At 64.0% G+C, this 82,149-nt stretch carries 77 protein-coding genes; 27 read left to right on the top strand and 50 right to left on the bottom strand.

The window, feature by feature from the left end:
* On the bottom strand, positions 1–202 hold a 202-nt coding region (locus CLV47_RS21880; RefSeq protein WP_146135453.1), incomplete at its 3' end, for a hypothetical protein.
* Between the two features lie 271 nt (positions 203–473).
* On the opposite strand from CLV47_RS21880, the gene CLV47_RS19435 reads away from it, so the two are divergent.
* From CLV47_RS19435 to CLV47_RS19420, 4 genes are read left to right on the top strand one after another with little or no spacing between them, the layout of a single operon-like run.
* A complete protein-coding gene (locus CLV47_RS19435) occupies positions 474–1,421 on the top strand; it encodes an ABC transporter ATP-binding protein (protein ID WP_106350782.1) in 948 nt (315 codons plus the stop codon).
* Positions 1,418–2,197 (top strand): ABC transporter permease, encoded by a 780-nt coding sequence (locus CLV47_RS19430; RefSeq protein ID WP_106350781.1) that lies wholly within the window; start codon positions 1,418–1,420, stop codon positions 2,195–2,197. The genes CLV47_RS19435 and CLV47_RS19430 overlap by 4 nt, the downstream gene beginning before the upstream one ends.
* A gap of 32 nt (positions 2,198–2,229) precedes the next feature.
* Positions 2,230–3,351, top strand: a complete 1,122-nt coding sequence (locus CLV47_RS19425; protein WP_202862703.1) for a sensor histidine kinase — start codon at positions 2,230–2,232, stop codon at positions 3,349–3,351.
* Entirely contained in the window at positions 3,348–3,974 is a 627-nt protein-coding gene (locus tag CLV47_RS19420) for a response regulator transcription factor (RefSeq protein ID WP_177557573.1), read from the top strand. The genes CLV47_RS19425 and CLV47_RS19420 overlap by 4 nt, the downstream gene beginning before the upstream one ends.
* Here CLV47_RS19420 and upp read toward each other — a convergent pair.
* On the bottom strand, positions 3,971–4,594 hold the full coding sequence (gene upp, locus CLV47_RS19415; RefSeq protein WP_106350779.1) for a uracil phosphoribosyltransferase: 624 nt from the start codon (positions 4,592–4,594) through the stop codon (positions 3,971–3,973). The two genes, CLV47_RS19420 and upp, sit on opposite strands and share 4 nt — an antisense overlap.
* 60 nt (positions 4,595–4,654) lie before the next feature.
* On the opposite strand from upp, the gene deoC reads away from it, so the two are divergent.
* The 5 genes from deoC (at position 4,655) to CLV47_RS19390 (ending at position 10,066) form a co-directional block, all read left to right on the top strand.
* Positions 4,655–5,620, top strand: a complete 966-nt coding sequence (gene deoC, locus CLV47_RS19410) for a deoxyribose-phosphate aldolase (protein ID WP_106350778.1) — start codon at positions 4,655–4,657, stop codon at positions 5,618–5,620.
* A gap of 21 nt (positions 5,621–5,641) precedes the next feature.
* The gene (locus tag CLV47_RS19405; protein ID WP_106350777.1) at positions 5,642–7,078 is read left to right on the top strand and encodes an aldehyde dehydrogenase family protein; all 1,437 of its coding nucleotides are present in this window, start codon (positions 5,642–5,644) and stop codon (positions 7,076–7,078) included.
* Positions 7,068–7,946, top strand: coding sequence for an aldehyde dehydrogenase family protein (locus CLV47_RS19400; RefSeq protein WP_238145526.1), 879 nt, complete (start codon positions 7,068–7,070; stop codon positions 7,944–7,946). The genes CLV47_RS19405 and CLV47_RS19400 overlap by 11 nt, the downstream gene beginning before the upstream one ends.
* A gap of 109 nt (positions 7,947–8,055) precedes the next feature.
* Positions 8,056–9,438, top strand: coding sequence for a hypothetical protein (locus tag CLV47_RS19395; RefSeq protein WP_106350775.1), 1,383 nt, complete (start codon positions 8,056–8,058; stop codon positions 9,436–9,438).
* Complete coding sequence (locus CLV47_RS19390; protein WP_106350774.1) at positions 9,431–10,066, top strand: uridine kinase family protein; 636 nt, start codon at positions 9,431–9,433, stop codon at positions 10,064–10,066. Before CLV47_RS19395 ends, CLV47_RS19390 begins: the two co-directional genes overlap by 8 nt.
* On the opposite strand, the gene CLV47_RS19385 is transcribed toward CLV47_RS19390, so the two are convergent.
* The 9 genes from CLV47_RS19385 to CLV47_RS19345 all read right to left on the bottom strand — a co-directional run bounded on the left by CLV47_RS19385 (position 10,056) and on the right by CLV47_RS19345 (position 20,242).
* Complete coding sequence (locus CLV47_RS19385) at positions 10,056–11,147, bottom strand: adenosine deaminase (protein ID WP_106350773.1); 1,092 nt, start codon at positions 11,145–11,147, stop codon at positions 10,056–10,058. The genes CLV47_RS19390 and CLV47_RS19385 overlap by 11 nt on opposite strands.
* Before the next feature lie 16 nt (positions 11,148–11,163).
* Positions 11,164–12,033 (bottom strand): ABC transporter permease, encoded by an 870-nt coding sequence (locus tag CLV47_RS19380; protein WP_202862702.1) that lies wholly within the window; start codon positions 12,031–12,033, stop codon positions 11,164–11,166.
* Positions 12,026–12,889 carry an ABC transporter ATP-binding protein gene (locus CLV47_RS19375; protein ID WP_106350771.1) on the bottom strand — a complete coding sequence of 288 codons (864 nt, stop codon included), beginning with the start codon at positions 12,887–12,889 and terminating at the stop codon, positions 12,026–12,028. Before CLV47_RS19375 ends, CLV47_RS19380 begins: the two co-directional genes overlap by 8 nt.
* A gap of 29 nt (positions 12,890–12,918) precedes the next feature.
* Positions 12,919–14,214: a thymidine phosphorylase gene (locus CLV47_RS19370; protein WP_106350770.1), complete on the bottom strand. Its 1,296-nt coding sequence runs from the start codon at positions 14,212–14,214 to the stop codon at positions 12,919–12,921.
* Between the two features lie 23 nt (positions 14,215–14,237).
* On the bottom strand, positions 14,238–14,642 hold the full coding sequence (locus CLV47_RS19365) for a cytidine deaminase (RefSeq protein ID WP_106350769.1): 405 nt from the start codon (positions 14,640–14,642) through the stop codon (positions 14,238–14,240).
* A 3-nt stretch (positions 14,643–14,645) separates the two neighbouring features.
* A complete protein-coding gene (locus CLV47_RS19360) occupies positions 14,646–16,172 on the bottom strand; it encodes an ABC transporter permease (protein ID WP_106350768.1) in 1,527 nt (508 codons plus the stop codon).
* On the bottom strand, positions 16,169–17,533 hold the full coding sequence (locus tag CLV47_RS19355) for an ABC transporter permease (RefSeq protein ID WP_106350767.1): 1,365 nt from the start codon (positions 17,531–17,533) through the stop codon (positions 16,169–16,171). The genes CLV47_RS19360 and CLV47_RS19355 overlap by 4 nt, the downstream gene beginning before the upstream one ends.
* On the bottom strand, positions 17,530–19,080 hold the full coding sequence (locus CLV47_RS19350; protein WP_106350766.1) for an ABC transporter ATP-binding protein: 1,551 nt from the start codon (positions 19,078–19,080) through the stop codon (positions 17,530–17,532). The genes CLV47_RS19355 and CLV47_RS19350 overlap by 4 nt, the downstream gene beginning before the upstream one ends.
* 103 nt (positions 19,081–19,183) lie before the next feature.
* Positions 19,184–20,242 (bottom strand): BMP family lipoprotein, encoded by a 1,059-nt coding sequence (locus CLV47_RS19345; protein WP_106350765.1) that lies wholly within the window; start codon positions 20,240–20,242, stop codon positions 19,184–19,186.
* 203 nt (positions 20,243–20,445) lie between these two features.
* Between CLV47_RS19345 and CLV47_RS19340 the strand changes: the two genes are divergently transcribed.
* The 6 genes from CLV47_RS19340 to CLV47_RS19315 all read left to right on the top strand — a co-directional run bounded on the left by CLV47_RS19340 (position 20,446) and on the right by CLV47_RS19315 (position 27,240).
* Positions 20,446–22,380: a S9 family peptidase gene (locus tag CLV47_RS19340; RefSeq protein ID WP_106350764.1), complete on the top strand. Its 1,935-nt coding sequence runs from the start codon at positions 20,446–20,448 to the stop codon at positions 22,378–22,380.
* Between the two features lie 72 nt (positions 22,381–22,452).
* Positions 22,453–23,217: an amino acid ABC transporter ATP-binding protein gene (locus CLV47_RS19335; RefSeq protein WP_106350763.1), complete on the top strand. Its 765-nt coding sequence runs from the start codon at positions 22,453–22,455 to the stop codon at positions 23,215–23,217.
* 122 nt (positions 23,218–23,339) lie between these two features.
* Positions 23,340–24,215, top strand: a complete 876-nt coding sequence (locus CLV47_RS19330) for a glutamate ABC transporter substrate-binding protein (protein WP_106350762.1) — start codon at positions 23,340–23,342, stop codon at positions 24,213–24,215.
* A gap of 81 nt (positions 24,216–24,296) precedes the next feature.
* Positions 24,297–24,947: an amino acid ABC transporter permease gene (locus CLV47_RS19325; RefSeq protein ID WP_106350761.1), complete on the top strand. Its 651-nt coding sequence runs from the start codon at positions 24,297–24,299 to the stop codon at positions 24,945–24,947.
* Positions 24,944–25,861: an amino acid ABC transporter permease gene (locus CLV47_RS19320; protein WP_106350760.1), complete on the top strand. Its 918-nt coding sequence runs from the start codon at positions 24,944–24,946 to the stop codon at positions 25,859–25,861. Before CLV47_RS19325 ends, CLV47_RS19320 begins: the two co-directional genes overlap by 4 nt.
* A 107-nt stretch (positions 25,862–25,968) precedes the next feature.
* A complete protein-coding gene (locus tag CLV47_RS19315) occupies positions 25,969–27,240 on the top strand; it encodes a D-alanyl-D-alanine carboxypeptidase family protein (RefSeq protein ID WP_106350759.1) in 1,272 nt (423 codons plus the stop codon).
* Between the two features lie 163 nt (positions 27,241–27,403).
* Here the strand turns inward: CLV47_RS19315 and CLV47_RS19310 are convergent, their stop codons facing one another.
* The 6 genes from CLV47_RS19310 to CLV47_RS19285 form a co-directional block, all read right to left on the bottom strand.
* Entirely contained in the window at positions 27,404–28,348 is a 945-nt protein-coding gene (locus CLV47_RS19310; protein WP_202862701.1) for an aminoglycoside phosphotransferase family protein, read from the bottom strand.
* Positions 28,327–29,484 (bottom strand): YhjD/YihY/BrkB family envelope integrity protein, encoded by a 1,158-nt coding sequence (locus CLV47_RS19305; RefSeq protein ID WP_106350758.1) that lies wholly within the window; start codon positions 29,482–29,484, stop codon positions 28,327–28,329. The genes CLV47_RS19310 and CLV47_RS19305 overlap by 22 nt, the downstream gene beginning before the upstream one ends.
* Positions 29,465–30,061, bottom strand: a complete 597-nt coding sequence (locus CLV47_RS19300) for a 2'-5' RNA ligase family protein (RefSeq protein WP_106350757.1) — start codon at positions 30,059–30,061, stop codon at positions 29,465–29,467. The genes CLV47_RS19305 and CLV47_RS19300 overlap by 20 nt, the downstream gene beginning before the upstream one ends.
* A gap of 9 nt (positions 30,062–30,070) precedes the next feature.
* A complete protein-coding gene (gene trpS, locus CLV47_RS19295; RefSeq protein WP_106350756.1) occupies positions 30,071–31,150 on the bottom strand; it encodes a tryptophan--tRNA ligase in 1,080 nt (359 codons plus the stop codon).
* Between the two features lie 32 nt (positions 31,151–31,182).
* Positions 31,183–32,220, bottom strand: a complete 1,038-nt coding sequence (hisC, locus tag CLV47_RS19290; RefSeq protein ID WP_106350755.1) for a histidinol-phosphate transaminase — start codon at positions 32,218–32,220, stop codon at positions 31,183–31,185.
* A 121-nt stretch (positions 32,221–32,341) separates the two neighbouring features.
* Complete coding sequence (locus CLV47_RS19285) at positions 32,342–33,619, bottom strand: citrate synthase (protein ID WP_106350787.1); 1,278 nt, start codon at positions 33,617–33,619, stop codon at positions 32,342–32,344.
* Positions 33,620–33,820: 201 nt separating this feature from the next.
* Here CLV47_RS19285 and CLV47_RS19280 point away from each other — a divergent pair, with 201 nt between their 5' ends.
* Positions 33,821–34,648: an alpha/beta fold hydrolase gene (locus CLV47_RS19280; RefSeq protein WP_106350754.1), complete on the top strand. Its 828-nt coding sequence runs from the start codon at positions 33,821–33,823 to the stop codon at positions 34,646–34,648.
* A 168-nt stretch (positions 34,649–34,816) separates the two neighbouring features.
* Here the strand turns inward: CLV47_RS19280 and CLV47_RS21875 are convergent, their stop codons facing one another.
* A complete protein-coding gene (locus tag CLV47_RS21875) occupies positions 34,817–35,479 on the bottom strand; it encodes a DUF6636 domain-containing protein (RefSeq protein WP_146135452.1) in 663 nt (220 codons plus the stop codon).
* A 72-nt stretch (positions 35,480–35,551) separates the two neighbouring features.
* On the opposite strand from CLV47_RS21875, the gene galE reads away from it, so the two are divergent.
* The 3 genes from galE to CLV47_RS19255 are packed head-to-tail and all read left to right on the top strand — an operon-like array spanning position 35,552 to position 38,095.
* Positions 35,552–36,496, top strand: a complete 945-nt coding sequence (gene galE / locus CLV47_RS19265; protein WP_106350751.1) for a UDP-glucose 4-epimerase GalE — start codon at positions 35,552–35,554, stop codon at positions 36,494–36,496.
* A gap of 43 nt (positions 36,497–36,539) precedes the next feature.
* Positions 36,540–36,869 (top strand): cupin domain-containing protein, encoded by a 330-nt coding sequence (locus CLV47_RS19260; protein ID WP_106350750.1) that lies wholly within the window; start codon positions 36,540–36,542, stop codon positions 36,867–36,869.
* 44 nt (positions 36,870–36,913) lie between these two features.
* A complete protein-coding gene (locus CLV47_RS19255) occupies positions 36,914–38,095 on the top strand; it encodes a lactate 2-monooxygenase (RefSeq protein WP_106350749.1) in 1,182 nt (393 codons plus the stop codon).
* A gap of 7 nt (positions 38,096–38,102) precedes the next feature.
* On the opposite strand, the gene CLV47_RS19250 is transcribed toward CLV47_RS19255, so the two are convergent.
* Entirely contained in the window at positions 38,103–38,411 is a 309-nt protein-coding gene (locus CLV47_RS19250) for a Zn-ribbon domain-containing OB-fold protein (protein WP_106350748.1), read from the bottom strand.
* Positions 38,408–39,544 (bottom strand): thiolase family protein, encoded by a 1,137-nt coding sequence (locus tag CLV47_RS19245; protein WP_106350747.1) that lies wholly within the window; start codon positions 39,542–39,544, stop codon positions 38,408–38,410. The genes CLV47_RS19250 and CLV47_RS19245 overlap by 4 nt, the downstream gene beginning before the upstream one ends.
* An 80-nt stretch (positions 39,545–39,624) precedes the next feature.
* On the opposite strand from CLV47_RS19245, the gene CLV47_RS19240 reads away from it, so the two are divergent.
* Positions 39,625–41,736: an acetate--CoA ligase family protein gene (locus CLV47_RS19240; RefSeq protein WP_106350746.1), complete on the top strand. Its 2,112-nt coding sequence runs from the start codon at positions 39,625–39,627 to the stop codon at positions 41,734–41,736.
* A 1-nt stretch (position 41,737) separates the two neighbouring features.
* Here CLV47_RS19240 and CLV47_RS19235 read toward each other — a convergent pair whose 3' ends face one another.
* The 3 genes from CLV47_RS19235 to CLV47_RS19225 all read right to left on the bottom strand — a co-directional run bounded on the left by CLV47_RS19235 (position 41,738) and on the right by CLV47_RS19225 (position 43,141).
* Positions 41,738–42,031, bottom strand: coding sequence for a hypothetical protein (locus tag CLV47_RS19235; RefSeq protein ID WP_106350745.1), 294 nt, complete (start codon positions 42,029–42,031; stop codon positions 41,738–41,740).
* 9 nt (positions 42,032–42,040) lie between these two features.
* The gene (locus tag CLV47_RS19230; RefSeq protein ID WP_106350744.1) at positions 42,041–42,364 is read right to left on the bottom strand and encodes a hypothetical protein; all 324 of its coding nucleotides are present in this window, start codon (positions 42,362–42,364) and stop codon (positions 42,041–42,043) included.
* Between the two features lie 141 nt (positions 42,365–42,505).
* Entirely contained in the window at positions 42,506–43,141 is a 636-nt protein-coding gene (locus CLV47_RS19225) for a TetR/AcrR family transcriptional regulator (RefSeq protein WP_106350743.1), read from the bottom strand.
* 156 nt (positions 43,142–43,297) lie between these two features.
* Between CLV47_RS19225 and CLV47_RS19220 the strand changes: the two genes are divergently transcribed.
* Positions 43,298–44,101: an SDR family NAD(P)-dependent oxidoreductase gene (locus tag CLV47_RS19220; RefSeq protein ID WP_106350742.1), complete on the top strand. Its 804-nt coding sequence runs from the start codon at positions 43,298–43,300 to the stop codon at positions 44,099–44,101.
* A 2-nt stretch (positions 44,102–44,103) separates the two neighbouring features.
* On the top strand, positions 44,104–45,225 hold the full coding sequence (locus CLV47_RS19215) for a DUF5938 domain-containing protein (RefSeq protein ID WP_106350741.1): 1,122 nt from the start codon (positions 44,104–44,106) through the stop codon (positions 45,223–45,225).
* Here the strand turns inward: CLV47_RS19215 and CLV47_RS19210 are convergent.
* The 6 genes from CLV47_RS19210 to CLV47_RS19185 all read right to left on the bottom strand — a co-directional run bounded on the left by CLV47_RS19210 (position 45,216) and on the right by CLV47_RS19185 (position 51,207).
* Positions 45,216–46,358 (bottom strand): CaiB/BaiF CoA transferase family protein, encoded by a 1,143-nt coding sequence (locus CLV47_RS19210; RefSeq protein WP_106350740.1) that lies wholly within the window; start codon positions 46,356–46,358, stop codon positions 45,216–45,218. The two genes, CLV47_RS19215 and CLV47_RS19210, sit on opposite strands and share 10 nt — an antisense overlap.
* 134 nt (positions 46,359–46,492) lie before the next feature.
* The gene (locus CLV47_RS19205) at positions 46,493–47,692 is read right to left on the bottom strand and encodes an acetyl-CoA C-acyltransferase (protein WP_106350739.1); all 1,200 of its coding nucleotides are present in this window, start codon (positions 47,690–47,692) and stop codon (positions 46,493–46,495) included.
* A gap of 88 nt (positions 47,693–47,780) precedes the next feature.
* Positions 47,781–48,821, bottom strand: coding sequence for a lysylphosphatidylglycerol synthase domain-containing protein (locus CLV47_RS19200; RefSeq protein ID WP_170111167.1), 1,041 nt, complete (start codon positions 48,819–48,821; stop codon positions 47,781–47,783).
* A 136-nt stretch (positions 48,822–48,957) separates the two neighbouring features.
* Positions 48,958–49,914 (bottom strand): malate dehydrogenase, encoded by a 957-nt coding sequence (gene mdh / locus CLV47_RS19195; protein WP_106350737.1) that lies wholly within the window; start codon positions 49,912–49,914, stop codon positions 48,958–48,960.
* Positions 49,915–50,043: 129 nt separating this feature from the next.
* Positions 50,044–50,340 carry a DUF3017 domain-containing protein gene (locus CLV47_RS19190; RefSeq protein ID WP_106350736.1) on the bottom strand — a complete coding sequence of 99 codons (297 nt, stop codon included), beginning with the start codon at positions 50,338–50,340 and terminating at the stop codon, positions 50,044–50,046.
* A 9-nt stretch (positions 50,341–50,349) separates the two neighbouring features.
* On the bottom strand, positions 50,350–51,207 hold the full coding sequence (locus tag CLV47_RS19185; RefSeq protein ID WP_106350735.1) for a bifunctional methylenetetrahydrofolate dehydrogenase/methenyltetrahydrofolate cyclohydrolase: 858 nt from the start codon (positions 51,205–51,207) through the stop codon (positions 50,350–50,352).
* A gap of 126 nt (positions 51,208–51,333) precedes the next feature.
* Here CLV47_RS19185 and CLV47_RS19180 point away from each other — a divergent pair, with 126 nt between their 5' ends.
* The gene (locus CLV47_RS19180) at positions 51,334–52,314 is read left to right on the top strand and encodes a ribose-phosphate diphosphokinase (RefSeq protein ID WP_106350734.1); all 981 of its coding nucleotides are present in this window, start codon (positions 51,334–51,336) and stop codon (positions 52,312–52,314) included.
* 91 nt (positions 52,315–52,405) lie between these two features.
* Here CLV47_RS19180 and CLV47_RS19175 read toward each other — a convergent pair whose 3' ends face one another.
* The 11 genes from CLV47_RS19175 to CLV47_RS19120 form a co-directional block, all read right to left on the bottom strand.
* Positions 52,406–53,473: a homoserine O-acetyltransferase family protein gene (locus CLV47_RS19175; protein WP_106350733.1), complete on the bottom strand. Its 1,068-nt coding sequence runs from the start codon at positions 53,471–53,473 to the stop codon at positions 52,406–52,408.
* A gap of 82 nt (positions 53,474–53,555) precedes the next feature.
* Complete coding sequence (gene purH / locus CLV47_RS19170) at positions 53,556–55,103, bottom strand: bifunctional phosphoribosylaminoimidazolecarboxamide formyltransferase/IMP cyclohydrolase (RefSeq protein WP_106350732.1); 1,548 nt, start codon at positions 55,101–55,103, stop codon at positions 53,556–53,558.
* On the bottom strand, positions 55,100–55,696 hold the full coding sequence (purN, locus tag CLV47_RS19165) for a phosphoribosylglycinamide formyltransferase (protein WP_238145525.1): 597 nt from the start codon (positions 55,694–55,696) through the stop codon (positions 55,100–55,102). Before purN ends, purH begins: the two co-directional genes overlap by 4 nt.
* Positions 55,697–55,764: 68 nt before the next feature.
* Complete coding sequence (locus tag CLV47_RS19160; RefSeq protein WP_106350730.1) at positions 55,765–57,276, bottom strand: cell division protein PerM; 1,512 nt, start codon at positions 57,274–57,276, stop codon at positions 55,765–55,767.
* A gap of 85 nt (positions 57,277–57,361) precedes the next feature.
* A complete protein-coding gene (locus tag CLV47_RS19155; RefSeq protein ID WP_146135451.1) occupies positions 57,362–58,546 on the bottom strand; it encodes a hypothetical protein in 1,185 nt (394 codons plus the stop codon).
* A 160-nt stretch (positions 58,547–58,706) separates the two neighbouring features.
* On the bottom strand, positions 58,707–59,618 hold the full coding sequence (locus CLV47_RS22350; protein ID WP_146135450.1) for a hypothetical protein: 912 nt from the start codon (positions 59,616–59,618) through the stop codon (positions 58,707–58,709).
* 210 nt (positions 59,619–59,828) lie between these two features.
* Entirely contained in the window at positions 59,829–60,710 is an 882-nt protein-coding gene (gene sucD / locus CLV47_RS19140) for a succinate--CoA ligase subunit alpha (RefSeq protein WP_106350726.1), read from the bottom strand.
* Between the two features lie 15 nt (positions 60,711–60,725).
* On the bottom strand, positions 60,726–61,889 hold the full coding sequence (sucC, locus tag CLV47_RS19135) for an ADP-forming succinate--CoA ligase subunit beta (protein ID WP_106350725.1): 1,164 nt from the start codon (positions 61,887–61,889) through the stop codon (positions 60,726–60,728).
* A gap of 113 nt (positions 61,890–62,002) precedes the next feature.
* A complete protein-coding gene (locus tag CLV47_RS19130; protein ID WP_106350724.1) occupies positions 62,003–62,722 on the bottom strand; it encodes a hypothetical protein in 720 nt (239 codons plus the stop codon).
* A 25-nt stretch (positions 62,723–62,747) separates the two neighbouring features.
* Positions 62,748–63,146: a coenzyme B12-dependent isobutyryl CoA mutase small subunit gene (locus tag CLV47_RS19125; RefSeq protein WP_106350723.1), complete on the bottom strand. Its 399-nt coding sequence runs from the start codon at positions 63,144–63,146 to the stop codon at positions 62,748–62,750.
* Between the two features lie 128 nt (positions 63,147–63,274).
* The gene (locus CLV47_RS19120) at positions 63,275–64,390 is read right to left on the bottom strand and encodes a hypothetical protein (protein ID WP_146135449.1); all 1,116 of its coding nucleotides are present in this window, start codon (positions 64,388–64,390) and stop codon (positions 63,275–63,277) included.
* Positions 64,391–64,792: 402 nt separating this feature from the next.
* On the opposite strand from CLV47_RS19120, the gene CLV47_RS19115 reads away from it, so the two are divergent.
* Positions 64,793–65,581, top strand: coding sequence for a M23 family metallopeptidase (locus tag CLV47_RS19115; RefSeq protein ID WP_238145524.1), 789 nt, complete (start codon positions 64,793–64,795; stop codon positions 65,579–65,581).
* Between the two features lie 229 nt (positions 65,582–65,810).
* On the opposite strand, the gene pcrA is transcribed toward CLV47_RS19115, so the two are convergent.
* Positions 65,811–68,111 carry a DNA helicase PcrA gene (pcrA, locus tag CLV47_RS19110; RefSeq protein WP_238145523.1) on the bottom strand — a complete coding sequence of 767 codons (2,301 nt, stop codon included), beginning with the start codon at positions 68,109–68,111 and terminating at the stop codon, positions 65,811–65,813.
* A gap of 152 nt (positions 68,112–68,263) precedes the next feature.
* Here pcrA and CLV47_RS19105 point away from each other — a divergent pair, with 152 nt between their 5' ends.
* Positions 68,264–69,433, top strand: a complete 1,170-nt coding sequence (locus CLV47_RS19105; protein WP_106350720.1) for a hypothetical protein — start codon at positions 68,264–68,266, stop codon at positions 69,431–69,433.
* A gap of 10 nt (positions 69,434–69,443) precedes the next feature.
* Here the strand turns inward: CLV47_RS19105 and guaA are convergent, their stop codons facing one another.
* The 4 genes from guaA to guaB all read right to left on the bottom strand — a co-directional run bounded on the left by guaA (position 69,444) and on the right by guaB (position 74,658).
* Complete coding sequence (gene guaA / locus CLV47_RS19100) at positions 69,444–71,012, bottom strand: glutamine-hydrolyzing GMP synthase (RefSeq protein ID WP_106350719.1); 1,569 nt, start codon at positions 71,010–71,012, stop codon at positions 69,444–69,446.
* A gap of 3 nt (positions 71,013–71,015) precedes the next feature.
* Positions 71,016–71,834 (bottom strand): tyrosine-protein phosphatase, encoded by an 819-nt coding sequence (locus CLV47_RS19095; RefSeq protein WP_106350718.1) that lies wholly within the window; start codon positions 71,832–71,834, stop codon positions 71,016–71,018.
* A 93-nt stretch (positions 71,835–71,927) separates the two neighbouring features.
* Positions 71,928–73,064 carry a GuaB3 family IMP dehydrogenase-related protein gene (locus CLV47_RS19090; RefSeq protein WP_106350717.1) on the bottom strand — a complete coding sequence of 379 codons (1,137 nt, stop codon included), beginning with the start codon at positions 73,062–73,064 and terminating at the stop codon, positions 71,928–71,930.
* 58 nt (positions 73,065–73,122) lie between these two features.
* Positions 73,123–74,658 carry an IMP dehydrogenase gene (gene guaB, locus CLV47_RS19085; RefSeq protein WP_474863863.1) on the bottom strand — a complete coding sequence of 512 codons (1,536 nt, stop codon included), beginning with the start codon at positions 74,656–74,658 and terminating at the stop codon, positions 73,123–73,125.
* A gap of 247 nt (positions 74,659–74,905) precedes the next feature.
* Here guaB and CLV47_RS19080 point away from each other — a divergent pair, with 247 nt between their 5' ends.
* Positions 74,906–75,337, top strand: coding sequence for a DUF5319 family protein (locus tag CLV47_RS19080; RefSeq protein ID WP_202862699.1), 432 nt, complete (start codon positions 74,906–74,908; stop codon positions 75,335–75,337).
* Here the strand turns inward: CLV47_RS19080 and CLV47_RS19075 are convergent.
* The 4 genes from CLV47_RS19075 to groES form a co-directional block, all read right to left on the bottom strand.
* The gene (locus CLV47_RS19075; protein WP_106350716.1) at positions 75,318–76,196 is read right to left on the bottom strand and encodes an acyl-CoA thioesterase; all 879 of its coding nucleotides are present in this window, start codon (positions 76,194–76,196) and stop codon (positions 75,318–75,320) included. The two genes, CLV47_RS19080 and CLV47_RS19075, sit on opposite strands and share 20 nt — an antisense overlap.
* Positions 76,197–76,229: 33 nt before the next feature.
* Positions 76,230–78,053 carry a flavin-containing monooxygenase gene (locus CLV47_RS19070; RefSeq protein ID WP_106350715.1) on the bottom strand — a complete coding sequence of 608 codons (1,824 nt, stop codon included), beginning with the start codon at positions 78,051–78,053 and terminating at the stop codon, positions 76,230–76,232.
* Positions 78,054–78,155: 102 nt separating this feature from the next.
* On the bottom strand, positions 78,156–79,796 hold the full coding sequence (gene groL / locus CLV47_RS19065) for a chaperonin GroEL (protein WP_106350714.1): 1,641 nt from the start codon (positions 79,794–79,796) through the stop codon (positions 78,156–78,158).
* A gap of 88 nt (positions 79,797–79,884) precedes the next feature.
* Positions 79,885–80,190, bottom strand: coding sequence for a co-chaperone GroES (gene groES / locus CLV47_RS19060; protein ID WP_106350713.1), 306 nt, complete (start codon positions 80,188–80,190; stop codon positions 79,885–79,887).
* 186 nt (positions 80,191–80,376) lie between these two features.
* Here groES and CLV47_RS19055 point away from each other — a divergent pair, with 186 nt between their 5' ends.
* Positions 80,377–81,585 (top strand): THUMP-like domain-containing protein, encoded by a 1,209-nt coding sequence (locus CLV47_RS19055; RefSeq protein WP_146135448.1) that lies wholly within the window; start codon positions 80,377–80,379, stop codon positions 81,583–81,585.
* A 228-nt stretch (positions 81,586–81,813) separates the two neighbouring features.
* On the opposite strand, the gene CLV47_RS19050 is transcribed toward CLV47_RS19055, so the two are convergent.
* The coding region (locus tag CLV47_RS19050) for an HNH endonuclease signature motif containing protein (RefSeq protein ID WP_146135447.1) at positions 81,814–82,149 on the bottom strand (336 nt) is incomplete at its 5' end.

Below are 82,149 nucleotides of genomic sequence, written 5' to 3'. Positions count from 1 at the left end.
AGTCGTAGGTCGCTTCAGGGTCCTCGATAGGGGTCAGGAACGTCGGTAGCGCCCTCCGCTCATCCTGGTCACCCTCGTCCCCGTGGTCGTGGTCAGGGTCGGGTTCGGTGTGGCCGGTGGCCGCATCGACGGCATCACGCAGCCGGTCATTCGGGTCGAGTTGCTCGCCTGGTTGGGCATTCGCGTCGAGTCCAGTAGGCATGGGTGGCTCCTGTTCGGATTGCCGCGGCACCGGTTCTCGACACCGCGGTGGATGGGTCTTCTGGCCTCGACGCTAGACCGACGCACCGACACTTTCCGGTGATCATTTTTCACGCGGCTTCGCCTATCCGCCAGCCGTTTGTCGGCGACGACGAACCGGACACGAACTCACGGACCGTGCGGACGTCCGTGGCGCGGTCCTGACAGATGTCATGGGTAGAAGGTGACCTTCGGTGTAGGCGCATCGGCCGGTGGTGCAGCAGTGTCGAGGTATGCCAATTACCGATGAATCAAGCGTCGTACTCGACGCGGTGACCAAGACGTTCGGATCCGTGACCGCGGTGGACGGACTCTCGCTACGCATCAACCGCGGCGAGGTCGTCGCCTTGCTCGGCCCTAATGGCGCCGGCAAGACCAGCACGGTCGACATGATCCTTGGGCTCTCCACACCGACGACCGGCAACGTCAGCGTCTACGGAATGGCGCCACGCAAGGCGGTATCGCTCGGGGCCGTGTCTGCGGTCATGCAGACTGGCGGGTTGCTGAAGGACTACACGGTCGCCGAAACCGTGCAGTTAACCGCCTCGCTGTTCACCCCGTCACGCCCGGTCAGCGAGGTACTCGAACGCGCGGGAATCACCGACATCGCCGATCGTCGCGTGGGCAAGTGTTCCGGTGGTGAACAGCAGCGACTGCGTTTCGCCTTAGCGCTTCTACCCGATCCAGACTTGCTGATTCTGGATGAGCCGACCACTGGCATGGATGTGGAAGGGCGCCGCGAGTTTTGGACGGCCATCCGTGAGGACGCCAAACGCGGACGCACGGTCATTTTCGCTACCCACTACCTCGAGGAGGCCGATGCGTACGCCGATCGGATCGTGTTCGTACGCCGCGGCTCCATCGTCGCCGACGGTACAGCGGCCGAGATCAAGAGTCTCGCTTCCGGACGTACCCTCCGCGCAACGGTGAGCGACGCCGACCAGCCAACGATCGCCGCGCTGCCAGGGGTCGACTCGATCGACGCTCGGGGCGATTCGCTCATCATCCACGGCAAAGACGTCGACGACGCCGCCCGATATCTGCTCAACAACACCGACGCACACGACCTCGAGATCACTTCCCACAACCTTGAGGACGCGTTCGTCGCGCTGACCGCCGATCAGGCCACCCCGCAGGTTCAGAACCCCACCGAGCATTCCCGAGTAGGAGCAACAGCATGACCAGCACCACGATTGAGCGCCAGGTCCCGACACTCGGCGGATTCTCTACAACGTTCGTTCGCCTAGAGATGCGACGGATGTTCCGCAATCGCCGCACAATGATCTTCACCTTCATCTTGCCGCCGGCGATGTTCCTGCTGTTCGGCACCGACTCGACGTATAAAAACACGCAAGCGGGCAACGGCAACGTCACCGCGTACATCATGATCTCGATGGCCGTGTACGGCGCGATGATCGCCGCGACCAGCGGCGGCGCCATGGTCTCCGTCGAACGAGCCGTGGGATGGAGCCGTCAACTGCGGCTGACACCGCTCAACCCCGTGTCCTATATCGCGATCAAGGTCGTCGTCGCAATGTCGATGGGCCTCGCGGCGGTCGTTATCACTTGCGCAGTCGGCATGGGCTTTGGCGCCGACTTGCCGGTAGCCGACCTGATCGGGTGCGCAATCCTCGCCTGGCTGGGGTCCTTGGTGTTCGCCGCATTCGGTCTGTTCATGGGATACCTGCTCCCGAGCGAGAATGTCATGCAGGTCCTCGGACCGGTGCTCGCGGTCCTGTCGTTCGCCGGCGGTCTGTTCGTCCCGCTCGACCAGATGGGTTCAGTTTTCGCGAGCATCGCTCAGTACACCCCTGTGTACGGCGTCGGCATCATCGCCCGCTATCCACTGACCCACGATGGGTCGTTGGTCATCGCGATTGTCAACGTCTTGGTGTGGACCGCACTGTTCGTAGCCGGCGCCGCATGGCGGTTCCGGAAGGACACCGCTCGGGTGTAGCCGGTACGACGGCACCTACTAGCGTGATACACGTGACGTCTGCAGCCTCCATCACCCGGAGCGGCTCCCCACCGACAATCGTCAGGGTAGTCGCTGCCGGGGTTTGGCTGCTATTTCTGAGCGGCCCCTCTCTCGAGCTCGTTCATCACGCCGAAGGATGGCGCAAGTACCTTGGCCTGGGGGCGCTTGCGCTGTTCATCTGTCTGTATCTGTGGACCTTCGCGCGGTTCGCGGGCACGCGCAGTTCGTATCCGGAGAACCCGAAAACCGTTGTTCCCCAATGGTTATGCATTGCCGGGCTCCTGGCCTTGGTCGCAGCACTCGCACCGGGCGCAAGGGACGAGTCGCTCACGGCGCTCGTCTTCGTTGCCGCGATAGTAGTCGCGGTGCTCCCGATCCGACAGGGACTGACCGCGGTCGCCGCGCTCTTCATACTGACCGAACTCCTCGGTCGATTAGTGACAGGTTGGTCCGAGAATGGCGACGGCCTGGCGATCATCCTGGCTGCCGCCGCGACGTGGGCGTTCAGGATGGCACTCATGCGCCGCCAGCAGCTCGTCCTGGCCGAACGCGAGCTCGGTGAGCTGGCCCTCGAAGAGGAACGATCCCGAATCGCCCGCGATCTACATGACATCCTCGGTCACTCGCTGACGGTGATTGCGGTCAAGACCGAGCTGGCCGGCCGGTTGCTCGACGTCGACACCGAACGCACCCGCGCCGAACTCCAGGATCTTGAGCGGCTCACTCGCGACGCCCTCGCCGATGTACGAGCAACGGCGTTGGGGGTACGTGGCATCGCGCTGCCGGGCGAGATCGCGTCCGCTCGAAGTGCACTTGAGGCGGCCGGCATCGACCCGGCGCTGCCCACCGTTGCAGACGAGATACCCAGCCGCTGGCGTGAGCTGTTTGCTTGGACCATAAGGGAATCGGTGACCAACGTGATCCGCCACAGTCACGCAAAACACTGCACGATCACGATGTGTGACAGACGGCTGAGCATCACCGACGACGGAGATGGTCCGGCGTACGCCGCGACAGACGGGCGCGGGCTCAGCGGCCTACGCCAACGCGCGGCATTGGTCGGCGCGACGATCACTACTGGTTCTGGCCCCGGCGGTAAGGGCTTTAATGTCAGCGTGGAGGTTCCGTCGTGAATACGTCACAGATCCGGATCTTGCTGGCGGACGACCAGTCGCTGGTCCGCGGCGCGTTAGCCGCGCTCCTCGACCTAGAACCCGATCTCACCGTCGTTGCCGAAGTCTCGCGCGGGGACGAAGTCGTAGCGGCGGCGCGCGCCAGCCGGCCCGATGTCGCACTACTCGACGTCGAAATGCCAGGTATGGATGGAGTCTCGGCAGCACGAGCGCTCCTGCAAGCGATGCCGCGGTGCAAAGTAGTGATGGTCACGACGTTTGGGCGACCGGGCTACCTACGCAAGGCAATGGCCGCCGGCGCGCACGGTTTCGTCGTCAAGGACACTCCGGCGCGGCAACTCGCGGACGCCGTACGACGAGCCAACAGCGGCCTGCGAGTGGTCGACCCAAGCCTCGCGGCCGACTCGCTTGCCCAAGGCGACTCACCGCTGACGGACCGCGAGTCGGACGTACTTCGTGCGGCGAAGGACGGTGGGACGGTCGCGGACATCGCCCGAGAGTTGTCACTTTCCGAAGGCACCGTGCGCAACCATCTATCCAGCGCGATCGGCAAAACCGGCGCCCGCACGCGTGCCGAGGCCGTCCGGGTCGCGGTAGAGAACGGCTGGTTACTCGGCCACTAGACCGCGCCGAACTGACGGTCTCCGGCATCGCCCAGGCCCGGCACGATGTAACCGGACTCGTTGAGCCGCTCGTCGATCGAGGCGGTGATGATCGTCAGCGGAAGCCCTGATTCCTCGAGTTTCTTGAGCCCTTCGGGAGCGGCAAGCACGCACAGGACGGTAATCTGATCCGCTCCGCGGCTAGTCAGCATGCCGCAGGCGTGCTCCAGGGATCCGCCAGTGGCGAGCATCGGGTCAAGCACGAAGACCGGACGACCCTTCAAGTCCTCCGGGAGGGACTCCATGTAGGCGCGAGGCAGCAGTGTCTCCTCATCGCGCGCCAGACCCACAAACCCCATCTGCGATTCGGGAAGCAACGCCATCGACGCCTCCGCCATCCCCAACCCGGCGCGCAGGACCGGCACGAGTAGTGGCGGGTTAGCGAGCGCCGTACCGGTGGTTTTCGCTACCGGCGTCATGATTTGCACGTCGACGGTCTCGATGTGGCGGGTTGCTTCGTAGATCAGCAGAAGCGACAGCTCGCGCAAAGCCGCCCGGAAGGTCGCATTATCGGTGCGCACGTCTCGGATCGTGGTAAGCCGTGCAGCGGCAAGGGGATGATCTACGACGATGGTCTTCACGCAACAGACCTTACAGAAAGAGCCGCTTACGGGTCACCCGATCGCATAGACTTGCCCGCTATGAGCACTCCCACCGCGACCACGGACCCCGCCTCGGCGTACGCCGACGTCGTCCGCGACAACGCCAGCCTTCGCGCCTTTCTCTACGGGCTGCCCGGCGTCGACCAAGTGGGCGCCGATGCTCGGGCCGCCGCGCTCGGCGGTCGCTCGATCAAGACCGACGCCAAGAAGTGGGCGGTCGACACCGCGATCTCGATGATCGACTTGACCACGCTCGAAGGCGCCGATACACCTGGCAAGGTCCGGTCGCTGTGCGCCAAAGCCCTGCAACCGGATCCCTCCGACCTCACTGCCCCACACACGGCCGCCGTATGCGTGTATGGCGACATGGTCCGCTACGCCGTCGAAGCTCTCGGCGACTCCGGTGTCGGTGTCGCAGCGGTCGCCACGGCGTTTCCGTCCGGTCGCGCCTCCGAGGCGGTCAAGCTCGCCGACGTCAAAGACGCCGTCGATGCCGGTGCCTCCGAGATCGACATGGTGATCGACCGTGGCGCGTACCTGTCCGGTCGCTATCTCGACGTCTACGACTCGATCGTCAAGGTCAAGGCCGCCTGCGGTAGCGCACACCTCAAGGTGATCTTCGAGACCGGTGAGCTCGCGACGTACGACAATGTACGGCGAGTCTCGTGGCTGGCGATGATCGCCGGCGCCGACTTCATCAAGACCTCGACCGGCAAAATTCAGCCAGCGGCTACACCGCCCGTCACGATGATCATGCTTGAGGCGGTGCGCGACTGGTATGCCGCCACCGGGCGGCATGTCGGCGTCAAGCCAGCGGGCGGAATCCGCACCACGAAAGACGCGATGAAATACCTGGTGATCGTCAACGAAGTCGCCGGCGAAGACTGGCTCGACCCGGCGCTGTTCCGATTCGGCGCCTCGAGTCTGCTCAATGACCTGCTGCTGCAGCGGCAACGCATGTCCACCGGTCGATACAGCGGCCCCGACTACGTCACCGTCGACTAGAGCGGCCAAGGAGCGATACCGATGCCCAAATTTGACTACGCCCCGGCGCCCGAATCACGCGCGATCGTTGATATCAAAGATAAGTACGAGCTATTCATCGGCGGCGAGTTCGTCGAGTCGACGAGCGGCAAGCAGTTCGCGACTATCAACCCGGCCTCCGAGGAGCGACTCGCGACAGTCGCCGATGCGGACGAGACCGACATCGACAACGCGGTCAAGGCCGCCCGGCGCGCCTACGACCGGGTCTGGTCAAAGATGCCACCGGCAGAACGTAGCAAATACATCTTCCGCATCGCCCGGTTGTTGGCCGAGCGGGCACGCGAGTTCGCGGTCCTCGAGTCGCTCGACAACGGCAAGCCGATCAAGGAGTCCCGCGATGTCGATATACCGCTTGCGAGCGCCTACTTCTTCTATTACGCAGGCTGGGCCGACAAGCTCGCACACGCAGGATTCGGTCCTGACCCACAGCCATTGGGGGTCGCCGCGCAGGTGATCCCCTGGAACTTCCCGCTGCTGATGCTGTCGTGGAAGATCGCCCCTGCGCTGGCGTGCGGCAACACCGTCGTACTCAAGCCGGCCGAGACGACCCCGCTCACGGCGTTGCTATTCGCGGAAGTTTGTCAGCAGGCAGGGCTGCCGCCCGGTGTGGTCAATATCGTCACCGGCGCCGGCGCGACCGGCAAGGCTCTCGTGGAGCACCCCGGCGTCGACAAGGTGGCATTTACCGGTTCGACCGAGGTCGGACGCGCGATCGCGCGCAGTACCGCCGGAAGCAACAAAAAGCTGACCCTCGAACTGGGTGGCAAGGCCGCCAATATCGTCTTTGACGACGCGCCGATCGACCAGAGCGTCGAGGGAATCGTCAACGGCATCTTCTTCAACCAGGGTCATGTCTGCTGCGCCGGGTCCCGGCTGTTGGTGCAGGAGTCCGTGTACGACGAGGTGATCGAGTCGTTGCGGCTCCGACTAATGACGCTGCGCGTGGGTGACCCGCTGGACAAGAACACCGACGTCGGCGCCATCAACTCCGCGCAGCAGCTTGCCCGGATCCAGGAGCTCACTGCGGCGGGCGAACAGGAGGGAGCCGCCGCCTGGTCGGCGCCATTTACCGCACCCGACAAGGGATTCTGGTTCCCGCCGACCATCTTCACCGGCGTGTCACAGGCACATCGGATCGCCCGGGAGGAGATCTTTGGTCCCGTCTTGTCGGTGCTCACCTTCCGTACTCCGCAAGAAGCGATCGACAAGGCCAACAACACGCCGTACGGACTCTCGGCCGGCGTGTGGACCGACAAGGGTTCGCGAATTCTGTGGGCGGCGAACAATCTGCGCGCCGGGGTCGTCTGGGCAAACACGTTCAACAAGTTCGACCCGGCGAGCCCGTTCGGTGGCTACAAGGAATCCGGCTACGGCCGCGAAGGTGGCCGTCACGGCCTGGAGGCATACCTTGACTACTAAGCCACGGCTATCGGTCATGAAGACCTACAAGCTATACGTAGACGGGAAGTTCCCGCGTTCAGAGTCCGGCCGCACCTACGAGGTGTACGACGGGAAAGGGACGTTCGTGGCCAACGCCGCTAAGGCCTCTCGCAAGGACGCACGGGACGCGGTTGTCGCGGCCCGCAAGGCACAGTCCGGGTGGGCCGGCGCCACGGCGTACAACCGCGGCCAGATCCTCTACCGGGTGGCCGAGATGATCGAAGGCCGGCGGGCGCAGTTCGTCGACGATGTCCGGACCGCAGAAGGCGCTACGGCTCCCGCGGCCAACCGGATCGTCGACGCCGCGATCGATCGGTGGGTCTGGTACGCCGGCTGGACCGACAAGTTCAGTCAGGTCGTCGGTGGCGCCAACCCGGTCGCCGGACCGTACTTCAACCTCTCGACACCCGAACCGACCGGCGTTGTCGTAGCGTTCGCGCCGCAAGGGTCCTCGCTGCTGGGCCTGGTCAGCGTGATCGCACCGATCATCGCCACCGGCAACTCGGTCGTCGCTGTCTCTTCATATGCCCGGCCGTTGCCGGCGATCACTCTTGCCGAGGTGGTCGCGACCTCCGACGTACCGTCGGGTGTGGTCAATCTGCTCACCGGTGACGCCGCGGAGATCGGACCGTGGATGGCCGATCACGCTGACGTCAACGCACTCGACCTCACCGGGGTCGATGCAGACGTCGCCACCGACCTACAGATTCGGTCCGCTCAGACCCTGAAGCGCGTGTTTCCCGCAAGATCATCCGATCGGGACACAGATTTCGAGGGCGATCCAGGCACGGCCAGGCTCGCCGCATTCGTCGAGACCAAGACCGTTTGGCACCCGATTGGGACGTAATCGGGTAAACACCGAATAAAATCACCGACCCGTGCTCACCGACCTGCCCCTTCCGATCCGGCAGCCGATAGAGTAAGCGCGTCCATCAACGTCTTGAAAGGGGTGTGCCATGAGCGCGGCCGAAATCGTTCCGATTGCAGTTCATCTCGATGAGCGAACCGGTTACACGCTATGGGCCTCCCCATGGGAGGAAGACGGCGAAGAGTGGCAGGCGTTTCTCGGCGCCGACGACAAGATCCTGCTGTTCGACTCCCCCGCTCAGCTCGCCCAGTACCTACGCGGTGGCGAGGAAAACGACCTCAGCGACCATCCGGACTGGGAAGAGACTCTCGAGCTGGACCCGTTCGAACTGGTCCCGTCGGACGAGCACACTTACGACCTCGATGGCACCTACGAGCTGGTGGGCGGCGGAGCGGATCGCTGGTCGGTTCGCGAACTGGCAGATGTCTTCGACATGGTCGCCCGCATGGCCGAATGCTGCGACGATGAGATCGTCGAGCCGATCGAGGACGTACCGGAGATCGGGCTGCTGCAAGCCGGCTCGGGCGCATTCCTCGGCCGCACCGGTGACAAGGCGTGGGACAAGATCGGACTTACGCTTGCCGCGAAGTGGGAGACCGTCTGCGAACGGCTCGGCGCCTATCTTGATTGGCGCGACCCAACTGATCTCGACGCAGACCTCGCGAAGGCGCAAGCCGAGATCGATCGTGCGGTAGTGCCGATCGACGATCCGGAGGCGCTCATCGCGGCCGAAACCGAGGTCGCCGAGGAAGACGAAGAGGACCCGGTCGCGATCGCCACGCGACCCCGAGTCGCCACGGACGATGACGATGACGACGCGGACGACGACCTCGACGAGGATGATCTCGACGACGACGAGGATGACGAAGGACTCGACGAGGACGAGGCACTTGCCTACGCCTTCTGGGAAGAGGCCGGCATTCTCCCGGTAAAGATCACGTTTCCTGAGGAGCGATTCAACGGCGGTGAGGCTTTCACGTTGCGCTGCTATCTCGACGACAAACCGATCTTCATGGGCCACCGTAAGAAGCCGTGGATCTTCCGGTCCCCCGACATGCTGCTCGACGTCGTGGAAGACCCGAAGGCCCGCGGTGGCGGCGGGACCAACCATGACCTGATGCCGTTGGCGACTTGGCGCAAGATCGTCGGCGGCGTACGCGACGATGACCAGCCGTTGGCGATCACCGTCGAAGACGACATAGACCTCGCCGGTGCCGACGCGATGATCCGCGGCGACATCGACTTTGACCCGACCGAATTCGCCCGCGCGGCGGACTTCCTCGTCGATATAGCCGACTACGCACACCTCGAAGACGTCCGCGCGCTATTGGAAGACGACGGCGACCTCGCCACGGTCACCAACGCCGCCCGCGACGAGGAGGAAGCGGACATCGACGAGGACGATGCCCTGATCAAGGCATGGGAAACTGCCCTCACCAAGACGGCCGCGGTAGTCGACTGGGTTGAATAGCTCCGGTCTTGACGGCGCTTCGCCGGCGACGAACGCCCGCGTGATCGTGCTTGCCGGGCCATCCGGTAGCGGCAAGTCGCGGTTAGCGGACCGACTGGGCCAACCAATCTTGCGCCTGGATGACTTCTACCGCGACGGCGAGGACCCGATGTTGCCGCGGCATGGCGCGCACGCCGACTGGGAGTCACCGGCCGCGTGGCACGGTGACCGCGCGCTCGATGCGATCCTGCGGCTGTGCGCCGGGGAGCAGATCGACGTGCCGATCTACTCGATGGCGGCCAACCGTGCCGTGGGAAGCCGGCCGATGTCACTCGACGGCGCGCCTTTCCTCGTCGTCGAAGGGCTCTTCACCAGTGAGGTCGTCGCCCCGATACGCGTCGCGGGGCTGCTCGCCGCGGCCGTCGTGCTCCGTAACAACCCGCTACTGACATTCGTACGACGAATGCGCCGCGACTTTGCCGACGGCCGCAAGCCGCCACGAGACATCGTGCGGATCGGCGTGGGGAAGCTCGCGCGCGAGCGGTCGGTCGTCCGGGCTCTCGTCGCCGCCGGTGGTACGCCGATGAGCAATCCCCGGGCCATGCGATACCTGGGTCAACTCATCACCTCTGCGTCCGTCAAATGGTGAGCAGCTCGGCGTACCTGGGCTTGATGACCTGGTCGATGATCTCCAGGCGTTCGTCGAAGTTGATGAACGCCGACTTCATCGCGTTGACCGTGAGCCATTGCAGATCGGCCCATCCGTAACCAAACGCATCGTGCAGCAGCCGCATCTCGTTACTCATGGACGTGCCGCTCATCAGCCGGTTATCGGTGTTGACAGTGACCCGAAACTTCAGTTTCCGCAGCAGGCCGATCGGATGCACCGCAATCGAGTCGACGGCACCGGTCTGCACGTTGGACGACGGGCACAACTCCAGTGGAACGCGTCGATCCCTTACATATTCAGCTAGCCGGCCAAGTCGCGGCGTACCATCTGCGTCGATAGTGATGTCGTCGATGATTCGCACTCCGTGACCAAGCCGGTCCGCGCCGCACCACTGCAGCGCCTCCCAGATCGAAGGCAACCCGAAGGCCTCCCCCGCGTGAATGGTGAAGTGCGCGTTTTCGCGGCGCAGATATTCGAACGCGCTTAGGTGCCGGGTCGGCGGGAAGCCAGCCTCGGCGCCTGCGATGTCGAAGCCAACCACGCCCTGGTCCCGGTAGCGTACGGCGAGGGCCGCGATCTCCTGGGAGTTGGCGGCGTGCCGCATCGCCGTAAGCAGCCCACGGATCCGCAGGAACTTTCCCTGCGCCGCGGCGTTTTCTTCGGCGCGCCGAAATCCTGTGAGTGACGCTTCGACGATCTCTGGAAGCGTCATTTCACGCTGCAGGTGCTGTTCGGGGGCGAACCTGACCTCGGCGTACACGACCCCGTCGTTCATCAGGTCCTCGCCGCACTCGAACGCGACACGCTCGATCGCCTCGGGTGTCTGCATGACACCGACCGTGTGGTCGAACGTCTCGAGGTAGCGCACCAGCGAGCCGGAGTTGGCGGACTCGGCAAACCACTCGCCCAACTGGCCGGCATCGGTGGTGGGTAGCGCGTCGTAACCGGTCTGGTCTGCCAGCTCGATGATCGTGCTGGGTCGCAAACCTCCGTCGAGGTGATCGTGCAGCAGGGCTTTGGGTGCGCGCACTATCTGCGCGGCGTCGAGGGCGTCGCTCATGCCGATACGGTACGCGTTAGCCGTCGGTCTTGGTGCGCCACCGGAATGTCAGCACACACAGCACGAGACCCACGACGGCCCAAGCGCCCAGAAGGAGAAACACCCGATCCAGCTCGAAGGAATGCGCTGCCTCGGCGGCCTTTGCCGCGTCCGGTAGGAAGACGTAGCGCAGGCCCTGCGCCATCCACTTCAGCGGGAACAGTGCGCCGATCGTCTGCAGCCAGTCCGGAAGCTGAGTGAATGGCAGGAACACGCCGGAGATGAACTGCAGCAACAAGGCGATGGGCGTCACCATCGCTGGTGCACCGCGGCCCGTTTTCGGTATCGACGAGAACGCGATGCCGACCAAGGTGCAGGCGGCGACACCAAGCAGTAGAACGGCGAGGAACACCAGCCACTTCGTGACCGTGGCCGGCAGCGAAACGTCATAGAAGATCAGCGCGACCACCAGCATCAGGATCGTCGAGATCAGCGACAGGATCAGGACGAGGATGACTTTGCCGAGGAAGTAGGCCGACTTCGGCATCGGTGTGCCGCGCAGCCGTTTGAGCAAGCCCGAGTCGCGTTCGATCGGAATGGTGATGGCGAGGTTCTGGAAGCTGGTCGTCATGAGTCCGGCGGCGATCATGCCGGGCACGAGGTAGTTGATGTAGCCGACGCCGGGCGCGACATCACTCGAATTTCCGAACAGCGCGCCGAAGATGATCAGCAGGAAGACCGGAAAGATGAGGGTGAATACCAGGGACGACTTCTCCCGGAAGAACGAGTAGATTTCGGCACGCACCCGAGCGACGGCAACCGGACCGTAGCTGACCTTCGCTGGCTGGACACGTGTGACTGTGGCGATCTCAGCGTCGGAGGACATGGCGGCGTTCGCGTTACTCACTGTTGTTCTTGCCAATCATCTGGAGGTAGATGTCTTCAAGCGTCGGACGTGCAACCGTCAGCTCGGAAAGCTCGCCGTGCTCCGCGGCAAGGTCGGCCACGACTCGCGTCGGCTCGTCGGTGCTGATCTTGACGGTCTGTCCGGCGCCGTCGCGGTAGGTCACGATCGCGCTCGCGTCCTCCCGACCACCGAGTAGTTCCGGAGTATTGACCTCGAGGATTTGTCCCTTGCTAATCACACCGACCCGATGTGCGAGATACTCAACCTCGTCGAGGTAGTGAGAGGTCAGCAGGATCGTTGTACCCTGCTCGTTGAGCGACTTGATCAGAGCCCAGAACTGGCGGCGCGCATCGGGGTCGAAGCCGGTCGTTGGCTCGTCGAGGAAAAGCAGCTCAGGTCGACCGATAATGCCGAGCCCGACATCGAGTCGGCGGCGCAGCCCACCGGACAGCGCGGACGCCCGCGAGTCGGCCTTGTCGGCGAGCCCGATCAACTCGATCACCTCGTCGATTTGCCGGGGATTGGGATAGTAGGCGGCGAAGATGGCGAGCGACTCGCGCACCGTCAGATCGCTCAGGTCGTTGGTGGACTGCAGCACGATCCCGATCTTGGAGCGCCACGACAGGCCTGCTTCCTGCGGGTCCTCCCCGAGCACCGAGGCCTGGCCGCCGGTCCGGTCTCGATAACCTTCCAGGATCTCAACCGTCGTACTCTTGCCGGCCCCATTGGGCCCGAGCAGTCCGAAGATCTCGCCATGCCTAATCTCCAGATCGAGGCCGTCGACAGCGTTATACGACTGTTTGCGGGTTCCATAGGTCTTGACTAGGCCGCGCGTCTGTAAGGCGAGTTCGCTCATTCGCGCCATTCTTCCTTACTAAATCCTTGTTAAGCAACGCGACCTGCATCGATAGTGTCAATGACTCGCGATCGACCGTGGCGCGTGGACGGGGCGGAACCCACCTCATATGCCCCCTCAAGTGCCTCCAGGGCGCGGTCAAACTTCGTCTCGTCATCGCCGTGTAACCGCAGCAGCGGCGTACCTGCTCGCACCGATTCGCCGACGCCGCAGGCCCACGTCACGCCGGCGGTAGCACTGACCGGGTCCTCCTTGCGGGCCCGACCGGCGCCGAGCCGCCAGGCCGCGATTCCTACGGCATAGGCGTCGAGGCGGGTCAGTACGCCGTCCGCAGGAGCGAGGATCTCCCGGGTATGCCGCGCGACCGGCAACCGCGCGTCGGGGTCGCCGCCCTGCGCGCGGATCATCGCCTTCCAGGTGTCCATCGCTTTGCCTCCCGACAGCACGTCGGCCGGATCGGTGTCGATACCAACGGCGATCAGCATCTGGCGCGCCAATGTCAGCGTCAACTCAACGACGTCTGCCGGTCCGCCTCCGGCGAGTACGTCGACCGACTCGGTCACCTCGAGGGCGTTTCCGGCGCTCCGGCCGAGCGGGCTGTCCATATCGGTGAGCAGGGCTGCGGTATGTACGCCGTGCGCCGAGCCGAGGCGCACCATCGTCTCGGCTAGCCGCCGCGCCGACGGGAGGTCGGTCATAAACGCGCCCGAGCCGACCTTGACGTCGAGGGTGAGCGCGTCGGCGCCCTCCGCGATCTTCTTACTCATGATCGAGCTGGCGATCAACGGGATCGAGTCGACGGTGCCGGTCACGTCTCGCAGCGCGTAAAGCTTCTTGTCCGCTGGTGCGAGATTGTCGCCTGCTGCACAGATGACCGCACCGACGTCCTCGAGCTGAGCCCGGTAGGCCGCGGAGCTGATCGATGCCTGCCAGCCCGGGATCGACTCCAGTTTGTCGAGCGTGCCGCCGGTGTGCCCGAGCCCGCGTCCGGACAGCTGCGGCACGATCGCGCCGCAGGCCGCGACCAGCGGGGCCAGCGGAAGCGTGATCTTGTCGCCGACCCCTCCGGTGGAGTGCTTGTCCGTGGTGGGCTTGTCGAAGGCCAGCGACATCCGTTCACCGGAATCGATCATGGCATCGGTCCAGCGCTCGATTTCGCGGTCTGTCATGCCTTGCAGGAAGATCGCCATCAGCAGGGCGGACATCTGTTCCTCGGCTACTCGTCCACCGGTGTACGACGACACCATCCACGCGATCTGCTCGTCGGATAGCTCACCGCCGTCGCGCTTGGCCCGGATGACGTCGACGGTGTCGAACTCGCCCATGGTGCTCCCTTGTCTTGGGTTCGCTACTTCCTGACGATATGCGCGATATCGCCGGCATCAAACGCATCTGGCAGGATCTCGGTCATCGGCCTGGGCCCACTTGCGGTCATCAGTAAGCATTCCGGTCCGCCGTTCTCCCAGAGCAACTGACGGCACCGCCCACATGGCATCAACGACGATCCCTCGGCGTCCACGCACGACACCGCGACCAGCGTGCCGCCGCCGGTGAGATGCAGCTGCGACACGAGGCCGCACTCAGCGCACAGCGCGACGCCGTACGCCGCGTTCTCCACGTTGCAGCCGGTGACGGTTCGACCATCGTCGACGAGCGCCGCGACACCGACCCGAAACTTCGAGTACGGCGCATAGGCGTGTCGCATCGCCTCGACCGCGCGTTCCTGAAGCCAATCCCAGTCGATGTCGACCATGGCCTATTTCCCCTTGCGGTAGTCGAGACCGTCCGCGGCCGGTGGTCTCAGTCGCTGCGCGGCGAAGGCAAGTACGAGCAACGTGATGATGTTAGGAATCGCCGACTTGAAGGACTGCGGAATACCGGTATTGGACAGCCACATCCACCCGAAGATCACATAGCCGACGACGTAAGCGCCAAGGTTGCGCGAGAATTGCGCGCGCAGTCGAGTCGACTGGAATGCGCGGATCGCGAAGTAGATCACTGCGGCGATCAGTATCAGAACCAGCACCAAGACGATTCCGAGACCGATCTTCGCCGGCGTACCGCTCACCGTCGTGCGCCCGGGGATGAACTCCATGCTGATCAGCAGCCGGATGGCCGCCACCACCAACGCTGCCACCGACGCAATCCCAACCACCACAGTGAAGATCAGCGTGGACCGGTGGCTGGACCTCTTCACCGCGACCTCGGCGCGTCGTTCTGCCAGCTTGCGCAACTCCAATACCAGCATCATCGCCAGGCCGAGGGCGACTAGTACGACGATTGCGGTCGACGCAGTGAGATCGGACCGCGCGTTGACCGCACTCGTGTAACCGAACAGCAGGCTTCCCAGCAGCGTGCCGCTGGTCGTCCAGTTGCCGAAGATCAGCGCCGCAAGTCCGACGTACCCACGTCCGCCGGTCTGGTTTTCCAGATATATCTGCGAGCTCACGGTGACGAGGTAGGCGCCCCCGATGCCACCCATCGCACCGGAGATGATCACCGCGATGTACTTCATTTTGTAGACGTTGACACCGAGCGTCTCGGCCGCCTGCGGGTTCTCGCCCGAGGAGCGCACCCGCAGCCCGAATGCGGTCCGCCACAGGATGTAGAACGTAATCGGGAACAGCGCCAGACACAGGATCGTCAGCAGGCTGAGGTTAGTAGTGAGACCGCCGACGATCCCGGCTAGGTCCGACACCACCGGAATTCCCTTGTGCTGCACGTCGTTCATCCAGTTGCTCCACGGCAGCGTGATCTTGGTGATCTGCCCGACCGGCGGTGACTGTTTGCCGTTTGACTCGGGAAACAACAGTTCGGCCATCATCCCGGCAACACCGAGGGCGAGGAGATTGATCGCGACACCGGACACAATGTGGTCGACACCGAAAGTGACGGTGGCGATGGCGTGAATGAGACCGAAGAGCGCACCGCCGATCATGCCCGCGATAACGCCGACCCACGGGCCGTGCAGCGAACCCTGCCACGCGCCGAAGATTGTGCCGGCGATCAGCATGCCTTCGAGCCCGATGTTGACGATGCCTGAGCGCTCGGACCAGAGCCCCGCCAGGCCGGCCATCGCGATCGGCATCGTCAGCACGAGGGTGGCCGTTATCGAGCCGACGGACGTGAACTGCGTCGCGCCGGTAGCCCACCGCACCAGGCAGAATGCAACGAACACGGCCGCGAGAATGGCGAGCTTACCGCGGGTGCTGATCCGCTTGCGGCGAGCGCCCCCGGGATGCTCCACGCCGGCGTCGATAAGCGCGCTGCTGCCGGTGGTCATCGTGTCCCCTCCCCGCTGTCGCTATCGGTCGTTCGCTGGTGTGGCTGCTCAACGTCGGCGGCTTCTTCAGATGTCGAGTCCGTCGACGGCGGACCGCCGTCTGGGATCTCCGCCGGATGCGCCGGGGTATTGGCCGCGACCGATCGCGCTTCGGCCTCCTTGGCCCTGCGCGAGACGACCGTGTAAGCAATAACCACGGCAAAAAGCACGACTGCCTGCATGATCGAGGCCAGCTTGTTGGAGATCCCGATGATCTGAAATCCGCGAGTGGCAACGTCAAGGAAGGCCCAGACGATCGCGGCGAAAAACATCCCGACCGGCGAGTTGCGACCAAGCAATGCGACCGCGATCCCGATGAAACCAAACCCGCTCAGAAACGTCTCGGAGAAGTTGTGCTGGTTGCCACCGAGAAGCTCAGCCATCCCCACCAGCCCGGCGATCCCGCCGGAGATGAACATCGCATAAATCGTCATCTTCTTCGCGCTGACGCCGCTAGCGGCCGCAGCGGTCGGGTTTTGGCCCGAGGCGCGAAGGTCGAAGCCGAACCGCGTGCGTTTAAGCAGGAAGGCGTAAACCACACCTAGCAGGAGGGCGATGACGATGAACCCATAGGTCTTCGTCGACGGTGGCGGCGGATCGAAGCCGAGCGCGTCGAGGATCGGGTTGACGATCTTGTTGAGGTCCGGAAACCAACCGGACTGATCGATCGTCTCGGTGAACGGTTTGCGCCCACCTGGATCGGGGCTCCACCCGCCATCGCGCAGCAAGAAACCGATCAGCGCGGCGGCGATCGCGTTGAGCATGATTGTCGAGATGACTTCGCTGACCCCGCGCGTGACCTTCAGGATGCCGGCGATGCCAGCCCAGATCGCGCCGGTGATCGAGGCGGTCACAATCATGACGAGGATGTGCAGTACTGCGGGCAGATTGTTGACCGATGCGCCGACGTACGCCGCGACAAGTGCCGCAAGCCGGTATTGTCCCTCGACGCCAATGTTGAACAGGTTCATGCGGAAGCCGACCGCGACCGCGAGCGCGGAGATGTAGTACATCCCGGTGCGGTTGATCAGCTCCACTATGTTGCGTCCGCGCGACATCGTCTGATTGACGCTGTCCAGTACGGCGCCGATATTGAAACCTGAGGCAATGATGACGATCGCTACGACAACGAGAGCGAAGATAAACGCCGCGACAGGGGCGGACATCGTCAGCCCGAGCTTGCGGATCCGGGCCTGACGCAGCGAGGGTCCGCTGACCGACTCGCGTTCGGGTTCGAGATCGGTCGCGGTGACGCCGTCAATCTGGTCCGGCGTGCGGTCACCGTCGTCGTTCGACTCACCGCGGTTCGTTGGCTCGGTCACTTCTTCTCCCCCGCGCCGCTCGTCTTCTCCCCCGCGCCGGTCATGGCGCCGCCAAGGTCTTCTGGGGTCACGGTGCTCGGATCGAACCCGCCCGCGATCGCGCCGCGCAGGATTACCAGCAAGGTGTCACTCAGACCGATCAGCTCATCAAGGTCGGCGGAGATCAGCAACATGGCCATCCCCGCCGCGCGCGCCGAGCGCAGGTTGTCCCAGATCGCGCTCTGAGCGCCCACATCTACACCTCGAGTCGGGTGCGCGGCGATCAGTAGTTTAGGGCTGTGGGCCATCTCCCGGCCGATGATCAGCTTTTGCTGGTTGCCACCGGACAGCGAACCGGCAGTGACGTCGATGCTCGGCGTACGGACGTCTTCCTCGGCCACGATGCGCTTGGTGTCGGCCTTCGCGTCGACCACGTCGATGAAGAAGTTGCCCTTGATGTTGGGCTTCTGCGTCTGATGCCCGAGGATCCGGTTCTCCCAGAGCGGCGAGTCCAGTAACAGGCCGTGCCGGTGCCTATCTTCAGGTATATAACCGATACCGGCCTCTCGACGGCGGCGGGTAGACCACTCGACGATGTTGTCGCCGTCGAAGTCGATTGAGCCGGACTCGAGAAGTCGCAGGCCCATAATCGCCTCGACGAGCTCGGCCTGCCCGTTGCCCTCGACACCGGCAATGCCAAGAATCTCGCCCGCTCGGATCTTGAGACTGACGTCGTTGACGGTCGGGCGCCCGCCGGCCCCGTTGACCGTCATCCCGGCGATGTTCAGTACGACGACGTCCGGCTGGATCGTGTTGCCGCGCGTGGTTGGTTCCGGTAGTTCGTTGCCGACCATCAGCTCGGCCAACTGCTTCGCGGTCGTGACTTTGGGGTCGACGGCCGCGACCGTCGTACCGCGTCGGATGACAGTAACGTCGTCCGCGACCGACAGCACCTCGTCGAGTTTGTGGGAAATGAAGATGACCGTGAGACCTTCACTCTTCAGTTCGCGCAAGTTGTCGAAAAGCTCGTCCACTTCCTGCGGAACCAGGACGGCGGTCGGCTCATCCAGGATGATGATCTTCGCGCCGCGGTAAAGAACCTTGACGATCTCCACCCGCTGACGATCACCGACCCCGAGCTCTTCAACAAGGGAATCCGGGTCAAGGTCCATGCCATAACTGCTGGAGATCTCGCGGATCTTCTTCTTCGCCGCCGTGCCGATGCCGTGCAAGTTCTCGGCACCGAGCACGATGTTTTCGAGCACCGTGAGGTTGTCGGCGAGCATGAAGTGCTGGTGCACCATCCCGATGCCGGCCTTGATCGCATCGAGCGGGGTCGTGAACTTGACCGGCTGGCCGTCGATCAGGATCTCTCCCTCATCGGGCCGCTGCATACCGTAAAGCGTTTTCATCAGAGTCGACTTGCCGGCGCCGTTCTCCCCGACGATCGCGTGCACGGTGCCCGTGCGCACCTTCAGGAAGATGTCTTTGTTTGCCACGACGCCCGGAAAACGTTTCGTGATGCCGATCAGCTCGACGGCCAGGCCCGACTCGGCTTGCTTGGTCATTCACACCTCGAGGATTGGTTAAACCCGGCTCGGCGGGTGTCCCCAACATTGTGGGAACACCCGCCGAACCATCCTTGCTTATCGATCTGCGTGCGCCAAGATGTTACGACTTCGACGGGACCTTGACGTCGCCGTCGACGATCGACTTCTTGGCCTCGTCCACCTTCGCACCAACCGCGCTCTTGATCTCCGCGTTGTTGATGACGTAGTCGACACCGTCTTCCTTCAGGCCGAGCGAGAAGTTGCCGGGCTTGAACTTGTCGTCCTTAACCGACTCGATGAACTTGTACGCCGCCGTGTCCAGACGCTTCAGCGCCGAACCGATGATCTGTTCCTTGTACGACGGGTCAGCCGTGAGGTACTGGTCGGAGTCCGTGCCGATCGCGAACTTCTTCTTCTCGGCTGCGGCCTCGAAGACGCCGTTGTTGGACAGGCCCGCTGCCGCGTAAATGATGTCGGCGCCCTTGTCGTAGATACCCTCAGCCGCGATCTTGCCCTTGTCTGGCGAGCTGTATCCGGAATAGTCACCGGCTTCGGTGAGGTACTGCTTCTCGATCACGATGTCGGACTTGGCGGCCTTGGCTCCAGCATCGAAGCCGACCTCGAAGTTGTTGATCAGGGTCTCGTTGACGCCGCCGACGAACCCGATGGTGCCGGTCTTGGAGGCAAGCGCGGCAAGTGTGCCGACGAGGTAGGCGTTCTCGTTGTCCTTAAACGTGTAGCCGGCAACGTTGTCGGCCTTGACGGTGCCGTTGTCGAGGATCTCGAACTTCACATCCGGGTAGTCCGGGGCGACAACCTCAAGCGCCGGGGCGTACGAGAAGCCGACACAAATGATGGCGGTGGCGCCGCCGTCTGCGAGCTGGCGCAGGCGATCTTCCTTATCCGCATCGGTTTCATCCGGCTTACCGGACAGCTCCGTTGGCTTGGCTAGGCCGAAGTCCTTGACGGCCTTATCGATACCGGTTGATGCGGAGTCGTTGAACGATTTGTCTCCACGGCCACCGACATCGAAGGCGACGCCTACCTTGACGCCGGACGAGTTACCCGATTCAGAGCTCGATTTGTCGTTGCTACTAGAACCACATCCGCCAAGTACGAGAGCTCCGGCAAGAAGTGAGGCGATAACCGCGCCTCCACGGATTCCACGTTGACGGCGCAAGACCGTCTCCTTTCAGACGGCGGCTGCCGGTGACGGTACGCACCGACCGTTTTGCAACCGCAAATTTCAACAGGCGCCCAGAGTAGACCGAGAACTCACACGAATACACCGGAATCGACGCGCCGAAACCAAAGCGTTGCAACCAATGACTTGGCGCCCCGCCGTACGGACCGCATGTCGGTCGTGTCCGATAGCCTGGCGCGGTGATCACACCCACGCCTTACGGCACCTGGCCCTCATCGATCACCCCTGAGCGTCTTGCCGGTGACTCGGTAAAGCTGTCGTCCGTGAACTGCGACGGAGACACCGTCTACTGGCTTGAGAGCCGGTCGGACAACAATGGCCGGCCGGCGTTGGTCCGGCGAACAGCGGGCGGCCCCGCCCGACCGGTCCTCGCGTCCACGTTCGCCCTAATGACGGGCGTACATGAGTACGGCGGCGGCGCGTACGGCGTACGCGACGGCGTTGTGGTCTTCTCCAACTTCCCCGACGCGCGACTGTGGCGGTTCGGCCCTGGAGACACCGAACCGGTCGCGATCACGCCGGCCGCGACGCTCACGCATAAGGCCCGGTACGCCGACATCCAGGTCTACCCGGACCTCGGCGTCGTACTGGCCGTGCGCGAAAACCACCTCACCTCAACCCGCGAGCCGCTCAACGAGATCGTCGAAATTCCCTTGTACGGCGACAACCCCGACCCCGGCACCGTCATCACACCGGCGAGTGACTTCGTGTCCGGGCCGTCGCTGTCACCGGACCGATCACGGCTGGCCTGGGTCGCATGGGACCACCCAGACATGCCCTGGGACACCAGCCGGGTTCAAGTAGCCGCCTACCACCGTGGGTCCATGATCAGCGGTCGAACGGTCGTCGCGGGCGGCCCCGACGAAGCGGCCGGACAACCGCGGTGGCTGCCGGACGGGCGCCTCGTATTCGTCAGCGACCGCACCGGATGGTCCAACCTCTACCTATTCAACGATGACGAGGTCGAGCCACTTCATCCGCTGGATGCCGAGTTCGCGGCACCGCAATGGTCGCTCGGCATGGCCAGCTTCGCCGTCCTCGACGAACGCACGATCGCCTGCCATTGGTCGGAGGCGGGCACCGCGCGGCTCGGCGTACTGGACACCGATACTCGCGAGCTACGCGACCTCGGCCTCGACATCGCCGACGCGACGCACCTCGCCGCCGGCGCCGGACGCATTGTCGCGGTGCTGGCTTTCCACGACCGACCATCCGCGGTCACCTCCCTCGACCCGGTCGACGGTCGCACGGTGGACCTGCAGAGGGCCGGCCCTGCACCAACCGCACCCGTATCGCGCGCACAACCGGTCGAATGGGTGACCACCGACAACGAAATCTGCCACGGCTACTTCTACCCGCCGGCCGGGGAGCGCCAGACAGAAGCGCCGCAGGCCCCACCACCACCACTGCTTGTGAATGTGCACGGCGGGCCGACGGCCGCCGCGCTACCCGCCTACAGCCTGCATGCTCAATTCTGGACCAGCCGCGGGTTCGCGTTGCTCGACGTCAATTACCGCGGAAGCTCCGGTTACGGTCGGGCCTACCGAGAGAAGCTGCGCGGCAACTGGGGGTTGGTCGACGTCGCCGACTGCGTGAGCGGCGCGCTGTCACTCGCCGATGGCGGTCAGGTTGATCGGCATCGCATCGCGATTCGCGGCTCGAGCGCGGGCGGCTACACCGTGTTGCGCGCGCTGTCGACCACCGAGACATTCGCGGCAGGCGCGAGCCACTTCGGCGTCGCCGACCTCGAGCTGCTAGCCAAGGACACCCATAAGTTCGAGTCGTCGTACCTCGACGGTCTCATCGGGCCGTATCCCCGCGCGGCCGCCACTTTCCGGGAGCGCTCTCCCCTGCACAACGCGGCCGAGATCACCGCGCCGATCCTGCTGCTGCAGGGCCTGGAGGACAAGGTTGTGCCGCCAAACCAAGCACAAGCCATGGTCCACGCAATTGAGGAGCGAGGCGGGACGGTAGAGCTCGTCGAGTTCGCCGACGAGGGCCATGGATTTCGGTTCGCATCGTCGATCAAACGCACCTACGAGGCCGAGCTGTCGTTCTACCTCGACGTCTTCGATCTGCAACCGGAGCCGGGCGGCCGGCGGTCCGTATTTTGATCACACATCTGTAACACGTCTGTGACCGCAGATACCCAGATTTTGCGCCAATCACAAGTAGTGTTTTCCCCCATGAGCGAAGCGAACGTGAGCGCACCGCCATCTGCGCTTGTGCAGATCAAGGGCGTTAACAAGTGGTACGGCGACTTGCATGTCCTCAAAGACGTCAACCTCGACGTCAATCGTGGCGAGGTAGTCGTCGTACTCGGCCCATCAGGGTCCGGTAAGTCCACGCTGTGCCGCTGCATCAACCGACTCGAGACGATCGGTGAGGGCGAGATCGTCATCGACGGCAAGATACTTCCCGAAGAGGGTAAGGAACTGGCGGCGTTGCGGGCCGAGGTCGGCATGGTTTTCCAGAGCTTCAATCTATTTGCACACAAGTCGATCCTCGACAACGTCACGCTCGGGCCGATCAAGGTCAAGAAGATGTCGAAGAAGGACGCCGAGGAAGAGGGCATGAAGCTGCTCGACCGAGTCGGCATCGGAAACCAGGCATCCAAGATGCCCGCACAGCTGTCCGGTGGGCAGCAGCAACGGGTCGCCATCGCCCGCTCGCTGGCGATGCATCCCAAGGTCATGCTGTTCGACGAGCCCACCTCAGCGCTCGACCCTGAGATGGTTCAGGAGGTCCTCGACGTCATCGTGCAGCTGGCGAAGGAGGGCATGACCATGGTCGTGGTCACCCACGAGATGGGTTTCGCCCACAAGGCGGCCGATCGCGTCATCTTCATGGCCGACGGACAAATCGTCGAGCAGGCGCCGCCGGACGAGTTCTTCAGCAACCCGAAGTCCGATCGTGCCCGGGACTTCCTCGGAAAGATCCTCAACCACTAGAGCCCCAACGTCCAGGTCCCGTCACGATGACGCAGATCGGTAACCAACCAGACCGGACGCCCCACGTCCGCGTCCCCACCTCCAGTAATCCGCTAACCAACCAAAAGATGAGAGGGACCCCCATGCGGACCAAGATTGCGGCAGTTGCGGCAATTGCCGCGCTCGCGCTGGCTATCACCGGCTGCGGCAAGGCCAAAGACGACAGCAGCAACCAGCCCAAAGTCGACAAGTCGGTTTCGTTTGACGCCGGCACGAAGATGGAGGCGCTCAACAAGGCGCAGTCCATCAAGATCGGCGTGAAATTCGATCAGCCCGGCCTCGGCTACAAAGACCCATCCAAGTCCGGGCCCGTGGGCTTCGACATCGAGATCGCCAAGATCGTCGCAGCAAAGCTCGGTATTCCGGCGGACAAGATCCAGTGGGTCGAGACCGTCTCGAAGAACCGCGAACCGTTCCTACAGAACGGCACCGTCGACATCGTCGTCGCGTCGTACTCGATCACCGACGAACGCAAGCAGATCGTCGGCATGGCAGGCCCCTACTACGTCACCGGCCAGCAGCTGCTGGTGCGTTCGGACGACGACTCGATCAAGGGCCCGGATGACCTCACCGGCAAGGGCGTCTGCTCGGTCACCGGCTCGACCTCGATCAAAACCGTCGAGGAGAAGTACGGCGCCACACCGAAACCGTTCGGCACCTACTCCGAGTGCGTGCAGGCACTGTTGAACAAGACCGTTGACGCGGTCACCACCGACGGCCCGATCCTGCTCGGCTACGCCGCTCAGGACCCCGACAAGCTCAAGGTTGTAGGCGACACGTTCAGCGAGGAGCGCTACGGCATCGGCTTCGCTAAGGGCGACACCAAGTTCTGCGAGTTCCTGTCCACGACGATCAAAGACTCGTTCAAAGACGGATCGTGGGAGCAGGCCTTCAAGGACACCCTCGGCAAGGCCAAGGTTGACGCGCCGAAGCCACCGACGGTTGACGCCTGCGCATAGTCCCAGGCGTGGGGCGTGATCGCCGTCGGCGGTCACGCCCCACCGGGCTCATGTCGATAGGCAGATGGAAGGACGTCGTACGTGAACGTACTGATCGACAACTTGCCGGACCTGCTCAGCGGGTTCGGTAAGACTCTCGCGCTCAGCGCGATCGCGGGGGTCTGCGCCCTGATCCTCGGCACTATACTCGCGAGTTTCCGGGTGTCACCGGTACCGGTCTTCCGGGCAATCGGTACGTCGTACGTCAACATCTTCCGCAACACCCCGTTGGTGCTGCTGTTCGTACTTTTCATCTTCGGCCTACCCCAGCTCGGTATCACCGGCGACCACCTCTTCGCCTTCGCGGCAGCCGCAATGTCCATCTACACCGCCGCGTTCGTGTGCGAGGCGCTGCGATCGGGCATCAACTCGGTCAACGTCGGGCAGGCCGAGGCAGCGCGTTCCATCGGACTGACCTTCCAGCAAAACCTGTCACTAGTAATCCTGCCGCAGGCGTTTCGGGCAGTCATTCCGCCGTTGGCCAGCGTCTTCATCGCGCTCGTCAAGAACACCGCGATCGTCGAGGCCTTCGGCATCACGGAGGCGGCGTACCAAATGGATAGCCTCGTGCGTGACCATCCGCAGTCCATCTACGCCGTATTCGCCGGTACGGCGGCCGGCTACATCATCATCGTCTTCGCAATATCAGGGGCGGCACGATTGCTGGAGCGCAAGCTGGAGGTCAAGCGATGAGCAACGTCCTGTTCGACGCGCCCGGGCCCAAGGGTCGCGCACGGCAGCGGGTGTTCGGCACCGTCGGTGTCGTGATCATCGTCGCCTTCCTTGGATTCATCGTCTACAAGTTCAACCAGAGCGGCCAGTTCGAGTCGAAAATGTGGGATCCGTTCGTCAATCCCAATGTCATTCGCACACTCGCCAACGGTCTGCTCAACACGCTCATCGCGGCCGTATTCTCGATTATCCTGGCACTGATTTTCGGCGCGATCTTCGGATCCATGCGCCTATCCACGATCGCTCCCATTCGGTGGATCGGCACGATTGTGGTGGAGTTCTTCCGCGCCGTACCCCTCGTGCTGCTGATCCTGTTTATCTTCCTGCGCTATGCGCACGCGATGCAGGGCTTCTTCGACAGCATCGGCGTCACGGACGTCATGGACAATCTCGGTCTCGGACGCAGCCAGGGCGCGCTGGCCAGCCTGATTCTCGGCCTCACGCTGTATAACGGGTCGGTGCTTGCCGAGATCCTGCGGGCCGGGGTCAACTCGGTGCCCACCGGCCAACGCGAAGCGGCGTACTCGATCGGTCTGCGGCCGACACAGACGCTGCGAATGATTCTTGCCCCCCAGGCGATCCGCACCATGCTGCCGGCGATCGTCAGTCAAAGCGTCGTAGCGCTCAAGGACACGTCGCTGGGCTTCATCGTGGCATTCGAAGAGTTCGTCCGGTCCGGTCAACTGATCGCGGCCAATCCGACGCTGCGCAACTACATCCCGATGGCATTGATCCTCGGCACCGTCTACGTGCTGATCAACTACTCGCTATCGAAGTTCGCGCAGTATCTGTCCAACCGGCAGCAGCGTAAGACCAAACTGTCACCGCTGAAAGACCCGGCACTAGCCGCGGTGGGACCCGGGGCGATCAAGTAATAGTCCTGCTAACCCACCTGAAACGCAGGTCACGCAGGGATCTTTGCCGGATTCGCCACACCCCGATCGTACGGCGGTTTTACCCGCTGCCTCGTTAGAGTCGAGGGATGTTCCACCGCCGCGCAGGACGCCGCCCAAAGGCGCCCAGAATACTCGCGACGGTAGCCACCCTCGGCATGCTCATCACCGGCGGACCAGTGGCCTCCGCAGACCCATCGAGTCCGCCATCGCCATCCATCGACGCGTCAGCACCGACCCCAACCGCGCCGTATCCTGCCGGACCACCACAGGGATTCGGGCCAGATGGAATTACGATCGGCGGCCCCGGACTCGACACGCGCGCCCGCGTACAAGCACCCGGCACACCCGCCCTGCCGGGCGGGATCGACGCCAAGGGGTGGGTCATCGCCGATGCTACTTCCGGTCAGATCCTGGCCGCTCAAGATCCGCATGGGCGCTACTACCCCGCCAGCACCCTCAAGCTGCTCACCATGACGACGCTCTACCCCCTGCTGGACCCAAACCAGATCCTGACCGCGACTCACGAAGACGCCAGTGTCGAAGGGAGCCGGGTCGGAATCGTCGAGAACGGCCAATACACCGTCGCCCAACTCTGGAATGCGCTTGTCCTGCAATCCGGCAACGACGCAGCCCAGATGCTGGCCGAAGGCGCCGGCGGAGTCTCCAAGTCGCTGTCCCTGATGAACGCAAAAGCAAAGGAGCTCCAGGCATACGACACGATCGCCGGAACCGTTTCTGGCCTGGATGTCAGCGGGCAGAGCTCGTCGCCGTACGACCTATGCATCTTCCTACGTGAAATCATCAGTAACCCCGCGACACTCAAGATCGCCGGTGAGCTCACCGGCCAGCTGCCGCCGGTGCCGCCGAAGTACGGCCCGCTCAACTACAGCACTCAAGACAAGCTGCTCACCCACCAGTACCCGGGCGCATTAGGCGGGAAGACCGGATTTACCGACGCCGCCCGGCACACGTTCGTGGGCGCTGCGGCACAAAACGGTCGCACGCTGATCGTGAGCCTCATGCAGGCCGAGCAGACTCCGGTACAGACGTGGCAGCAGGCGGCCGCGCTTCTCGACTGGGGATTCAGCACGCCGGCGACGACCAGCGGCCTCGGCAAACTCGTCGTACCCGGCGAGGTCTCCGAACAACCGGCCTCCGTGTCGGAATCGATCGGATCATCGGCGCCCGCGCTCAGCGATGGAGCCGGCACACCGGTCGCCGAGACCACTCCCCGAAGCCATGGCGTGCCGCTGTGGCCGGCGATCCCGATCCTGGTCCTGCTCGTCGGCGGGGCGATCTGGATCGCCGCACCGGTGCACTCCAAGAACAAGAAGAAGCCCAAGGACCGCCGCCACTAGGCGATGATCGGGGGACGCCGCTATTGATCTGCGAACCGAGACCCCGTACGCCACCCAGCGCGATCCGTCACGAAATTCCGCCCGTCCGTCACGAATGTCCGCCCGTCCGTCACGAATGTCCGCCTGTCCGTCACGAATGTCCGCGGCCGAGGACAGATCAGCCCTACTGGACTGCCTTGGCGATCGCGATGCAGCGAGTGATCCATCGCTGATCGTCATTGCTAAGCGAGGTCCGGGCTCGGCCAGCATCTTCGATCGCCCAGTACGCGTTGAGCACCATGCGCACGACCACCCAGTCGCGGGCCCGGTCCGGGTCTAGCCCGGCGCCGTCGACCAGCCGATAGAACCGCCTTTGTACCGCGGACCTCACATCGCCGGAGGCGACCAGCTCGTCCCAGCGGTTCCACAGCATCGGCGCGACCTCGTAGTGCGGGTCACCAGACATCGGCTTGGGGTCGATGGCTAGCCACGGTTCACGATCACCGGCGAGCACATTTTCGAAATGCAGGTCACCGTGGATCGTTGTACCCGTGCTCCTCTCGTCGCCCACGAAGTCGCCGGCCAACGCAACGGCCTGACCCACCAGCCGCCGTGGGACCGGGGCATCGGACGGCAAGGTGTTGAGCGCATTGGCCCACCGCTCGACGTACGACGTGAGCGAGCGCAGCTGCGGGTGCGCCGGCACGTGCAGCCGCGGATACAGACCTGCGACGACATCGCACGCCTCTGACTCGGAGACCGAACGAAGATCCCTGGCCTTTAGTCGTTCCAGCAGCATCACGCGTCGGCCCGGCTCCGCGCGCAGCAGTTGTACGGCGCCGCTCCCGTGCCATCCTTGCAGCGCGAGGTGCTCGAACTGAGACTCATCGTCACCGTCGTACCCAAGCTTGAGTACGGCCCGCTGTCCGGCAGCCGCCCGCACCGGGATCACCAGCGAGCAGAAGCCGTGCATCGGCGCCCCGTCCTCGGTCAGGTCCCATTCGCGCAGCATCTCGTCGGCGAGCCTCGGCAAGCGCGCCAGCCAGTCCGCCCAGGTCGGTCCGAGTCTTTCTTGGGCGCGCAGCCCGGACGGGATCTGTCGGGGGGCTATGTCCGCTCGGCGTCCCACCAGCGCCGAATGAATCCAGGTATCAGCGAGCCGACGACGGCACCGGCCGCGAGCAGCACCCCAAGCACGACACCTGGGGAGTACGGCGCGTTGCGTCGATGCTCTTCGATCGCCTGGAGGCGGGCAAGCTCGGATTCCTGCTGGGTCCGCTCGCTACCGATGCCCAACGCCTCGGCCTCCGCCCGGCGTATCTCCAGCACTGGTCTCGAGGTCGCCGTCCAGGTGATCGTGACGAGCATTAGTCGGGACATCAAATTGATCCACACGAGAAGTCCAAGCACGGCGCCAAAGACGCCGGCCGCCGGACTCGCTGCCACACGGGGGATGTAGATCGTGCCGACGACCTTGAGAATCTCGAACCCGATCGCGCCAAAGAGCGCTCCACGCAACACCGCGCGAAACGGCAGCTTCTGTCGCGGCAGTGTCACGATGATGTAGAGGAACAGCAGCACGTCGGCGATCAACGCTGCCGCGATCGCGATGATCTTCATCAGCACGAACGCCCCCGGAAGATGATCCAGTCCGATCAACTTGACGAGGTAGGTCGTCACGTCGCCGGCAACTGTTGACAGACCAATCGAGACGACGAGCGCTAGTCCAAGACCGACCAGGGTACCGAGGTCACCCAGAAACTGTTTGACAAATGGCTGTTTCTCGTGGGGCTGCCCCCACATCTCCTGTGTCGCCTTGCGGAGGTTGCTCACCCAGCCAGTCCCGGTGTAGGCAACCAGCACAAGCGAAATGATTCCGATACCTGTGGCCTGGTCACGGGCCGCAGTCAACGCGTTGGCGATCAGGTCTCCTGCGCCGCCAGGCACGCTTTCCGCGAGGGACTTGTTGATGTCGTCGAACATCTGGGGGTTGCCGCGCATGACGAACCCGAAGACGGCGACCGCCAGCAGCAGGATCGGGAACAGCGCGAGGAAGGTCAGATAAGTGATGCTGGCGGCGTACATGTCACCGTTGCGCTCGGTGTATCGCTCCCCCGCGCGCATCAGGTGGTCGAGCCAGGGATACTTCGCCTTCAGCTCGTCGAGCTTCTGACCGAGCTTGCCCTTCTGCTCGTCAGGCTCAGCATCTGCCTCTCGAGTAGTGATTTCGTCGAACTCAACTTCGTCAGCGCGTGCTTGTGGCATTGCGCAAACTACCCTTCGCTAGCGGATAGGTGGCGATCCGGTCCCATGAACCGTTGTCGTTCTGGCGATGTACTGCTACCTGGTCGACGACCAGGTTGGCACGAAAACCCTCCAGACCTTCGTAGGCCTCGTCGAGATAGTCCTCCGAGACGTTGTGCGCAACGGTGACATGTGGATGGTAGGGAAACTGCAGCGGCACCTCGAGTGGACCGAAACGCAGGTCGTCGGCGAGGATCTCGCACGCGGAGATACCTTGTGAGACCGCGACGAACACGACGTCCGAAATCGGCCGGAAGGTGCCGGTGCCACGCAAATGCAGCGTGAAGTCGTGGTGCCGCGCCGCGTGCCATCGCAACCGGTCCAGTACGTCGGACAGCTGCGCCACTGGTATCGCTGTCGGCGGGATCAGCGTGATGTGCGGTTCGACCAGATTGGCGAGCGGATCACCGATCTTGACCCGCCAGTGCGTCAGCTCGGACGCGTGCGGCTCCGGCACCGTGATCGACACGCCAAGCGTGATTTCGCCGTCCTCATCATCCACCGGAGGCTCCGGCGTATGGCTGATCGGTGTCGACATCTAGCCGCCTTACTCGCGACTCGATACAGCCGGGCGACCAGCGTCACGGCCATCAAATCCGATAGCCCGATAGACCTTCGCAAGGGTGTCTGCGGCAATTACCCGCGCTCGCTCGGCACCGCGGTCCATGATCTTGTCGAGTTCCGCCGGATCGTCGAGGAGCTCACGGGTCCTGTTGCCGATCGGTTCGAAGACGGCGACGACCGCGTCCGCCGTATCCACCTTGAGTGCCCCATAACCCTTGCCGGCGTAATCGGCGACGAGGCTCTCAGGGTCGCGATCGGTGATCGATCCGAGGATCGTGAGCAGGTTTGCGACACCAGGCTGGTTGTCCGGATCGAAGCTGACCACGCCGATCGAGTCGGTCATCGCGCTCTTGATCTTCTTGCTCATTTGCTTGGGCGTATCGAGCACGTTGACGAGGGAGTTTTCGGTGGCCGTCGACTTGCTCATCTTGCCGGTCGGGTTTTGCAAGTCGACGATTCGGCCGGTTTCCTTGACGATATGCGGCTCGGGTACGACGAAGGTCTCGCCGTACTTCGCATTGAACCGGGCCGCGAGGTCGCGGGTGAGCTCCAAGTGCTGGCGCTGATCCTCGCCCACCGGGACGACGTGTGTCTGGTAGAGCAGGATGTCGGCGGCCATCAGCATCGGGTAGGTAAAGAGACCCACCGACGACCGATCCGCGCCGCCTTTGGCGCTCTTGTCCTTGAACTGGGTCATCCGGCTCGCCTCACCGAATCCAGTAAGACACTCCAAGACCCATGTGAGTTGGGCATGCTCAGGTACGTCGCTTTGCACGAACAGCACCGAACGGTCCGGGTCCACGCCGAGCGCGACGAGCTGAGCGAGGCTGGCCCGCGTGCGCCGATGCAGATCGGCGGGGCTCGGGTCCACGGTGAGCGCGTGCTGGTTGACCACGCAGTAGATCGGATCATGCGTCTGTTGCAGCGCCACCCAGTGACGCAGCGCGCCGAGATAGTTGCCCAGGTGGAACGAGTCGGACGTCGGCTGGATGCCGGAAAACACTCGTGGCGATGCGGTCACTGCTGGATGCTGCCCTTCATGGCTGTCGCGGGTCTTGGTCATCTTTCCATGTTGTCGTGTCGGGCACGAGCGATTCAGCCGCGTACGGCGCTCAAGAACAAATCGTTCTCGTCCGGCGTACCGACGGTGACTCGGATACCTTCCTCGCCGAACGCGCGCCCGCTGATGCCGACCGCACCGAGCCGGCGTACCAGTTCGGGCGTGTCGGTGCCCGAGTCGATCCACACGAAGTTGGCCTGCGAGTCGGGCACCGTCCAGCCGAGCGCCCTGAGCTCGGTCGTGAGTCGGACACGCTCGCTGGTGGTCTGCGCGACGCGGTCACGCAACTCGCCCTCCGCGTGGAGGCTCGCGATCGCCGCCGCCTGGGCGATCGTCGAGACACTGAACGGCATCGCGGTCTTGCCGACCGACGCGGCGATGTCGAGGTTTTCAGAGACGACGTAGCCGATCCGCAGCGCGGCTAGACCGTACGCCTTGGAGAACGTCTTGAGCAGGCACGCGTTCTGGCGCCCCTTGATGAGGTCGACCCCCGATGCGATCTGCGGGTCGTCGATGTACTCGCCATACGCCTCATCGATGATTACCAGCACCTCTGACGGTACGGCGTCAAGAAACGCGACCAGGCGATCGCGCTGCACGGCCGTACCGGTGGGGTTGTTGGGATTGCAGACGATGATCACCCGCGTGCGGTCGGTGATCGCGGCGAGCATCGCGTCGAGGTCGTACATGTGCTCTCGTAACGGCACCTGAATCGCGCGAACCCCGACGACGGCACTGACGAGCGGGTAGGCCTCGAATGAACGCCATCCGTAGACGATCTCGTCGCCCTCATGGGTGAACGCCTGCAGGATCTGTTCGCCGATCGTCAACGAGCCGGCACCGATGGCCACTTGCTCGGGCGGTACGTCGTACTTTCGGGCTACCTGCTCGCGTAGCTCGAGCGACGCGGTGTCGGGGTAGCGATTAATCTCGCCCGCCGCAACCGTGATCGCCTCGATGACCGACGGCAGCGGCGGAAACGGGTTCTCGTTGCTGGCGAGTTTGACTTTGGCGGGTTTGCCCGGGACGTACGCCGGCAGCGCCGCGATGCGGTCGATTGGGTGGGTGTTCATGTCGGCTCCTCAGTCACTGAGCTAGGTACGTCGCCCCGCAAAAACTCGCGTCCGAGCGACCGGGCCCTGGGCCGCGGTTGCTCGGACGCGTGGTTGTGCTGGTGGTGCGTGGTGCTGGTGGTTACTTGCTCGGGAAGTCCCGCGCAGGCGCCCCTGTGTAGACCTGACGGGGCCGGCCAATCTTGCCCTTAGGGTCGTTGATCATCTCGCGCCACTGCGCGATCCAGCCGGGCAGCCGGCCGAGCGCGAACAGCACCGTGAACATCGGCGTCGGGAAGCCCATCGCCTTGTAGATCAGGCCGGTGTAGAAGTCGACGTTGGGGTACAGCTTGCGCTCGGTGAAGTAGTCGTCCGAAAGGGCGATCTCTTCAAGCTTCATCGCGATATCGAGCAGCGGGTCGGGCTTGTTCATCCGCTCGAGTACGTCGCGGACGGCAGTCTTGACGATGGCCGCGCGCGGGTCGTAGTTCTTGTAGACGCGGTGTCCGAAGCCCATGAGCTTGACGCCGTCTTCTTTGTTCTTGACCTTCTTGACGAAGTCAGTGACGTCGCCGCCATGGTTTTGGTGAATGTCTTCGAGCATTTCCAGGACGGCCTGGTTGGCGCCGCCGTGCAGCGGACCGAAGAGTGCGTTGACACCGGCGCTGATCGACGCGAACAGGTTGGCCTGCGCGGAGCCGACGAGGCGGACCGTCGAGGTCGAGCAGTTCTGCTCGTGATCGGCGTGCAGGATGAACAGCATGTCGAGGACCTTAGACATGACCGGGTCGATCTCGAACTGCTCGGCCGGTACGCCGAAGGTCATCCGCAGGAAGTTCTCGACGTACCCGAGGGTGTTGTCCGGGTAGAGGAACGGCTGACCGACCGACTTCTTGTACGCGTACGACGCGATCGTCGGCAGCTTGGCCATTAGGCGGATGGTGGACAGTTCGACGTGTTCCTCGTCGAACGGGTCGAGGCTGTCCTGGTAGAACGTCGAGATGGCGCTGACGCCCGAGGACAGCACGGCCATCGGATGAGCCTCGCGGGGGAAGGCCTCGAAGAAGCGGCGCATCTCCTCATGCAGCAGCGTGTGGCGAGTGATGGAGTTTTGGAACTCCTCGAGCTGGGCCTTCGTGGGCAGCTCGCCGTAGATCAGCAGCCAGGAAGTCTCGAGGAATGATGACTTCTCCGCAAGCTGCTCGATGGGGTAACCGCGGTAACGCAGGATCCCCTGGTCACCATCGATGTAAGTGATGGACGACTCGCAGGACGCGGTATTGACGAAACCAACGTCGAGCCCAACTTTTCCGGTCGTGGCGAGCAGCTTCGAGACGTCGAGCCCGTCGGAACCCTCAGTGGCTGGGATTGTCGCGAGATCGAGTACACCTTCGGGGTGTTTCAGCGCGTAATCGGACACGTAGTTCACCTAACTAATGAGACGTCACTGCGTGGTGCGCAGTGTGTATGTCAGTCGCGACGATCTGGTCGCGTGCACTAACAACCTATTCTGTCGTGGATAGCGACTAGCAACCATACCCGTCTCGGGCATATTTCATGTCTCGTTACTCACCACACCAACGCCCCGGCCGGGGCGTTGGTGATATGTCAGACTCAGAGCATGACGAACGCTCAGACGACATTTCAGGTGACCGGCGGCGGCGGGTGCACGCTCACGGCGTACGCCGCCGGGCCCCAAGATGGTGCCCTTATCGTGGGCCTACACGGAATTGGCCAGACCGCGCTCGCGTGGTCTCAGCTGGCCGATATTGCCGATGAGAAGGGCTGGCGGTTCGTGTCCGTCGACCTTCGCGGTCACGGCGACTCCGAGAAGCCCGAAGACGCGTACGGCGACTCTGCCCTGTGGGCCGACGATGTCGCCGCAGTACTCGAGGCAGCGGGGGCCTGCGCAGAACGCAAGGCAACACTGCTCGGCTGGTCGTACGGCGGCACGGTACTCACCGACTATCTAGCCAAGTACGGCGACGCGATAGTCGACGCCATCGTGACTCTCGGCGCGACCGACAAGCTCGGCGCGCCTGTGGGCCCGTTCGTGCAGCCGGGCTTCGCTGCGCTGACCAAAGCGATCATGACCGACGACTCTGGCGTCGTCGCCGGAGAACTGCTCGACATGTGCGCGGGGAAGCCGCTGCCGAAGGCACGCCGCGAAGAACTGCTCGCCGGTGCGCTAAAGTGCCCGGCTCACGTTCGCAACTCGATGCTGCGTCGTACGGTCGACAATGACGAAGCCGTCGCGGCATTCGGCGGCCGGGCCTTGATCACACACGGGACCGACGACCAGATGTTCACTTTGGCGCTCGGCGAGCACCTGGCCAAGACCGCACAACGCGCGACCTTTTCGGCGTACGACGGCGCCGGCCACATGCCGTTATGGGACGATCCGGACAAGTTCATCGCCGAGCTGACGGACATCGTTGCAGGTCAGTAATGCCTTTAGCGCTTACTGAGAGCCGACTGAGGCTCATTACGACTATGTGACGTAGTTGTCAATCACTTTGGGTTAAAGTTTATTAACTCAAGATGTATTCTAAGTAAGCACCGAATGCCCGCCACTCGTGATTACACGGGTGGTGGGCATCGCCAATTTCTGGCCCGTTTAGTTCAGTGAGTACGACGCCTTGGCGATCCGGAACCAGTGCCCCGAGCCCAGGTCCGCGCAGACGATCCCGTCTTCCTTGCTGTCGCAGCTGAACGTCCCGACCACCGACGTCGTACCGTAGGCAAGGACCGGAAGCGACGGATCAGCGACAGTGTCCCCGGCACAGATGAAGCGCGCAGGCACGCCGGGCGCGAGCGCAATCGAGCTACCGAACCCGGTCGCCCCGCAACCACCGGGTGGCTCCTGCGGCGGCGTGAACGTGTGCGAAAGTACGTCGCACCGGACGCTGGACGGCGCGCTGCCGTCGTCGATGATCATGCAGGCGAGGTTGCCCGACGGCGACTGAAAATGATCGATATGAACGGTCGGGTACATCCCAGGCGCCGGCGTACTGCCTCCGCCTGCTTGGCCCGTTGCCGGCGCGGTGCTGGTCGGCGTGTCCGGCGTCGTTGCTTTGGTGCTGCTGGGCGCGTCGGACGTCGACGTTTTAGCCCGGCTATCGGTCGAGCCCGAGGAACCATTTGTCGTCCCGGTCCCGGCGCCGGCGTTTATCCCGCTCGATACGTTGGCGTCGACCGACGTACCTCCGCCGCTTGCGCATCCGGCAGCGAACATCGTCATCGCGACTATGGACGTCACGAGTGCGATGCGTCTGGACATACTCGACTGACGCACACCAACGGGCGATCCGTTCCCACCGTCCCCCACCGCTCGCACATTACGCTGTGGCGCATGAAGTTGTTAGTGACCGGCGGAGCCGGATATATCGGATCTGTGTGTACCGCCCGGCTGGTCGAGGCGGGGCACCACGTGACCGTGCTCGACGACTTGTCGACCGGTCACCGCGACGCGGTCCACCCCGACGCCAGATTCATCGAAGCGCGAGTGCACGATGCTGCCGATCATGTCGACGGGTCGTACGACGCGGTGTTGCACTTCGCGGCAAAATCGCTGGTTGGCGAGTCAGTCGAAAAACCCGAACTGTATTGGGAAAACAATGTCGTCGGCTCACTACAGCTGATTAACGCCGTAACCGCAGCCGGCGTCGGCACGATGATCTTCTCCTCTACCGCCGCGACGTACGGCGCACCGGACCGCACGCTGATCGACGAGTCGTGCCCCACGATGCCAGTCAATCCTTACGGCATGTCAAAGCTCGCCGTCGACATGATGCTGACCGCGCAAGCGCAAGCACATGGGCTCGCGGCCGTTTCATTGCGCTACTTCAATGTGGGCGGCGCGTACGGCGTATTCGGCGAACGGCACGCGACCGAGACGCATCTGGTGCCAAACCTGCTCAAGGTCGCCACTGGCGAACGCAATGAAGCCGCGATCTTCGGCAACGACTACCCCACCCGCGACGGCACCTGCGTCCGCGACTACCTGCACGTCGTCGACCTCAGCGATGCGCACGGCCTGGCGCTCGACGCGGCGACACCCGGTATGCACCAGGTCATCAACCTGGGCACCGGCACCGGCTACACCGTCAACGACGTACTCGACGCGGTACGCCGCGGCACCGGACACGAGGTCCCGGCGCGACTGGCCGAACGCCGGCCTGGAGACCCCGCCGTACTGGTTGCGAGTAACGCCAAGGCCAAGGATCGGCTCGGGTGGGCACCCACCCGCGGGCTCGACGACATCGTCACAGACGCCTGGCAGTTCGCTCAGCGATGAAGCGCCCTATGGTCTAGGTGTGCCCGCAAATACGGAGGATCGCATGGAACCGCTCAGCCTCACCCTGACCGCCGAACAACAAATCGCCAAAGCCACGAGCGAATCTAGCGGCCGGTCTGTGCTGCCGCTGAAGTCCGACGCCACGAAAGATCTGCGACAGCTGGTCGTCGCGCTACGCGCCGGCTCCGCCCTCAGCGAACACGAAAATCCCGGAGAAGCAGTTGTCCAGTCGATCACCGGACACGTCACTCTCTCCGCAGGCGACGAGTCGTGGGAGCTGTTCCCCGGCAACTTGATCGCGATCCCTCAGATGCGCCACGAGCTGCGGGCAGTCACGGACTCCGCCGTGCTGCTGACCCTGATCAACCGCTAGCAGTGCCGTTGCGCGCCGTATTCGGCGGCATCTAGGCTGCGGAAATGTACTCAAACTTCCAGAACGATATCTACGCAAAAGGGATGCTCGGCGGCGTTCGGCCGGCGTATCCCACCGAGTTTGATGGATGGCACGAGGCCGCACATCAGAAGCTGACCCCGGAGGCGTACGGCTACATCGCTGGTTCCGCCGGCCTCGAAACGACGGCACATGCCAACCGGGCGGCGTTCGCACGCTGGGAGATCATCCCGCGGATGCTGCGCGACACCTCGAAGCGAGACACCAGCGTGGAAATTCTCGGCAAGCGATGGGACGCCCCGATTGCCCTCGCCCCGATCGGCGTCATGACAATCGCCCATGAGGAAGGCGAAGTAGCGGTTGCCCGGGGCGCGAGTCGGCGCGGCGTACCGATGATCGCCTCTACCGCGGCCGCCAAGCCGATGGAAGAAATCGCGGCCGCATTACATGACACTTCCGGCAACGAGACGTCCGGACGTGGGTGGTATCAGCTGTACTGGTCTTCCGATCGTGACGTCGCACTGTCGTTCGTGAGACGCGCCGAGGCCGCGGGTTTCGAGGCAATCGTCGTCACCGTGGACACCTGGCAGCTTGCGTGGCGACCACGCGACCTGGTGCAGGCGTTCCTGCCGTTTCTTCGGGGAGAGGGCGTCGCGAACTTCCTGAGCGACCCGGTGTTTCAGTCCCGGCTCGAGAAGTCTCCGCAAGAGGACCCGGAAGCGGCAATTCGACTGTGGGGGTCGATCTTCGGCAACCCGGCCCTGACATTTGACGACATCGCCTGGCTGCGCGAGCAGACGAGCCTGCCCATCCTCGTCAAGGGCATCCAGCATCCCGACGACGCGACCGCGTGTATCGACGCGGGCGCGGATGGTGTCGTCGTTTCGAACCACGGCGGTCGCCAAGTCGATGGCGCACGTGCCTCGCTCGACTGTCTGCCGGACATCGTCTCGGCAATTGGCGGCTCCACGATCTTGTTCGACTCAGGTGTGCGCTGCGGCGCAGACATCATGAAGGCGTTAGCGCTTGGCGCCGACGCCGTGCTCATCGGTCGGCCGATGGTCTACGGGCTCGCGCTCGGTGGCGCCGAGGGCGTCGAACACGTGCTGCAGTGCCTGCAGGCGGACTTCGAGCTCAACATGGTGCTGTCGGGGATCGGTAACGTTGCTGATATTGATCGCACCTGCCTGGTCCGCGCAGACGACTGAGTGTTTCCTACCTGCTGCCGATGAAATGCGGCATGCCGTCGACGTACGTCGCGGTCACACGATCGCCTGGATTGAGCGACGGCTCGCAACGTGCCATCATTCGAGCCCCCTCATCGAGGTCGATCAAGCAGAACGCGCGGCGCGGCTGATCTTCGGTAGCGGCGTACCGAGTGACAGCCGCGCACGTCCCCACGCCTTCGCTGGGACGCGCGGTCACGGTCTCGGAACCACACCCGGGACAGAGGTCGCGCGGCAGATACCAGACGGCGCCACAGTCTGCGCAAGCACGCACCACAATCATCGCTTCCTCGCTCATGCCGCTGCCTCCACAACAAGGCTGACGTGTGCGGACATCACGCCACCGTCGGCATGCACGAAACCGGTCGACGGTTGTCTCGCAATGGCACGATCACCGGCCTCGCCGCGCAACTGCGTGACGACCTCGGCCAAGTGCGCCATCCCACCCGCGACCCCACAGTGCCCGTATGACAGCAGTCCACCGTGCAGGTTGAGGGGAAACTCGCCGTCCGCGGCATACCTGCCGTCAAGTACGTCGGCACCACTGCGGCCCGCGGCCGAGAAGCCGATCTCCTCAAGCAGCAAGGCGATAGTGATCGTGAACGAGTCGTAAACGCCGAGGATGTCGATTTCGTCGCGACGACGCCCCGACGATTCAAACGCCCGCTCCGCGGCAATCCGCGCGCCAAAGTTATCGCTGTCGGCCTCGCTGATGTGCTGGTGCATATGGCCTTCGCCGATTCCGCTGATTCTGATGCTGCGCTTGTCCCTCGGCTGCGCGGTCACCACGAACGCCGCTCCCCCATCTGACGTCGGGCAGCAGTCCAGCAGGTGCAGCGGTTCGGCGATAGGCCGCGCGGCGAGTACGTCGTCGATGGTGATCGGTTTTGAGAACTGCGCGCCAGGATGCCGAAGCGCGTTGGTCCGCATATGCACCGCGAACGGCGCGAGCGCCTCTCGGTCGAGGCCGTGCTTATGCAAGTACTCAGATGCCAGCAGCGCGTAGTAGCCGGGCACGGTGCAACCGGTCGGCACCTCGTACGCCGCGTGCCCGACCTGTGCGAGCGTTCGAGTGGAGGTCTCGGTGCTCTGTCCGCTCGCCCGGTCCTCACCGCCGGCTACGAGCACGTGGTCGGCGGCACCCGTGTCGACCGTCCGGGCGGCCTGCGCAACCATCGACAGCCCCGTCGCGCCGCCGACGCTCATGCCGGAAGCAACCCGCGGGCGGATACCGAGCCGCTCAGCGAGTAAGTCCGACGGCATGATGTGCCCGATGGTTGTCGCGTAGCCGGCGAGTACTCCGTCAATTACGGACGAGCCGAGCCCGGCGTCGTGCATCGCCGCGCGTGCCGCAAGACTCTGCCAGTCGACCGCGCCCGGTCCTGGTTGTTTGCCGTACGGCGTGAGTCCGATCCCGCTAATCCAGGCCATATGCCCCTGCCTCGTATGGTTAGTCTTGCTATCGACCTTCGCACGGTAGCGCGACCTCCCGAACAGGATGGAACAGGCATATGACCACTGGACCGCAGCCGGCACGTTCGCCGTCAGGAATAGCCGCGCTGCTGGCTCCACGATCCGTGGCGATCATCGGCGCATCGTCTGATCCAGACAAGATCGGTGGCCGGCCGATCAAGTACATGAAACAGTTCGGGTACACCGGAGACATCTACCCGATCAATCCGAGCCGCGAGACCGTGCAGGATCTCCCCGCGTTTCCCAGCCTCGAGGCGCTGCCGGTCATCCCAGACGCAGTGATCATCGCGGTCGCCGGCGACCGCACCGTCAAGGCAGTCGCCGAGTGCGCCGCCCGCGGCGTCAAGGCGGTCGTCGTCATGGCCTCGGGCTTCGGCGAAGTCCCCGATCCCACGGGCCAGGCGCAGCAACGTGAAATGGTCGCGACGGCGCGTGCTGCAGGAATGCGCATGATCGGGCCCAACTCTCAAGGCGTCGCCAACTTCGGCAACGGCGCGATCTTGAACTTCTCGACGTTGTTCACCGAGCAAGAGCCGATGGACGGCGAGATCGCGATCATCAGCCAGAGCGGTGCGATGTCGTCCGTGCCCTATGGTCTATTGCGGGCTCGCGGGCTGGGCATCCGCCACGTGCACGCCACCGGCAACGACGCCGACATCAACGTCGGCGAGCTGAGCGAGGCCGTCGTACAAGACCCTGACGTCAAACTTCTGCTTCTATACCTAGAGAATCTCGCCGATCCGGACTCATTGGCCGGGGCGGCGGCCACCGCCAAACAACGCGGCGTACCGATCGTGGCCATCATGGGCGGGCGCAGCGCCGACGGGCAGCGCGCCGCGAAATCGCATACCGGCGCGATTGCCAACGAGGACGCCGTAGTCAACGCGTACTTCGAGAAACTGGGTATCTGGCGGGTCCGCAGCATGCGCGAAATGGTCGACACCGCCGAGCTGTACTTGAAGGGGTGGACACCCGAAGGCCGGAACCTCGTGATTATGAGCAATTCTGGTGCGCTGTGCGTGCTGACGGCCGATGCCGCGACCGACCGCGGCATGCCGCTCACGACCTTCGCCCCTGACATCGAGGCCGAATTGCGCGAGATCCTGCCCGGGTTCGCCACCTCCACGAACCCGGTGGACGTCACCGCCGCGCTGCTGTCGGACAGTGGGCTTTTCGGTCGGTCGCTTCCGGTCATCGCCCGCGACACGTCAGCGGACATTTTCATCCTCGCGGTGCCAGTGGCCGGCAAGGGGTACGACGTACCGCGGTTCGCCCGCGATGCCGCCGCCGTGAGCGACCAGACCGGTAAGCCGGTGGTGATCGTCGCGCCGCAGCAATCCGTCGCCGCCGAGTTCAAGAAGAAGGGCCTTGTCGTGTTTGGCGACGAGGCAACGGCCGTCGACTCGCTGGACCGCTACGCCAGTCATCACGCGCTGATTGCGCGCTCACGCCCTGAGTCCTTCCGCTCGCCGCTCGTGGACGCGCCGAGCGGGGCGGCAGCGTCGAGCACGAGTCTCAGCGAGGCTGACAGCTTGCTCCGCCTAGCGGCGTCCGGCGTACCAACGATCCCCTTTCGGCTGTGCCGCAACGAAAGTGACGTACGTGAGGCCGTAGCCAACCTCGGTACGCCGGTAGCCGTCAAGGGCTGTTCGGCGGACGCACCGCATAAGTCGGAGCTCGGGCTGGTCGCGCTCGACATCCAGACCACGAACGACGCGGTCGCCGCGTACGAGCGACTGTGCGAGCGGATGAAGTCAGCCAATCTCGCCTTCGACGGCGTACTCGTCGCCGCGATGGCCAGTCGCGGCCACGAGGTGATGGTCGGCGCGCACCGCGACAAGACGTTTGGCCCGGTCGTCGTGTTCGGCGCCGGAGGCAAGTATGTCGAGGCTCTCGACGACGCTGCGCTGCTGCCGCCGCCGTTCTCTCGCGACGATGTGCGGCACGCGATGGCGGGGCTTCGGGTCACCTCGATTCTCACTGGGCTACGTGGCGAGCCACCGGCCGCGGTGGATGCGTGGGCGGATGCGGTGTGCGCCGTGGGCGATCTGATGACGGCAAATCACGACGTGCAGAGCCTCGATGTCAATCCGCTGATTCTCAACGAAAGCGGCATTGTGGCGGTCGACGCCGCCGTCTTCGTCGGCTGAGTTATCCGGCGATCACCCGCGCCATCGCCTGGTTGGTTTCCGCGGCAATGCTGCCGATCTTTGCCGTCGCCTGCGCCTGTGCCTGTAGTTGGATCGTGTACTGCGCGGTCTTGGCGGCATACGCGGCAGACCGTTCCTCCAGGCTCATGCCCGTCAGCGCATCGAGGTCGCCCGCGACCGTGGCTCCAATCCGGCTCTTGACGGAGCTCCAGATGTCGTCCCACTGCTGTTGCCGAGCGATCGTCTGTGCCGCGATGTCGGCGATTCCGTTGGTGTCAAAGGCAATCAGTCCCATGGCGATCTCCTAGGCCATTCCGGCGCTGGTCGTCATGGCAATCCCGGACTTCGCGGCCGCTGTGGCGTCGTCCGACCCGGCCAGTGCGACCTGCACAAGCTTGCCGAGGTCGTCGCGCAACGCAGCCAGCTGCTCGGCGAGCGCCTTACCGCCACCGCCTAGCTGCCCGAACGTGTTCGCCGCGACCTGACCAGCCGGGGCCTTCATCGCCTGTAGTGAGAGTCCCGACGAGGCAAGTATCTGCTGCGTCACCGCTTCCATCTGCGCCTGTCCGTCGTCGACCGCGCTCATCGCCGACTGGACGGCGTCGATGTCGATCTTTGGTCCTGCCATGGTGCCTCCTTAGTGTCATGTCGATCCGCCTGGGGGTTGGCGAATCGACGTACCCAAGAGTCACACGAAGTTCGGCATCGATCCGTTTGAGTCGGAATTGCCTGTGGATACGCAAATCGGGTTGTGGATACGGCAGGCGTTCTACTGGTCGTGAATCAGCCGGCCCATGACCGGCCGGACATGTGCGCGCAGCCGCTTCGCGCTGTCTGCCTGTCCGGAGAGCTGGGTTAGCAGGCTCTGCTGAAACAGCCCGTCTAACAGCGCGTAGGTCGGCGCGGAGGTGAGGTACGGCGTCGTGCCGGAGAGCTCAGCATAGCGACTGACGATCCGCCAGATCATCCGCTCGAGGCTCTGATCGATATCGTGCACGTCCGGTCGAAACGATTCTTCGAAGAGACTCTGAGCTCGCAGGTCGTACCAGAGCCGGTGCATCGTCGCGTCCTCGACGAGGGTCTGTGCGAGACCGGCAGCAAACCCCTCACGCAGCTCCTCTGCGGTTTGCGCGGTAGCGACGATTTCGTCGTAGCGCTGCACGCACACGGCCTTGTACCGCCGTACGCAGTGGGTAATCAGATCGACCTTGTCGCGGAAGTAGTAATGCAGCACGCCGTGCGAGAAGTCCGAGTTTTGGGCTATCTCACGCAGACTCGTGCGCGCATATCCAAGCTCGGAGAGGGTCAGCAGCGCCGACTCCGCAAGCTGGTCGCGGCGCTCGGCAAACTTGTCGACCGAACCGCGCGAGATCCGGTCGATCTTGTCCTGAGCCGTCTGCGTCATAAGTCCCTTCCCTTGTCACGCGCCGGGGCGCGAGGAGATATCTGTCAGTTTAGCGGGCATCCGGCCACTAATTTGGACGACTGCCCAAACTTTTCTTGACAACTGTCAAGGAACCGGTAGATGCTATGCCCGACGTCACATTGAAAGGACTCGCAGATGGGCGTGTACGAGCTAGATGGACGAAAAGCCCTGGTCAGCGGCGGCGGACAAGGTCTAGGCGAAGGCATAGCGCGAGCACTTGCGCGGGCCGGCGCCGCGGTGATGATCGGTGATATCAACACCGAGACCGGTAAAGCGACGGCGGCAGCGCTCCGCGATTCGGGCGCTACCGCGGGTTTCGTAGAACTCGACGTCCGGGAGGACAGTAGTTGGGAGGCAGCGGTCGGGCAGACCGTCAGCGAACTGGGCGGTTTCGACATCCTGATCAATAACGCCGGCGTCGAGTTGTCGGCCCTGCTGGTCGATCTCGATCCGGACGACGTACGACGGATGCTCGAAGTCAACATCCTCGGTGTCGGACTCGGCATCAAGCATGCCTTTCGGGCCATGCGACCAGACGGCCCGGCCGGTGCTGGCGGTGCCGTGATCAGCATGTCCTCGGTAGCCGCCACCATCGCCTTCCCCGGCATCGCCGCATACTCCGCGACAAAGTCGGCGGTCGACCGACTCACCAGGGTTGCCGCGATGGAGTCAGGCAAGCTCGGATACGGCGTGCGAGTCAACTGCCTCTATCCCGGCCTTGTCGCGACCGAGATGGGTGTCAAGCTCGCCCAGGACGTCGTCGAGCTCGGACTTTTTCCAAGCGTGGATGAGGCAATCGGGGGCGTCGTCGGGCTCACACCCCTCGGTCGCCTCGGCGAGGTCGCCGACATGGCCGACGCCGCGGTGTTCCTCGCCTCGGACGCGGCACGATTCATCACCGGGGCTGCGCTCCCGGTCGACGGCGGGATGGGGATGTAACGATGAGCACCGATAAACCGGTCGTCGTATATGGGGTCTCGGGCTACACCGGACGACTCGTGTGTGAGTACCTCCGCGAGTTCAACGTCCCGTTTATCGCCGCGGGCCGCGATAAACGGCGAGTCCAGGAGGTTATCGATAAGGTTCCCGGCATAGACACGGTCGAGCACGAAGTTGTCGAAGTCGAACATGACGTGGGCGCGCTGACAGAGCTGTTCTCCGGCGCCTCGGTCGTCAGCAATATGGTCGGCCCATTCATTAAGTTTGGTCACGAGGTCGTTGATGCCAGCCTCGCGGCCGGCTGCCATTACATGGACACGACCGGCGAGCAGGACTGGGTCTTAGATGCGCAGTCCAAGTGGGGCGAGAAGTACGCCGACAAGGGTCTCTTGTTGTCCCCCGGCGTCGCGCAGATGTACACCACCGGCGAGATCGCTGCGAATATCTGCCTCGAGACTCCCGGTCTCGACACTCTCGACATTCTCGTGCTGTGGAAGGGATTTCCGACGTACGCCTCGATGCAGACGATCTTCACTATCCTCAAGGCAGACTGGTTCTACCTCGAGCAAAACCAATACAAGCAATGGCCCGCCGACACCACCTTCGAGGTCAGCGTTCCCGGTCAGCACGCGACCGCGCTCGCCGTTCCATGGGGTGGTACGTCGCACCCGGTCTGGTTTAAGAACGATCCGCGGGTGGCCAACGTGAAGGTTGCCGGCGGCGTGTTTGACCGGACCGTGATGGACACGGTGGTCGCGACCACGACGATGTTCGAGGAGCAGATCAAACCGCTGGGGCCCGCCGAACAAGAGGCGGCGCTGGCGGAGGTCGCCGGTTCGGTGCAGGCCGATATGCCGCCGCGCGAAAATCCTAGGATCAACACCTCGCTGGATTCCGTCTATGCTTCAGGCCCACTCGGCCGGGCACACTGCGTGATCCACGGCAATTCCAACTACAAACAGACCGGCCTGCTTCAGGCCTACGCGGCGTACTCGCTGCTGCAGCAGGCGCCGAAGCGCGCCGGGTTCGCCTCTGCGTGCCAGGCGTTCGGGCACCGCGAACTTCTTGGCGTACTACGCAGCTTCGGGCTTGTGATGGAGCCGGAGCTGACCGTTCACGCTTGACCGTCGAGCTCGGCGAGCACCTCTTCAGTGTGCTCGCCGAGTCCGGGCACCTGCCAGCGCCGCGCGCTCTGGCTTAGCCCGACCGGCGCGATGGGACCGGGCACTCTGAGTCGTTGACCGCTCGGTGTTGTCACCTCCGCGACCGAGCGCGAACCGGTCTGCAGCGCATGTTCGGCGTACTCCTTCGAGGACTGCACAGGCCCACAGGGAATCCCGTACTCGGCCATCACGTCGGCGATCTGCGCTCTGGTACGCCGTTCGCACCACGCGGCCACGACCTTGGAAGTCTCGTCGCGTCGGTCAAAAGTCGCTGCCTCGTAAGAGATGTCGTCAATCCAGGACGGCTCGCCAATTGCGCGGCAGAACCGCTCCCACGTTTCCTGACCAAGCGGGGACAAAAAGATCGAACCATCGCTCGCGGCAAACGTGTCCGCGTACGACATCTCCAATTTATTGCCCATCGGCCGAACCGGCTCGCCCATGAGCGACGCCTCGATAGCGTGCGCGGACGTCGCGGCGTACGACTCAAGCATGCCAATATCGACGAGCTCGCCTTGCCCCGTGAGCTTGCGGCGGTAGAGCGCGAACATGATTCCCAGCGCGGCCTGATAGCTCGCGATGTGGTCGGCGATCCAGGCATTGGCGAACATTGGTCCTGAGTCGGTCGTACCGGACATCTCTGCAATACCGCTCATCGCCTGGATGATGCCGTCGTATGCACGTAGTCCACGATCTGGCCCAGTTGCGCCAAAGCCGGTGATGTGCGCCATCACGATAGACGGGTTGAACTTCGTGACGGTCTCATAATCCCAGCCGAGCTTCTTGGGTACGTCGACCGTGTAGTTCGTCAGGATTACGTCTGCTCCGGCGAGCAGCTGGCGGAACTTCGCCATATCGTCGGCATTCTTAAGATCGAGAACGACGCTGCGCTTTCCCCTGTTGTGGCAGGCAAAGTAGATGCTCTCGTCATTGCGGTGCGGGTAGGCATTACGGGCACGCTCGCCCGTCGGCGGCTCTACCTTGATGACGTCCGCGCCGTGATCGGCAAGAATCTGGCCGCATTGCGGACCAGCAATCGCATGCGTCAGCTCGATTACCCGAACACCGTCTAAAACCGCTCCACCTGCCACCATCAATGATCTCCCTGTCGCCGTGATGGTCACGCTACCTGCGACCAGCCGGAATCCCGGCTGCCCGAGTAGGCAGTCGCAAAAAGATCGGGAACGCGCGGGAAGGACCCGTCTCCTAATGGAGACGGGTCCTTTTGCTACGCGACCTCGAAGAGTCCTGCAGCGCCCATGCCGCCGCCGATGCACATTGTGACGACGACGTACTTGGCCTTGCGGCGCTGACCCTCAAGGAGGGCGTGCCCGACCAGACGTGCTCCGGTCATTCCGTAGGGATGACCGACCGAAATGGCGCCACCGTTGACGTTGTAGCGCTCCGGATCGATTCCGAGGAAGTCACGGCAGTACACCGCCTGCGAGGCGAACGCCTCGTTGAGCTCCCAGAGGTCGATATCGTCGATTTTCAGGTTGTGCTTCTCCAACAGCTTGGGAATGGCGAAGACCGGCCCGATACCCATCTCGTCCGGTTCGCAGCCCGCGACGGCCATCCCGCGATAGATGCCAAGGGGCGTCGCGCCACGCTTCTCGGCTTCCTTCGCCTCCATGAGCACGACGGCGGCTGCACCGTCCGACAACTGTGACGCGTTGCCTGCCGTGATCGATGCGTGCGCGCTGACTTTGCCGTCCGGGAGCACTGGCTTGAGCGACGCAAGACTTTCCAGCGTGGTTGAGGGACGGTTGCCCTCGTCCAGTTCGAGGGTGACTGTCTCCTGGCGAGTCTCGCCAGTCGCCTTGTCGGTCACAATCTTGGTCGTGGTGAATGGCACGATCTCGTGCTTGTAGAGACCGTTCTGTTGCGCCACTGCCACTCGTTGCTGTGACAGAAGGGCCATCTCGTCTTGGCGCTCGCGGCTGACGTCGTATCGTTCGGCGACGATCTCCGCCGTTTCAAGCATCGGCATGTACGTCGTGGGCAGGTTCTCCACGAGCCAAGGATCCCTCGCACGGAAACCGTTCTGGTGCTCGTTCTGCACCAGCGAAATCGATTCGACACCACCACCGAGCGTGATCTCCATGCCGTCACTGATAATTTGCTTCGCCGCGGTCGCGATCGCCATCAGGCCGGAGGAACACTGGCGATCAATCGTCATCGCCGGGACGGTAACCGGAAGGCCGGCGCGCAGTGCACCTTGCCGGCCGACGTTTCCGCCGGTGGAGCCCTGCTGCATCGCACAGCCGAACACCACGTCCTCGATCTCTCCGGGCTCGACCCCCGCCCGCTCAACGGCCGCGGAGATCGCATGCGCGGCCAGATGCTGACCTTGCGTGTCGTTGAATGCCCCGCGGTAGGCCTTACCGATAGGCGTTCGCGCGGTCGAAACGATTACTGCTTCTCTCATGGTGCTCACTCTCTCTGTAGAGGGCTGAATCGACAATTCCCTCTCATCCTCGCCGATGGCGTTCGGAAGGCCACCCCCGGCGTCATTATTACGCCGATGTGCCTTGCCGAGTACGCCAGTAGATCAGCGCGACGAGGCCCGGTATGAGTGGCAGTAGCAATGTCGCGGCCCGCCAAATCACCAACGCCGCAACCAGGTCCGGTTGAGCGACGATCCCTTCGGCGTTGATCAGCACGATGAGGCTGGCATCCAGCACTCCGAGCCCGGCGAATGGAAACACCGTCAACGGGTACAAGCAGAGCAATGCGGCCAGAACGGCCAGGTATCCGATATCGGAGCCCGGGACTCCGACGAACCGCAGACAAGCGACCAATACCGCGCAGTCGACCGCGACGAAGCCGAGCATCGTCGGCGTGGCCAACCCTATGCGTCGCGCCATCCCCGTAGCGGATTCTCGTTGGAACCGAGTCATCGCCACGGCCCACGCTTCGGGGTCGATGGAGGATCTCAGTCGTTTGACAAGCTCGCCGACGCGGCGCCCAAAGCGACCGGCGATCTGTTCGCCCTTCGAAATCACCGCCAGCGAGCCGATCAGCACGGCCGCCGCGGCCGCCCCGCCTACGGCCATCCAGATCTGAATCGGCTCAAGGGGCAGCGCCCACAGCGCCAGCACTAATCCAACGATGGGCGCGACGAACCGGGCTATGTAGAAAACGACAGTGTCGAGCACCAGGACCGCGGCGCCACGGGTGGTCTCGATGTTGTAGGACCGCAAGATGGACAGCCGGAGCACCGTATCCGCTGGCGGCGGGGACAATGTCTGGATCAGCGTGCCCGATAGGGCGGTCGATAAGGCGCTCGAAAACCGGAGACCAGGCAGGAGGATCAACAACGTCGAAGCATTCACCACCTGCCGCGCCATCACTATCAACGCCACGACGAGGATTTCCCACCACACCAGCCTGCCTAGCCCGTCGCCGACTTGCGCCCAGTTGACTTGGCGCAGCGCCGCGATGGCTAGCCATATCCCCAACAGAACGACCAGGATCTTCGCGGCAACCAACGCGACCCGCCGCCAGCGTTGCGTGGATGTGGCATCGATCGGCAGGCTCGCTGGTTCGTCGGTCACACCTGAATATTGTCCAGTTGTCGACGTAATGTCCAGTTGCCGCGATATTGGCACGCTAACGACGGCCAGTAAAACGCCAAAAGGGCGGATTGGGCCGCGACTATGCGACCGAATCCGCCCCTGACGAAACTACTTCTTACAGGCTGCCCACGTCGGCTGCCTTGGCCTTGACGGCTTCGGCCGCCTCCTTGAGCCCGGCGATCTCGGACTCGGTGAGGTCGCCCTCGACGACCTTGCGTACGCCGCCCTTGCCGATTTCGGCTTCGACGCCGAGGTAGACACCCGAGATGCCATACTCGCCGTCGACCCAGGCGCAGACCGGCATGACGTCGCCGGAGTCGGTCGCGACCGCGCGTGCCATCCGGGCCGCCGCCGCGGACGGGGCGTAGTACGCCGAGCCGGTCTTGAGCAACGCGACGACCTCGGCGCCACCGTTACGGGTGCGTACGACGAGCTCCTCGATCTTGTCCGCGTCCATAACCTCGGACAGCGGCTTGCCGTCAACGGTGCAGCGTGACGGTACCGGCACCATCGTGTCGCCGTGCGAGCCGAGCGTGAGGGTCTTGACCGACGCGACCGGTACGCCGAGGGTCGTGGCTACGTTGTTGGTGAATCGCGCGGTGTCGAGCATGCCGGCCTGACCGATGACCCGGTTGTGCGGGAAGCCGGTGGCGATCTGCGCAAGCGTGGTCATCTCGTCAAGTGGGTTGGACACGACGATGACTACGGCGTTGGGCGAGTGCTTGGCAACCTGCTCAGCCACGCCGCGAACGATCTTGGCGTTGGTCTCGATCAGGTCCATGCGGCTCATGCCAGGCTTGCGCGGCAGACCGGCCGTGATCACGACGATGTCCGATCCGGCGGTCACCTCGTAGCCACTGCCGTCGACGCCCGTGGTGCCGCCGACGATCTCGGTCTCGAACCCTTCGATGGGGCGCGACTGGTTCATGTCGAGCGCGAGGCCCTCAGACTTGCCTTCGACAATATCGGTCAGCACGACCGTCTCGAATACGTCGTACTCCGCCAACCGCTGTGCGGTAGTTGACCCGTAGAACCCAGCGCCGACGACGGTTACCTTGCCCGAACGACTCATGTTTTGTCGCTACCTCCGCAATACTGGACACCCCAATCTTGTGGAGGGCGTCCGCCTATACATCCGAGGCTACCGCCGGGCAGGTCTGCGACGAACTCGCGGCGTGGTGATCTTTGCTGCACCTGCGGCTCAACCGGGGACACTCACCGCCAGCACCCCGAGGCCCACGGCTAGGGCTAAGCACAAGATCGTGTCCGTGACCCGCCCCCGCACCACCAGCCAGCCGGTCACCTTGGGCGGCATCGTGAGCCGAATGACACCGGCGACGGCCACGGCGAAGGCCATCACGACCAGACCTTTACGCCAATACTCGGTGGCGACCAGCGCCATTCCCACGGCTAGGGCGACCCACACCGCAAGAATCGGCAACTGGCGCTTGATACGCCCGGCCCAGCTCGCCGGCGGGATCGATCGGAAGATGTTCACCGCTGCCCGTCAGGCCCCCTGCGCCCGCCGTTCGGCGGCCTCGACCACATTCGTCAGTAACATCGCGCGGGTCATCGGTCCGACGCCACCGGGCATCGGCGCGAGGTACGCCGCGACCTCGCGCACATCGGGGGTGGTATCGCCGACGATGCCGTCCGGGGTGCGGCTCAATGCCACGTCGAGTACGGCGGCGCCGGGCTTGATCATGTCGCCGGTAACGAGTCCTGGTGACCCGGCCGCGGCTACCACGATGTCTGCCTGTCGCAGGTGGGCGGCGAGGTCCCTGGTGCCGGTGTGGCACGTAGTAACAGTCGCGTTTTCGCTCTTACGGGTCAGCAGCAGCCCAAGTGGGCGGCCGACCGTGATGCCACGGCCGACGACCGCGACATGAGTGCCGGCGATCGGCACGTCGTAGCGGCGCAGCAACTCGACGATGCCCCGCGGCGTACACGGCAATGGCGCCGGTACGCCGAGAACGAGACGGCCGAGGCTGACCGGATGCAACCCGTCAGCGTCTTTGAGGGGATCGATCAGCTCGAGCGCCGCCTCGCCGTCGAGACCCTTGGGCAGTGGAAGCTGGACGATGTAGCCGGTGCAGGCCGGATCCGCGTTCAACTCGGCGATCGCGGTTTCCACCTCACCTTGCGTCGCGGTCGCGGGCAGATCGCGGCGGATACTGGTGATGCCGACCTGCTCGCAGTCCCGGTGCTTGCCGGCGACGTACGACCGGCTACCCGGATCATCGCCAACCAAGACCGTCCCCAGACCCGGTGCTATCCCCTGTTCGCGCAGCCGCGCAACCCGAGACTTCAGCTCTTCTTTGATGGCGGTCGCGGTCGCTTTACCGTCCAGAATCGTCGCAGACATGGCGTCATCTTTTCACGCGACGCCCGCGGGTCTCGACCCACGCCGATGAGTGCGCGCTTTTGCATCGGCACGACCACAGGTTAGGGTCTTAGCGACACAGGCCAAGCAACCGCAGGAGCCTTATTAGTGCGTGAAATCGTTGTCTTTTCCGGTAGCGCCCACCACAAGCTCGCAGAACGTATCTGCGAGGGGCTCGGCGTACCGCTCTCACCAGTCGATATCAAGAGATTCAGCAACGATTGCCTGCAGGCGCAACTGATGGCCAACTGCCGCCAGCGCGACGTCTACTTGATCCAGCCGCTGGTGCCGCCGACCCAGGAGCACCTGATGGAGCTGCTCATGATGATCGACGCGGCCCGAGGAGCATCGGCGGCACAGATCACCGCGGTTATCCCACATTTCTCCTACGCGCGCTCGGACAAGAAGGACGCCTCACGGATCTCGCTCGGCGGACGGCTCGTCGCCGATATGCTTTCGGCCGCCGGCGTGCACAGGGTGCTCACTATGGCGCTGCATGCCCCTCAGGTGCACGGCTTCTTCAGCGTGCCGGTCGACCATCTGACCGCCATCGGCGAGCTCGCCGACGAGTTTCGCGGGCAGGACCTGAGCGACACAATCGTCATCTCCCCCGATCTTGGCAACGCAAAGACAGCGACCCAGTTCGCTCGCCTACTTGGGCTTCCTGTCGCGGCCGGAAGTAAACAACGGCTCGCCGACGACACGGTCGTCATCGACTCGATCGTGGGAGATGTGCAAGGCAAGAAAGCGATCATCCTCGACGACGAGATCGCGACTGGCGGATCTATCGTCGAGCTGCTCGACCGACTCAAGGATCTCGGTTGCACCGAGGCTCAGGTCGCCACGACGCATGGCCTTTTCGTCGGCAAAGCCGTCGAGAGGCTGCGCGGGCATCCGATGATCCGCGAGGTCATCACGACCGATACTGTGCCGGCGCCGACCGGGTGGCCAGAGCTCAAGACCCGTTCAGTGTCCGCGCTTTTTGCCCAGGCAATCGCTCGCATTCATGCCGGCGAGTCGGTGAGCAGTCTGTTCGACGGCGTCGACCCGACGTACGCGCCACCCCAGCCCAAGCTTCCTTTTCACTAGCGAGCCCGCTACGTCATGCGCTCTGGCTGCAACACCAGACCCCCGACGTGTGACGTCCTCTAGGGGTAGGCGAGACGGTGGCCAGGTTCACCTACTCGAGGCGGGTAAGGAATGCGCCGAGGATCGGTGCCCATAACGCCGCGTCCGCGTGGCTGGCCATATGTCCCTTGTCGGTCGGTAGTTCGACGTAGGTGATGTCGACTCCGGCCGCACGCATGTCGGCGACGTAGCCAGGGCTCTGCGCGATATCGAACACGGTATCCGACGGTGACTGCACGTAGAGGACCTTGGTGGATTTTAAGGCGGCGTAGTCATCGGTGATGTCGAACGTGCCGATTGCCCGTCGTAACACCATGAGCGAGTGACCGTCGTAGACCTGAGCCCAGGCCTCCGCGTCTGCACGAATAGCCGCCTCGCGGTCGGCGGGGTCTGGGATTGCCTGCGCCAGGATCTCGTTCATGCCGTAGTTCATCAAGGTTTCGAAACGCATTTTCTGTAGGGTCGCGCCGATCCCGCCGTTGTCGTAGTACCAACCGTCATTCCAGTTAGGGTCAGCGGAAAGCCGTCGCTGCAGCGGTTCGAGCTGACCCAGACCGGTCGGCGACCGCGGCGCCGTCACCGCTGCGGCAATCCCCTTCATGAATCCCGGGTATGACGCCGCCCATTGGAAGGACTGAAAGCCACCCATCGACGGTCCGACGACGGCGACGAGGCTTTCGATCCCCAACGAGTCGACTAACTGTTTCTCGGCGGCGACCATGTCTCGCATCGTGATGTCGGGAAACGTCGGCCCGTATGGCTTCTCGGTGCGCGGGTCGGTGCTGTTGGGCCCGGTGCTGCCATGCGCGGACCCGAGTGCGTTAACCGATATGACGAAGTATCGATCGGTGTCGACGGCCTTGCCGGGGCCGATCAGGGCGTCGTACCAACCAACCGCGTCGGGCCGCACGCCTCGCGCACTCTTGCCGGGCGCGTAACGACCGGCCGCGTGATGGCTCGAGGTGTAGCCGTGCACGACTAATATCGCGTTGTCTCGCCCCGGCGCCAGTTCGCCGTACGTCTCGTAGGCGAGCTGCAATGCCGGCAGCGACTGTCCACTCTCGAGCGGAAACTCGCCGGTGGCGAAGATCTTGCTCTCGATACCGCTCAACTGCGCCATTGCTACCCCTGGGGTCTGGTGACGATCCTTGGGAGCACTCTATCTATCCGACTCCTGCGATATATCCGACGCTCGCGGATCGCTAGTGATAAAAGTGACGAGTGCCGCTGAAGTACATCGTGACACCGGCTTTGGTCGCCGCCGCGACGACTTCTTCATCTCGGATCGACCCACCAGGCTGTACGACGGCTCGAACACCGGCCTCGAGCAGCACCTCAAGTCCGTCGGCGAACGGGAAGAACGCGTCCGACGCGGCGACTGTGCCGACAACCCGGTCGCCGGCGCGGTTCACCGCGAGTCGCGCCGAGTCAACACGGTTGACCTGCCCCATACCCACGCCGATCGTGGCGCCGTCGTTGGCCAACAGAATCGCGTTGGACTTGACCGCGCGAATCGCGCGCCATGCAAACTCAAGGTCCGCTAACGTCTTATCATCGGCCGCCGCACCGCAAGCGAGCGTCCAGTTCGCCGGCGAGTCACCCTCGGCGTCGATCCGGTCCTGCTGCTGCACCAGGGCGCCACCCGAGATCGGCCGCATCTCAATGCCAGCGGATTCGACCGGTTCGAGCGCGAGCAGGCGGATGTTCTTCTTGGCTTTGAGCACTTCCAGCGCGCCATCGTCGTAGCCCGGCGCGATGAGCACTTCAGTGAAGATCTCTGCGACCTGCTTGGCCATCTCGACCGAGACCGGCCGGTTTGTCGCGATTACGCCGCCGTACGCCGACAGCGGGTCACAGGCATGCGCCTTACGATGCGCCTGCGCAATATCCGATCCCACGGCAATACCGCAGGGATTGGCGTGCTTGATAACCGCGACCGCCGGACCGCTGAAGTCGTATGCCGCACGTCGCGCGGCGTCCGCGTCGACGTAGTTGTTGTAGGACATTTCCTTGCCGTGCAGCACTTCTGCATGCGCGATACCGGCTTCTGGGCCTCGGTACACGGCCGCCTTCTGATGGGGGTTCTCGCCATACCGCAACACCGCGCCCCGGTCCCACGTCTTGGCAGTGAATGCCGGGAATCCGCTGTCGCCGTCCGGCGCGTAGGTCGAGGCAAACCACGAAGACACGGCCGCGTCGTACGCCGCGGTATGCGCGAATGCCTGCGCCGCAAGGTGTTTGCGTTGGTCGAGGTCAAAACCGCCGTTCTGCAAAGCTTCTAGCACGTCGGCGTACGCCGAGGGCGAGGTCACGACGGCGACGTTGGCGTGGTTCTTAGCGGCGCCGCGCACCATCGACGGACCGCCGATGTCGATCTGTTCGATGCACTCGTCGGCCGAGGCACCGCTTGCGACAGTCTCGGTGAACGGGTACAAGTTGCTGACCAGCAGTTGAAAAGCCTCGACGCCGAGGTCGGCGAGCTGCGTTGTGTGGTCAGGGTTTCGCACATCGGCGAGCAGTCCGGCGTGGACCTTCGGGTGCAGCGTCTTGACGCGCCCATCGAGGCACTCGGGGAACCCCGTGAGGTCAGCAACCTCAGTGACCTTCGCGCCGGCCGCAGCGATCTGCTTGGCGGTCGAGCCGGTGGAGACGATCTCTACGCCGGCGGCGGCGAGCCCCTTGACGAGCTCCTCGAGCCCGGTCTTGTCGTAGACACTGATCAATGCGCGCGTAATCGCGACCTTGGTCATGAATATTCACCTTCCGCTGTGCGTTGCCGGGCGACTAGATGTTGTATGGCATCGATGAGCATCTGTCGCTCAACGACCTTGATTCGTTCGTGCAAGGACTCTTCGGTGTCGCCGTCGAGTACGTCGACCGCACGCTGGGCAATGATCGGCCCGGTGTCGATGCCTTCGTCGACCGTGAACAGCGTGCAGCCAGTGACCTTCACCCCGTGCGCCAGCGCGTCGCGGACGGCATGCGCACCGGGAAAGCTGGGCAGCAGCGCGGGATGCGTGTTGAGCATCCGACCGCCGTACCGCGCGAGGAATCCGGCACCGACGATCTTCATGAATCCGGCGCTGATCACCCAGTCCGGCTCATACGCCGCGACTTCGTTAGCGAGCGCTTCGTTCCATTCGGCTCGGTCGGCGTACTGACCCACCTTGCAGACAAACGTCGCCAGACCAGCGGCGCGGGCACGGTCGAGTCCGACGATCGCGTCGCGGTCGGCCCCGACGGCAACGATCTGCGCATCGAACGCGGGATCGACGCAGGCATCGATTAAAGACTGCAGCAGTGTCCCGCTACCGGAGATGAGTACGACGAGGCGAACGGGCACGTGACAAATCGTAGTGCAGCGCGCACTGTGGGCGAGCGCACGATGCGTCCGGCCTCCGTATCGATCGTTTAGCTCGCCTTACGCTGACGGTCCTGGACCAGTTGAGCGGCGATCGCGGCGGTATCGATACGGCCGGTGTCGCATTGGTCGACCGCCTCCGGCACCTCGTCGGGAGCGATCGCTTCGGAGGCATCGCCGTCGGTTTCGGGTGCGTCCTTCGTGTCCTCGTCCGCGGTGTCTGTTTCGTCCGCTGCGTCCGCTGGGTCCGGATCATCGGTCCCAGATTCGTCAGTCTCGGGCTCGTCGGCATCGTCAGGTTCGGCATCCTCAACGATCTGATCCTTCGTACGCCGCTTCTCCAGCCGCTCGGCCACGATGGCGACGACACCCTTCAGGTTGACGGTGTAGGTCGTGATCGCCATCAGCACCGCCATCCCGACGACGCCGAACAGAAACAGCCGCAACGGAGATGCGCCGAGAGATGCGAGCCGGTCGGCTCCGATTCCGCCGGAGCCGAGTAGCGCGAACGCACTCAGCATGAGTCCGATGGTGAGGGCCATGGCGCCGACGCCCCCGGCGAGCCGGGCGACCGAACGCTCGTCAGGCTCGAGATGCCGCACAAACACCAGCGCGGCGACAACGGCCGCAGCAATCGGCGCGATAAGTGACGACCAGGTCAGCGCGCTCGGGTGATCAGGCATGACCGCGAAGAGCGGGAAGGCCGGCAGCGGTCCGAGGTGCACCGACAGCAGCCCGACATGCGTGCCTGCCCCGACCGAGAACCCCGCTCCCAGACTGAATGCGGCAATGCATAGCAACGCATTGGGCAGGAAGAGCATCGCCACGACGGCGATCGTCAAGCCGGACGTGCCGCTTGGACCGAGTGCCGCGATCATCGCGCTAGCGGCACTGAAGTTGATAATCAGAGAGGCGATGAACAGCAACGCCGACATGCCGATGAGCGCGAGTACGCCGGCCAATGCACCGCGCAGATAGGCATGTGAGGGGCCCGGCAGCCGACCGAGTAACTGCTGACCGAGCCCCGATTCGGCGAGCATGCCCAGTGCGGTAGGCAAAACTGATAGCGCGCCGCTGACCAGGCCGAGTTTGAGCAGGCCGATGGTGACCGCGGAGGTCGTACCGACCGCAGTGAGCACGAACGCGGTGGTCACGTAGGTCAACCCGACGGCGATCAGCGCTTCAAGGATCCCCAGGTAGGTCCCGATATCGCACCGCCGCGCGAGACTGCGCCCAGAACGGTAGAAGAGGTAGCCGATCAGTGCGGTCACCGCTAGCGGTGGCAACGAAAGTGCACCGCCGCCGAAGCTGAGTCCCCCGCCGTTGGCCAACAGCCAGGATTGCACGCCCACAATCGCCGCGCTGTAGGTTGTCGCGCCGGCGGGATGATCCAGTGACCAGGCGACCAGCGCGAGCGCGATCATCATCGTGAGCCCAGCGAGCACAACGCCTAAGGCCGACAGGGCCGACCACAGCACGGCCCGGCCATTGTTAAACGCCCGCGATGGTGTACGTGTCTCTTGCTCGCCAGCCTTCGTCAACTCTTTGGTCGGGGCACTCACTCGTCAAGAGTCACAGAGTCGTCGGCCAGTGTGGTGAAGGCACGCCGCACACCACCTGCATCTGCTGCATCACCACTCACGCGAATCAGCGCGACGGTGGTCTGTCTTTGGTTCGGGGCCGGGGTGCGATGCGGGGCGTCTGTAGCGCGTCGGCCACCTCAAACGCAGACAGCGACATCAACACCGCGCCGACGGCGAGGATCAGGTAGCCACCGAGAGACAGGTGCGCGCTGAACTGCGCCGCGTCGAGCTTCGTCACTGACGCGAGCGCGATTTCGCGACTCGTGAGAGTGCCGAGGGCGATAAAGAACCACATGACTGCAAACAGTCCCGCGAGCCCCAGCAACGGTCCGATTGCGAACCCGCCAGGGATTCGGGTAGGCGCGCGGCGGCACAGCATGATCAGCGCGAGCACTGCGGCAATCACCAGCAGGACGAATGACCAGACGGTCAGCGCCGACCACCAGCCGTCCACGGCGACGCCGGCTTGCTCGTACTGGGTGAGCGCCGTGCTGACCGACGACGACTCGTTCACGGCCACCAGTCCCACTGGGATCGTGGCCGGCTTACCTGCGAAGCTGATGTCTAAAGCGATCACGCTGAACGCCGCGGCGGCCGCGACCGGCGTGAAGAACACGGCATACCGCATCGGACCGGCATGCGGGCGCTTGTGCTGCACGGTCGGCAGCTGCAGGAATTCCAGTACCCCGATCAGGAGCGTCACGGCGCCGACGATCACCGCCACGATCGGTCCGACGGCGAGCGACGCGGTCCCTTTCGACCCGCTGGTGCGCAGCAAGATGTCGAAGAACCCGAGAACCGACAGCAGGCCGGCTGCGCCGGTGAATCCACCGACGAGTACGCCGACCCGCAAACGGCGAGAGAGCGGCAGGAATACAGACAGCGCAAAGATCACGACCGCGACGGTGAGGAACGCAAAGCTCCAGGCGTACGCCGGACGGCTCCACAGCACCAGCGTAGACATGCCCTGCTCGGTGGCCGCGCCGGACAGCTTGAGGATCGGTAGCGAGTTGGTGACGATCTGCGCAACCAGTAGTACCAGGATCGCCCAGCGCGACGGCGGAACCTGAGCGTTCTTGAACCCGCCTCGCGCGGCGAGGGACTCCCCCCAGGACATCTGATGCTGCGTCCACCCGACCGGCGGCGGTCGATGCGGCGCGGGTGTGACGACGTAGTTCGGTGCCGGCCTCCGCGGCTCCGGATCTACCGGCGGTCCGTCGTACGCCGGCGGCTGCTTCTCCCCTGTCACCTACGACTCCTTGCCCCGGCTCTGCGCGCGCCCTATTCGGTACTCACACGGACGCAACGACAAGCCGCGCGGTGCCATCTATCCCGATCAAGTTTCAAAGCCGAAGGGCCCGCGTGATCGCGGGCCCTTCGTTAGCTGCCGATGTCTGTGCTGTTGCCGACTAGCCCTGTGGCGAGCCCCAACCCTGCTGCGGCGGCGGATAGCCGCCCGGGGCACCAGGTCCGGGCTGTCCCGGCGCCTGCTGGCCCGGTGCCTGCTGGCCCGGCGCCGGCTGACCCCAACCCTGCTGCGGCTGTCCACCGGCAGGCTGGCCCCACTGGCCGGCTGCGGGCTGACCCCACTGTCCGCCGGTGCTGGACGGCGTCTTGGGCTGCTTGATCGCCCACATAATCTCAAGTGCGCCGAGTGCCAGTCCGGCGATACCAGCGACGAGGACGAAGTACGCGCCCACGCCGTACTGGTCGATATGGGAGATATTGACCAGGAATTCGAGCACCCCGAACAGGCCGCCGATGGCAAGGGCGCCACCGGTCGCGAATGCGAGCGGGAACGGCAGCGACAGGTTAAGGAATATGTCCACGGCCGCTGCAGCAGCGGCAATGAGGAAGAAGATGAACATGAAGATGTTCAGAGTCAGGTTCCAGCCCGACGCGCCGGAGTAGCTGTAGGTCTGGCCATAGTAGGTCTCGCTCGCGCCGGCAACAAAGTTCAGCGAGATTGCCAGGATGCTGAAAAGCCACATCCCCAAGCCGCCCCACTGACCGGGACGGATCGTGGCCGCGTTGAATTTCTTGACCGCGCTGGACTGGCCCATCGACTGGCCTAGTGACTGGCCCCACGTCGGTTGCCCTTGCGGCTGGCCTGGCTGACCATGCTGCTGGCCCTGCGGCTGGCCGTATGCCTGGCCCTGTGGCTGGCCATATGGCTGCTGAGGTTGCGGCTGAGCGAAGCCACCGGATGGCGGTCCCTGTGGCTGCTGCGGCGCAGCGAAACCGCCCGACGGCGGTCCCTGCGGCTGTTGTCCTTCAGGCTGGCCAAAGCCACCTGTCGGCGGACCCTGCGGATACGACATTCCGACCCCTTGATTGAGTACTTCACATTGGTCTACGCAGACGTAGACAATAATTAGCAGTTCTAGGTTCCGCGCCTACAATAAGCCATCGCGACCCAAACAGGCAGCACGAGGCGCGATTCGTTAAATGCCTGATACGTGACGCGACCCGCGAAGACCATCTTTCGACGGGTCCGCGGGCCGCATCACTATAGGACTTCTAGCGCACGATCAAAGCGCGTTGACGATCTCACGCATCAGAGCGGCGGCCTCGGACGGCGTCTTACCGACCTTCACGCCGGCCGCCTCAAGCGCTTCCTTCTTGGCCTGCGCCGTACCCGACGAACCGGACACGATCGCGCCCGCGTGACCCATGGTCTTGCCTTCGGGCGCCGTGAATCCTGCAACGTAGCCGACAACCGGCTTGGTGATGTTGGCCTTGATGTAGTCGGCCGCACGTTCCTCGGCGTCGCCGCCGATCTCGCCGATCATCACGACAGCAACAGTCTCGGGATCGTTCTCAAACGCCTCGAGGCAGTCGATGTGGGTCGTACCGATGACCGGATCGCCACCGATGCCGACCGCGGTCGAGAAGCCGATGTCCCGCAACTCGTACATCATCTGGTAGGTCAGCGTGCCGGACTTCGAGACCAGGCCGATCTTGCCCGGGCCGGAGATATTGGTCGGAATGATGCCAGCGCTTGATAGTCCCGGGCTCTGCAGGCCCGGACAGTTCGGCCCGATGAAACGGGTCTTCTTGCCCTGGGCGTACGCCCAGAACGCGGTCGCGTCATGCACCGGAATGCCCTCGGTGATTACGACCGCGAGCTCGATCTCGGCGTCGATGGCTTCGATGGCCGCGGCCTTAGCAAATTTCGGTGGGACGAAGATGACCGTCACGTCGGCGCCGGTCGCATCCTTGGCTTCCTGAACCGAACCGAAAACCGGGACCTCGGTGCCATCGAAGTCGACCTTCTGGCCGCCCTTGCCCGGGGTCACGCCGCCGACGACCTTGCTGCCGTAGGCGATCATCCGGCGGGTGTGCTTCATACCCTCCGAACCGGTCATGCCCTGCACGATGATCTTGCTGTTTTCATTGAGAAAAATTGCCACTGGAGTGTCCGTCCCTTATTTCGCAGCGGCGAGCTCGGCGGCCTTGGCCGCTGCGCCGTCCATCGTGTCGACCTGCTGTACCAACGGGTGGTTTGCATCGTTGAGGATCTTGCGACCCTCTTCAACGTTGTTGCCGTCGAGGCGTACGACGAGCGGCTTGGTCGCCTTGTCACCAAGCTGTCCGAGCGCAGTGACAATGCCCGTCGCGACCGTGTCGCACGAGGTGATGCCGCCAAAGACGTTGACGAACACGCTGCGCACCGAGGGATCGGACAGGATCAGCCCGAGACCGTTGGCCATAACCTCAGCGGACGAGCCGCCCCCGAGGTCCAGGAAGTTCGCCGGTCGCACGCTGTACTGCTCCCCGGCATACGCAACCACGTCGAGCGTAGACATGACCAGCCCGGCGCCGTTGCCGATAATGCCGACCTCCCCGTCGAGCTTGACGTAGTTGAGCGAGAGCTCCTTGGCCTTCTGCTCAAGGGGATCGGCCGCTGACTTGTCCGCGAGCGCTGCCTGCTCCGGATGCCGGAAACTAGCGTTCTCATCGATGGTGACCTTGCCGTCGAGCGCGATAATCTTGCCGGCAGGGTCCTTGACCAACGGGTTGACCTCGACCAGGGTGGCGTCTTCCTTGACGAACACGTCCCACAGTTTCTTGGCCACTTCGGCGATCTGGTCGGCAACATCGGCCGGGAACTTCGCCGCTTCCACGATCTCCCGCGCCTTAGCGTCGTCGACACCGACATTGGCGTCGATAGACACCCTCGCCAGCGCCTCCGGGCGGGTTTCGGCTACCTCTTCGATCTCGACGCCACCTTCGACAGATGCCATCGCAAGGAAGGTGCGGTTCGACCGATCAAGCAAGAAGGAGATGTAGTACTCCTCGGCGATGTCGGACGCGGCGGCCACCATCACCTGGTGAACGGTATGGCCCTTGATGTCCATACCCAGGATGGCCTCGGCCTTTTCCTTCGCATCATCGGGGTCGTCGGCGAGCTTGACGCCGCCGGCCTTGCCGCGGCCGCCGGTTTTTACCTGCGCCTTGACGACAACCTGACCACCGATTTTGGTCGCGATTTCCTTCGCCTGCTCTGCCGTCTCGGCAACGCCTCCACCAAGCACCGGTACGTCGTGCTTGGCGAAGAGCTCACGAGCCTGATACTCGAAAAGATCCACTATGCATCCATTCCTTGTCGCGCCGCGGCGCTTTTGAATGTTCGAACACCTGTCATCTGGCAGGCGGGTCCTGCAATATTCTGGCCGTGAGCGAGCGTATCGCTCCCAGGTCGCTAGCCGACCAGCGCCCTGCCATGCGCGATCGAGGCGACCTGCCCGAGACCGATATCTGGGTCTGGCTTGTGCCCCGAGGTTGGAATACTCGCTAGCTGCGCTCCGTCGCGGCCTTCAACGACCCACTTCTTCGACGGACGCTGGTTCTTGCGCGGCTTGCCCTTTTTGTCCAACGCGATCGTTTCGTGGACATAGACCCGGCCGATCGCCGACCACGGGATGCGCGCGACGCCCTCCGTATTTGTCTTGTCGCGCACCTGGACTCCGCCGCCTTCGAAGACGATCTTCGGCTGTTTGTCGAGAAGCTTGACCAGCTGTATGACCGCGACAACGATGAGAACGATCGGCAGGATGTGGATCAAGATGCTGCCCCTGGTGACCCGCCCGGCGCCGTTGTCGAACTCAAACAGCGAGCCGTCGTACTGCAGCCATAGAACGATGGCGATTGCGACCGCAACGCACGCGATCGCGATCACCGCCGCCATCGTCCGATTGACCTCCACCACAACGCGTCCGTCATCCGGCGGCTTGATCGGCGCGACCGGCGCCGGCGGTCCGCCGACGGGCTGCACCGGTTGCTGTGGCTGCATCGGCTGCTGCGACGGCGCGGGACCGTTGCCAAATTGCGGCGCGCCACTTTGCGGGAACTGTCGCGGCGGCGGCCCGCCGTACGGTCCGTTTGGCGGCGTTTGCTGGGGAAATTGCGGAGGCTGGTTCATATATCTGATTTCTATAGTCGCGGGATCAGTCGCGGGTCACATTTTCTTTGACCCAGGCGGCGATGGATTCTGTCGTGGCCCCGGGGGTGAAGACCTTCGCTACGCCTATCTTTGCGAGTTCGACCTTGTCGTCTTCCGGAATGATTCCGCCGCCGAAGATCACCACGTCGGACGCGTCGCGTTCCTTGAGTAGCTCGGCGACGCGCGCAAACTGAGTCATATGCGCGCCGGACAGCACCGAAAGCCCGACGCAGTCGGCGTCCTCCTGCAGGACCGTCTCGACAATCTGCTCGGGGGTCTGGTGCAAGCCTGTGTAGATCACTTCCATGCCTGCATCGCGCAATGCGCGCGCAACGACCTTGGCACCTCGGTCGTGTCCGTCCAGGCCGGGTTTAGCCACAACCACCCGAATTCGAGAACTCATCTGCTCATTCCCTCACTTGCCAGAGGGGTTGGCACCCCGTCGTTACTGGACAACACCGATACTTCTCGATCACCCACGAGCGTACATACCCGCCAGGATCACAATGCGCGGACCAAACCCGTCGACGGTCATATCTCGTCGGTTTCCGCGCCGAGCGGTCCGGTACGACGGCGCCGAGTCAGCGTTGCGTAGACGGCGCCGGCTGCTGTGATGACCGTGGCCGCGGCTAGAAGGTACGAGCGGACCCCGGCCACAAAGTCCGGATTACCAATGACGTCACGGAAGTTCAGCAATGCCTCGTAGGCGAAAAAGCCGCTCAACCCGACCAGGCCGCCGATGACCGACGTACGAGCCAAGAGAAACGCGATCAGTACGCCGACGATCAGGACGGTCACCATAAAGGTGATGCCGCCGGCTCGACCCAGGCCGAGCATGCCGCCCGGGCCTGCAGGTACCTGCACATCTACGGGCACCTCGGTGATCCCGTCCGGTTTGGTGACTCGCACTGCCGGGAAGACCGGCGGGTTGTAGAACGCGATCAAGCCGATGATCCCAGCGCCGACGGACGCAAGCGCGACTCCGACGCGAGCACCCTCCAGCGGTACCGGGTCGTTGTCCTCGATGCGGGGCCAGCAGATCGCGCAGAGGATCAACGCCACGACCAGCGCGCCCTGGCCGGCGACGGTCAGGGTGTGCCCGGTGAGTCCCGTGATCGAGGTTGTCTCGTAGCCCTTGCCGAAGTAGAAATCCGTCGTGGGGTGCTCTGGGATGCTGGACGTCTGGAAAATCGCAAGCATCAGCGAGCCGACCGCCGTCGCACCAAACGCGAGGAGCGCTGACATAGCCGCACGCCCGGCTCGACCGATCGCCAGCAAGACACCGGCCCCCGCGACGACAGTCAGGAGGACGAGCTGCGCGAGTACCGACAACACTGAGACGGGCGCGGTGACCGTTTGTCCGCTGAGGTCGGCGTAAGGCGTGTACTGGCCGACGACGAGCGCCACTGCGCCGACGACAGCCAGTGCACCGGCGGCCCGCATCACCATCGGCGCCCAGCCGCCCGAACGGTCCGGAGCGATCAGCGTCCCGAACGTCAGCTCGGGCGCGCTTTGCTTTGGGCGGGGCGGGGTACGCCGTACCGCGCCGGCGGGACGTCCCTTCGCGGACTTGCGCCCGGTGGGTCGCGCGCCAGCAGACTTAGCCTTCGCGGCCTGCTTGCCTGCGCGGGGTGTCGTGCTCGCCACCGATGGGACCCTCCGTTCGCCGCTCATTGGTATCTAAGTGCATTGGCATCTAAGTGTTCGCGGCGATCAATAACGGTAACAACGAAACCGTCCCAACCGGCCGCGGCGCTACTCACGGGTGTCGATCGTCACGTACATCCGGGGTATTTGGCGGTTACATGCCCCACACGGTGGTTGCGCGCAGGCAAACGAATAATTACGGTTGGATCTCGAACGCAAGACTTGGCGTCATAGTGCGCCGCGTGCTTGAGCCGTTCACGCCAGTAAACATCACATGGTTGCCGACGTGTGTCCCATGACGCACGTGTCTGGGTCGCTTCGTCCGGGGAAGGATGAGAGCGCCCGCGCTGCCGTGCGATGTTTTTCGTTGATGCCGTTTTTAGCGGCGTAAGGGGCTCCTGCGTGTCGCGACATCGACTCGACGAAGCACATTCCGCCAGCAGCAATAAACACGCAGCACCTGCAGACCCCGCGCCAGTGACCATGGCCGAGCGCGATGAAGACGCTCTCGACGGTGCGACCCGATCCCTCCCCTTCCACCGCACCACGGCGTGGCTCGCCGGGCTGGCGATTGGCGGCGTACTGCTGCTCGTGTTCGGGATCCACCCACCGGCCTCCACGACGTCCGCCGCCTCGGCGTACTCCTCGAGTGACGGCATCGGCGGCGAGTCCGGCGCCGGTCTCAGCGATGGCGGCACCGAAAACGCGGCCAGCGAGCTCAGCGCGGCCGAGGCGGCCAAGCGCCTCGACCAGTTGCGTACGTCGCGAACCGAACGTTTGGCGACCGGATCGGCCGCCTGGGTCAACCCGGTGCCGTCTGCGCGCTACACCAGCTGTTTCTGTGAGCGTTGGGGCACCATGCATGCCGGGATCGACCTCGCCGCACCGCTGGGTACGCCGATCGGCGCCGTCGGCGACGGTGTCGTGCTGAAGGCGGGGCCGGCCAGCGGATTCGGGCTGGCCATCTATATCTTGCACGAGAACGGCGATGTCACCGTCTACGGCCACATGTACGTCATGGACGTCAAGACCGGGGACATTGTGCACGCCGGGCAGCAGATAGCCGAAGTCGGCAGCAACGGGCAGTCGACCGGTCCGCACTTGCATCTCGAGGTGCACATCGGCGGGATTAGCGGCCAGAAGGTCGACCCGATTCCCTGGCTGGCCGCCCGCGGAATCATCATCTCGTAGCGCCCGCTCGTCCTAAGTAACGCTCGCCCGCGCGATCCGCGAGCCTGTCCCGCACCCGTCGGGCACCGATCGTACATTTGTGCTGTTTGGCAGCAAGATCTCGTCATCGGCGCTACGGAACGGCACATGTGTATGCAGTAGGCGGGCGGGACAAGTAACGTCGAGGGTTCAAACTCGGATCGCGGGGCAAATTTCCCGCGGATCGCGCCGGACCTTGCTATGGATTGCGTCAGAGCTTCTGCATCACGCCAGAGGCGTAGCGCAGCACCAGCCACTTCTTGCCCGAGGTCCCGAAGTCAACTTCGGCCTGCGCGTTATCGGCGTTGCCGCGGGTGCCGACCACTGTGCCGAGCCCGAACGAGTCATGAGTGACCCGGTCGCCGGCGGCGAGCGCCATGGGTGGACCGGCCTTCGCGCCGCCGCGCAGGCCACCTCGGCTCAGCCCGGACTCTATTCGCCGACCCACCGCGCGCTGCGCCGGCACGACGCTGCGGCCGTAGCCGTCACCGGACGACCGAATCGTGTCGGCTTGCTCCCACTCGACCAGTTCTGGCGGGATCTCGTCGAGGAACCGTGACGGCGGGTTGTAGCTGGGCTGACCCCACTGACCGCGTACGACGGCCCGCGACATGAACAGTCGCTGCCGCGCGCGGGTGATGCCGACGTATGCCAGCCGGCGTTCCTCTTCGAGCTCTTTGGTATCCGCGAGCGACCGCAGATGTGGAAACAGTCCGTCTTCCATGCCCGTCAGGAAGATCGTCGGAAACTCCAGTCCCTTCGCCGTGTGCAGCGTCATCAGGGTGACGACGCCGGCCGACTCGCCGTCGGCGTCCGGAATCTGGTCGGCGTCGGAGACCAGCGACACCCGTTCCAGGAAGTCGTCGAGAGTGCCGTCGGGATCCTGTTGAGAGAACTCGGCGGCCACCGCGACGAGCTCGTTGAGATTGTCCAGACGGCTCGCGTCCTGCGGGTCGTCGCTGTCCTCGAGCTCCGCGGCGTACGCGGTCCGGGTCAGCACCGACTCGAGTACGCCGGCCGGACCAGATTCATCTTGATCGGTGCGGATGCCGTCGATCAGGTCGTTGAACTCGCGGATCGCCTTGACCGACCGTGGGTTGATCGCCGGCGCCTCGTCGGCGCGCAGAAGCGCCTCGTTAAACGAGATGCGCTCCCTGCTGGCGAGCGCCTCGACGCATGCCTCGGCACGTGCCCCGATGCCACGCTTCGGAGTATTGAGGATGCGTCGTACGGCGACGACATCGTCCGGATTGCTGATGTACTTGAGGTAGGCCAACGCGTCGCGGACCTCTTTGCGCTCGTAGAAACGCACTCCCCCGACGACTTTGTAGGGCATCCCAACGCGGATGAACACTTCTTCGAATACCCGCGAGGAGTTGTTGGTGCGATAGAAGACCGCGATGTCCGACGGCACCGCTTCTTTGGCGTCGACCATCTCGTCGATCCGCTTCGCCACCCAGGCCGCCTCGTCGTGCTCGTTTTCCGCGACGTACCCCTCGATCCGGCGCCCTTCGCCGGCTTCAGTCCACAGCCGTTTGGGGCGGCGTTCTGCGTTCTTGGCGATGACGGCGTTGGCGGCGGTCAGGATCGTCTGGGTAGAACGATAGTTTTGCTCCAGCAATACCGTGCGCGCGTTGGGGTAGTCGCGTTCGAACTCCACGATGTTGCGGATCGTCGCACCCCGGAAGGCGTAGATCGACTGGTCCGAGTCGCCGACCACGCACAACTCCGCGGGCGGAATGTCGTGCGCACCGGATGAGTCCGCGTCACCGACCAACTCTTTAATCAGCATGTACTGCGCGTGGTTGGTGTCTTGGTATTCGTCGACCAAGATGTGCCGGAACCGCCGCCGATAATGCTCGGCAGTATCCGGGAAAGCCTGCAGCAGGTTGACCGTCGTCATGATCAGGTCGTCGAAGTCGAACGCGTTGGCCTCACGCAACCGACGCTGATAGAGCTCGTAGGCCTCGCCCTGCACCTTTTCGACCGAGTTGCTCGCGTTGGCGCGGAACGCCTCCTCATCGATCAGTTCGTTTTTCGCGTTGCTGACAACATTGCACAGGGTCCGCGGCGGGAACCGCTTGGTGTCGATGTCCAGGTCACGGGCGACCAACGTCATCAGCCGCTTGGAGTCGCCCTGGTCGTAGATCGTGAACGACGACTTCATGCCGATGGTCTTAGCTTCGGCGCGGAGGATGCGCACGCACGCCGCATGGAAAGTCAGCACCCACATGCTGCGCGCCCGGCCACCGGCCAGGGCGGCGACACGTTCCTTCATCTCGGCGGAGGCCTTGTTGGTGAAGGTAATTGCGAGGATCGCGCCGGGCGCGACCTTCCGTCGGTCCAGCAACCATGCAATTCGCCTGGTCAACACCCGCGTCTTGCCCGAACCGGCACCCGCGACGACCAGCAGCGGACTGCCTTCGTGCACCACGGCGGCACGCTGAGGCGGGTTGAGATCGCGCAGCAGAGCGTCGTCCGCGAGCGCGGGATCGAGAGTGGAATCAGGCATGGTTTCAGGCATCATCGCCACTTTACGGCCCACCACCGACACCGCCGAGCAGGCACCTTGGCGCGCTATGGAACGAGCACGCCATAGGGTACGTCGGTACCACGTGGGCGCTCACTGCTCACGCTTTTGACGCGATCGCATGGGAGAACGTGATGGCCCGCGGGCCCGACAACCGGGACGACCCTGACCTGCCGAACCTCCGTCGGTTCCGACTCGGATCGGACGGGTCCACGATGGCTCCGGTACCGGAGCCGATTCCCACCCGAGACGGCGATACCGAGGGCGACGTCGCGTCGGATGAGGCGCAGCCGGGCAGCAGTCCCGTCAACGACCCGTCCGCCGAGGACACGACCCTCCTCGACTTCGATGATGTTTCTGACGAGTTTGACGAGACCGACCTCGCGCAGACGCGAACCGCGCAGTTTCCAACAACCGCGCCGTCCCGGTCGCAGCCGGCAACTGGACCTGTCATTCCGCCGTCTCTTCCTATTGCATCGCCCAGGCCCACGACGGCGGGCGCCGATCGGGCGCCGAACACCAGCCCGATAGCGTCGAACCCCCGACCTGGAGGGCCTCCCGGACCCCACCAACGGCCAAGCACGAGCGCACCCGACGGGCCCGCCGAAGGGCGCAAGAAGAAGGCACTCTGGGCCGCCGGGATCGGCGCGCTCGTCATCCTGCTGGCCGCCTTCGTCCTCATCGCGAAACCATTCGGCGACGATCCCGTCCGCCAGGACGCGGACAACACCAGCAACCCAAGCAGCCGGCCGTCAAGCCGTACCAGCGATTCTGCCGAGGCCACTCCCACGGCACCCAACGGCGCAACTCCGGATCGGTTGCCGCCCAACACCGGCGGCCTCCCCGCGCCGGGAAGCCCGCGACCGGCCGACCCAGACAAATGGGCCACCAAAGTCTGCGGCGCGATCGCCGACTACCAGGAGACGAGCGCGGGCCTTGCACAGGACGTCGATAGCGTGGGCAACAGTGCGGTCGCAAAGGCCAAGCTGGTCACGATCGCGGAGAAGAGCAGTTCTGTGCTGACAGACCTGCGAGCCAACCTTTCGGACATCACCGACGGCGGGACCGCCAGCGACCTCACCAAGATTCAGGGCGCCGTGGCGGCCGCAGCCGACGACGCGGCCGCGAGCATCGATCCAACCAGCTCGGGCAACAAGGAACAGTCCGGCGGCACGTTCGGCGACAAAATTAAAGAAGCGCTAGAGCGGCCAACGTCAACGCTCAAGTCCGAGGTCGCCAAGCTGGACACGGCGCTCCACAAGACGATCAGTAGCGCCAAGGCCTGCGAACCGCTCGACCTCTAAGCCGCGAGCACTACTCCCACTCGATGGTGCCAGGCGGTTTACTGGTGATATCGAGGGTGACCCGATTGACCTCGCGTACCTCATTAGTGATCCGGTTGGAGACGCGCGCAAGCACGTCGTACGGCAACCTCGACCAGTCGGCCGTCATCGCGTCTTCGCTGGAGACCGGTCGCAATACGATCGGGTGACCATAAGTGCGCCCATCGCCCTGTACGCCGACCGAACGCACGTCAGCGAGCAGTACGACGGGGCACTGCCAAATCTCGCGATCCAGCCCGGCCGCGGTGAGCTCGTCTCGGACGATCTGATCTGCCGCACGCACGATCTCAAGCCGCTCGTGGGTGATCTCGCCGATAATCCGCAGCGCAAGACCAGGACCGGGGAACGGCTGACGCCAGACAAGCTGCTCAGGCAGCCCAAGCTCGATGCCGACGCGGCGTACCTCGTCCTTGAACAGCGCCCTCAGCGGCTCGATCAGCCCGAACTGCAGGTCGTCCGGGAGACCGCCTACGTTGTGGTGGCTCTTGATATTGGCGGCCCCTTCGCCGCCCCCGGACTCGACCACATCGGGGTACAGCGTGCCTTGGACGAGAAAATCGACCTCGCGTCCGGCGTCGGTCGCCTCATCCAAGACGTCACGAGCGGCACCCTCGAAGACCCGGATGAACTCGCGCCCGATGATCTTCCGTTTGAGCTCGGGGTCGGTGACGCCGGCGAGCGCATCCAGAAACCGCGCGCTCGCGTCGATTACCCGTAGCGAAGCTCCGGTGGACGATTCAAAGTCCCGCGTGACCTGCGCGACCTCGCCACGGCGCATCAGTCCGTGATCAACCAGCACGCAATGCAGCTGATCGCCGATCGCCCGCTGGACCAGCGCGGCGGCGACCGCGGAGTCCACGCCGCCCGACAGTGCACAAATGACGTGGCTGCCGCCGACCTGCGCCTTGATTGCGGCGACTTGCGTGTCTACGACGGCGTCCATCGTCCAGTCAGAACGCAGTAACGCCACGTCGTGCAGGAAACTCTGCAAGGCCTGTTGTCCATGCGCGGTGTGCATGACCTCGGGGTGGTATTGCACGCCGTACAGCTTGCGCTCGACATTCTCGAACGCGGCGACCGGAGCACCAGCGGTCTTCGCGGTCACCGAGAAACCGGCCGGGCACGCGGTCACGGCGTCACCATGCGACATCCAGACCTGCTGCGTGTCAGGCGTACCGGCAAACACCGCCGAATCGGGAGCCGTGACCTGAAGGTCGGTACGCCCGTACTCGGAGGTACCTGTATGTGCAACGGTGCCGCCAAGTACCTGCGCCATGACTTGGAAGCCATAGCAGATACCGAAGATAGGCAGGTCAAGCGTGAACAGGTCGGGGTCGAGACTCGGTGCGCCCTCGGCGTACACGCTCGACGGTCCACCCGAGATGATCAGTGCGCGCGCGCCACGCTTCTTGACGTCGGCCGCCGTAATCGTGTGCGGGACGATCTCGCTGTAGCAGCGAGCCTCGCGGACCCGCCGCGCGATGAGCTGCGCATATTGGGCGCCGCAATCGACGACGAGGACGAGTTCAGGTTCTTCCACGCGCTAGTTTCCTTCGGTGACGAGAACGGCAGCCAGTTTGTCGAGCTCGGTCTCGCTCATGCCGTGCTGGTGCAGAAACTCGCGGGCGCCGCCGTACTCCTTGTCGACCCAGTCCATCAGGGCCAGCATCGTCTCGGCACTTGTCATCTGGCGGCTGACATCTTGCGGATCGAGCTCGCCGTAGCCACCGAGCTCAGCGAGCCGCGCGACGATTTTCGGTACGGCGCTCGCTGAAGCGGCGTAGTCCGCGGCGATGATGTCGTTGTTGACGCCGGCCAGCGACTGCGCAAGTGCGACGACGACTCCGGTGCGATCCTTGCCCGCGGCGCAGTGCACGAGCACCGGCGTCGCGTCCGGACGGATCAGCTCGCGCAACGCAGAGACGAGCGCGGCACCGTCGTTGGTCTGAAAATAGCCCTTGTAGTACTCGTAGGTGATCTCCCAGACGGGCCGCTCCGGCTCGGCGTCGACGGCGGCACGCAGTCCCGGCGCCACCATCGAGTCGCTGCTCCTGACCGGGACGTTGATGTGTACGACGTCGTCCCTGCGCAGCGGCCCGATGCCGTGTTCGCGAGACTCGTCGGAGTAGCGCAGGTCGAGGATCGTCCGCACGCCGCGCTCGTCGAGCAGCACTTCGGCGTCCTTCTCGGTGAGCCGCTGAGGACTGTCCATCCGCAGCAGGACGTTGCGGCGTACCTCGCGACCGTCGACGGTGGGAAGCCCACCGGCGTCGCGAGCGTTGAACGCGCCCTCGAGCACGATGACGCGCTCGCTCACTCGGGAGATGTCGGGGGTCTGGCTGGAGGAAGTTTCGGCGTGCATCGCACTTCTTTCTAAGTAACGGAGCCCGTCACTGGAAGATCTGGGCTGACTACGACGGCTGGTGCGGACTAGACGGAGTGGTGCAGGTCAGAGTCAAGAAGAGTGCGCGACCGGTTCGGACATGGCTAGCTCGACGCGCTGAAATTCCTTGAGATCGCTATAACCACACTTGGCCATTCCTCGGCGTACGCCGCCGAAGAGGCTGTGCCGGCCATTCGCGACCAGCGCGTCGCCGGACAACAGCTGCTGCATGGGCAGCTGGGCCTCGGCCGCGTCCGGGTCGAACACACCGCGCGGCAGCTTTGGGTGGCTCGCGGCGAAATCCCACCACGCGCCCTTACCCGGCGCCTCGGTCGCGGTGGCAAGCGCCCGGCCGAGCATGACAGCGTCGGCGCCGCAGCCGAGCGCCCGCACGATGTCACCGCTGGTGTGCAGCTCGCCGTCGGCGATCACGTGGACGTATCGGCCACCGGTCTCGTCGAGGTAGTCACGGCGCGCCGCGGCAGCATCGATGATCGCTGTGGCCATTGGCGCCCGGATCCCGAGCACGTCGTCGGTGGTGGCCGAGCGGTCGATACCGAAGCCGACGATAATTCCGGCCGCTCCGGTGCGCATCAGGTGCAGCGCGGTTTGGTAGTTGTTGCAGCCGCCCACGACCACCGGCACGTCCAGATCGGCGATGAACTGCTTGAGGTTGAGCTCGCCGCCTCCCGTGCTCACATGCTCGGCCGAGACGATCGTGCCTTGAATGATCAGTATGTCGACGCCGGCTTTGAGGATCACCGGTGCGAGCAGTTCGGTGTGCTGCGGAGATACGCGCACCGCCACGGTGCCGCCAGCGTCGCGCAGCTGCCCGATGCGTTCGGTGATCAGCTCTTCGCGGACCGGTTCGGCGTACAGCTGCTGCAGTGCTGTCGTCGCGCGCTGCGGATCGGAGGCGAGCAACTTGTCGTACGCCGCGGCAGGATCGCTGTATCGAGTCCACAGGCCCTCGGCGTTGAGCGTGCCGAGCCCACCCGCGGCCCCGACCTCGGCTACCGACGCCGGGCTCATGGTCGCATCGCTGGGGTGCGCGACGAGCGGGATGTCGAACTTGAACGCGTCGAGTCGCCACGCGGTCGACACATCTTCCGCGTCGCGCGTGCGCCGCGTCGGTACGACGGATATGTCGGACAGGTGGTATCCGCGACGCGCTTCGCGTCCTATCCCGATCTGGACGTAGTCACGCATGTGGCTCCTTCTGTGGAACGTCAGGTCCGGTACATCATCGCCAAGCCGGTACGCCGAGCTAGCGGCGGCTGCCGTAGTTGGGCGCCTCGACCGTCATCTGGATGTCGTGCGGATGCGATTCTACGAGTCCCGCGGCGGTGATCTGGACGAGTCGGCCCCGCAGCTGCAATTCGGGGATCGTCTGCGTGCCGGCGTATCCCATGCCCGCGCGCAAGCCACCGACAAGTTGATGCGCGACCGCCGAGAGCAGCCCGCGGTAGGGCACCTGACCCTCGATCCCTTCGGGTACCAACTTGTCGTCGGACAGCACGTCGTCTTGGAAGTAGCGGTCCTTCGAGTACGAGCGCGCCTCGCCTCTGGACTGCATCGCGCCGAGCGAACCCATGCCGCGGTAGGCCTTGAACTGCTTGCCGTTGATGAAGATCAGGTCGCCGGGGCTTTCCTCGACTCCGGCAAGAAGGCTGCCGAGCATGACCGCGCTCGCGCCGGCCGCGATGGCCTTGGCGATGTCACCGGAGTACTGCAGTCCCCCGTCTCCGATCACCGGGATGCCGGCGGCGCGACCTGCTTGAGCGGCCTCGTGGATCGCGCTGATCTGCGGTACGCCGACTCCGGCGACGACGCGCGTCGTACAGATGGACCCTGGCCCGACGCCGACCTTTACCCCGTCGGCGCCCGCATCGATGATCGCCTGCGCGCCACGTTTTGTTGCGACATTGCCCCCGACGATGTCGACGCTCAGCTCTTTTTTGAGCAGCGCCACCATCTCGAGGACCGCCTTGGCGTGCCCGTGCGCCGTATCCACCATCAGGATGTCGGCGCCGGCCTCCACGAGCGTCATCGCGCGCTTGACCTGGTCTTGGCCGACACCAACCGCGGCCGCCGCAAGCAGCTGACCATTGCCGTCCTTCGATGCGTGTGGGTACTGCTCGCGCTTGATGAAGTCCTTGACAGTGATTAATCCGCGCAGCTTGCCCGCCGCGTCGACCAGCGGAAGCTTTTCGATCTTGTTTTGGTGAAGGAGCCGCAACGCCTCGTCGCCGTCGACACCCATGGGCGCGGTGACCAGGTTGTCCTTAGTCATCACATCGCGGACTTTGCGCCGCATGTCGCTTTCGAATCGCATGTCGCGGTTGGTCACGATGCCAATCAGTACGCCGGCATCGTCGACGACCGGCAGGCCGGAAATGCGGTAGCGGCCGCACAACTCATCCGCCTCGGCGAGCGTGTCGTCGGGGCTGCAGCTGACCGGGTCGCTGACCATTCCGGACTCGGAGCGTTTGACGAGCTCGACCTGCCGCGCCTGGTCCTCGATGGCAAGGTTGCGGTGCAGCACGCCCAGGCCGCCTTGGCGCGCCATCGCGATAGCCATCCGCGACTCGGTGACGGTGTCCATCGCCGAGGAGATCAGCGGGAGCTTGATGGAGATGTTGCGGGTGACCTGCGTCGTGGTGTCGACGTCGCTGGGCACGAAGTCCGAGGCGTCAGGTAGCAGCAGCACGTCGTCGAAGGTCAGGCCCGACGACACAAACTTGTCGGCGATGAATGGATCTACCTCGGACTCTGCGGAAAGATTCGACCGATCGCCGCTCACACATGCCTCCAGAACAGAGTTGATAACGATGCTTCTTATGCTACGTGCCAATGGGGGTGTGACCTGGCGCGCGGACCCACGCGCTTTGTGGCGCCGGTCCCACCGCCATCTCGAGGCGACGATGCCAGCGTTACCGTCGCGGTCGCTAGCGGGTAACGAACCCATTAGCGGCGACCGGATCGGCGCGGCTATCCACAACATCGCCCTCGCCACGTGACGTATCGGTATTAGTCGCTACCCTAGAGGTGTGCACAGAGATACCTACGGCCATGATTCATCCGGGCACGAACCGAACCGCCATGATCCTCTGTGGGACGGTGCCCCTCTCGACCCGTTCCTGGAGGACGGTTTCGACCCCGCTACCGCGCTCGACGCAGAGCCCCTACCCGAACCACTCGACGAGGAAGAAAAGCTTCTGATCCGCGAAGATCTCGTCCAGTTGGACGCCTTCCTGGAGCTACTTGCTCCACGCGGCATCAAGGGCATTGCAATCGATTGCGACGGCTGCCACGAGGTGCACTACTACGCGTGGGCGATCATGCGCGCCAACCTCGTCCATATGCTGCAGTACAACCAATCCCGCGTGCACGAGCCACCGTTCAGTCCCGATCCTGATGAGTTTGTCAGCTGGGACTACGCCCGGGGATACGCCGACGCGATCACCGATCAGCGGCCTTAGCCACAGCGGGTTGCTCGGCGCGCGGCTTCCGGGCCGGCATGCGCAGGAGTACCTCTTGATTGAGCGTCGCGAGTAGCGTGCCGTCTTCGGCACGGATCCGGCCATGGGCCATTCCGCGGCCCAGCGCGTTGCTCGTCGGTTCCGCTTCGACCAGCATCCACTGGTCCGCGCGGGGCGCGCGATGCCACCACAGAGCGTGATCGAGGCTCATCGCCGCCCACTCGTTGCCCGGGACCTGACTGTGCGGGTTGCGCGCGGCGCGGATGATGCCGAGATCACTGATCAGAAGCAGAGCAGCGTAGTGCAACGCCGGCGACTCACCGAGGTTGCTGTCCGCGCGAACCCAGTACGGATGCAGGCCCTCTCTAGGTTGGCCAGCGGTCCACGGCGCGACCGTACGTATCTCGTACGAGCCGACCGAGCCAAACCGCGCGTCACTCGGTATCGGGGACGCGTCGGCGATACGCGGCATCGTCGATTCGGCCCGGCTCGGCTGCCAGTCCTCCCCCGCTTCGCCGACATGAAACGACACCGTCGCCATCAACAGTTCGCGCCCCTGCTGGTGAATGACCACCCGCCGGGTGCTGAACGAGCCGCCATCTCTGATCCGCTGCACCTCGAAGGTCAGGTCAGTCCCGGCGACACCGGCGCGCAGGAAACTGGCGTGGATCGAGTTGGGCTGACGGTCCTGCTCGACGGTCCGGGCCGCGCTCATCAGTGCCTGAGCTAGAAGGTGGCCGCCGAAGATTCGGTCACCACCATGAATGACGGGCACGCTGAACCGGTCGACGCCAATCTGTTGTAGGTCCAGGATGCGCTGCAACGTCGGGGACATCGACACCTTCTTCCATGAGTTCACCGCAGGTTCGGTTCGGTGAACTCACTTTATCTATCAACGAAACGCGAGTCCCTCGAACCTCCCGTTGGTGCGCCAATCGGCGATGTAGTCGAAAAACGGCACCGGCCCGAGCGGGTAGCCGCCGCGGTCGAGTTTTTCCTTGCGACCCTCGGCCTGTCCTTCACTGTTGTAGTAGCCGGGCGTGCAGTCGGGGCCACCAACGATGCCCTTCGGCGCCTTCTCGATCGCCGCGACCCAGTCTGTCTCGGCTTCCGGCAGTACCTCGACCTGTCCGGCGCCGACGGACTGCGCGTGCGTGAGAATGGCGGCGATGGTGTGTCCGGTGTCGACGTAGTTGCTCGTGACGTTGGAGGCCAGACTAGAGCCCTGGAAGATGCCCACGACGAACATGTTGGGGAAGCCGTGCACGTGCATTCCCTGGAATGACTGCATTCCCTTGGCCCATTTGTCGGTAAGGGTCACTCCACCGCGACCGACGACCTCGAATGCAGAGCGGTGCGTGTAGTCGGTGTTGAACTCGAAGCCGGAGGCGTAGATCAGGACGTCGAGGTCGTAGTGCTTGTCGCCCACCCATGCCCCGGTCTCGTCGATCCGTTCGACCCCCTTGCCATCGGTGTCGACCAAGTGCACGTTGGGTCGGTTGAAGGTCGGCAGATATTCGTCATGGAAGCACGGACGCTTGCAGAACTGCCGATACCAGGCCTTCAGGCCTGCGGCCGTCTCGGGATCCTCGACGATTTCGTCGACCCGTCCACGGATCTCCTCCATCTTCTCGTCGTCACTGTCGTGGTACGCCGCCACGAAGTCGGCCGGCGTGATCGCGGACGGGTCAGGCGCATTGGCCATCATCCTGGCGAAGATGCGCTTCGTGATGTCCGTCCAGCCGTCATGCACAAGGTCTTCGTCGGCGACGCCCATCGTCTGCAACACCGCAAAGTTGCGCAGCCATTTCGACTGCCAGCCCGGCTCAAGTGCACTAAACCAGTCCGGGTCGATCTCGTGGTTACCGCGCACGCCGACCGCAGATGGCGTGCGCTGGAAGACATACAACTCCCCCGCGTCACGTCCGAGTGACGGCACGATCTGGATTCCCGTTGCCCCGGTGCCGACAATCCCGACCCGCTTCTCGGCGAGTTTCGTCATCGGCTCACCCGTCCAGTCACCGCCAGTGACCTCGTAGTCCCACCGCGCGGTGTGGAACGCGTCGCCCGCGAAGGACTCGATCCCTGGTACGCCAGGCAGTTTGGGCCGGTTCAGCGGGCCAGTACCCATCGCGACGTACGTCGCTGTCATCCGATCGCCACGATTGGTCTCGATCACCCAGTGCGACGCGTCGTCGTTCCACGTCATCGTGTGGATCTGGGTGGAGAAGACCGCGTGTGGATAAAGGTCATAATGCGTGGCGATGCGCAGGGCGTGACCCCAGATCTCCGGCGCGCGCACATACTTCATGGTCGGCATGTGGCCGGTCTCCTCGAGCAGTGGCAGATAGACCATGGCGGCCGTATCGCACATCGCGCCCGGGTAGCGGTTCCAGTACCACACGCCGCCGAAGTCGCCGCCGCTCTCAACGATCCGGAAGTCGTCGATGCCGGCTTCTTTCAGCCGCGCACACACCGACAGCCCCGCAAAACCGCCACCGACAAAGAGAAACTCGACGTGATCGGTCAACGCCTCGCGCTCGACCCACGGCGTGTACGGGTCCTCTTCGAGCACGGCGAACTGGCCGGTCGGTTCGACGTACTGGTTGATCCCATCGGGCCTGATCCGCTTGTCCCGCTCCTCGCGGTAGCGCTCGCGCAATGCGTCGCGCTGATCCTGGGTAAGGGTGACTGGTGCCTCATGAGTGTCGGCCATGCGCTTACTTTGGTTCACCTTGTGACCCGCGGTCAAGCAACGCAAAGGAAAAGGGCGGTCGCATCCAGGAATGGATGAGACCGCCCTTTCTACTCCGAAGAGTTAGAAGCCTGGGCCCGTGTTGTGCCCGTGGCCGTGTCCGTGGCCGTGACCGGCCTCTTCCTCGTCCTCTTCTGGCTTCTCAGAAATCGTGCCCTGGGTCGTCAGGATCATCGCCGCGACCGAGGCCGCGTTGGTGACGGCGGCCTTGGTGACCTTGACCGGGTCGACGACGCCCTGCTTGATCAGGTTGCCGTACTCGCCGGTGTCGGCATTCCAGCCGACGGTCGGCTTGCCATCGCGCACGTGCGCGACGATGACCGAACCCTCTTGGCCGGAGTTACGGGCGATCCAGTACAACGGTGCGGACATTGCGGTCCGCACAAGCCGTACGCCGGTAGCCTGATCGGCCGTGAGGCCCAGGTCCCCGTCAAGCACCTTGGAGGCGTGCACGAGCGCCGCGCCACCGCCCTGCACAATGCCTTCGTCCACCGCTGCGCGAGTCGCCGAGATCGCGTCTTCGATGCGAAGCTTCTTCTCCTTCATCTCAACCTCGGTCGCCGCACCGGCCTTGATGACCGCAACGCCGCCGGCGAGCTTCGCCAGCCGCTCCTGCAGCTTCTCCCGGTCCCAGTCGCTGTCGGTCGACTCGATCTCCGAGCGCAGTTGCGAAACGCGACCATCGATCGCCTTCTTGCCACCGGCGCCTTCGACGAGGGTCGTGTAGTCCTTGGTGACGACCGCGCGGCGTACCTTGCCGAGCAGGTCGAGGTCCGCGGACTCCAGGCTCAGGCCGATCTCCGGGGAGATCACCTGACCGCCAGTGACGATCGCAAGGTCTTCCATGAATGCCTTGCGGCGATCACCGAAGAACGGGGCCTTGACCGCGACGACGTTGAACGTCTTACGGATCGCGTTGACCACGAGCGTCGAGAGGGCCTCGCCGTCGACGTCTTCGGCGATGATAACCAGCGGCTTGCCGGCCTTCGCTACTTTCTCCAGCAGCGGCAGCAGTTCGTTGATCGCAGAGATCTTGCCCGGGTGCAGCAAGACGTAGGCGTCCTCGTGCACGGACTCCATAGCCTGGGTGTCGGTGACGAAGTACGGCGAGATGTAGCCCTTGTCGAACTGCATACCTTCGGTCAGCTCGAGCTCGGTGGTGAGCGTCGAACCTTCCTCGACCGTGATGACACCGTCGGCGCCGATCTTGTCCATCGCGTCGGCGATCAGATCACCAATAGTTTTATCCTGCGCGGAGATGGTGGCTACCTGCGCGACCGCGTCGCGGCCCTTGACGGGCGTGGCGTTCTTGGTCAGCTCTGCCTCAACAGCTTCGATGGCCGCCTCGATGCCCCGCTTGACATCCATGGGGTTGGCGCCTGCAGCGACGTTACGCAGACCCTCCTTCACCATCGCCTGGGCGAGGACGGTCGCAGACGTCGTGCCGTCACCGGCGATGTCGTTGGTCTTGATCGCCACCGACTTGACGAGCTGTGCTCCCATGTTTTCGAACGGGTCGGACAGGTCGATCTCGCGCGCGATCGTGACGCCGTCATTGGTGATGACCGGCGCGCCGAACTTCTTGTCCAGTACGACGTTGCGACCGCGCGGGCCGAGCGTGACGCGGACGGCGTCGGCGAGGCGGTTGACGCCACGTTCGAGACCGCGTCGCGCTTCCTCGTCAAAGTGAATAACTTTTGCCATTAACGATTACCTCTCTATACGCCAGCCGCCCCGCACCGTCACACGGTGAGGGGCGGCCAGAACAGAAAATGAGTTGTTATCGAGGGTGTTACTTCTCGACTACTGCGAGCAGGTCGCGCGCGGAGAGGACGAGGTACTCCTCGCCTGCATACTTGACCTCGGTGCCGCCGTACTTGGAGTAGATGACAACGTCACCGACGTTGACATCGAGCGGTACGCGGTTGCCGTTGTCGTCGATGCGGCCGGGGCCGACCGAGATAACGGTGCCCTCCTGGGGCTTTTCCTTAGCGGTGTCCGGGATAACAAGACCGGACGCAGTGGTGGTTTCCGCCTCGTTGGCCTGAACCACGACGCGGTCCTCGAGCGGCTTGATTGCCACCTTTGCCTTCGCCATGAATTAACCTCCCCCTTCTGGGGTTTCTCGTTTGGCTTGTGAATGCGCACATTGGAGTGCTGTGTACAGGTGTTGCCTACTGCTTAATGCTCTCTGGGCCGCCGTCGCGGGGGTCGACTCAAATCGCAATTAGCACTCTAACCCTGCGAGTGCTAGTTCCGCCACCTGGGGTCAGAGTTATGTCTCATGCCCGCACCACACGAACTAGGCCGTCTCACATCGGACGCAGGAGCGTTCGCGCTTGCTGCTGCAACCCGGATGATCGAGGACGGTCAGTCGGATCTTCAGATGTTGCAGTCGCTGCGTCGTACCGTCACCCAGGACACAGCCACCGCCGCGTTGCGTCAGGCTCAGCTACGGCGCCGGGCGGTCGCGAAGTTCGGCGATGACGCGGCCCAGATGTGGTTCCTACCAGACAGTCTCGAACAGGCGAGCCGGCCCGAGGTCTCCGCGCACCGGGTGGGCCGGCTCGTCGATGCCGGGGTGCGACGCATCGTCGATGCCGGGGCGGGAATCGGTGGCGACACAATCGCCTTCGCGCGCGCTGGGATCGACGTAACGGCGATCGAGTCCGATCCGGCCGTGAGCGAGGCACTGCGGCTCAACGTCGCGGCCCTGGGGCTCGGCGGGCTCGTCGAGGTCGTTCCAACCGCAGCGCGGGAGGCACTGCGGGGCGTCGATGCGCGAACAGTGCTGTTCTTCGACCCGGCTCGGCGTACCGATGGACGGCGCGTGTTCGATCCGCAGCTATGCAGTCCCCCGCTGTCCTGGATCACGTCGTTCACCAACCCGGTCGTCGCGAAGATGTCGCCAGGGCTGGACCACGACGCCGTACCGGACGGCTGGGAGGCCGAGTGGGTGTCCACCGCGACCGAGTCCGGTCGCTCGGTCGTCGAGGCGTGCCTGTGGTCGCCCCCGTTCGCCGCCGCGGAATGCCGCGCAACGGTAGTCGGACGCAACACGGTGGAGAGCATTGCCGGTCGGCCGGATGACGACCTGCCGGTTGGCGAGGTTTCCAGTTATGTCTACGAACCGGACGGTGCCGTCAATCAAGCTCACCTTGTGGGGCAGGTTGTCCGGGCGACTGGTGGCACATTGTTGCAGCCGAAGATCGCCTATGTGACGGGCGACTCGCCGCTGCCGAGCACGCTTGCCTCGACGTACCAGGTGCTCGAAGTGCTGAACTGGTCTAAACGTCGCGTCAAGGCCGCGATGCGCAACTATTCAGCTCGCGATCTCATCGTCAAGATGCGCGGCCTGCGACTTGACCCCGGCGCTGTACGCCGTGAATTGCTACCCGCGTTGCACGATCAAGCTGGAGAGCCGATCGTGCTTATCTTGTGTCGGCGTACGTCGGACACGATCGCGATCCTCGCCCGCCGCGTCGCGACCTGAACGTGCCCGTGGTGCGCCCCCATGACCGGTCTACTCGTCGCCGTGTACCTCATCGGACGTGGCATCGTCGAGCCCTTCTTGATCGACTACGCGCGCCCTGCCAGCTACGCCAACTCCTGGGCCGGTCCACATGTGGGCAGGTGTACTTGCCGTGCACAGCGGCCCCGGTCTTATCGCGCTCGTTGTACTGGTCTGGCACGTACACCTGCGCTGCAGTGAGTCTGCTACTTATTCGCGTCTGTTGTTGAGGGTGATGCGGTGATGCAGGACCGAGGTACGGGTCTGGTCGATCCACGCCGGCGGGCGCCAGTGCGGTAGTCCTCTGATCATGACTGATTCCCAGCCGCGGTCTTCGTATTCGCGGTGGTGATAGCCACACGCGAGAGTCAGGTCATCGATATCGGTCGGGCCGCCGTCTCGCCACGCGGTGACGTGGTGGATTTGGCACCATTCCGGTGGCACGTCGCATCCGGGGAAGGTGCAGCCGCCGTCCCGCGCGACCAGCGCGATGTATTGGCTCGCGGTCGCGAGCCGTTGCGCCCGGCCGAGGTAGAGCACGACACC

It is taken from the genome of Antricoccus suffuscus (assembly GCF_003003235.1).
Lineage (GTDB): Bacteria > Actinomycetota > Actinomycetes > Mycobacteriales > Antricoccaceae > Antricoccus > Antricoccus suffuscus.
Note: the sequence above shows the minus strand (reverse complement) of the source record. Positions and strands in the feature narration are given on the sequence as shown.

Bases quoted from the DNA above. Each gene is read 5' to 3' on its own strand.
- groES (WP_106350713.1), bottom strand. From the start codon at position 80,190: ATGGCGAAGGCAAAGGTGGCAATCAAGCCGCTCGAGGACCGCGTCGTG.
- CLV47_RS19330 (WP_106350762.1), top strand. From the start codon at position 23,340: ATGCGGACCAAGATTGCGGCAGTTGCGGCAATTGCCGCGCTCGCGCTG.
- groL (WP_106350714.1), bottom strand. From the start codon at position 79,796: ATGGCAAAAGTTATTCACTTTGACGAGGAAGCGCGACGCGGTCTCGAA.
- CLV47_RS19185 (WP_106350735.1), bottom strand. From the start codon at position 51,207: ATGTCTGCGACGATTCTGGACGGTAAAGCGACCGCGACCGCCATCAAA.
- CLV47_RS19335 (WP_106350763.1), top strand. From the start codon at position 22,453: ATGAGCGAAGCGAACGTGAGCGCACCGCCATCTGCGCTTGTGCAGATC.
- CLV47_RS19260 (WP_106350750.1), top strand. From the start codon at position 36,540: ATGGAACCGCTCAGCCTCACCCTGACCGCCGAACAACAAATCGCCAAA.
- CLV47_RS19375 (WP_106350771.1), bottom strand. From the start codon at position 12,889: ATGAGCGAACTCGCCTTACAGACGCGCGGCCTAGTCAAGACCTATGGA.
- CLV47_RS19365 (WP_106350769.1), bottom strand. From the start codon at position 14,642: ATGGTCGACATCGACTGGGATTGGCTTCAGGAACGCGCGGTCGAGGCG.
- CLV47_RS19230 (WP_106350744.1), bottom strand. From the start codon at position 42,364: ATGGCAGGACCAAAGATCGACATCGACGCCGTCCAGTCGGCGATGAGC.
- CLV47_RS19315 (WP_106350759.1), top strand. From the start codon at position 25,969: ATGTTCCACCGCCGCGCAGGACGCCGCCCAAAGGCGCCCAGAATACTC.
- CLV47_RS19305 (WP_106350758.1), bottom strand. From the start codon at position 29,484: ATGCCACAAGCACGCGCTGACGAAGTTGAGTTCGACGAAATCACTACT.
- CLV47_RS19280 (WP_106350754.1), top strand. From the start codon at position 33,821: ATGACGAACGCTCAGACGACATTTCAGGTGACCGGCGGCGGCGGGTGC.
- mdh (WP_106350737.1), bottom strand. From the start codon at position 49,914: ATGAGTCGTTCGGGCAAGGTAACCGTCGTCGGCGCTGGGTTCTACGGG.
- CLV47_RS19300 (WP_106350757.1), bottom strand. From the start codon at position 30,061: ATGTCGACACCGATCAGCCATACGCCGGAGCCTCCGGTGGATGATGAG.
- CLV47_RS19130 (WP_106350724.1), bottom strand. From the start codon at position 62,722: ATGAACCAGCCTCCGCAATTTCCCCAGCAAACGCCGCCAAACGGACCG.
- CLV47_RS19055 (WP_146135448.1), top strand. From the start codon at position 80,377: ATGCCCGCACCACACGAACTAGGCCGTCTCACATCGGACGCAGGAGCG.
- CLV47_RS19235 (WP_106350745.1), bottom strand. From the start codon at position 42,031: ATGGGACTGATTGCCTTTGACACCAACGGAATCGCCGACATCGCGGCA.
- CLV47_RS19205 (WP_106350739.1), bottom strand. From the start codon at position 47,692: ATGAGAGAAGCAGTAATCGTTTCGACCGCGCGAACGCCTATCGGTAAG.
- CLV47_RS19250 (WP_106350748.1), bottom strand. From the start codon at position 38,411: ATGAGCGAGGAAGCGATGATTGTGGTGCGTGCTTGCGCAGACTGTGGC.
- deoC (WP_106350778.1), top strand. From the start codon at position 4,655: ATGAGCACTCCCACCGCGACCACGGACCCCGCCTCGGCGTACGCCGAC.
- CLV47_RS19255 (WP_106350749.1), top strand. From the start codon at position 36,914: ATGTACTCAAACTTCCAGAACGATATCTACGCAAAAGGGATGCTCGGC.
- CLV47_RS22350 (WP_146135450.1), bottom strand. From the start codon at position 59,618: ATGTCGTATCCGCAGGGTCCGCCGACAGGTGGCTTTGGCCAGCCTGAA.
- CLV47_RS19385 (WP_106350773.1), bottom strand. From the start codon at position 11,147: ATGAGCGACGCCCTCGACGCCGCGCAGATAGTGCGCGCACCCAAAGCC.
- CLV47_RS19430 (WP_106350781.1), top strand. From the start codon at position 1,418: ATGACCAGCACCACGATTGAGCGCCAGGTCCCGACACTCGGCGGATTC.
- CLV47_RS19215 (WP_106350741.1), top strand. From the start codon at position 44,104: ATGAGCACCGATAAACCGGTCGTCGTATATGGGGTCTCGGGCTACACC.
- CLV47_RS19210 (WP_106350740.1), bottom strand. From the start codon at position 46,358: ATGGTGGCAGGTGGAGCGGTTTTAGACGGTGTTCGGGTAATCGAGCTG.
- CLV47_RS19105 (WP_106350720.1), top strand. From the start codon at position 68,264: ATGGCCCGCGGGCCCGACAACCGGGACGACCCTGACCTGCCGAACCTC.
- purH (WP_106350732.1), bottom strand. From the start codon at position 55,103: ATGACCAAGGTCGCGATTACGCGCGCATTGATCAGTGTCTACGACAAG.
- CLV47_RS19405 (WP_106350777.1), top strand. From the start codon at position 5,642: ATGCCCAAATTTGACTACGCCCCGGCGCCCGAATCACGCGCGATCGTT.
- CLV47_RS19320 (WP_106350760.1), top strand. From the start codon at position 24,944: ATGAGCAACGTCCTGTTCGACGCGCCCGGGCCCAAGGGTCGCGCACGG.
- CLV47_RS19395 (WP_106350775.1), top strand. From the start codon at position 8,056: ATGAGCGCGGCCGAAATCGTTCCGATTGCAGTTCATCTCGATGAGCGA.
- CLV47_RS19370 (WP_106350770.1), bottom strand. From the start codon at position 14,214: ATGGGCGAGTTCGACACCGTCGACGTCATCCGGGCCAAGCGCGACGGC.
- galE (WP_106350751.1), top strand. From the start codon at position 35,552: ATGAAGTTGTTAGTGACCGGCGGAGCCGGATATATCGGATCTGTGTGT.
- CLV47_RS19350 (WP_106350766.1), bottom strand. From the start codon at position 19,080: ATGACCAAGCAAGCCGAGTCGGGCCTGGCCGTCGAGCTGATCGGCATC.
- CLV47_RS21875 (WP_146135452.1), bottom strand. From the start codon at position 35,479: ATGTCCAGACGCATCGCACTCGTGACGTCCATAGTCGCGATGACGATG.
- CLV47_RS19240 (WP_106350746.1), top strand. From the start codon at position 39,625: ATGACCACTGGACCGCAGCCGGCACGTTCGCCGTCAGGAATAGCCGCG.
- trpS (WP_106350756.1), bottom strand. From the start codon at position 31,150: ATGACCAAGACCCGCGACAGCCATGAAGGGCAGCATCCAGCAGTGACC.
- CLV47_RS19125 (WP_106350723.1), bottom strand. From the start codon at position 63,146: ATGAGTTCTCGAATTCGGGTGGTTGTGGCTAAACCCGGCCTGGACGGA.
- hisC (WP_106350755.1), bottom strand. From the start codon at position 32,220: ATGAACACCCACCCAATCGACCGCATCGCGGCGCTGCCGGCGTACGTC.
- CLV47_RS19095 (WP_106350718.1), bottom strand. From the start codon at position 71,834: ATGCACGCCGAAACTTCCTCCAGCCAGACCCCCGACATCTCCCGAGTG.
- CLV47_RS19225 (WP_106350743.1), bottom strand. From the start codon at position 43,141: ATGACGCAGACGGCTCAGGACAAGATCGACCGGATCTCGCGCGGTTCG.
- CLV47_RS19220 (WP_106350742.1), top strand. From the start codon at position 43,298: ATGGGCGTGTACGAGCTAGATGGACGAAAAGCCCTGGTCAGCGGCGGC.
- CLV47_RS19360 (WP_106350768.1), bottom strand. From the start codon at position 16,172: ATGACCACCGGCAGCAGCGCGCTTATCGACGCCGGCGTGGAGCATCCC.
- CLV47_RS19435 (WP_106350782.1), top strand. From the start codon at position 474: ATGCCAATTACCGATGAATCAAGCGTCGTACTCGACGCGGTGACCAAG.
- CLV47_RS19070 (WP_106350715.1), bottom strand. From the start codon at position 78,053: ATGGCCGACACTCATGAGGCACCAGTCACCCTTACCCAGGATCAGCGC.
- pcrA (WP_238145523.1), bottom strand. From the start codon at position 68,111: ATGCCTGATTCCACTCTCGATCCCGCGCTCGCGGACGACGCTCTGCTG.
- CLV47_RS19175 (WP_106350733.1), bottom strand. From the start codon at position 53,473: ATGGCGCAGTTGAGCGGTATCGAGAGCAAGATCTTCGCCACCGGCGAG.
- CLV47_RS19090 (WP_106350717.1), bottom strand. From the start codon at position 73,064: ATGCGTGACTACGTCCAGATCGGGATAGGACGCGAAGCGCGTCGCGGA.
- CLV47_RS19245 (WP_106350747.1), bottom strand. From the start codon at position 39,544: ATGGCCTGGATTAGCGGGATCGGACTCACGCCGTACGGCAAACAACCA.